A 115,343-nucleotide genomic window follows, 5' to 3' on the forward strand; every position below is an offset into this window, starting at 1 on the left:
GGATTGTCCCTGAACAAGTTGCAGATGCTCAGCCACCGGGCCCAGCGCCAGAGCAGGAATAAAGGTCAGTGCACCCACCAGCAGCACCGTGCCGATGAGTAAGGCAATAAACAGCGGGCCGTGGGTGGGCAGCGTGCCGTTACCCACCGGCTGCACTTTTTTCACCGCCATCGCACCGGCAATCGCCATCACCGGAATGATGATGCCGAAGCGGCCCAGCAGCATGCAGACCGCCAGTAACAGGTTCCAGAACGGCGTGTTAGCACTCAGTCCGGCAAAGGCGCTGCCGTTGTTGTTAGCCGCCGAGGAAACGGCGTAGAGCACTTCGCTGAAGCCGTGAATGCCGGGGTTCGCCATTGCGCTGCGACCAGCGTCGGTCATCATCGCCAGCGCGGTGCCGATCAGCACCAGCGTCGGGGTGACCAGAATCGCCAGCGCGGTCATTTTCATCTCCCACACGTCGACTTTTTTACCCAGGAACTCCGGGGTACGGCCAATCATCAGCCCGGCGATAAATACCGCCAGCAGCACAAACAGCAGCATGCCGTAGAGACCGGCACCGACGCCGCCAAACACTACTTCGCCCAGCTGCATCAGCCACATCGGCACCATGCCGCCCAGTGCGGTAAAGGAGTCGTGCATGGCATTGACCGCACCGCAGGAGGCCGCGGTGGTAATGACCGCGAACAGGCTGCTGTTAAGAATGCCAAAGCGCGTCTCTTTGCCTTCCATGTTGACGGCGCTGTCGGCACCCAGCTGGAGGAAATGCGGGTTGCCCTGCAGTTCGGCCCACATCACGACGGCGACTGCCGCGACAAACATCAGCGTCATCGCCCATAGCAGCATGTGGCCCTGACGACGGTCACGCACGCTTTCGCCAAACGCAAAGCAGAGCGCGGCCGGGATCAGGAAGATGCTCAGCATCTGCACCAGGTTGGTCAGCACCGTCGGGTTTTCAAACGGATGGGCGGAGTTGGCGTTAAAGAAGCCGCCACCATTGGTGCCCAGCATTTTAATCGCTTCCTGCGACGCCACGGGTCCCATCGACAGCGTCTGCTGTACGCCTTCCAGCGTGATGAAGCTGTGGTAAGGCGCGAAGTTCTGAATGCTGCCCTGACTGACAAAGAACAGCGCCATCAGCAGGCTGATCGGCAGTAAGACGTAGAGCGTGATGCGTGTCAGGTCGCGCCAGGCGTTACCCAGAGAGGCAGAGCTGCGATTAGCGAAACCCCGGATCAGCGCAAACGCCACGGCGATCCCGGTTGCGGCAGAGAGGAAGTTCTGCACCGTCAGGCCCACCATCTGGCTGAAATAGCTCAGGGTGCTTTCGCCGCTGTAGGACTGCCAGTTGGTGTTAGTGACGAAGCTCACAGCGGTGTTGAGCGCCAGATGCCAGCTCAGGCCAGGCAGCTGCTGCGGATTCAGCGGCAGCGAGCCCTGCAACAGCAGTATGGCCAGCAGCACCACGAAGCCCAGCGCGTTAAACAGCAGTATCGCCAGCAGGTAGTGCGGCCAGCGCATCTCCGATTGCTGCGCGCCCAGCAGTCGCCACAGCGGCGCTTCAAAACGGGCAAACACCGGTTTATCAGCTACTAACGCGGCCAGACCCCGGCCAAGCGGCTGTGCCAGCACCATCAGCAGCACCAGATAAAATGCGATGAGTAAAAAAGCATTGGCCGCCATCAGAAGGCCTCCGCATTTAACAGGGCATAGATCAGATAGCCCAGTAACAACACTACCAGCACAATGCCGGTTATTACGCCCACGCTCACAGGAACCTCCAGAGGATTGGATTTATGGCTTAGCTTGCGCGGAGGCGTATAAATAAGGGGTTAAAATGCAGCGGGCGGGCGTAAAAATAGTGTAAAAATGGCGAAAAATCAGGCGACTTCCAGCGCCCAGATGCGATTGAGATCGACGTTACCCCATAGCGTACTGTCCTCTGCGCCCACAATGCTGTCGGTGCAGAAACTGTCGCCGAGGTCGAGCTCCTCCGGTTTCACTTCACGCTGGGCGTGCAGCGACCAGAAGACGTGCACACAGGGACGCATCAGCGATTTTTCCCCCGCTTTCACCACCAGCGCCACCCGGCCGGAGGCCAGACGCACCAGCGATCCCACCGGATAGATGCCGATAGTTCGCACGAAGGTGTGCAGCAGGCCCGGATCGAAGTGGCCACGCCAGCTCAGCATCTGGTGCATCGCCTCTGCCGGTGTCCAGCCGTTGCGATAGGACCGGGTTGAGGTGACAGCATCGTAGACATCACACACCGCTGCCATCCGGGCGTAGAACGAAATCGCCTCGCCTTTCAGACGGTGCGGATAGCCGCTGCCATCATATTTTTCATGATGATGCAGGGCGATATCGAGCAGATCGTCATCGGCGTCGGCTTCAATCAGCATCTGCGTACCCACCACCGGATGCTCGCGCATCACCCTGAACTCCTCTTCCGTCAGCTTGCCCGCTTTGTTCAGGATCGCCAGCGGCACAGCGGCTTTGCCGACATCATGCAGTAAACCGCCCATGCCCACCCGACGCAGCTGCTGCTCATCCAGCCCGAGTTTTTTACCCAGCGCAATCATCAGCCCGCAGACCGCCATAGAGTGCAGATAGGTGTAGTCATCATGATTTTTCAGCCGTGCCACGCTGAGCATCGCTGAGGGTTCACGCGTGATCGAGCCGGCGATTTCATCCACCAGATCCATCATATAATCGAGTTTCAGGCCGTTGCCCAGCCGCGCTTCGTTGAACATCGCCAGTACTTTCGGTTTGCCCTGCTGAAAGATCAGCTGTGCCTGGTCCAGCTCCTGAAAAAACGGGGTGCGGCCAATGGTTCTTTTCGCGATCGAGGTGGAGATCGGCGCCTGCACGGAACGATCGAGGTCGATCCAGAGCTGGCGGATCCCTTCACTGCGTAACGTGGCGATTTGTCGTGGATCGGTGATCAGCATCTGATTATGAATACGCTGGTCCTTTATCCACCAGACCTCCAGTTTGTGGATAAACATCCCTGGGCGCAGTTCATCAATGGTAATCAGCTTTATCACGCTATCACTCCTTACGATCAGCGGGTGGTAAGGTGATATCGGCAGCTGGACAAATATTCTTCAGGCTGTTTTGTGCGGAGGCGGCGTGCGGGCGAGTGGTCAGAGGAGAGGCCTCCTGCCTCACTCTCTGTCCATCATGGTTAAGTCGTTGTTGCCGTTAGACTACGCGGGTCAGCACCGGCTCTCCACGAGCAAACGCCAGCATGTTCTCAAACACCAGATCGGCCATCGCCGCCATGGTTTCGTGGGTGCTGCTGGCGATATGTGGCGTAATCACCACATTGTCGCGCTGACGCAATTCGTCAGGCACCTGCGGCTCCTGTTCAAAAACATCCAGTCCGGCACCGGCGATCTGCCCGGTTTCCAGCGCCGCCAACAGCGCCTGCTGATCCACCACGCTGCCGCGCGCGATGTTGATCAGATAACCCTGTGGACCCAGCACCCGCAGCACATCTGCGTTAATGATATGCCGCGTTGCGGCCCCGCCCGGCAGCGTAAGCACCAGAAAATCGGCCTGCTGCGCCAGCGCTATCAGGCTCTCATGCCGGGTAAAGGGCACGTCGGGGCGTGAACGCGGGTTGTAATAGTGAATCTGCATATCAAACGCCTGTGCGCGCCTGGCTACCGCCTGGCCGATATTGCCCAGCCCGACGATACCGCACACCTTGCCGCCAATTTTACTGCTCAGCGGAAAGCGACCCTGCGTCCAGTGCCCGGCACGCGTGAAGCGATCGGCCTCACTGATGCGGCGCGCCACATCCAGCAGCAGCGCCATGCCCAGGTCGGCGACGCAATCATTCAGCACCTCGGGCGTGTTGGTGACGACAATGCCGCGTGACCGGGCGGCTTCCGTATCAATGCTGTCATACCCGACGCCGTTACTGCAGATCGCTTTGAGGTTGGGCAATGCCGCGATCAGTGCGGCGGGTGCGCCCATCACCGCGTTGCCGCTGGTGACCAGTATGTCGATGGCAGCACCCTGTTCAGCCAGAAAAGCCGCCTCATCGTCCGCCTCCCATAGCCGGAAGGCGGTGAACGCATTTTCGATATTCGCAATCAGCTCTGGTGGCAGAAATTTCCCTTTGATCAGCACCTTACATTGCTTTAATGCCATCTTCTTTCTCCTGATGGTTATAGGCTGCCGGGCGATTGGTCTCTTCGCCGACGCGTTCAATCGGTCCCATCACCAGCAGGAACAGCAGCGCCGCGACCACGCAGTGTGCCGCCACAAATGCCAGCCCGATGCTGTAGCTGCCGGTCAGCCCGACGATGATGCCGAACAGCAGCGGCGTGGTGAAACCGGCAATATTGCCGATGCCGTTAAAAATGGACCCCGCCAGACCCACCGCCTCTTTGGGCGCGGTGTCGCTGATTACCGTCCAGGTGCCTGCGCCCGCCGCGATGCCTTTGCCGAAAAAGGCGAAGGACATAATGGCGATGATGCCGCCATTACCGGGAATAATCGCCGCCAGCACCAGGCTCGACGCCATCAGCATGCCGACGATGTAGGGGGTTTTACGCGCCCAGGAGACGCTCCAGCCCCGGGCGATTAACTTATCTGACAGGTAACCGCCGCTGATCCCGCCGAGAAAACCAAACACCGCCGGGGCGATGGTGGCGAATCCCGCCTCCATAATGTTCATGCCGCGTGCCTGAACCAGATAGATCGGGAACCAGGTAATGAAGAAGTAGCTGAGCGCAATGATGCAGTACTGACCAAGATAGGCGCACCAGAGCATACGATTGGTAAACAGCTTTCTGAACATCGCTTTGCTGACCGGTGGCCGCGCTTTCAGCGTCTGCGCCGCGTCGATATCCACCAGCGCGCCGCCGTCAATGATGTGGCGCAGTTCGCTTTCCGACACGCCGGGGTGATTACGCGGCTCGCGCATCCAGGCCGTCCAGACAAACACCGCCAGCAGGCCGATGCCGCCCAGCACAAAGAATGGCCACTCCCAGCCAAAGCGCGACACCAGCCAGCCTGACAGCGGCGAGAAGATGGCGACGGCAAAATATTGCGCCGAACTGAACAGCGATGACGCCCGTCCCCGCTCAGCGCCAGGGAACCACATAATCACCACGCGCGCATTGGCGGGAAAGCTGGGTGCCTCAATGAGTCCCAGCATAAAGCGCAGACCAAACATCAGCATCAGTGCGCCGGTCATACCGCTGGAGAATTCACCCACAAATCCCATCGCCAGTGTCGAGACAGACCAGAGTGCCAGCGTGATGCCATACACTTTTTTGGCCCCGAAGCGGTCAAGAAACAGTCCACCGGGGATCTGGCCGATAACGTAGGCCCAGCTGAAAGCAGAGAGGATCAGTCCCAGCTGGATCGCTGACAGGCCGAACTCCTCTTTGATCGCCGATCCGGAGATCGAGAGGATCGAACGGTCGGCGTACGCCACGACTGACAAAAACAGGATCAGGCAGAGGATCCCGATGCGGACATGGGTGGTCCGTTGAGGCGTTGCATCTTTAGGCATGAGCTGAATTCCTTAAAAAGCGGCAGGTTGCGCCACGAGGTTTTTTTCAGGAATAACGCTGAGATTTCCCGCTTCTGGAAATATAGATAGGAGGCTAACCATCGGTCATTGTGCGGATGTAGAGATCGACGGGTCCGATTCAGCGATTTTCTGGCAACCGCCACAACCGCCCGTGCGGCGCTGCACAAAAGCGCAAAAAGCTGCTGCTCTCTGCCGCAGAGTGTGCACCCGATCGGGGTTTTAACCGGCCCGGGCAGCTATGACGCGACGAATTTGCAGCAAAGTGTGGCGACGCCAGCAAGAGTGAAACGGGCGGCTTGTCAAACCTGGCGGCAATTTCTAAGCTGCAGATGATCCTATTTATCCATTTTTATAATAAATGAAAAATCCATTCCATCCGGTTAACCTCGGGAGTCCGCAATGAAAACACGCGCATGGGCCTTACTCTGTCTGCTCTCTCTTTCCACGTCGGCGCTGGCAGAGAAGATTGGCGTTTCGATGGCTTATTTCGACCAGAACTTCCTGACTATTATTCGCCAGTCGATTGAGAAAGAGGCGAAAGCGCGTCAGCTGGATGCGCAGTTCGAAGATGCACGCGGCGACGTCGGCCGTCAGACCGATCAGGTACAGAGCTTTATCAGCGCCGGGGTGGATGCGATTATTGTCGATCCGGTCGACTCCGCCAGCACCCCAGCCCTGACGAAACTGGCGCAGCAGGCGCACATTCCGCTGGTCTACGTTAACCGCACGCCGGGCGATAAAACCCTGCCACCGGGCGTGGTGTTTGTCGGCTCTGACGAACGCGAGTCCGGCACGTTGCAGATGGAGGCGCTGGCGAAGCAGGCCGGTTACCGCGGCAATGTCGCCATCATGATCGGTAACCTCAGCGATGCGGGCGCACTGCAGCGCACCCGGGATGTGGAGCAGGTAGTGGCAAAGTATCCCGGAATGAAAGTGGTGCTCAAGCAGACTGCCAACTATGCGCGCAATGAGGGCATGGATTTAATGCTCAACTGGCTGTCGAACGGGGAAGCGATTGATATTGTCGCCGCTAACAACGACGAAATGGCGATTGGTGCAACCATGGCGATTGCTCAGGCGAAGCCGAAGAAAACCATTCTGGTCGGCGGCATTGATGCCACGCCGGATGGCCTGAAAGCGCTGGCGAGCGGCAGACTGGCGGTGACGGTGTTCCAGGATGCCGTGGGCCAGGGCAGGAAATCGGTTGAGGTGGCGCAGCAGATGATCAAAGGCCAGAAGGTCGACGCCCACCAATGGATCCCGTTTGAGCTGGTCACACAGCAGAACATGCAGCAGTACAGCCCTAAAAATCCGTAACGCAACACGGCGCGGCAGCACTGCCGCGCCGGTTATCACTCCCCGTTCAGCAGCTTCGCCATCATCACCACATCGCGCAGCTGACCGTCACGCAGTGCGGCCTGGCGTTTCACCCCTTCCCGCTCAAAGCCCAGCCGCTCATAGAGCCGCAGCGCACGATCGTTGTCGTGAAACACTTCCAGCTCCATACGGGTAATGCCCAGCCAATTGCGGGAGTAGTCGAGCGCGGTGCGGATCAGGCGCTCACCAACGCCGCGACCACCAAAATCGGGATGCACGCCCAGCCCAAAGCTGATGCAGTGGCGGGTGCGCGGCTTGTTATCCACAAACAGCGTCAGTTCGCCGGCCAGCACGCCGTCGATCTCGGCGACAAAGGCGATAAAGCCCTCGGCATCCATTCTGGCGATTTTTTTCTCCCAGGTGGCGACGCTGGGAAACGGCAGCTGCAGCGTCCAGGGATAGACGTCGGGATGACTGTAAAGCCGCTGATAAGCGGCAGCGTCCTGCGGTTCCCGTGCCCGAATGGTGATTTCCATATTTTCTCCTGTTAGCCGAATGGGGTTCATGCACTAAGCTGTAGCTCTTTACCGGACGGAAAGAGTATCGCTATGTTGTATCGTCGTTTTGAGCGTTTTATCAATATATTTCAGGACGCACCCACCGATTCGCCCCCCTCAACGGTCTGGTCGTTTTACCTCTACTACCTGCGCCAGGTCTGGCCCAGTTTTGCCGCGCTGCTGGTGGTCGGGCTGGCATCAGCCCTGATTGAAGTGTCGCTGTTCAGCTATCTGAGCCGCATTATCGATATGGTCAATCACTCTACGCCCGCCACCCTGTTCCGGGATAACTGGCCGATACTGTTGTGGATGGGCGCGGTGGCGCTGATTCTGCGGCCGGTTTTTATCGCCCTGCACGATATGCTGGTGCATCAGAGTATCAGCCCGAGCATGACCAGCATGATCCGCTGGCAGCATCACAACTACGTGCTGCGTCAGAGCCTTAACTTCTTCCAGAGCGATTTCGCCGGTCGTATTGCCCAGCGCATTATGCAGACCGGCAGTTCACTGCGTGACTCGGCGGTGCAGCTGGTGGACGCCATCTGGCACGTGCTGATCTACGCCGTAACCTCGCTGGTACTGTTTGCCGGTGCCGACTGGCGGCTGATGATCCCGCTGATTATCTGGATGGTGGCCTACAGCGCCTCGCTGCGTTTCTTTGTACCGCGGGTCAAAGCCCGTTCTGTAGTCTCCTCGGAAGCGCGCTCAAAGCTGATGGGCACCATTGTTGACGGCTACACCAACATCGCCACCATCAAGCTGTTCGCCCACAGCGACCTGGAACGTCAGTACGCGCGTGAGGCGATTCAGGAGCAGACCGACAAAACCCAGCACGCCAGCCGCATGGTCACCAGCATGGATCTGACGCTGTCGGCGCTGAACGGCCTGCTGATTGTTTCAACATCCGGCCTGGCATTGTGGCTGTGGAGCCAGTCGCTGATCAGCGTCGGGGCGATTGCGCTGGCGACCGGTCTGGTGATCCGTCTGGTGAATATGTCCGGCTGGATCATGTGGGTGGTCAACGGCATCTTCGAAAACATCGGCATGGTGCAGGATGGCCTGAACACCATTGCGCAGCCGCTGAGCGTGCAGGATGCGCCGCAGGCGAAGCAGCTTAAGGTGACGCGTGGCAACATCCGCTTTGAGAATGTACGCTTCGATTATGGTGGTGGCCGTCAGGTGATTAACGGTTTTAACCTCGATATCCGACCCGGTGAGAAGATTGGTCTGATTGGTCCCTCGGGTGCCGGTAAATCGACGCTGGTGAACCTGCTGCTGCGTCTTTATGACCTGAACGGTGGGCGGATTGTGATCGACGAACAGGATATTGCCGTCGTGACCCAGGAGAGCCTGCGCAGCCAGATTGGCATGATCACCCAGGACACCTCGCTGCTGCATCGCTCAATCCGTGAAAACCTGCTCTATGGCCGTCCCGACGCCACTGAAGAGGAGCTGCAACTGGCCATTCACCGCGCCCGCGCCGATGAGTTTATTCCGCTGCTCTCCGACTCGCTGGGCCGCACCGGGCTGGACGCGCACGTGGGCGAGCGCGGCGTGAAGCTGTCGGGCGGTCAGCGTCAGCGTGTGGCGATTGCCCGCGTGCTGCTAAAGGATGCACCGGTTCTGATCATGGATGAGGCGACCTCAGCCCTCGACTCTGAAGTGGAAGCCGCCATTCAGGAGAGCCTGGAGTCCTTAATGCAGGGCAAAACCGTTATCGCCATTGCGCACCGCCTGTCGACCATCGCGAAGATGGATCGGCTGGTGGTGCTGGATAAAGGCGGTATTGCCGAGATGGGCAGCCATCAGGAGCTGCTGGCGCAGAACGGTCTTTATGCCCGACTGTGGCAGCATCAGACCGGCGGATTTGTCGGCGTCGATTAATCGCCGTGTCGATAGGGTAAGGCGTCGCGCGCTTCTTCCGCCCAGCCGCGTACGCCTTCCCGCTCCTGCACCAGAAAATCTGCCACGGCCTCGCGCAGGCCGGGATGCAGCAGATAGTGCCAGGAGTGGGTAATCTGCGGCTCAAAGCCGCGCACCAGCTTGTGCTCGCCCTGCGCCCCCGCATCAAATCGCGTCAGCCCTTCATCAATCGCTAAATCCATCCCCTGATAAAAACAGGTTTCGAAGTGCAGCCGGTCAAACTCCGCCAGACAGCCCCAGTAGCGGCCATAAAGCGTGTTGCTGTCACGCAGATAAAAGGCCATCGCCGCCGGTTGCTGCTGCAGGCGGGCGATTACCACCACAATATTCTGCGGCATCCGCTCTGCCAGCAGGCTGAAAAAGTTGCGCGTCAGGTAGGGCCGCTGGCCGCGCACCGCGTAGGTGTTGGCGTAACAGGTGTAGACAAAATCCCACTGATCTTCACGCAGCTGACAACCCAGATAGCGGTCAAACGCAAAGCCGCTCTGCGCCACCTGCTCACGCTCTTTACGCAGCTGTTTGCGCTTGCGCGACATCAGCGTGTCCAGGAAGTCCTGAAAATCACGGTAGCCACGGTTATGCCAGTGATACTGACAGCCGAGCCGGGAGAGCCAGTCGGGCTGATCGGCCAGCAGCAGGTTCGCCTGCGCATCGGTAAAGTTGATGTGTGCGCCGCTTAAGCCGTGCTGCAACAGGCTCTCCGGCAGGGCCGACAGCAGTTGTGCGGCGGCAGAGGCGTCACCCAGCAGGCGCGCGCCGCTGACCGGACTGAAGGGAATCGCCCCCAGCCATTTCGGGTAGTAGCGGATCCCGGCGCGCTGGCTGGCATCCGCCCAGGCGTGATCAAAAACATACTCGCCCTGTGAATGATATTTCTGGTAGCCCGGCAGCGCGGCGCGCGTCACGCCCTTTTCCCGCCACAGCAGATGATCAGGCTGCCAGCCCGATTCAGGCCGCACGCTGCCGCTCTCTTCTAGGGTGAGCAGAAAGGCGTGGCGCAAAAACGGCTGGTCATCAGGCAACAGCGCATCCCACTCGGCGGCCGGGATCGCCGCCAGTGACGTCAGGTGAATCAGCGACATGAATTACTCCAGAGAACGTCGGGCAGAGCGTCAGTCAAGCAGGTTTTCCGCGGCAGCGAAAGGGTTAAGGCACGCAAAGTGAAGGCTGCAACGCCTGGCCGCAGCTTCTATACTGCGACTTTACCCTTTCAGGACTTCGCCATGGATCGACTCGATTGTGACCGGATGTTTGTCACGGTGCTGGAAACCGGCAGCTTTTCAGCGGCAGCGCTGCGTCTCGGTACCAGCAGCAGTCAGGCTTCTAAACTGGTTTCAAAGCTGGAGCAGCAGCTCGGCGTCCAGCTGTTTAAGCGTAGCACGCGCGCCCTCTCGCCCACCGACGTTGGCCGTAGTTATTATGAGCGGGTAAAAAACCTGCTCGATGCGTTTGAAACGCTGGATGCCAGCGTGCGTGAAAGCGCCACCACCCCCACCGGCAGGCTGAAAATCAGTGCGCCCGGCTCTTTTGGCACGGCGGTGCTTTCTCAGGTGCTGGTGGCGTTTGCCCGTCGCTATCCACTGATTGAACTGGATGTCAGCTTTTCCGACCGGGCCGTGAACATCGTCGATGAGGGATTTGATATGGCGATCCGCATCGGCAACCTCAGCGACAGCAGTCTGGTGGCGCGCAAGCTGGGCGAAGTGCATGTCCGCATTGCTGCGTCACCGATCTATCTTGAGCAGTTCGGTACGCCACAACACTGGCGGGACATGGCGCAGCATCAGTGCATTATCGACACCAATTTCCGCGATCCCTGGCACTGGCCGTTTGTCAGCGGTGACGGCAGCAACGAGATTGTCACCGTGCCGGTCCGGGGCCGTCTGCGATTTGCCAACACTGAAGCCTGTCTGCAGGCAGCGATGGCCGGATTAGGCATTGCGCGCCTGCCCGGTTTCATCGCCGCTCCCGCGCTGCAACAGGGTGATATTGTCCGGCTGCTGGATAACTTCGACACACCGCCGCTGGGCCTGTTTGTGGTCTATCCGCCCGCTCGTCATCTGGCGCACCGGGCGCGCCTGCTCATCGATTTTCTGGTGACCCACTTTACCCACTTCCCGCCTGCGTGATTCCTTCCATAATGGAAGAAATGATTGTCTTTATGACCGGATTATCAGCCGTTTAGTCATCAGTTAAGCTGCTTCTCAAAACAGAGAGGAGTCGCGCGATGTTAGTAGAAGGCAAATGGAGTAGTGACTGGCATCCGGTGCAGGCTACCGATAAACAGGGCGGCTTTGTCCGTCAGACGTCCGGCTTTCGGGACTTTATCAGCAGCGATGGCTCCACGGCATTCGCCGCCGAACCCGATCGCTACCACCTCTATGTGGCGTTGATTTGTCCGTGGGCGTCACGTGCGCTGATCGCCCGTAAGCTCAAGGGGCTGGAAGCGCTGATCGGCGTGACGGTGGTCGAGCCGCAGCTTGGCGCTCAGGGCTGGCGCTTCAGCAACTTTCCCGGCGCGCAGCCGGACCCGCTGAATAACGCGCAATACCTGCATGAAATTTACACCCGCGTCGCGCCCGACTACACCGGGCGGGCCACTGTGCCGGTGCTGTGGGACAGGAAAACTGCCACCATCGTCAGCAACGAGTCTGCGGACATTGTGCGGATGTTTAACAGCGGCTTTGGCGATCTGGCCGATAACCGCATCGACCTTTATCCCGCCACGCTGCGTGCGGAGATTGATGCGCTGAATGAGAGCCTTTATCCGCGTCTGAATAACGGTGTTTATCGCGCGGGCTTCGCCACCACCTCTGTCAGCTATCAGCAGGCGTTTAATGACGTTTTCAGCCAGCTCGATGAACTGGAGGCGCTGCTCAGCGATGGTCGTACCTTCCTGCTGGGTGAACGGCTGACGGAAACCGACATCCGGCTGTTTGTGACCCTGATTCGCTTTGACGTCGCCTATCATGGCCTGTTCAAATGCAACCTGCGCCGGATCCGCGACTATACGCTGCTGAACCGCTATCTTAAGAGCATGTTGTCGGTCTCTGGCGTACGTGAAACGGTCAACATTGACCATATCAAACAGGGTTACTACTCGATCAAGGCGCTGAACCCGAACGGCATCGTTCCGGCGGGTCCTGATCTGAGTGAATACGGTTTATAAAAGGAGCAATGATGGCAAAAGCACTGGTGATTTTTCTGCATGGCGTGGGCAGTAACGGCGACGATCTGGCTCCGATTGGCCGTCACTGGGCGACGCTGTTGCCGGATGTGGTTTTTGCCTCGCCCAATGCACCTGAACGTTTTCCCGCCGGTTTTGGCTGGCAGTGGTTCAGCCTGACAGACGTAACGCCAGAAAACCGGCCTGGTCGGGTTCGGGCGGCACGGGCCGCGTTTGATGCGACACTCAATGAAATTGTCGCGCAGCACGGCTTTGCCGACCGCTGGCAGGATGTGGTGCTGGTGGGCTTCTCTCAGGGGTCGATCATGGCGCTGGATGCGCTGGCGTCTGGCCGTTATCCGCTGGCGGGCGTGGTCGCCTTTTCCGGTCGTCTGGCGGTTGACGGTGAATTAACTCCGCAGGCTCATGTGCCCGCCCTGCTGATCCACGGCCAGGCCGATGAAGTCATCCCGTGGCAGGAGAGCGAATCTGCGGCGGCCCGGCTGCGAGTTGCGGCGGTGCCGGTTGACGCGCGCTTTGAACCCGCCACCGGCCACACCATTTCCGCTCAGGGTGCCATGCACGCCGCCGCGTTTATCGGGCAGTGCTTACAGGATTAACCCCAGCAGCGCGTTAACGCCTGCCAGGCATGGCGGGCAGCCACGTCGGGCGGCAGGCGTTTCAGCGCATCATTAAAGACTTCAATCCCCACCGGCCCCTGATAGCCCGCGCTTTTGAGCTTATCGACAAAGCGCTCAACATTGATAATCCCATCGCCGGGCAGCAGACGCTGGTGCTTGGCCATCGCCATCAGGCTCTGCTTATCCTGTGCGGGAACGACAGCCATATCGCACAGCTGCACTTCATAGATGCGATCGGCGGGAATGCCGTCCAGATGGGACGCATCACCACCCAGCGCGCAGATGTGGAACAGATCGACCACCAGCCCGATATTAGGCTGATCGAGCCGCTGCAATCGCTGCCACGCCAGCGGCAGGGTGTTATCCACGCTGCACCAGGCCATCGGCTCATACATAATGCGCATGTTGTAGCGCGCGGCTTCAGAGGCCATCCAGCGCAGGTCATCATCAATCTGGTCGGCACAGCAATCCTCACGGGTGCTGGCCGGTGCCTGAATGGTGTCACAGCCCAGCGCCTGGGCAATCTGTATGAACTGACGCAGCTCTTCGCGCTTCTGAGATCGCAACGCACTGGGTGCGCCGGTGAAATCACGCAGCACCTGCAGATTGGTAAAGCCAGGTCCCTGTCGTGCGCTGATCTCAGCCAGTGTCGCTGCACCGCCTTCACAGGCTTCAACATCCTCGCGCCAGATCTCGACCTGATCAAAACCGGCGTCACGCGCCGCCTGCAGCTTCTGGCCGGGTTCACCGTTTAACAACACCAGGTTAAGGAAGGTGGGATTGGTTCGCATTTGCTCGGCTCCTTAATCGTCCGGAATAATCGGTGAGGTTCAGCGTCAGCCCAGCAGCGTGACCAGTGCGAAACCGGCAAACGCCATCAGCAGCGAGCCAATTACATGCACCAGCGCGCTGGCCATCGCCCAGAAATACTTCCCTGATTGTAGCAACACCATTAATTCTGCCGTGAAAGAGGAGAAAGTCGTCAGCCCGCCGCAGAGTCCGGTGACGATTAACAGTTTCCAGATCGGGTCGATGTCGGGATGGCGGACAAACCAGGCCATCGCCCCGCCGATCACCAGACCGCCGATCAGATTCACAAGCAGCGTGCCGGGCGGCAGGTTGGGAAAGAGTGCATTAAAACGCATTGCGAACAGCCAGCGCAGTACACAGCCGGCAGAGCCGCCGATCACCACAGCCAGTAAGGGTTTAAACATGTCTTGCTCCTGATTACAGAGTAATGCCGGGCTGAGGAGGAGAGGCAGAGATAAACTGCGCCTGACACCTCAGCTCCCGCGAAAGGATTGAGTGTCAGGCGTCATCAGCCGGTGTTAAGCCCACCGGCGGTTGGTAAAGGTGGCACGCCATCACCTTGAGCCGGTGATAATACGACGCCCGTTCCAGGCTGGCAATACGGCTGAATCGCTTGACGCCCTGCCCGCTGGCGGGGTAATGCTGAAGGTTTACAGCCTGTTGCGGAGAGCCTATGCGTACCCTGATTTTTGATACTGATATCGGCGTGGATGACGCCTTTGCGCTGGCTTATGCGGCGCGGACGCAGCATCTGCTGGGGATTACCACGGTTTTTGGTAACGTGGCAGTGGGTCAGGCGGTGAAAAATGCCCGGCTATTCTGCGACAAAATGGCGATTAACGCAGCGGTCTGGCGCGGCTGTTCACGGCCGCTGGCGCTGACCCCCTCTGCGCCCGCCAGGCTGCACGGCGAAGATGGGCTGGGCGATGCGTTTGATAATGCTTTTAGCGATGAGGCGCCAGGCGCGGTGCAGTTTATTATCGACAGCGTGCGGGCGCAGCCGCATCAGATCACCCTGGTGGCAATTGGTCCGCTGACCAATATCGCCACGGCCATTAATCAGGCGCCGGATATTATTCCGCTGGTCAAAGAGCTGGTGATCATGGGCGGCGCGTTTGGCACCGACGGCCACAGCGGCAACGTGACGCCTTTCAGCGAATTTAATATCTGGAAAGATCCGCACGCCGCCGATCAGGTGCTCGCGTCGGCGCTGAACGTGGTAGTGATCCCGCTGGATGTCACGCACAAGGTGCTGATCAGCGGCGATGAGGTGCAGCGTCTGAACCAGCCGGTGCTGAGCGCGATCTGTCGCCCTTACCTGGCTTACAGTCTGGAGAAAGAGGGATTCGAGGGTATGGCGCTGCACGACACCCTGGCAGTGGCGTGGCTGACGCTGCCGCAGGCGTTTACGCTCACCGAAAGTCCGCTGCGGGTGATTACCGAGGGCATCACCTGCGGTCAGACGGTGCGTAAGCTCAGCGCGCTGGCATCACGAGCCGATCCGTTTGCCGGTCTGCCCGCCCAGCGCATCGCGCTCGGCGTGGATGCCGACGCGGTGCGGGCGCACTTCTTTGAGACCCTCACCGCGCCCTGAATCACGTTACCTGTCGAAGTGAATGACGCCTTTGATCAGTTCGCGGTTGTTAATGACCTGCGCCTCAAAGGTTTCATCCAGCGTGGAGAACGCCAGATGGTGATTCAGCATCATGTCGGCGCGCAGCTGGCCGCTGGCCATTAACGCACGCACCCGATCAAAGTCTTCGCGGGTGGCGTTGCGGCTGCCCATCAGCGTGGCCTCTTTTTTGTGGAATTCACTGTCCGGGATGACCAGATCGCCTTTGTGCAGACCGACATAGACGATGGTGCCGCCGTGCCGCATCAGGTTGACTGCATTGTTCATCGCCGCCGGATTGCCGGTGGCGTCGATCACTTTCAGTGCCAGACGGCCACCAAACTGCTCGCGCAACGCACTATCAAACGCCTTATCAGCCGGATTCAGTGCCGCCAGACCGAGCTGGTCAGCGACATGCTGGCGACGAAATTCGCTGGTATCCGCGACCACCACCTGCGCACCACTGGCGGCGGCAATGGCGGCGACACCCAGCCCAATCGGCCCGGCTCCGACCACCAGCACCTGCTCATCCGCCCCAACTCCGGCACGCCGCACCGCATGGGCGCTGATGGCAAACGGCTCAATCAGCGCGGCCGCTTCCGGTGCGACCTCATCCACCGCCAGCAGGGTGCTGACCGGCACGCTCAGGTAGTCGCAGAAACCGCCATCCTGATGCACGCCAATCACCGAGATCCGTTCACAGCAGTTGGTTTTTCCGCTCTGGCAGGCGTCGCAGCGCAGGCAGGAGATGTAGGGCATGAGTGCCACCCGCTGGCCTGGCTGAAAGCCTTCCGCGCCACTGCCCAGCGCCACCACTTCTGCACAGATTTCATGGCCCAGTACCCGTGGATAGCTGAAGAACGGCTGATTGCCGGACCAGGCGTGGATATCAGTGCCGCAGATCCCGGCAGTCAGGATTTTAATCAGTGCCTCGCCCGCGGCAGGCGTGGGGGTGTCGCGTGTGGTCCAGACCATCTTACGTGGTTCAGCGATGACCAGTGCTTTCATTGTTGTCATGGTGATTCTCCGGTTGTCCTGCTGGCAGTTATGGCGAATCCTGCTCGCCGCGCGGCGTTCGTTTGCGGGAAGTGTGAAGCACGGCGATTTTTTTGGGCTTTGAATGGTTTTTAATGCATAAAAAACCGGAGAGTGAGATGAGCCGCAGCCAGAATTTGCGTCAGAATGTGATCAACCAGATGCTGGAGAGCATTGCTCAGCGCCACATCTGTTCACCGTTGCCGCCGCAGGCTGCGCTGGCCGAGATGTTCAATATCAGCCGGACCACGGTGCGTCATACCCTGCACTATCTGCATCAGTGCGGCGTGCTGGATAAAGTCGATCAGACTTACGTTATCGTGCGCGATCCGCGTGAAGAAGACGGCTTTAGCGCCTTAACGCCGCCGATTGAGCAGCAGGCCAGCCACTTCGAGCAGATGTTTTTTAATATGATTAATCAGCGGCAGCTGGTGCCGGGCGACACCTTCAGCGAGCTGCAACTGGCGCAGCAGGTGAAGGTCAGTCCGGTAGTGGTACGCGAGTTTCTGCTGCGCTTTATGCGCTATGACCTGCTGGAGCCGGTTAAACGTGGTCAGTGGCGGATGAAGAAGTTCACTCAGGATTACGCCGAGAAGCTGTTTGAGCTGCGCGAGATGCTGGAAACCCACGCCCTGAGCCGCTTCCTCAATCTGCCCGCCAGCGATGAACGCTGGGTTCAGGCGCGGGATCTGCTGGATCGTCACCGATCGATGCGTGACACCATTGCCAGCAACTATCGCCACTTTGCCGCGCTGGACCGCCAGATGCATTCGCTGATTTTATCCGCCGCTAACAACCCGTTTTTCAATCAGTCGCTGGAGATAATCTCGGTGATTTTTCATTCGCATTATCAGTGGGATGAAAGCGATCTCAAGCAGCGCAATATTGTGGCGCTGGAGGAGCATATGGCGATTCTCACCGCGCTGATTGGCCGTCAGGATATCGACGCGCTCTGCGCCTTACATAACCATCTGGCGACCGCCAAAACCTCAATGGTGCGCTCAATCGGTCAGTACAATTAAAAACCGATTAAAAACCACAAAGCATTAGCTCCCGCACGATTCAGAAACATCTTTGCAACATCCTTAACCCTTTGCTCTTAGTCTCGACTGCAACGTCACGGCGGCCTTTTGCCGCTGCGCGCAGACCCCTTCTCACCATAACGATAAGTACCCAGTTTCGGGAGAGTGCAATGGAAAAGACTTCAGTAACCGGCCGCGACAGCGTGACCGGCGACACGCCACCAGGCCAGGATTTCGTGCCGATGCGCAGCGACGTGGTGCGTTCACCGCGCATCCGCAAAGTACAGATCACGGCAATGTTGCTGCTGCTGTTCGCCGCCATCATCAACTATCTGGATCGCAGTTCGCTGTCGGTGGCGAATATGACCATCCGCGACGAGATGGGGCTGAGCGCCACCGAAATCGGCCTCCTGCTCTCTGCTTTTTCACTGGCGTATGGCCTGGCGCAGCTGCCGTGTGGTGCGCTGCTGGATCGTAAAGGGCCGCGCATTATGCTCGGCATCGGCATGTTCATCTGGTCGCTGTTTCAGGCGGCCTCTGGTCTGGTGCATAACTTCACCCAGTTCGTGCTGGTGCGCATCGGTCTCGGCATTGGCGAAGCGCCGATGAACCCATGCGGCGTGAAAGTCATCAACGACTGGTTCAACATTAAAGATCGCGGCATGCCGATGGGGATGTTTAATGCCGCCTCAATGATTGGGCTGTCCGTAGCCCCGCCGATTCTGGCGGCGATGATGCTGGTGATGGGCTGGCGCGGCATGTTTGTCACCATCGGTATCCTCGGCATGTTCCTCGCGATCGGCTGGTATATGATTTACCGCGACCGCGATAACAACACTCTGAGCGCCGAAGAGATCCACTATCTGCAGGCGGGCAGCGTGGCATCGCGTAAAGAGCCGATCAGCTTCAGAGAGTGGCGCGGCCTGTTTAAGCAGCGCACCATGTGGGGCATGATGATTGGCTTCAGCGGCATCAACTACACTGCGTGGCTCTATATCGCCTGGCTGCCGGGCTATCTGCAATCGACCTATCATCTCGATCTGAAAAGTACCGGCCTGCTGGCGGCGATTCCATTTCTGTTTGGTGCTGCGGGCATGCTGCTGAATGGCTATGTGGTTGATTCGCTGGTGCGTCGCGGCTTTAACGCGGTGAAAACCCGCAAAGTCTGCATCGTCAGCGGAATGCTGCTGTCCGCCGGGTTTACCGCGGTGGTGACCCGCGCGACCGACACCACCAGCGCCGTGACGCTGATTGGGATGGCGCTGTTCTGTATCCACTTTGCCGGCACCTCGTGCTGGGGGCTTATCCACGCCAACGTCACCGCCCGCATGACCGCCTCGGTCGGCAGCATCCAGAACTTCGCCAGCTTTATCTTCGCCTCGTTCGCGCCCGTCATCACTGGCTGGGTGCTCGACACCACCAAATCGTTCAGCCTGGCGCTGATGATTTGCGCCTGTGTGACGCTGGTTGGCGCACTCGCCTACCTGCTGCTGGTGCGCCAGCCGATCACCGACGGCGAATAAGCACGGCTGACGGCGGCTACGTCAGCGCCGTCAGGGTGACGCCATATTTTGCACCGTAGCGTTTAATGCCCCCCATCACCTTCTCTGTACTGAGTGGAGGGGGTGGTGGCAACAGCGGTGCCCGTTCACGCAGCGCCGAGTCGAAGCGGGCAAACGTCGCGAAATCACGCGGGAACCGCGCTTCATCCACCCCAATCAATGCCCCCTCATCACGCGCATGGGATAACAGTGCCTGCCAGCGATCAATCTCCGCCAGCCCGATGCTGTCGGTGCCGTGAGAAAAGAGCATCATGTCGATGTTACGAAACGGCGGCTGTTTTTCCAGGAAGCGTTGCAGCGCCGCCGCGGACGGTTCGGTACAGAACACCAGCCAGAACGGAATCGCCTGCTGCTGCTGGGTACACCAGGGATCCATCAGCAGGAAACTGTCCACCGTCAGCCGGGTCGATAAAATGCCCGCTGCCAGATACCAGTCGCGATAAATCTCCGCCACCACAAAACTCATTGCTTCCGGGTCTTCGTAACGAATCTCCATCAGCTTCCAGTTCTGCGCCGCCGCCAGTTTTTTCAGCGGGGAAATCAGATAACCATCCAGGCCCCACTCCGCTTCCGGCACGTGGTCAGTGATGTCAGGCGGCGTCCAGCGCTCGCGGTCAATGCCGTAACGCGCCAGATATTCCGCTACCCGCGGGCCACCCTGTAAATACTCTTTTTCGGTTGCGCCACCGAGCGCGCCAAACTGAAAGAACGAGCGATCGCTGGTGCGTGTCACCGGCCACTGGCGGGTGCAGTGGTTGATAAACAGCGTTGAACCCGCGGGCAGGCTCCCCATCAGGAATTCATTGAAAGCCAGCGGCAGTTCACGCAGTTTCAGCCGGAAATAGCGCATCTGGTCAAGCATCAGCCGATCCTGATTCGGGTCATGCATATGGTGCACCGCCAGCCTCGGCCAGGCGGCCAGCAGTGCAGCCGCAATCTCTTTGCCCTGCTCAAAGCTCGCCATCGCATCATCGGGATCGCTGTTGGTCGCCCGCACCGGACAGAGAAAGGTCTGCGGCAGCCAGGGCACGCCCATCGCCGACGCCAGATGCACCAGCGCGCCGTTCGACGAGCCAATAAACGCCGCCGGATAATCCTGCTGCGGGTACTCGCTGACCATCCATTCTGCGATGCCTTCCACATCCAGCTCGCCCGCCTGACGCAGGCTGATACCTTCTGCCATGCCGCCCAACGCATAGCCCCACTCACGCAGCCCGGTCGGCAGACGGTTCAGTGAGGGTAGCAGCCGGTCAAGTGTCGGTGACTGGCTCGGACTGGCAAAGGGACGATCGTGGAGCGCATTGGCCAGCGCCAGCAGCATGGCGGCGGCCGAGTCAAAACGGGCGATGCCTTTGGGCGGTTTACTCATGCTGATTCTCCTGCTGAATGCGCGCCAGGAACGGGCGAATGGCGTTGCAGAAACTCCACGGATAGACGTAGTGCAGCGTGTGCGTGCCGTCGCGCAGCGTCAGGCGTTCACTGTGCGGCATCAGAGCAGCAAGCTCATCCAGCCAGCGCGCCCGACAGATCGGATCGCGCGAACCGCGCAGCAGCAGCGTCGGCGCAGTAATGTAAGTCAGACGATGCTCGATGCGGTCACGCAGCATGGCGCGCATCGTGCCAAAGGCGCGCCAGAGCCCCGCTTTAGCGTAATCGATGCGGGCCAGCGGCCCCGGCGGACGACGCGTTTCCAGGCGGCCATTACGCCAGCTGCGCCACAGCTGACGCGGCAGGCTGCGGGCATGACGATCGACCGTCGGCCCCTGCAACACCAGCCCCGCCACGGCCTGCGGATATTTCACCGCCAGTGCCGCCAGAATCTGACAGCCAAACGAGTTCCCGACCCAGATAGCACGCTGAAACCCGTTGTGCTGTAGCCAGAGCCAGAGTGCGTCAGCCTGCTCATCCACGGACATAATCGGCGCAGAAGCTGGCAGCGCACTGGCCCCAAACCCCGGCAGATCCGGTACCAGTACGTGATAGTCGCGACCCAGCGCCAGCGCCAGCGGCTCCATCGCACGGCCCGACATCACCAGACCGTGAACCAGCACTACCGGCAGTCCCCGAGCTTCATTGGGCGTCACGCGGGTAAACATGCGCCAGTCGCCCACCTGCTGAAAGTAACCCGCCAGCCCGGCGTGATGACTGCGCGGCGACACCGGCGGTGTCTGTTTCAGCGCCTGCCAGCGTTTCATGCCCCAAAGCGTAGCTGCCATACCTAATCCCACGCCTGCCACAATCGCTGCCTGTTTTCGTCGATGCTTCTGGATCATCCGCTGCTCCTGATTTGGGGAGAATAATTCAGTGTAGGACGGGATTGGGTTGGGGGCGGGTAAATGGTGGGTTGGGGAGATTAGTGGGGTTTGGCGTAAGAGGTAATTTCTTAGAGAATGGCAAAATTTGCTGGGTAGTATCGATTGCTGTTTTGCGGATAGGATGGCACCGGCACCGTACACTATCTTACAGATGACAAACAGCGCACTGCTTCATAATCCTGTTTACGACTTCTTTCCGCTTACGACTTCTTTCCGCTTTAGAACTGGAGATCAGTCATAAATAGTAGTTGTCAGAAAAACTGCACTTTGCGGGCTTTTTAGTGCCATTTTCGGATGAAGTCATTTAAGCTATTCAGGTAATTTTTAAGGATAAAAGTCTATGAGAGTGAACGAAAAGGCGCTGCTGGATTCCGGCTTTAACTATGCAGATCTTCAGAAGCTTAAAAACAACATTGCTAACTTTGGCGGCTCTCTGGATTCGGTTATCCATGACCTTGCTAACCGCTTTATTGCTGCAAAGTGGATTACTATCATTGCCTTTGCCATCCTCGTTCTCACGCTAATGCTGGCATCCTCAGATACCAGCATTACGCTCGCAGGCACACTTGCGATTGTATTACCTTTTATATGGTATTTAACGCCAGCAAAACTTGCTTATAAGTCATGGCGCTATCGCAAATTAACAACTAATTCTGAACAGCGTCCTTAACTGACATAAGGTCAAATATGACCTTGGCTGTAACACCATAACCGACTATGTGCATTGTGAGTTTTGCGCGGCTCATGGTATTAACTTTTCGGAAATAATCGGATGGCATGTATCTGAATAAACGCCAGGTTCCAGGGCGCCTGAAGAGGCCAAATACGATATAGGCATTTGCTACCAGAGAGATTGATTTATAGACCGCCAACCCGCTGGCTGGATTAAATCTCATAAATTGAGCGGAAGACATGGCAGCATCAGCCACTAAACCTTCGGTGTTTTTTATACCCATAACGTAGTTTGCAAATTCTTTGCTTATACCGTTAGCACCGTCAATAACCAGCACTGCACCGGCCAGAATACCCATAGGCGTCATAGAACCTATAAGGGTCAGGCCAGTGGCTATTTCGGCCCCAGCCATAACGACATTTACAGCAGAAATCACATACCCAACGATTTTATTGTTTTCCTTCACAAACTCCACTTTGGCATAAAGTTTTGCAGCTTTCATGCGCAGCATTCTGTCCTGCTCCTGAAGGTTTTCCCTTTCTGCCCGCAGATTTCTAATACATACCATGCACTCTTCGTCAGATTTTGCACGTCGTGCAGCGGCAAATTCCTGCTCAATGAGATCTCTGATCTCCTGAACGAATTTCACCTGAGTCATGCCATTTGAAAGATGGGCCGAGGACACATAATTAGCCGTATTAATCAGCTTTCTGGCCTCAAGGTTAATCATTGTTTAAGACCAGTTTTTATTTCTGCGTGAGCGCATCATATCGAGCAATGCTACATCCATTTATATTCTCCCTGAACATTATATCGCCAATAATACCTCAAATATTCAGCTATAAGTCGTCGATTACGACGGAATGAGGCTACATGAGATAGCATATTAAAGGATGAACCATCAGAAAGAATTTACAAATCACATTGGCACTAAATAACGAGACTTCTGCCATGGTTCTCATGCTGACGCAGAGACAATCAACATGAAACCGAAAACAGGGTTATATCAATAAGTAATCACAACTTCCACATAACGCACGGAGGCAGAAAAAGGGTCATTTCATCGCCTGAAAGCGCTTATAGCGGGAAGACGACAAGAGTGGCAATAGCAGAACTGATGCACAGGAAGTGCATAAAAACGGGTTTAACTCAGCGGGGACAAAAGCAGGAGGTGATAATCACAGGTCGATCCCTGACCGCGATTATCGAGGGTTTCCTGCGGGGTGCTTAGTACATGGCACCCGGCGGTACGTGTTTGAACGTCTCAACGTAAGCGCGGAACACGTGTTTAATGATGCGTTTCATGGACTACCTGTTTCAAATTTAGTTGAAGATATACCGAAAAAGTATAGCTGCTGTGCGTTTTAACAGCAAATAAATTTGAACCAGATCACAAAAATGCCGCTTTTGTGTGCAAAAGCCCTAGGCGGTGTAGCCAAGATGTTGCAACAGAATGGTGGAGCCTACAGCGATTAAGACCACGCCACCCAGCACTTCCGCCCACTTGCCGAGTACCGGACCGATAAAGCGCCCGACCAGTACGCCTGTCGTCGCCATTACCGTGGTAGCAGCACCAATGGTCAGCGCGGTGGTGATGATATTCACCTGCAGGAAAGCCAGACCGACACCGACCGCCAGCGCATCCAGGCTGGTCGCGACGGCGGTGGTTGCCAGCACCATAAAACCATGACTTTGCGGCGCTTCGCAGGGTTCTGCAACGGCCGTCTGACGGAAACCTTCCATCATCATACGGCCACCCAGAAACACCAGCAGGCTGAAGGCAACCCAGTGATCCCACGCCATAATGTAACGGCTGGCGGCCAGGCCAAGCGCCCAGCCAATCAGTGGAGTCAGCGCTTCAATAGAGCCAAAGATCAGACCGGTACGCAGCGCTTCTTTAAAACCAGGACGATGCAGCGTGGCACCTTTGCCCAGCGCAGCAGCAAACGCGTCCATCGACATACCCAGTGCAAGAATTAAAGTGGCAATAAAGGTCATGATTTATTCACCTGGGGCGAAAAAGCGGAAATTCACGCTGAATTCACCACACAAAGTGTTCAGTTATGAAAAAGTGGGCGCAGTCTACCACGCAAACTCAAAGATAAAAAGACAGTAAAATCAGGGATTTAAGTATAGCAAAGGCTATAACTCTTATCATTCGCTATGAATGGCGCTAAGTCGATGGTGGCAAAGCATTTTCTCCGGGCTGACCTGACCGGTTCAGGCTGCGGGATGGCGCTTTGCCGCACGCCACCATTGAACCCTGTCGCCGATTACCGGAAAATGCCGGGCTGATAAATATGGGAAACCGGTTATGAATAACCCTTTTGAGACATTGATCGTGCCGGGTGGCATTTTGCTGCTGGGCTTTCTCTCGGCGCTGCTGCTGCCCGCGCCCGCTTTTAGCGTGACGGTGGCGCAGCATCTGTTGCAGATGTTCCATTTGCAGGATCTGAATCAGCTCTACACGGTGGTGTTTTGCGTCTGGTTTTTAGTGCTCGGCGCACTGGAGTTTTTTGTGATTCGCTTTGTCTGGCGTCGCTGGTTCAGGAGCTGACCGCCTGCGCATCGACCAGCGCTTTTAGCCGTTCGGCGCTACGCGCATAACCCTCACGCGGCAGATGTGCCGCACCCAGTATCAGGCCCGCCGCGCGCTGATCGGCCTGCTGATACCAGATCGACAGCGGCGACGGTGCCATGCCCCACTCTGCTGCCTGCTGCGCAATCACCTCATCCGTCGTACCGGCGGGTAAGCGGACAATCACCGCCAGCCCGGCGCGTTGCAGGTCGGGAAAGTAAGGATGGAGCGCCGCGATCATCTGTTCCAGTCGCTCCTGATAGACGCGCTTCATGCGCCGCAAATGCCGCATAAAGTGACCTTCACGCAGAAACTCCGCTACCGCATTGTGCAGCAATCCCGAAGAGGCTGGCGCAAGCAATGCACACACTTCGCCGAACCGGGTCGTCAGCGCCGGCGGAACTACGATAAAACCGAGCCTCAATTGCGGCGTCAGCGTCTTACTGAAGGTGCCGATGTGCAATACCCGCCCTTCGCTGTCGAGCGCAGCCAGTGCCGGTGCCGCGCGATTGCCGGGCTGAAGCTCGCCGAGATAGTCATCTTCGATAATCCAGCGCTGCTCGCGGCTGGCCCAGTTCAGTAATGCATGGCGGCGCGCCAGGCTCATCGTCATGCCAAGCGGCGCCTGCTGTCCTGGCGTGACCAGCGCGAAAGCGGCATCCGGCGCGCGGACCATCCCCGCCTCCATCTGTAACCCTTCAGCATCTACCGGCACGGCTACCGGCGTAACGCGCAGCGCGTCAACCGCGCGACGCGCCACCCAGAATCCGGGATCTTCCAGCCAGGCCGTTTTGCCCTGAAAATCCATCGCCAGGCCAATCAGGCCCATCGCACCCGCATAGCCGCTGGTAATAATGATCTGGTCCGCCTGACAGCGCAGGCCACGCGCCACTGCCAGATAGGCCACCAGCGCCTGGCGCAGCGTTAAGCCGCCGCGTGGATCGGGATAACAGGCCGGTCTGCTGACCTGCATGCGCGCCTGACGCTGCAGAATGCGCAGCCAGACTTTAACCGGAAACGCATCACTGGCCGGAATCCCCATCTGAAAGGTCAGCGGAGGCGCTTCAGCCGCTTCTGTGCCCGCCAGCAGCTGGCGTTCAGCACTGGCGATGGCCGGTTTTAACGGCGGTAGTGCGCTGACGAAGGTGCCCGCCGCGCCTCTGGCCTGCAGAAACTGACCATCGACCAGCATGTCATAGCTGGCGCGAACGGTGCCGCGCGCCACGCCGAGCTGTGCCGCCAGATCGCGACAGGAAGGCAAACGCGCACCGGGCGGCAAGCGTCCTTCAACAATCGCCTGCTCAATCAGCTGGCGTAGCTGTTCGCTGAGGCCACGTGACGTGCCGCGCTGGAGCGTCAGCGTCGAAAGCGGCGATGGACCAGTCAGACTTTCATTTTTTGGCACTTTATCTGCTCCATTGAAAGGCCGAGAATCGCCTCATCAACCCCAGGAGGCAATAAGATGAGCGAACGTATCGATTTTCACAGTGCGGCACCAGCAGGCATGAAAGCGCTGGGCGGCGTGTACAGTTATCTGGCGCAAACCGATCTGCCGCTCACTTTACTGGAACTGCTGTTCCTGCGCATATCGCAGATTAACGGCTGCGCTTACTGCATTGATTTACATACTAAAGCGCTGAATAAATCAGGTATGGGCTGGGATAAGATCGTATTGACCCAGGTCTGGCAAGAATCCGGCACGCTGTTCAGCGATAAAGAGAAAGCGGCCCTGCACTGGGCTGAATGCCTGACGCTGATTGCTCAGCAGGGCGCGCCGGATGCCTGCTATGACACATTAAAAGCGCAGTTTAGCGAGAAAGAGATTGTCGATCTGAACATCGCCATTGGCCTGATGAACACCTATAACCGCATGGCGATAAGTCTGAAAAAGCTGCCTGCCAGTGCGAATCAGTCATAAGTGAATCCGATGCGTGCACCGGCGTGCACGCATTTTCAGACTCACAAAAATGTAACATTATTTTTACACAAGCAGCTATTCAGGCTTTCTTCACCTGATTCCTGTTATTCCTTATTGCATAATAAATCGCTAAATTTCAGCGAATTAAATAATTCCGCACCGTTTGCACCCATTTCTGCGTTGCACCAGCATAGGGCTTTTACGCAACAACTCTTTTCAGTTAACCTACTGACTTCACTCTAAAAAACCGCTAATACGCCACTGCCCGTGATGATTAATTCTTATGCTGAATCATTTCTGCATTTAAAAAATAAACAAATGTTTAATTCAGATGCGAGAATGTTATATTCGGATGACAAAGCATAACGTGCAGTTAACGCGTTATCACCGCTTTAACCCTATACCTGAGACTTAACCTTTGAGAAATAGCGCAACGCGCTCGAAAGAAGCGTGACTATTTCGCCTGCGAAACTGTTGGGCTTCAGGTCAACAGAAGAGGAGATGTCGCCTCATGTGCAATTCAGCTATAAACCTTGCGCTCGCGATGAGTGCCATGGCAAAGGACACCACTACTACCGCGCAGGAGCGCAAAGACGTTGACGTGCTGCTGATTGGCGCAGGTGTGATGAGCGCTACCCTCGGTGCATGGCTGCAGGACTTAGAGCCGGACTGGTCCATCGAAATGGTGGAGCGGCTCGACAGCGTGGCCGAAGAGTCGTCCAACGGCTGGAATAACGCGGGCACCGGTCATGCGGCGCTGGCGGAGCTGAACTATACGCCTCAGCAGGCGGATGGCAGCATCGACATCTCCAAAGCGGTAACGATCAACGAATCGTTCCAGATTTCCCGCCAGTTCTGGGCTTATCAGGTCCAGAAAGGCAATCTGCGCAACCCTGAAAGCTTTATTCACAGCACGCCACACATGAGCTTCGTCTGGGGCGACGACAATGTCGAGTTCCTGCGCAAGCGTTTCAGTGCGCTGCAGAAGAGTACCCTGTTCCGTGGCATGGCCTACTCTGAAGATCCGCAGCAGATCGCCCGCTGGATCCCGCTGGTAATGAATGGCCGTGACCGCAGCCAGAAAGTGGCCGCGACCTGGACAGAGATGGGCACCGATGTGAACTTCGGTGAAATCACCCGTCAGCTGATTGCCGCATTAGAGAAGAAAGCGAATTTCCAGCTGCGTCTGCGCCAGGAAGTGCGTGAGCTGAAGCAGCTCGCTGATGGTCGCTGGCAGGTCACCCTGCAGTGTCTGAACAGCGGCACGCGTCGTACACTGACGGCAGGTAAAATCTTTATCGGTGCGGGCGGCGCGGCGTTACCGCTGTTGCAGAAAGCCGGTATCCCGGAAGCCAACGGCTACGCCGGCTTCCCGGTGGGCGGTTCGTTCCTGGTCACTGAAAATCCGCAGGTCGTCGCGCAGCACATGGCGAAGGTCTACGGTAAAGCCAGCGTCGGTGCACCACCGATGTCAGTGCCGCACGTCGACACCCGCGTGCTGGATGGCAAGCAGGTATTGCTGTTTGGTCCGTTCGCCACCTTCTCAACCAAGTTCCTGAAGCAGGGTTCGCTGATGGATATGTTCACCTCGCTGAACAGCAGCAATATGCTGCCGATGGTGAAAGTGGGGCTGAAAAGTTTTGACCTGGTGAAATACCTGATGGATCAGGTGCTGCAAAGCGATCGCGACCGGATGGACGCCCTGCGCGCCTATGTACCGCAGGCGAAGCAGGAGGACTGGCGTTTAGTCACTGCCGGTCAGCGTGTGCAGATCATCAAGAAAGATGAGAAAGAAGGCGCGGTATTGCGTCTGGGCACCGAAGTGGTTGCCTCACAGGATGGTACGATTTCAGCGCTGCTGGGTGCGTCGCCAGGTGCCTCTACCGCGGCACCGATCATGCTGGAGCTGCTGCACAAGGTCTGTCCTGAGCAGATGGCTTCGCCGGAATGGCAGAACAAAATCCGTGCGGTGATCCCTTCTTGGGGTCGCAAACTGAACGGTGACGTGGCACTGACAGAGAAAGTGTTAGCTGAAACCAGCCGCATTCTGCATCTCGATTACTCGCCGGTCACCCCGATGGCGGCCAACGATGAAGGACGGGAAACCGCATTCGTCGTCGGCAAGTAATTCAGCGCCATTGATAAAGAGGCTCCGCACTGCGGGGCCTTTTTTATTGGCCGGTTGCCTGGTCGTACCGGGTATTCTCTATTAGGGTTAAGGCATCTTTTAGCTGAACGCTCAAGAGGAACCGGCATGTCTTACTCCCCTGCGTTACCGGAATTCACGCTGATCGACCGCTACTGGCGGGCAGCAAATTACCTCTCCGTCGGACAGATTTACCTGATGGATAACCCACTGTTACGCGAACCGCTCAAACCGGAGCACATCAAACCGCGTCTGCTGGGCCACTGGGGCACCACGCCAGGGCTGAATTTTATCTATGCCCATCTCAACCGTGTTATCCGCAAACAGAACCTGAATATGATCTACATCTGCGGGCCCGGACACGGCGGCCCCGGCATGGTGGCAAATACCTGGCTGGAGGGCAGCTACAGCGAAATTTATCCGCACATCTCCCCGGATGCAGCGGGCATGCAGCGCCTGTTTAAGCAGTTCTCGTTTCCGGGCGGCATTCCCAGCCACGCAGCACCGGAAACCCCCGGCTCGATTAATGAAGGCGGTGAGCTGGGCTATTCGCTCTCCCATGCCTTTGGTGCCGCTTTCGATAATCCCGATCTGGTGGTGCCGTGCGTGATTGGCGACGGTGAAGCCGAGACCGGCCCGCTGGCCTCCAGCTGGCACGGCATCAAATTCCTCAATCCTGAACGTGACGGCGCGGTGCTGCCGATTCTGCATCTCAACGGTTATAAGATTGCCAACCCGACATTGCTGGGTCGCAGCAGCGACGACGATCTCCACCAGCTATTCAGCGGCTACGGTTATGAACCGCTGTTTGTCAGCGGGCATGACCCGGAAAAAATGCATCCGCTGATGGCGGAGGCGCTGGATAACGCCTTCAGTAAAATCGCCGCGTATCAGCGTGAAGCCCGCAGCGGCAACGCCAGTGACGATGTGCCGCGCTGGCCGATGATTATTCTGCGCAGTCCCAAAGGCTGGACCGGCCCCAAAACGGTCGACGGTAAGAAAGTGGAGGACTTCTGGCGGGCGCATCAGGTGCCGGTTGCGGCCTGTCGTGAAGATGACGGTCATCGTCAAATCCTTGAGACGTGGATGCGCAGCTATCAGCCCGATGACCTGTTTGATGAACAGGGTCGCTTAAAACCGGAACTGCAGGCGCTGGCACCGGAAGGCGATAAACGCATGGGTGCATCACCCTATGCCAATGGCGGCCTGCTGCGCCGCGAGCTGGATACGCCTGCGCTGGCGGAGTTTGCCTGCAAGGTCAGCGAGCCAGGCACAGAGATGGCGCAGGCCACGGAGCATCTGGGCCGCTATCTCAGCGTGCTGTTCCAGCGCAACCGCGATAATTTCCGCCTGTTTGGCCCGGATGAAACCGCCTCTAACCGCCTGACGCCAGTGTTCGACGTGACCAGCCGCACCTGGCTGGAACGAACCGAGCCGTACGATGAGCAGCTGGCGCGGGATGGCCGGGTGATGGAAATCCTCAGTGAGCATCAGTGTCAGGGCTGGCTGGAAGGTTATCTGCTGACCGGCCGTCACGGGCTGTTCAACTGCTATGAAGCCTTTATCCACATTGTCGATTCGATGTTTAACCAGCATGCCAAGTGGCTGAAAGTGTCGCGTAAGCTGGGCTGGCGTAAGCCGATTTCATCGCTGAACTACCTGCTCTCTTCCCACGTCTGGCGACAGGATCACAACGGCTATAGCCATCAGGATCCGGGCTTTATGGATCACGTTGCCAACAAGAAAGCGGATATCGTGCGCATTTATCTGCCGCCCGATGCCAATACGCTACTGTGGGTTGGCGATCACTGCCTGCGCACCTGGAATCGGATCAATGTGATTGTCGCGGGCAAACAGCCAGCGCCGCAGTGGCTGGATATGGCCAGTGCCGTGACGCATTGCGAAGCGGGAATGGGCGAGTGGCGCTGGGCAGGCACGACGCCGGAGAATGAACAGCCGGATGTGGTGATGGCCTGTGCCGGTGATGTGCCGACCATGGAGACAATGGCGGCGGTGGATCTGCTGCGCGAGATGCTGCCCGAACTGCGCATCCGGGTGGTGAACGTGGTCGATTTACTGGCGCTGCAGCCACAGGATAAGCATCCGCATGGCAAATCTGATGCGGAATTCGACGCCCTGTTTACCCAGGATAAGCCGGTGATTTTTGCCTTCCACGGCTATCCGGCGCTGATACATCGGCTGACCTATGCGCGTACCAATCATCGCAACTTCCATGTGCGTGGCTTCAATGAAGAGGGAACCACCACCACGCCATTTGATATGACGGTGCTGAACGAGCTTGACCGTTATCATCTGGCGCAGGAGGTGATTCTGCGGGTGCCGGGTCTGGCCGACGCCCATCCCGAGCTGCTGGAGGATTTACAGCAGCGTCTGGCGGAACATCACCGCTATGTCCGTGAACATGGCGAAGATTTGCCGGAGGTGCAGAACTGGAAATGGCCGTCGGCCACCGCACCCGGTGCGCCCGATTAAGCGGCCAGCAGCGCGTCGGTCAGCATCCAGACGGTGGTCGCCACCAATGACAGCGCCATCAGGCTGTTAAAAAGCTGACGCTTCCAGGCAATCTGCAGATGGCTGCGCAGGCGATCGCCCAGCGCAGCCCAGATCAGGATGCAGGGCAGATTGAGCAGCATAAAGCCGATCATCACCGTCAGCACGCCGCTGCTGCCGGTGTAGAGCAGCGCGACGTTAGTGGCCATCAGCCAGGCTTTGGGGTTGATCGCCTGGAAGCAGGCACCGCCCACCAGCGTCATCGGCTGTGGTCGGGTTCGCGCTTCCGGTGCACCGGCGCGAAAAATTTTCCAGGATAACCACATCAGATAGGTACAGCCTGCCAGCGTCAGCGGCAGGCGAATCGCCGCCATCCAGTGCAGCAATATTTCCAGCGCCATCCCGGCAATCACCGTCTGTAACGCGCAGCCCACTAAAATGCCAAACACCATCGGCAGGGTCCGTCGCATGCCAAAATTGACGCCGGACGTCGCCAGCAACAGATTGTTCGGGCCTGGCGTAATGGACATCACGGTGACGTAACTGAAGAAAGAGGGATCGAGCATAGTGGCTCTCCTGAAAGTGGACAGAGTTCTATGCTACGGCGGATAAAGAGATGGTAACAGTGACACAAAATTACTATTGTTATGGTTACAGTTACCGTTAACAGCAATTGTACCCATCTACGCCGGAGGCTACTGTGTCCCTTGCTCTCACTTCCGATCAGCCACTCTATCAGCAGCTGGCAGACAGCTTCGCTGAGGCCATCCATCAGGGCACGCTGAAACCCGGTAAACGCCTGCCGGCGATTCGCCGCGTCGCTCAGTCACACCAGGTCAGCGTCAATACGGTGCTGAATGCCTGGCAGCTGCTGGAAGATCGCGGGCTGATTGAGGCGCGTCCGCAGTCGGGCTATTACGTGCGTGGCGTATTGCCCGCCGTCACCCGTCACGGTCAGCATAAAGCCCGGGTACGCGACCCGAGCAGCGGCAAGCTCGACCTGATTGATAAGGTGTTTGCAGCGCAGAACCATCCCGACTACACCAATATCTCGCTGGCCTGCCCGCAGGACAGTGAGCTGTTTCCGGCGGCGCGCATTGCCCGGATTACCGCCTCACTGCTGCGCCGTCATCCCAACATTATCGGGCGCTATGCACTTCCGCCCGGTAGTGAGCGCTTACGGGAGGAGATTGCGCGACGGGCGCTGCACGCCGGGCAAACGCTCACCGCCGATGAGATCACCCTGACCCACGGCTGCATGGAAGCGCTTCAGCTGGCGCTGCGGGCGGTGACGCAGCCCGGCGACTGTGTCGGGCTGGAGTCGCCGACTTACTTCTTCCTCTTCCCGCTGCTGGGGTCGCTGGGCCTGAAGGCGCTGGAAATCCCTACCGATCCGCAACATGGCCTGTCGCTGGATGCGCTGGAGATGCTGCTGCAGGAGCAGCGTATTAAGGCACTGATTGCAATGCCCAGCGTGCAGAACCCGCTGGGCTGCGGCATGTCGCTGGAGAATAAGAAGCGGCTGGCGAAGTTAGTGAATACTTACCACGTTCCGCTGATAGAAGACGGGCTGTATGACGAGTTGCAGTTCGACTGGCCGCTCTCGCCCGCCGTGAAAGCCTTTGATCGCGATGGCTGGGTGATTTACTGCACCAGCTTTACCAAAACCGTGGCACCCGATTTTCGACTTGGCTGGACCGCCGCAGGCCGTTTTCATGACGCAATTGCCCGACTGAAAGCAGTATCGTCGATGGCCGAATCCGCCCTGCTCTCGGAAACGCTGGCGGAGTTTCTTGCGTCCGGCGGTTACGACCATCATCTGCGCACGCTGCGTCGTCGCTACGCGGCCAATCTGGATGAGGCGCGCGGTCTGATCGCACGCTACTTCCCGGTGGGAACCCGCGCGACGCTGCCGCGCGGTGGGTTTGTTTTCTGGGTCGAGTTACCGGGCGGCGTGAATACCACCGAGATGTTTGATCGGCTGCTGCAGGAGCAGATTTGCGTCACGCCTGGCGCGCTCTATTCATTGAGTGAGCGCTACAACCATGCGCTGCGTCTCTCCTGCTGCTATCCGTTTGATGCCCGCTACACCCGGGCGATTCAGCGCGCGGGCGAAATCGCCTGTGAACTGGCAGGCGTGCCGTGCGGCGAAGCTCAGGGTGTACCGTTGCGACCCCAGACGGTATAGCCGCGACGTTCAGTCAGACGCTCGTAATAGGTTCGCACCGCCGGATAGTCGGGATGATCGAGCGGGGTTTCAAACCAGCGGTTTACCGCCAGGCCAATCGGAATGTCTGCCAGGGTAAAATTGCGTCCGGCGACGTAGCGGCCGGTTTTTTCCAGTTGCTGATTGAGAATGCTCATGGTGTGCGCCCAGCCTTTGCTGGCTGCAGCCAGCAGTCGCGGGTCCTGATGGGCCGGTGAGTTTCGCACCAGCGACATAAAGGCGTAGCGCCATGAGGTGTTGAGTTCGGTGGATTGCCAGTCCATCCACTGATCAACAGGCGCACGCGTCTGCGGATGCAGAGGATAAAGCCATTCACCGCCATAGGCGTTCGCCAGATAGCGCAGAATGGCGTTGGATTCCCACATCACAAAGTCATCATCTTTCAGTACTGGCACCATCGCATTCGGGTTGAGTGCCATAAATTCGGGCAGGTGCGTTGAACGGAAGCCGTCGCCCCACTCTTCGCGCTGGTAATCAAGGTCCAGCTCGTCACACAGCCATAATACTTTGCGCACGTTGATTGAGGAGGCGCGTCCCAGGATCGTCAGCATTCACAGTCTCCGGTAAAATCTTTAACTTATTGATAACGCTGTTAGCTGTTATAAGCAATCATCCGGCAGAGAAAAGGCCACACTGAGCCCAGAGCAAGGAGTCACAATGAAGGTCGCGTTTAAGCAAGTCGATGTGTTTACCTCATCAGCCTTTAACGGCAATCCGCTGGCGGTGATCATGGATGCTCAGGGGTTAAGCGACAGCCAGCTGGCGGCGATTGCCCGCTGGACAAACCTGTCGGAAACCACCTTTGTCCTGGCGCCTCAGCATGAAGAGGCGGACTATCGGGTGCGTATTTTTACCGTTGAAGGGGAACTGCCGTTTGCCGGTCATCCGACGCTGGGCACCGCCCATGCGCTGCTGGAGGCGGGATGGCCAACCCGCACGCCAGGTGAAATCGTGCAGGAGTGCGGCGTCGGTAACGTGACGGTGAAGATAGGTGACGCGGGCCTGGCATTTGCCGCGCCGGCTGCCACGCTGATGCCCTGGCAGGATGCGCGGATGAGTAACGCCTTAAACAGCGATGCGTTCGACCTGACGCAAAGCCCGACGGTAGTGGACATGGGGATTCGCTGGCTGCTCATACCGATGATCAGCGCTGAAGCGGTACTGGCGCTGCAGCCCGATGTCAGTGAATTGCAGCGTCTGATTCAGCATGCGGGTGTCTCGGGCATCATGCCCTTTGGCCGCCTGCCCACTGGCGAGCCTGAACAGTATGAAGTGCGCGGTCTGCTGGTGGAGAATGGCAGCCTGACCGAAGATCCGGTGACCGGCAGCGCCAACGCCTGTCTGGCGCGTTACTTTGCCGCGGCGGGGCAAACCACCCCCTATCGCGTTCGCCAGGGCACGGCCCTGCAGCGCGCGGGGCGGGTGAATGTGACCTTTGCCGGTGAGACCATCTGGATTGGCGGCAATACCGTGACCGTCATCGATGGCACCATTACGCTGTGAAAGGCGGCGGCGTCGTGTTTTCCGCGACGCCGCCCGGGGTTAAATTCCCTGCCCGCCGGACGCTTCAATGCGCTGGGCGGTGATCCAGCCGGTTTCGTCACTGAGGATTGCGCTGATAGCGTCGCCGATATCATCCGGCAATCCGACCCGACCCAGTGCCGTCAGCCCGGCAATCTGGTCGTTAATCTCGCGGGTATCACGCACACGTCCTCCGCCAAAGTCAGTCTCTATTGCGCCAGGTGCCAGAATATTGACGCGAATGCGGCGTTCACCCAGCTCTTTCGCCTGATAGCGCGTCAGGACCTCCATCGCCCCTTTCATCGACGCATAGGTCGCGGAGCCAGGATAGACCAGGCGGGTCAGACCGCTGGAGATATTCAGGATGCGACCCCCGTCGTTAATCAGCGGCAGCAGTTTCTGGGTCAGGAAGTAAGGCCCTTTGAAATGCACATTCACCAGTGCATCAAATTCCGCCTCGGTGGTGTCGGTAAACGGCTTGTAGTGTCCATGACCGGCGTTGTTCACTAAATAGTCAAAGCGCTCACGCTGCCACTGCTGTTGCAGTACTTCTTTCACCTCACCGACAAAGCGATCAAACTGCCCGGTTTCGCCGACATCCAGCGCCAGCGCCACGGCGCGCTGTCCCAGCGCTTCAATTTCCTTTACAACCGACTGCGCCTCATCGGCATGGCTGCGGTAAGTCAGAATAATATCTGTCCCTCTGGCAGCCAGTTTTAAGGCCCCATTGCGGCCTAAACCGCGGTTTGCACCGGTAATTAATGCCACTTTCTGATTCATCTCACACACCTGTTGAAAAATTGAACACGATTTAAGGATATTCGCGAATTATTGATCTATAAACAGGGTTAAACGCGTATCACTGTTTCAATAAAAACAACAATCGGTGAACAACATGGACAAAATTCACGCAATGCAGGTGTTTGTACGGGTGGCCGAAATGGGCAGTTTTACCCGCGCGGCAGAGAGTTTAGGTATACCCAAAGGCAGCGTATCGCGACAGATTCAGGCGCTGGAGAATCAAATGGCAACACGTTTGCTGCATCGCACCACGCGCCGGGTGCAACTAACCCAGGATGGCCTGGTCTATTACGACCGCTGCCTGGATCTGTTATCGATGATTGACGATATGGACAGCCTGTTTCAGCACGAGCCCGCTTCGCTCAGCGGTAAACTCCGGGTCGACATGTCAGTGGCGATGGCCACCGGCTTTATCCTGCCAAGGCTGCCGGAATTTCTACAGCACTACCCGGGCGTGGAAATTGAGCTGAGCAGCAGCGACCGACAGGTGGATGTGATCCGGGAAGGATTTGACTGCGTCATCCGGGTCGGTGAGCTGAAGGATTCGGGGCTGATTGCGCGAAAAATTGGTACCCATACCTTGATCAACTGCGCCAGCCCTGGCTACCTTTCGCGGTTCGGCATGCCAATCCGGCTGGAAGAGCTGTCGCAGCATGCGATGGTGCATTACAGCCAGCAGCTCGGTCAGGCCTCACCCGGCTTTGAATATTTTGATGGCAGGCAGTGCCATTACGTTCATACCGGTGGCGTGGTGACGGTGAACAGCACGGAAACCTACCGCGCCGCCTGTCTGGCAGGGCTGGGAATTATTCAGGTGCCCGCCGCCGGGATTCAGACATTACTGGAAAGGGGCGAGCTGGTGGAAGTGCTGCATCGCTTTCCCGCCAGGCCGATGCCGATCCATCTGCTCTATCCGCACCGGCGCAATGTGGCACGCCGCGTAAGGGTATTTATGGAGTGGCTGAGTCAGGTGTTACAGGAGTACGTCACCTGAGCGGCTATACTTTGATTTTAATGATAAACAGGACAGTGAAGGTCTATGACAGACAAGCAGGAAAACCCGCAGGATATGCAGCCAGAAAAGCCGCTTATCGATATTAAAACCGGCAATCACACCGTGGATAAGTCGATTGTTCGCGTGTCGCGCTTCGCCACCTGGTTCCAGTCTATTCCGGCGGTGGCGCATTTTATTCGCGCTCTCGACCGCTTTAATGACCGACTCGGCAGCCAGTTTGGCGCAGCCATTACTTATTTTTCATTTTTATCACTGATCCCCATTCTGATGGTGTCGTTTGCCGCCGTGGGTTTTGTGCTGGCATCGAATCAGGATCTGCTGACCGATATCATCAACAAAATCGTCAGCAGCATCAGTGACCCGACGCTGGCAACCACGCTGAAGAATACGGTGAATACCGCCATTCAGCAGCGCGCCACCGTGGGTATCACCGGTTTGCTGCTGGCGCTCTACTCCGGTCTTAACTGGATGGGTAATCTGCGTGAAGCGATCCGCGCCCAGTCGCGCGACGTGTGGGAACGTAAACCGGATGACAAAGAGAAGATCTGGAAGCGTTATATTCGCGACTTCCTGTCGCTGACGGGTCTGATGCTGGCGCTGGTGATTACGCTGTCGCTGACCTCGGTGGCCGGTTCTGCCCAGGCGACCATTGTGAGTGCGCTGGGGCTGGATGGCATTGAGTGGTTACGGCCTGCCCTGACCATTATCGCCACGTCGATTTCCGTTCTGGCGAACTATCTGTTGTTCCTCTGGATTTTCTGGATCCTGCCGCGTCATAAGCCGCGCAAGAAAGCACTGTTCCGCGGCACCCTGCTGGCGGCAATCGGCTTTGAGGTGATTAAGTTTGTGATGACGCTGACGCTGCCGAAGCTGGCGACCTCACCTTCCGGTGCAGCCTTTGGTTCTGTACTCGGTCTGATGGCGTTCTTCTATTTCTTCGCCCGTCTGACGCTGTTCTGTGCAGCGTGGATCGCGACGGCCAAATATAAAGACGACCCTCAGATGCCGGAAGCGGGCAGCGCATCCCGCCACAAAGCATCGTAATCCGTTAACAACAGCGGAAAATGTCACCCTTCGGCTATTTTTTCACCAGATAACAGGATGAATAGCTGAGGGGTCACTTTTATTTAGCCCTTTCTTAGAGTATCCCGCCAGATATCGTCCGGTTTACCCCGGTATCGCCCGGCATTCGTCACACCACAGAAATTATCCTCTTTTTGCCCTCTGAAGCCAGACGCGGCGCGGGTTTTCATCATTGAATGCGCTCTGGCAGATGCGTAAGATTCTTTGTCTGTATTTACAAATAAGAAACAGTTATGCAAGCCTCCCTCACAGATACACTCGACAAACAGCAGGATCCCACACCGGTTAACTCACGCAGTAAAGTGGTGATTGCCTCGCTGGTCGGCACGGCCATCGAGTTCTTTGACTTCTATATTTATGCCACTGCTGCGGTCATTGTTTTCCCGCACATTTTCTTCCCGCAGGGTGATGCCACGGTCGCGACGCTACAGTCGCTGGCCACTTTTGCTATCGCCTTTATCGCGCGCCCGATTGGCTCTGCGGTGTTTGGTCACTTTGGCGATCGCGTCGGGCGTAAAGCCACGCTGGTTGCCTCGCTGCTGACCATGGGGATCTCTACCGTGGTGATCGGCCTGTTGCCGAGCTATGAAACTATCGGTGTGCTGGCGCCGCTGCTGCTGGCGCTGGCGCGTTTTGGTCAGGGGCTGGGACTGGGCGGTGAATGGGGTGGCGCGGCACTGCTGGCGACGGAAAATGCCCCGGCGAAGAAGCGGGCGCTTTATGGCTCTTTCCCTCAGTTGGGTGCACCAATTGGCTTTTTCTTCGCGAACGGGACTTTCCTGCTGCTCTCCTGGCTGCTGACCGATGAACAGTTTATGCAGTGGGGCTGGCGTGTGCCGTTTATTCTCTCCGCTGTACTGGTGCTGATTGGCCTGTATGTGCGCGTGTCGCTGCATGAGAGTCCGGTGTTTGCCAAAGTGCAGAAAGAGAAGAAGCAGGTTCGCGTGCCGATTGCGGCGCTGCTGGGCAAGCATCTGACCGCCACCATTCTCGGCACCTTTATCATGCTGGCGACCTATACGCTGTTCTATATCATGACCGTCTATTCGATGAGCTACGGCACCACGCCAGCACCAGCGGGTCTGGGCATTCCGCGTAACAGTATGCTGTGGATGCTGATGCTGGCGGTGATTGGTTTTGGTGTGATGGTGCCGATTGCCGGTTTGCTGGCCGACCGTTTTGGTCGTCGCAAGACGATGATTACCATTACGCTGATGATTATCGCGTTTTCGTTCCTGTTCCCGGCAATGCTGGGTTCCGGTTCACAGGCGCTGGTGATGGCGTTTCTGCTGCTGGGTCTGAGCATTATGGGGCTGACGTTTGGCCCGATGGGCGCGCTGCTGCCGGAGCTGTTCCCGACCGAAGTGCGTTATACCGGTGCCTCGTTCTCCTATAATCTCTCCTCGATTCTGGGTGCCTCGGTTGCGCCGTACATCGCGACCTGGCTGAATGCCAGTTATGGTCTGCAGGCAGTGGGGCTGTATCTGGCGTCGATGGCGGTGCTGACGCTGATAGCGTTGCTGGCCTGTAAAGAGACACGTCACCAGACATTGTATGACGTTTAATCCTGTTGGATGAAGGTCAGTGAAACCCGGCAGCCGCCGGGTTTTTTTATGGAGCGGGCTCACAGAGTACAACTGCTCTGAAGGGCTAAAAAAAGCATCGCCTTATGGTCAGGTGACAGGCTCAGGGAGCATACGCCTTTCGCAAAGACGCAAAAGACGCCATCCCTGGCGGGCTCAGCGCGGTCCATCCCTGGCCCGCGATGCTTTGCTACAGGCGTATGCTCCCATCGCTTTAAGTGGATTAGTTGTCTGTTCTAAAAAACTGAATCGCATTTAAATGTATAAAACCTGAGGCAGGGTAATTCTTACAGCAATTAAGAAGTCTGAGGGCATTGGCAACACGGGCAGAAGAGGAAAGCGTCCCGCGCCGTGGACAAAAACGCCGGGAGCGTTTTTGAACAACGCAAAGCGTTGGCCCGTTTACGGGCGCACCTCAGGGATGAGGTGCGTAATCGTGCGGGCCGAGCATACCAGGGATGGCGGGTTTTGCGTCTTTCCGATCTGACCGTGTTCCCTGTGCAGGCACGGTCTTACAGCAGTGCAGGCAATGCAGGCACAGTCCCACCAGTGAACTGCTCAGGCAGTGTTCACAAACAAAAAACCCCGGCGAGCCGGGGTTTATTTTGCTGAAAACTGTGAAAAAAACTATTAGCCCGCGACAGCGATACGCTTCATATCGGTCATGTAGCCACGCAGTTTACGGCCAACAGTTTCAATCGGATGCTGGCGAACGGCTTCGTTAACGTCACGCAGTTGCGCGTTGTCGACCTGTGTGCCTTCAACAGCTTTACCCAGATCGCCTGGCTGCAGCGTGGTCATGAACTCTTTCAGCAGCGGCACTGCAGCGAAGGAGAACAGGTAGTTACCATATTCGGCGGTATCAGAAATAACTACGTTCATTTCATACAGACGCTTACGTGCGATGGTGTTCGCAATCAGCGGCAGCTCATGCAGTGATTCGTAGTAAGCAGACTCTTCGATGATGCCGGCATCGACCATGGTTTCAAACGCCAGCTCAACGCCCGCTTTAACCATTGCAACCATCACTACGCCTTTGTCGTAGTACTCCTGCTCTTCGATTTTGCCTTCATACTGTGAGGCAGTTTCGAATGCGGTCTGGCCGGTCTCTTCACGCCAGGTCAGCAGGTTTTTATCATCGTTAGCCCAGTCAGCCATCATGCCGGAAGAGAATTCGCCGGAGATGATGTCATCCATGTGCTTCTGGAACAGCGGCGCCATGATGGTTTTCAGCTGCTCTGACAGCGCATAAGCGCGCAGTTTCGCCGGGTTAGAGAGACGATCCATCATCAGGGTGATGCCACCAAACTTCAGTGACTCGGTAATGGTTTCCCAGCCGAACTGAATCAGTTTTTCTGCGTAAGCCGGGTCCGTACCTTCAGCCACCAGCTTGTCGAAGCAGAGCAGTGAACCCGCCTGCAGCATGCCACACAGAATGGTCTGCTCACCCATCAGGTCAGATTTCACTTCTGCAACGAAGGAGGACTCCAGAACGCCAGCACGATCGCCGCCGGTCGCTGCTGCCCAGGCTTTAGCAATCGCCATGCCTTCGCCTTTTGGATCGTTTTCCGGGTGAACCGCGATCAGCGTCGGAACACCAAAGCCGCGTTTGTACTCTTCGCGGACTTCTGTACCCGGGCACTTCGGTGCCACCATGACTACGGTGATGTCTTTACGGATGCTTTCGCCCACTTCAACGATGTTGAAACCGTGCGAGTAACCCAGCGCAGCGCCATCTTTCATCAGCGGCTGAACAGCCTGAACCACTGCAGAGTGCTGCTTGTCTGGCGTCAGGTTAACCACCAGGTCCGCCTGCGGGATCAGATCTTCGTAAGTACCCACTTTGAAACCGTTATCGGTCGCTTTGCGCCATGAAGGGCGTTTCTCAGCAATCGCTTCGGCACGCAGTGCATAGGCGACATCCAGACCTGAATCACGCATGTTCAGACCCTGGTTCAGGCCCTGCGCGCCACAGCCAACGATAACGACTTTTTTGCCTTTCAGGAAACTGGCACCATCCGCGAATTCATCACGCGCCATGAAACGACATTTGCCTAATTGCGCCAGCTGGTTGCGCAGGTTCAATGTGTTGAAATAGTTAGCCATGGGTACTCCGATAAGGTTGTGTTTGCTTTTTTTGTTCAGGAACGGCGTGTCATGCAACGCCGCGAATGACCCCATCATATGACAGGAATTCTGTTGCTTAAATTGATATATTAACAACGTCACATTGCAATAAATGCAACACTAAACAGAGGCGACGCGCGCATGGATTTACGGGATCTGAAACTGTTTCTTCATCTGGCAGAAAGCTGCCACTTCGGGCGCACGGCGCGTGCGATGCACGTCAGCCCTTCCACACTGTCACGCCAGATCCAGCGGCTTGAAGACGATGTCGGCCATGCGCTCTTTCTGCGTGATAACCGCACCGTGACGTTAACGGAAGCGGGCGAACGCCTGCGCCAGTTTGCCCAGCAGACGCTGTTGCAGTATCAGCAACTGCGCCATGTGATGGATCTTAACGGCCCGTCACTCAGCGGCGAACTGCGACTGTTCTGTTCTGTGACGGCGGCCTACAGTCATCTGCCGCCGATTCTCGATCGCTTTCGCGCGGAACATCCGCAGGTCGAAATCAAACTGGATACTGGCGATGCTGCGGATGCGGTAGAAAAAGTGCACTCCGGCGATGCCGATCTGGCGATTGCCGGACGGCCTGAAACCCTGCCCGCCAGCATTGATTTTATGCCACTGGGGCTGATCCCGCTGGTGCTGATTGCGCCCGCACTGCCCTGTGCCGTCCGCACCCAGGCCACCCAGCCGCAGCCCGACTGGTCAAAAATTCCGTTTATCCTGCCGGTGCAGGGACCGGCACGGCGGCGTATCGATCTCTGGTTTCGCCGCCAGCGCATCCCGAATCCGGTGATTTACGCCACGGTATCGGGCCATGAAGCGATTGTCTCGATGGTGGCGCTGGGTTGCGGTATTGCACTGTTGCCGGATGTGGTGCTGGAGAACAGTCCGGATCCGGTGCGGAACCGCGTGCTGTTGCTGGAGAATATTGACTCGGTTGCGCCGTTCGAACTCGGCATCTGCGTGCAAAAAAAGCGGCTCGGAGAGCCGCTGATTAGTGCTTTCTGGAGCCAGCTGTAATCAGTGGCCTGACAGGAAGAAGCGGAACGCCGGGTTCTGGCTTTCGTCATGAAAGTCGTAACCCAGGTCGGTGAGATGCTCCTCGAAACGTGGCTCATCGCTGCCGACTTCAAAAGCCGCCAGTACACGACCGTAGTCGGTGCCATGGCTGCGGTAGTGAAACAGCGAGATATTCCAGTGGGTGCCCAGCGTTTGCAGGAACTTCAGCAACGCGCCAGGTGCCTCCGGGAATTCAAAGCTGAAGAGCCGTTCACGCAGCGGCTTGGAAGGGCGTCCGCCCACCATGTAACGCACATGCAGTTTTGCCATCTCATCATCTGACAGATCGACCACCTGATAACCACCGCGGGTGAGTTCACTGATGATCTCGCTGCGCTCTTCCACGCCACGCGTCAGACGTACACCAACAAAGATGCAGGCTTTGTCCGCGTCCGCGTAGCGGTAGTTGAACTCGGTGATTGAACGTCCGCCCAGCGTCTGGCAGAAACGCAGGAAGCTGCCCTGCTGTTCCGGGATGGTGACGGCCAGCAGCGCTTCACGCTGTTCACCCAGCTCGCAACGCTCGGAGACGTAACGCAGACCGTGGAAGTTGACGTTGGCCCCGGACAAGACGTGCGCCAGCCGCTCGCCTTTGATCTCGTGCTGCTGGATATACTTCTTCATGCCCGCCAGCGCCAGCGCGCCAGACGGCTCCGCCACGGCACGAACATCTTCGAACAGGTCTTTCATCGCAGCGCAAATCGCATCGCTGTCGACAGTGATGATGTCATCGATGTAGGCCTGACAGAGCCGGAAGGTTTCGCTGCCAATCCGTTTGACCGCAACGCCTTCGGCAAACAGCCCGACGCGTGGCAGATCGACCGGATGACCGGCCTCCAGCGCCGCTTTCAGGCAGGCTGAATCTTCTGACTCCACCGCAATCACTTTGATCTGCGGCATCAGCTGCTTGATCAGCACCGCAACGCCCGCAGCCAGACCGCCGCCACCTACCGGCACAAAGACCCGGTCGAGGTGCGCATCCTGCTGCAGCAGCTCCATCGCCAGCGTGCCCTGTCCGGCAATCACAGCCGGATGGTCAAACGGCGGCACGAAGGTGTAGCCGCGCTGTTCAGCGAGCTCTATCGCTTTGGCTTTCGCCTCGTCAAAATTGGCCCCAAACAGAAAAGCCTCACCGCCAAATGCGCGCACCGCATCAACCTTGATGTCTGCAGTCGCCAGCGGCATCACAATCAGCGACTTGATGCCCAGCTTCGTCGCGGAGAGCGCCACGCCCTGCGCATGATTACCGGCTGATGCTGTCACCACGCCGCGCGCTTTCTGCTCTTCGTTCAGGCCGGCAATCATCGCGTAGGCACCGCGCAGCTTGAAACTGTGTACCGGCTGGCGATCCTCCCGCTTCACCAGAATGGTGTTGCCAAGACGCGATGAAATTTTTTCCATAACCTGCAGCGGCGTAACCTGTGCCACTTCATACACCGGTGAACGCAGCACTGCGCGCAGATACTCCGCGCCGCATGGCGCGTCGGGTAGCGGTTGAGACTCGGCCATGGTTAGCCTCCCAGCTTGCTCTTATCGCGGACGGCACCTTTGTCAGCACTGGTCGCGAGTAATGCGTAAGCACGCAGCGCAAAGGAGACTTCACGCTGACGATTGACCGGCGTATACGCCGCATCGCCACGCGCCTGCTGCTCTTCACGGCGGGCGTGCAGTTCGTTATCCGGCACAGCGAGTTTGATGCCGCGGTTAGGGATATCGATTTCAATGGTGTCGCCATCTTTGACCAGCGCAATGGTGCCGCCGTTGGCTGCTTCAGGCGAAGCGTGACCGATAGAGAGGCCTGATGTACCACCGGAGAAACGACCATCGGTAATCAGTGCGCAGCTTTTGCCCAGGCCCATCGATTTCAGATAGGTGGTCGGATAGAGCATTTCCTGCATGCCCGGCCCGCCTTTTGGTCCTTCATAGCGGATGACGACCACGTCGCCTGCGACTACTTTGCCGCCCAGAATCGCTTCTACCGCGTCATCCTGGCTTTCATAGACTTTGGCCGGACCGGTGAAGGTCAGGATCTCTTTGTCTACGCCCGCGGTTTTAACGATACAGCCATCTTCGGCAATGTTGCCGTAGAGCACGGCCAGACCGCCATCCTGAGAGTAAGCGTTTTCGCGGGTGCGGATACAGCCTTCGGCACGGTCATCATCCAGCGTGTCCCAGCGGCAGTTCTGCGAGAATGCCTGGGTAGTACGGATGCCCGCCGGGCCCGCGCGGAACATATCTTTTACCGCCTGATCTTTGGTCAGCATAATGTCGTACTGATCCAGCGTTTCACGCATCGTCTGCTGCAGGATGTTGCGCGCGCTGCTGTCGAACAGACCTGCGCGATCCAGCTCGCCCAGAATCGCGAAAACGCCACCTGCGCGATGCACGTCTTCCATGTGGTATTTCGGGGTACTTGGTGCGACTTTACAAAGCTGAGGCACTTTACGTGACAGGCGATCGATGTCGGAGATGTTGAAGTCGATGTCGCCTTCCTGTGCCGCCGCCAGCAGGTGCAGCACAGTGTTGGTGGAGCCGCCCATGGCGATATCCAGCATCATAGCGTTCTCGAAAGCGGCCTTGTTCGCGATGTTACGCGGCAGCATGTTGACGTCATCCTGCTCATAGTAGCGCTTAGTCAGGCTGACGATGCGCTTACCGGCATTAATGAACAGCTCTTTGCGATCGGCGTGAGTGGCCAGCAGTGAACCATTACCAGGCTGCGACAGGCCGAGTGCTTCGGTCAGGCAGTTCATCGAGTTGGCGGTGAACATACCGGAACAGGAGCCGCAGGTCGGACAGGCAGAGCGTTCGATCTGATCGCTGTCGGCATCGCTGACGTTCGGGTTGGCACCCTGAATCATCGCATCAACCAGGTCCAGCTTGATGATCTGGTCAGAAAGCTTAGTTTTACCCGCTTCCATCGGGCCGCCTGAAACGAAAATCACCGGAATATTGAGGCGCAGAGACGCCATCAGCATACCTGGGGTGATTTTGTCGCAGTTAGAAATACAGACCATGGCGTCGGCGCAGTGCGCGTTAACCATGTACTCGACCGAGTCAGCAATCAGCTCACGCGAAGGCAGTGAATACAGCATGCCGCCATGACCCATGGCAATACCGTCATCCACCGCGATGGTGTTGAACTCTTTAGCCACACCGCCCGCCGCTTCAATCTGCTCAGCGACGAGTTTACCCAGGTCGCGGAGGTGAACGTGGCCCGGAACAAATTGGGTGAATGAGTTAACCACAGCGATAATCGGCTTGCCGAAATCGTCGTCGGTCATTCCTGTCGCGCGCCATAAGGCACGGGCACCCGCCATATTGCGGCCGTGGGTGGTAGTGGCGGAACGGTACTTAGGCATGCTCTATTTACTCCAGTAAGAATTAGCTCGCGGACGTCAGATGACGCCCGCGCTGTATCTGATTATGGGTTAACCGGATCTAACCAGCCCCATTTGTCTTCGGTTTCACCCGTGAACAGACCAAAGAAGGCCTGCTGGACACGTTTGGTGACCGGACCACATTTGCCTTCGCCCACCTGAATGCGGTCAACGCTGCGCACTGGTGTGATTTCTGCCGCGGTGCCAGACATAAAGACTTCATCAGCCAGATAGAGGGATTCACGCGACAGAGTCTGCTCACGCACTTCAATGCCCATATCACGTGCCAGCGTAATGATCGCATCGCGGGTAATGCCCGGCAGTGCCGAAGAGGTAAATGGCGGGGTATAGAGCACGCCATCTTTAACTTCAAACAGGTTTTCGCCAGCACCTTCTGAGATCAGGCCATTAGTATCCAGCGCAATGCCTTCCTGATAGCCATGACGACGGGCTTCGCTGCCCACCAGCAGTGAGGAGAGGTAGTTACCACCCGCTTTAGCGGCGGTTGGCAGGGTATTTGGTGCTACGCGGTTCCATGAAGAGACCATGGCATCGATGCCGTTTTCCAGCGCTTCAGCGCCCAGGTAAGCGCCCCACGGGAAGGCGGCAATGATCACGTCAGTCGTGAAGCCATCTGGCGGGTTGACGCCCAGGCCCACATCGCCGACGAAGGCCAGCGGACGGATATAAGCACTTTTCAGTTTGTTTACGCGGATGACTTCGCGGCACGCTTCCATCAGCTCATCAACGCTGCTTTTAATCGGGAAACGGTAGATTTTGGCGGAGTCGTGCAGACGTTGCATGTGTTCACGATGACGGAACACAACCGGTCCTTTGTGAGAGTCGTAGCAGCGGACGCCTTCAAATACCGACGTACCGTAGTGCAAGGCGTGGGACATGACGCTGACCTTCGCTTCTTCCCACTTAACCATCTCGCCATTGAACCAAATAAAGTCTGCTTTCTTCGTGCTCATTGTTATTCCCTCTCGCGGCTACGCGCGGATTTGTTGTGTTGTCTGTTGTTGAATCTGAACGCATGCAACGTCGATCAATTTACTTAACTGCGAAGACAGTAAATCGACGGAGCGCTGGCTGGCAACGGTCATTTCAATATTAATGTTTTCTGCGTTGGCGACGGAGGCCATGTTCATAGAACAGACCTGAAAACCGCGGTGACGCACGACGCGTAAAATGCGCTCTAATATTTCAGGGCGGAAACGGGCTTCGATAGACAATAGATGCTGGTTCATACGGTTTTCTCCATCATGTTTGCATTGCTGGCACCCGGCGGTACCAGTGGCCAGACGTTTTCATGCTCATCTATTGCAACATGCAGGAAGTAAGGACCTTCGCTGTTCAGCAGAGCATCAAGGGCGGCGTCGACCTGATCTTTACGGGTAATGCGCTGGCCGGGAATGTTGAACGCGCTGGCCAGCGTGAGGAAGTCGGGATTGTCGGACAGGTTAGTTTCACTGTAGCGACCATCGAAAAACAGCTGCTGCCACTGGCGCACCATGCCCAGACGCTGGTTATCCATCAGTACGATTTTGACCGGCAGCCTGCCGCGCTTGATGGTGCCCAGCTCCTGAATGTTCATCATGATGGAGCCATCGCCCGAGACACAGATCACTGTATCGTCCGGACGTGCAACCTGCGCACCGATGGCAGCCGGTAAGCCAAAGCCCATAGTGCCTAAGCCGCTGGAGGTGATGAAGTTCTCCGGCGCGCTGAAATCCATATGTTGCGCTGTCCACATCTGGTGCTGACCAACATCAGTGGTGACGACGGCATTCGCCGGTTTGCGATCGGAAAGCTGCTTCAGCAGCAGCGGCGCATAGATCGCGTCGCCCGGATGGTCATAGCGCCATGTATGGCTGGCTTTCAGTGCCTGCACCTCATCGCGCCAGGCGTTGATAGATAAAGGCTGACTCAGGGCGGGCAGCAGTTCGTTAAGATCGCCCTGCAGAGAGACATGAGCGCGACGTAATTTGTTTAATTCAGCGGGGTCGATATCGAGATGAATGACGCTGGCGTGCGGTGCGAAGGTATCCAGCTTGCCGGTGACGCGGTCGTCGAAACGGGCACCGACCGCGATCAGCAGGTCACACGCCTGTACGGCCAGGTTAGCGGCTTTGGTGCCGTGCATGCCTAGCATACCGAGATAAACGTCACTGTGTGGGTTCACACTGCCCAGTCCCTTCAGAGTAACAACTGCCGGGATGCCGGTCTCTTCTGCCAGCTTGCGCAGTGCCGGAACCGCCTGCGCCAGACCAACACCGCCGCCAACGTAGAGCATGGGCTTTCTGGCCTGCGCCATCAGTGCACGTGCCTGGTCAATCGCCTGATGCGGCAGCGCATTTCTTTCTTCAACCGGAACCAGATGCGGCGCGGGTTCACCCTGTGCAATCTGAATGTCTTTCGGGATATCAATCAGTACCGGGCCAGGACGGCCTGACTGCGCCAGCGCAAAAGCTTCCGCCATGATGGCGGGCAGCTCATCCAGCGATTCCACCAGGAAGCTGTGCTTGGTGCAGGCCAGAGAGAGTCCCAGTACGTCAATCTCCTGAAAGGCATCGGTGCCGATGAAGGCCGAGGTGACCTGACCCGTTACCGCCACAACCGGCACTGAATCCATCATGGCATCCGCCAGACCGGTGATCAGGTTTGTCGCGCCGGGGCCGGAAGTGGCGATACAGACGCCGGTTTTGCCGGTTGAACGGGCATAGCCGATTGCCGCCATCACAGCGCCCTGCTCGTGACGACACAGTAGGTGTTCCACGCCGCCATCATAGAGCGCGTCGTATACCGGCATGATGGCGCCGCCCGGGTAACCAAATACGGTATCAACACCCTGCGCGCGTAAAGCCTGAACTACCCACTGTGCACCTGTCATCGCTATTCTCCTGTGTCCTGACCGGAACAACAGAATTTTATGCTACTGTTCATTGTTTGTTCCTTGTGGATTTACTGATATTTCCTCGGGTCGAAAAAAAACCCCCGGACCTTTCGGTGCGGGGGTTTTTCGGATTCGAGGCTTGATTTTTAAGCCTTTCTTTCTCCAAGCGTTGCCCCGCACGGTAGGTTAATAACCACCACCACGCTAATCACGACCAGGCTAATCACTTGTAGAAGGGCTTTCATGTGTTGTTCAATTCTTTTTCGTGTTCGAAGTAATGCCTACAGAGTTATCATAGTCAGGGGGCATGACACAACTTTTTTTACAGATTTATTTTAGCTTGTTGCGCAGAATCAAGGCCTATCAATCTGTAATACAAGAAATAATTACATAATGATAATTATTCATCACTTCAGGGACGTAATAATATTTCGATGAATTTGCGTACTGTCGCGCAGCGTTTTAAAACGCCATGAAACAACTTTCGATGGGGTGTGCGATGTCCCGAACTGTGCTGATGCTGTGCTCGCTTTTCTTTGATGCAGTCACCAGACTGACGGCAACAAGGAGCGAGTATGTCATTGTCAAAAGTTCTGACCCGGGCAGCACTGGGGGTGGAAGCCCCGCTGGTGACCATTGAGGCACATATCAGTAACGGCCTGCCTGCCTTGACCCTGGTGGGTCTGCCGGAAACCACGGTCAAAGAAGCGCGTGAGCGGGTACGTAGCGCCATTATCAACAGCGGTTTCACCTTTCCGGCAAAGCGGGTCACCATCAATCTGGCTCCAGCGGACTTACCCAAAGAGGGCGGACGGTATGACTTACCTATGGCAATCGCCATTCTGGTTGCCTCTGAGCAGCTTCCTGCCGACAAGCTGATGCACTATGAGTTTCTGGGTGAACTGGCACTCGACGGCGCGCTGTGCGGTGTTCAGGGCGCGATTCCGGCAGCCATGGTAGCAATTCAGGCTGGACGACAGCTGGTTCTCTCTGCTGAAAATCAGGCGGATGCCGGACTTATCCGTCAGGGATCATCGCTGGTCGCCTCTAACCTCAGCGACGTATGCACTTTTCTGCGCAATGAACTCACGTTACCGACAGCGCAGTCTCCTGAGCATCAGGGCAATCCACCTGCTGACGACCTCGCAGATATTATTGGTCAGGAACAGGGACGCAGAGCGCTGGAGATCACGGCGGCTGGCGGGCATAACCTGTTACTGATTGGCCCGCCTGGCACCGGTAAAACCATGCTTGCCACCCGGCTGCCCGGCATCATGCCTTCTTTAACCGACCAGGAAGCACTGGAATGCGCGGCAATCGCCAGCCTGGTGAACAATAGCAGTACTCTGCACCGACAATGGCGTACCCGGCCTTTCAGGTCGCCTCACCATAGCGCATCTCTCTACGCTTTGATTGGTGGTGGATCGCTGCCACGCCCCGGCGAGATCTCACTGGCGCATAACGGCGTGCTATTTCTGGATGAGTTGCCGGAATTTGATCGCAAGGTGCTGGACTCTCTGCGCGAGCCATTAGAGTCGGGTGTCATCGCTATTTCGCGTGCCCGCGCAAAAGTCACCTATCCGGCAAGATTTCAGCTGATTGCTGCTATGAACCCAAGTCCAACCGGACATTATCAGGGACAGCATAACCGCACCTCACCTCAGCAGGTGCTGCGTTATCTCAGCAAGCTGTCTGGCCCTTTTCTCGATCGTTTTGATCTTTCGCTGGAGGTGCCGCTACTTCCTGGTGGAATGCTTAGTGGACAACGCCCTGCAGCAGAAACGTCTGGACAGGTTCGTCATCGGGTGGTCGCAGCGCGGGAGATTCAGCTGACCCGTGCAGGCAAAATTAATGCGCATTTAAACAATGCGGAGATAATGCGCTGGTGTCAGCCGGCTAAGGAGGATGCGGAGTGGCTGGAGTCAGTACTGGAGAAACTGGGTTTATCTGTACGGGCATGGCAGCGGATTTTGAAGGTGGCGCGTACCGTGGCCGATCTGGCGGGAGATGCGGAGATCAGCCGGCATCATCTGCAGGAGGCTGTCAGTTATCGCACAATTGATCGTTTAATGATTCATCTGCATAACAGCCTGCAATAAAAAAGGGGCTTTCGCCCCTTCTCTGTTAATCGTCGCTGTCGGTAAAGTCTTCGACGGTATCCATCTGCGGTTTACCGCCAGACAGCGTATGAAAACGCTTAGGACGCTTAATGCGGGTCATATATTTAGACCATACACGTTCGGCTTCCGTTTGCGGCTCACGCACGCCACGACATACTTCAATAAACAGACGTTCTTCTTCTGTTGCAGGCTCACGCTTTGATAAATCCAGCTCATTAAAGGCGAAACCGTGGCGTTCAAGAAGCTGAGCTTCTTTAATAGTAAAGTCACCGTGGCGTGAGAAACCACGCGGGTAATGTTTGTTATCAAAGAAACGATTCTCTGTTGAGAAGCTTTCCGCCATGTTACACGCTCCTGATTTTCTAATGCCGTGCTGTTAATGGCGCGGAGTATTAGATAGGCTTGACAGAGTGTAAAACAAAACATTTAAATCTATACGACAAACATTTTTTGGGAGAACGTTGTGGATACGGAATTACTGAAAACTTTCCTGGAAGTGAGCAGAACACGCCATTTCGGGCGTGCTGCAGAAGCACTTTACCTTACGCAATCTGCTGTCAGTTTTCGCATCCGCCAGTTAGAGAATCAACTTGGCGTTAACCTTTTTACACGGCATCGCAATAACATACGTCTGACAGCGGCCGGAGAGCGCCTGCTTCCCTATGCTGAAAGCCTGATGAGTACCTGGATGATGGCAAAGAAGGAGGTTTCCCACACTCAGCAGCACCATGAGCTTTCGATCGGTGCCAGTGCATCGCTATGGGAGGCTTATCTGACGCCGTGGCTACAGACGCTGTATGAGAATCGTGAAAGCCTGCATTTAGAAGCGCGCGTGGCACAACGACACCTGCTGGTTAAGCAACTCCATGAACGCCAGCTGGATCTGTTGATCACCACTGAAGCGCCTAAAATGGATGAGTTAACCAGTCAGCAGATTGGTCATATCTCGCTGGCGCTGTTCTGCGCCCGGCAGAGCGAGAAACGCGAAAAATATGATTACATTAAACTGGAATGGGGAGCAGATTTTCATCAGCACCAGAGTTACCTTTCCGGGGCTGATGATGTGCCAGTACTGACCACCACGTCAGCGCATGTTACCCGTGAACTGCTGCATACCACCGGCGCGTGCGCATTCCTGCCTGACTTCTGGCAGAGTGTTTACAGTGAGTTGATGGTGATCCCGGATACGCCCGTCGCCGTTCGTCCGCTCTATGCTGTCTGGTTGCAGAACAGCGATCAGCAGGCGCATATCCGGCAGTTGCTTAAATTCCCGATTCTGGTCAGGCAAAACAGCTAAAGATCGGCAGGTAGAGAAGTAAGCAGGGAAGAGATGAGACCAGTTAGATTTAGCTGGTTCTTCTTTTTTGCCTTTCTGAAGGCAAAAAAAATCCTTTGCCGAAGCAAAGGATCGTTTTCTGGCAGGGGCGGAGGGACTCGAACCCCCAACACCCGGTTTTGGAGACCGGTGCTCTACCAATTGAACTACGCCCCTAATAGGGTGGCGGAACGGACGGGGCTCGAACCCGCGACCCCCTGCGTGACAGGCAGGTATTCTAACCAACTGAACTACCGCTCCACCGATTCTTTCACGCTTATCAGCAACCGGCTGATAACCGTCTGTTCCCGTTATTTTCCCTGTCAGAGGAAAAGGAACAAATTTGATGCCTGGCAGTTCCCTACTCTCGCATGGGGAGGCCCCACACTACCATCGGCGCTACGGCGTTTCACTTCTGAGTTCGGCATGGGGTCAGGTGGGACCACCGCGCTAAAGCCGCCAGGCAAATCTTGGTGCACGAAACGAATCTTTCCCGCCATGACCGCGTTGCCATCGCTCAGCCACACCGGTCACATACCTCAGTATGCTCCCGCTGATGTCTTCGCTCTGCGCCTTGTCACGCCGCAAAATCTTTCGTTTCCGCTAATTTTATCCGGAATAAGCTGAAAATCTGTCTCTCAAAAACGCCTCTGGCGTTGTAAGGTTAAGCCTCACGGGTCATTAGTACCGGTTAGCTCAACGCATCGCTGCGCTTACACACCCGGCCTATCAACGTCGTAGTCTTCAACGTCCCTTCAGGACCCTCAAGGGGTCAGGGAGAACTCATCTCGGGGCAAGTTTCGTGCTTAGATGCTTTCAGCACTTATCTTTTCCGCACTTAGCTACCGGGCAATGCCATTGGCATGACAACCCGAACACCAGTGGTGCGTTCACTCCGGTCCTCTCGTACTAGGAGCAACCCCCCTCAATTCTCCAGCGCCCACGGCAGATAGGGACCGAACTGTCTCACGACGTTCTAAACCCAGCTCGCGTACCACTTTAAACGGCGAACAGCCGTACCCTTGGGACCTACTTCAGCCCCAGGATGTGATGAGCCGACATCGAGGTGCCAAACACCGCCGTCGATATGAACTCTTGGGCGGTATCAGCCTGTTATCCCCGGAGTACCTTTTATCCGTTGAGCGATGGCCCTTCCATTCAGAACCACCGGATCACTATGACCTGCTTTCGCACCTGCTCGAGCCGTCACTCTCGCAGTCAAGCCAGCTTATGCCATTGCACTAACCTCACGATGTCCGACCGTGATTAGCTGACCTTCGTGCTCCTCCGTTACTCTTTAGGAGGAGACCGCCCCAGTCAAACTACCCACCAGACACTGTCCGCAGCCCGGATTACGGGCCTACGTTAGAACATCAAACATTAAAGGGTGGTATTTCAAGGTTGGCTCCACGCAGACTGGCGTCCGCGCTTCAAAGCCTCCCACCTATCCTACACATCAAGGCTCAATGTTCAGTGTCAAGCTGTAGTAAAGGTTCACGGGGTCTTTCCGTCTTGCCGCGGGTACACTGCATCTTCACAGCGAGTTCAATTTCACTGAGTCTCGGGTGGAGACAGCCTGGCCATCATTACGCCATTCGTGCAGGTCGGAACTTACCCGACAAGGAATTTCGCTACCTTAGGACCGTTATAGTTACGGCCGCCGTTTACCGGGGCTTCGATCAAGAGCTTCTCCTTGCGGATAACCCCATCAATTAACCTTCCGGCACCGGGCAGGCGTCACACCGTATACGTCCACTTTCGTGTTTGCACAGTGCTGTGTTTTTAATAAACAGTTGCAGCCAGCTGGTATCTTCGACTGGCTTCGGCTCGGGGAGTAAATCCCTCCACCTACGCGCCAGCGTGCCTTCTCCCGAAGTTACGGCACCATTTTGCCTAGTTCCTTCACCCGAGTTCTCTCAAGCGCCTTGGTATTCTCTACCTGACCACCTGTGTCGGTTTGGGGTACGATTCTGTGTTACCTGATGCTTAGAGGCTTTTCCTGGAAGCAGGGCATTTATCACTTCAGCACCGTAGTGCCTCGTCGTCACGCCTCAGCGTTAATAAGGGACCGGATTTACCTGGACCCTCCGCCTACACGCTTAAACCGGGACAACCGTCGCCCGGCTGATATAGCCTTCTCCGTCCCCCCTTCGCAGTAACACCGAGTACAGGAATATTAACCTGTTTCCCATCGACTACGCCTTTCGGCCTCGCCTTAGGGGTCGACTCACCCTGCTCCGATTAACGTTGAACAGGAACCCTTGGTCTTCCGGCGAGCGGGCTTTTCACCCGCTTTATCGTTACTTATGTCAGCATTCGCACTTCTGATACCTCCAGCATGCCTCACAGCACACCTTCGACGGCTTACAGAACGCTCCCCTACCCAACAACGCATAAGCGTCGCTGCCGCAGCTTCGGTGCATGGTTTAGCCCCGTTACATCTTCCGCGCAGGCCGACTCGACCAGTGAGCTATTACGCTTTCTTTAAATGATGGCTGCTTCTAAGCCAACATCCTGGCTGTCTGTGCCTTCCCACATCGTTTCCCACTTAACCATGACTTTGGGACCTTAGCTGGCGGTCTGGGTTGTTTCCCTCTTCACGACGGACGTTAGCACCCGCCGTGTGTCTCCCGTGATAACATTCCTCGGTATTCGCAGTTTGCATCGGGTTGGTAAGCCGGGATGGCCCCCTAGCCGAAACAGTGCTCTACCCCCGAGGATGAGTTCACGAGGCGCTACCTAAATAGCTTTCGGGGAGAACCAGCTATCTCCCGGTTTGATTGGCCTTTCACCCCCAGCCACAGGTCATCCGCTAATTTTTCAACATTAGTCGGTTCGGTCCTCCAGTTAGTGTTACCCAACCTTCAACCTGCCCATGGCTAGATCACCGGGTTTCGGGTCTATACCCTGCAACTTAACGCCCAGTTAAGACTCGGTTTCCCTGCGGCTCCCCTATACGGTTAACCTTGCTACAGAATATAAGTCGCTGACCCATTATACAAAAGGTACGCAGTCACCCTGATAAATCAAGGCTCCCACTGCTTGTACGTACACGGTTTCAGGTTCTGTTTCACTCCCCTCGCCGGGGTTCTTTTCGCCTTTCCCTCACGGTACTGGTTCACTATCGGTCAGTCAGGAGTATTTAGCCTTGGAGGATGGTCCCCCCATATTCAGACAGGATACCACGTGTCCCGCCTTACTCATCGAGCTCACAGCACGTGTGCTTTTGTGTACGGGAGTATCACCCTGTACCCTGCGACTTTCCAGACGCTTCCACTAACACACATGCTGATTCAGGCTCTGGGCTGCTCCCCGTTCGCTCGCCGCTACTGGGGGAATCTCGGTTGATTTCTTTTCCTCGGGGTACTTAGATGTTTCAGTTCCCCCGGTTCGCCTTGCAGCACTATGTATTCATGCTGCAATGATGCACAGAGTGCACCGGGTTTCCCCATTCGGACATCGACGGCTGTAGCGGTTCATATCACCTTACCGTCGCTTTACGCAGATTAGCACGTCCTTCATCGCCTCTGACTGCCTGGGCATCCACCGTGTACGCTTAGTCGCTTAACCTCACAACCCACAGGCGTTTTTCAACGCTGCAGACTGCAAGCATTTGAGAGACTCGGACGCATCGTATTTTTCATTCTTATTACGGAGAATGAAAACGACACGTCGTTTCAATTTTCAGCTTGTTCCGGATTGTTAAAGAGCATAATACTTCGCAGCACACCGTTGCCGGTACGCTCTGAAGTATTCAGAAAAAAACAGATAAAACGGTATGGTGGAGCTAAGCGGGATCGAACCGCTGACCTCCTGCGTGCAAGGCAGGCGCTCTCCCAGCTGAGCTATAGCCCCATACAGTTACTGCAGAGACCACTACTACCAGGAGTAACATTCTTCATGTAAAGAATGCGATTTTTTCTCAGGCAGGGCGTGTCGATGCGAAGCATAGTGAACTATGCGAGCCGTCGACACAACGCAGCATGAGGACAAATCTGGTAGGCCTGAGTGGACTTGAACCACCGACCTCACCCTTATCAGGGGTGCGCTCTAACCACCTGAGCTACAAGCCTGTAGAGGTTTTTTCTGCTCGTTACTTTTTATCAGACAATCTGTGTGGACACTGCGCGGGAAGGTATCTTCAGGTAAGGAGGTGATCCAACCGCAGGTTCCCCTACGGTTACCTTGTTACGACTTCACCCCAGTCATGAATCACAAAGTGGTAAGCGCCCTCCCGAAGGTTAAGCTACCTACTTCTTTTGCAACCCACTCCCATGGTGTGACGGGCGGTGTGTACAAGGCCCGGGAACGTATTCACCGTGGCATTCTGATCCACGATTACTAGCGATTCCGACTTCACGGAGTCGAGTTGCAGACTCCGATCCGGACTACGACGCACTTTGTGAGGTCCGCTTGCTCTCGCGAGGTCGCTTCTCTTTGTATGCGCCATTGTAGCACGTGTGTAGCCCTACTCGTAAGGGCCATGATGACTTGACGTCATCCCCACCTTCCTCCGGTTTATCACCGGCAGTCTCCTTTGAGTTCCCGACCGAATCGCTGGCAACAAAGGATAAGGGTTGCGCTCGTTGCGGGACTTAACCCAACATTTCACAACACGAGCTGACGACAGCCATGCAGCACCTGTCTCAGAGTTCCCGAAGGCACCAAAGCATCTCTGCTAAGTTCTCTGGATGTCAAGAGTAGGTAAGGTTCTTCGCGTTGCATCGAATTAAACCACATGCTCCACCGCTTGTGCGGGCCCCCGTCAATTCATTTGAGTTTTAACCTTGCGGCCGTACTCCCCAGGCGGTCGACTTAACGCGTTAGCTCCGGAAGCCACTCCTCAAGGGAACAACCTCCAAGTCGACATCGTTTACGGCGTGGACTACCAGGGTATCTAATCCTGTTTGCTCCCCACGCTTTCGCACCTGAGCGTCAGTCTTTGTCCAGGGGGCCGCCTTCGCCACCGGTATTCCTCCAGATCTCTACGCATTTCACCGCTACACCTGGAATTCTACCCCCCTCTACAAGACTCAAGCCTGCCAGTTTCAAATGCAGTTCCCAGGTTAAGCCCGGGGATTTCACATCTGACTTAACAGACCGCCTGCGTGCGCTTTACGCCCAGTAATTCCGATTAACGCTTGCACCCTCCGTATTACCGCGGCTGCTGGCACGGAGTTAGCCGGTGCTTCTTCTGCGGGTAACGTCAATCGACGCGGTTATTAACCGCACCGCCTTCCTCCCCGCTGAAAGTACTTTACAACCCGAAGGCCTTCTTCATACACGCGGCATGGCTGCATCAGGCTTGCGCCCATTGTGCAATATTCCCCACTGCTGCCTCCCGTAGGAGTCTGGACCGTGTCTCAGTTCCAGTGTGGCTGGTCATCCTCTCAGACCAGCTAGGGATCGTCGCCTAGGTGGGCCATTACCCCGCCTACTAGCTAATCCCATCTGGGTTCATCCGATAGTGAGAGGCCCGAAGGTCCCCCTCTTTGGTCTTGCGACGTTATGCGGTATTAGCCACCGTTTCCAGTGGTTATCCCCCTCTATCGGGCAGATCCCCAGACATTACTCACCCGTCCGCCACTCGTCACCCGAGAGCAAGCTCTCTGTGCTACCGTCCGACTTGCATGTGTTAGGCCTGCCGCCAGCGTTCAATCTGAGCCATGATCAAACTCTTCAATTTAAGTTTGATTTGCTTAAACAAGTTAAGCGGTGCTCATCTGTAAAACGTCATAATGAATTTCATTATGTGTTCACTCGTGAGGCTTTGATATTTTGTTGCGTCCGGAGACGCTGATATCAATCCTGCGAGTGCCCACACAGATTGTCTGATAAATTGTTAAAGAGCATGCCGCGATTTACTGCGGCGCGGGCTGCGTATATTACGCTTTCCGCATTGTCAGTCAAGCATTTATTTTCGCTTAACTCACTGGTTCGTATGATTTCGAACCTACTCAACCCGGCGCTTCGTAAGCCGTTGTGCCGTGTCAGTGGAGGCGCATTATAGGGAGTTCTCGGAGGCTGACAAGTGCTAATTTCAAATAAAATTCCGAGTGCTGATTTTTTCAGCTAAATGCCGCTAAAGCGCCAGTTTTTCGAGCAACGGGAAGCCATAACGCTGTAAAACGGGTGATAACTGACCCGCTTCACCATCCAGCGCCGTACAGAATGCGACATTCTGCTGCGAGGAGTGCACTTCTGGCGCTTCATGCTCCAGCAGCCAGACGGTGCGTCGGGCGATTGCCGCACCGGAATCAATCAGACGCGTTCCTTCAGGCAACACCTGCTGCAGCTCTTCGCGCAGTAAAGGAAAATGCGTACAGCCTAAGACGACCGTGTCCGGTGGCTCAGCCATCCGCAGCCACGGCTGGACAATGCGGCGCACCTCGTCCAGTGCAACTTCCTCACCGTGCAGCTTCGCTTCTGCCAGCTCCACCAGCTCGGCAGATCCCAGCATCTCAATGTTGCAGGAGCCGGCAAACTGCAACACCAGCTCATGGGTATAAGGACGGCGCACCGTAGCACGCGTTGCCAGTAATCCCACCACGCCATTACGCGTCAGGCGCGCGGCCGGTTTAATTGCCGGCACCACTCCCACCACAGGAAATGCAAAACGTTCACGTAAAGCGGGTAATGAAACAGTGCTGGCCGTATTACAGGCGATGATGACCAATGAGAGAGGGTAGCGCTGCGTAATAGCCTCAACGATAGCGACCACCCGCTCCACGATGAAGGTCTCGCTTTTCTCACCGTAGGGGAAGCCCGCATTATCGAAGGCATAGAGATAATGCAGGTCCGGCAATAGCTGACGGACCTCGTCATAGACAGAAAGCCCACCGACGCCGGAATCAAACACCAGCACGGTAGGGCGCAAATCAGAAGTTGTAGCTGCCGCTGAGGTAATACTCTCGTCCTGGGGTCTGATAGTCATACACTGTCTCGTAATCTTTATCGAACAGGTTGGCAATTCTACCACGAACCGTGAGTTGTGAAGTGACCGGATATGAGACGGCGAGATCCCACAGGCTCACTCCTCCTAACTTCACGCGTCGGCTGGGTGAACTGTTAAAGTCGGTATCATAACGGTCGCCCAGATAATGGTAGGTGACGGACCAGTCAAACTCATACAGCGTCCAGTCGAGCTGATACTTCACCTGCTGCTTAGCCCGGCGAATGAGGGGCTGATCGGTGCTGCCATCCCGCGCATCAACATAATCATAAGAGAACTGATGCGTCAGCGGCCCGGTATCAAATCCGGCGGTGGCTTCAACGCCTTTAATACGCGCCTGCTCAACGTTGTAGTAGCGGAAGGTCTGCGGATCGCCTTCAATCAGATTATCAATGTCATTGCGATAGCCCGACACGCGCCAGTTCACCGGCCCGCTCAGGCCTTCAAAACCGCCTTCCCACTGCTTACTTTTTTCCGGGTCGAGGTCGCGATTACCATAAAACGGACTGTAAACCTGCGACAGGTTCGGTGCTTTAAAAGCCGTGCCATAAGAGGCGAATGCGTGGTAACCAGAGATGAACTCCCATGACGCCGCCGTCTGCCAGGTGTTATGCCAGCCGAACTGATTGTTGTCGTCACCGCGTATCGCACCTTCAAGGGTGACGCTGCCAACCTGCTGCTGGCCGGTCAGGTAAAGGCCGGTGTTACGCTGCTCATAGCCCTCTGACAGATAGTTCGTGCCCGGCTCAGTCGTCTCTTTCTGCCAGTCAACACCGGCGCTGACGGCGCCCTGCCCCACCTGCACCGTGTTGCCCCACTGCAGGTTGTACTGGGTGACATCATCAAAGGTGGATGCAGCGCCATAGCGGCCATTGCGCGGATCGTAGTTAATGTCTTTAGTATGGCCGTAACTGGCGATGAGCTGGGTAGAGTAAATGTCACGGTTGAAGCGTAACCCGGTGTCCCAGGTCTGGCTGTAGAGCTGACGGGTATCCGCCAGACCGATGATATTAGTGAAGCTGTCATCATAAGTGTATGACCCGTCGTAGGCGGTACGGTTATCAAACCCATAGCCGCGCACAAAACCGCTGAGTTCATCGCTGAACTGATGCTCAAGGTTGCCATACAGGGTTTTGCTCATGAAGCCGTCGCGATCGTGCTGCGCCGGACCATAGTCATTGGGATAGCCCGCCACCACGTCATACCCTTTGGTATAGGTGTAGTTGCCAGCCAGGGTCAGCTTTGTCGCATCACTCAGTTTCTGCTGGGTGGAGCCATCGTATATCTGATAACCATTGGACCCCATGCCCGCCGTCAGCGTGGTGCCCGGTTGCGATCGACCTGTAATGATATTCACCACGCCGCCAATCGCATCAGAACCGTAAACCGCAGACCGCGCGCCGCGAACATATTCGATGCGCTGCACCAGCGACAGAGGGATCTGGCTGAGGTCAGACGAACCGCTGATACCCGCCTGATTAAGCCGGATACCATCAATCAGGATCAGCACATGTCGGGACTCGGTTCCCCGGATAAACAGTGAACTTTGCTGCCCCAGTCCACCATTCTGTGCGACATCGACACCCGGCAGACGCCGCATCACATCCGTCAGGCTTTTGGCCTGCCAGCGATCAATCTCATCACGCGTGACGACGGTGGTCGGTGCCAGCACACCTGAAACGGGTTCAGCAAAACGGTTGGCAGTGACGATTTGCGTATCATCATTTCCCTGCGCAAAACCGTTTTGCATCCAGAGGGAAATCGCCGTTGCGCTCAGCGCGAACAGCGATGCAGTTTTTTTAGTCATTTTTAATCGCATCCATAAGACGAAGCAGGATGCCGCGGGCCGACAATCAATAGAACGCGATGATTGAACGAGTAGCGACGTTACACCGGCAGGTCTTCGGGCTGGGAACCATAAGTGATGATGACTTCCCATCCCGCAGGACAGTGTCTGCACTTGCACACATCACGACATTCCTTACCGCTGCGCGTCAGCTCCAGATTCACACTGGATTCCCTGGTAACTCGAGCTTGAGGCCGGCGCTTGCAGTCTACGGAGTGGAGATACGGAAGTCCAGACTGCTAAATATCTTCTCGCTGCAGGACTGGACATCAGCAAGTGAATGCCTACAATCGCCCGCTGGTAAGCTATTAATCAGGATTGCTCATGACACCCGAACATCTCCCCATTGAAGAGTATGACGCACAGCTGGCGGAAAAAGTCAGTCGTTTAGAGACGATGATGACGCCGTTTGCTGCGCCCGACGTGGAGGTGTTCCGTTCGCCGGTCAGCCACTATCGGATGCGCGCTGAATTTCGCCTGTGGCACGACGGCGATGATATCTATCACATCATCTTTGATCAGCAGACTCGCGAGCGGATCCGTGTTGATCAGTTCCCGGCGGCCAGCCAGCTGATCAACCAGCTGATGCCAAAGATGATCGCCGCGATCCGTGATAACCGCACTCTGCGTCATAAACTGTTCCAGATCGATTATCTGTCGACCATGAGCAATCAGATTGTGATTTCCTTGCTCTATCACCGCAAGCTGGATGATGAGTGGCAGCAGGCAGCTGCTGCGCTGCGTGACCAGCTGCGCGCGGAAGGGCTGGATGTGCAGCTGATTGGCCGTGCGACCAAAACCAAAATCTGTCTGGATCGCGACTTTGTAGACGAATGTCTGCCCGTGGCGGGTCGTGAGATTATCTATCGTCAGGTCGAGAACAGTTTTACCCAGCCTAATGCGGCGATGAATATTCAGATGCTGGAGTGGGCGCTGAATGTGACGCAGGATTCACAGGGCGACCTGCTGGAGCTTTATTGCGGCAATGGTAACTTCTCGCTGGCGCTGGCGCGTAATTTCCGCCGCGTGCTGGCGACAGAAATCGCCAAACCCTCTGTTGCGTCGGCGCAATACAACATTGCCGTGAACCAGATTGATAACGTGCAGATCATTCGCATGGCAGCGGAAGAGTTTACGCAGGCGATGAATGGCGTACGCAGCTTTAATCGTCTGGAAGGGATTGACCTGACCAGCTACGAATGCGAGACGATTTTTGTCGATCCGCCGCGCAGCGGCCTGGATGAAGAGACGGTGAAAATGGTGCAGGCCTATCCGCGCATCCTTTACATCTCCTGCAATCCGCAAACCCTGAGCGACAATCTGCAGACGCTGTCAGAAACGCATGAGGTAACGCGGCTGGCGCTGTTTGATCAATTCCCCTATACCCACCATATGGAATGCGCCGTTCTGCTGACGCGTAAAGCGTAAACAAAAACGGGAACCCTGAGGTTCCCGTTTTCATATATTCCTGATGATATCCCTACTGATTACGCTTGCGCTTAAATCGCGTCGCAATCCAGAACACCAGCGCAACCATCAGAACGGTAGGGACAAAGTTGGAGCCAATGTCCGGGTATTCCGCCCGCACCAGCGCGCTATACACCAGAATCCCCAGCAGGAAAAACGCCGCCGCCAGACCTGGCATGCCGTCCGGCATGTTGGTGTTGAGATAACGCTGATGCAGACACCAGGCCGCCAGACCCAGCGCAATCAGCGGAAAAATCGAAAAGGGAACAAAAGCGCTGAACAGCACAGAAAACGAGCCGTTAATCGCTAAGCCGGTAATAAAAGCCAGTGCCAGAGTGCTTTTATCGCGGATACCTGGGTGGGTCATGGACGGATCCTTACTCATTGCTCTTCGGGTTTTTCCAGGGTAACCGCCAGTCGTTCCTGCTCACGGCGATACCAGTAATAAGCGCCTTTGGCGATCATACGCAGCTGCAGCACCAGCCGATCCTCAAGCTTACGTCGCTGCTCAGCATCAACATCCAGTGCTTCTGCACCGGCGCTGAAAACAATGGTCACCATCGCTTCAGCCTGCGCTTCGGTAAAACTACGCGGCATGCGATTTTCGACCTCAAGATAATCGGCCAGTTCAGCGATGAAGTGCTGAATTTCACGCGCCACGGCGGCACGAAAAGCGGCAGAGGTACCGGAACGTTCACGCAGTAACAGGCGAAAAGCGTTGGGGTTGTTGCCGATGAACTCCATAAAGGTCGCTACGGACGTTTTAATGATGCTGCCACCTTTGGCGATACGCTGGCGCGCCTGACGCATCAGCTGTCGCAGCATCAGCCCGCTTTCATCCACCATCGTCAGACCAAGCTCATCAACATCCTTAAAATGACGATAAAAAGAGGTAGGTGCTATTCCCGCTTCACGGGCAACTTCCCGCAAACTCAGACTGGTAAAACTGCGTTCGGCGCTGAGCTGACTGAAAGCTGCTTCAATCAGTGTACGTCGTGTACGTTCTTTTTGTTGCGCTCTGACGCCCATGCTCTCTGCCTTTAGCGGTATTGAGTGGGCACTATAACAAAATTTTCAGCGTACAGATTGGCAATCTTTGTCACCGCCTGTGAACCTCACTCTTTGTCAAAATGTGATGAAAATCGCTGATAGAATTCAGAAGTGCGCGACGAGATGTTAGAATCTCGTTGTAAAAATGTATAAATAATAGGACGTATCGGTATGCAAAAGTCTTACGATTACGATGCCATTGTGATTGGCTCAGGGCCCGGCGGTGAAGGGGCGGCGATGGGGCTGGTAAAACAGGGAGCGCGCATCGCCGTGATCGAACGCTACCACAACATCGGTGGCGGTTGTACGCACTGGGGCACTATCCCTTCTAAAGCCCTTCGCCACGCCGTCAGTCGCATTATTGAATTCAACCAGAACCCGCTCTACAGCGACCATACCCGACTGCTTCGCTCCTCTTTCGCCGACATTCTCAATCACACTGAAAATGTGATCAGCCAGCAGACAGCCATGCGTCAGGGCTTCTACGAGCGTAACCGCTGTGAACTTTATCAGGGTGATGCGCATTTTGTAGATGCCAATACCATTGAGATTGAGCAACCCGACGGCACGCGTGAGACGCTGACGGCAGAGAAGTTTGTTATTGCCTGCGGTTCACGACCTTATCATCCTGACGATGTCGACTTTACCCATCCGCGCGTTTATGACTCTGACTCTATCCTCAACCTGCACCATGAACCGGGCCACGTCATTATTTATGGTGCGGGTGTAATTGGCTGTGAATATGCGTCCATTTTCCGTGGCCTGAACGTCAAAGTTGACCTGATTAACACCCGCGATCGTCTGCTGGCATTCCTTGATCAGGAGATGTCTGACTCCCTTTCTTATCACTTCTGGAACAGCGGCGTAGTCATTCGTCACAACGAAGAGTTTGAGAAGATCGAAGGCGTGGAAGATGGCGTGATCATGCATCTGAAGTCCGGCAAGAAAGTGAAAGCAGACTGCCTGCTTTACGCCAACGGCCGTACCGGTAACACCGATTCACTGTCGCTGGAAAATGTCGGTCTGGAAGCGGATGGTCGTGGCCTGCTGAAAGTGAACAGCATGTATCAGACGGCTCAGCCGCACATCTATGCCGTGGGTGATGTGATTGGCTATCCAAGCCTGGCCTCTGCCGCCTACGATCAGGGCCGTATTGCCGCGCAGGCAATTATCAAAGGAGAAGCGTCCGCGCACCTGATTGAAGATATCCCGACCGGCATCTACACCATTCCGGAAATCAGCTCTGTAGGTAAAACCGAGCAGCAGCTGACGGCGATGAAGGTGCCTTACGAAGTGGGTCGCGCGCAGTTCAAACATCTGGCGCGTGCGCAGATCGTCGGCATGAACGTGGGCAGCCTGAAGATTCTGTTCCATCGCGAAACGAAAGAGATTCTGGGGATCCACTGTTTTGGTGAGCGTGCCGCCGAGATTATTCACATCGGTCAGGCGATCATGGAGCAGAAAAATGGTGGCAACACGATTGAGTACTTCGTGAATACCACCTTTAACTATCCGACCATGGCTGAAGCTTATCGCGTTGCCGCGTTAAACGGCTTAAACCGCCTGTTTTAACGTAGCGTCGAAATAGTGGGCCATGTGGGTTTTAATCGCCTCTGCGAGCTGTTCATAACGGCTGCGCAGAGGTGACCCCGGACGATAGACCAGCGCAATCGTACGCTGTGGCACCGGTTTGTAGCAGGGAAGATAGCAGACGCCATCGCGGACGCGTTCCGGCGGGACTGCCAGCGCTGGTAACAGCGTAATTCCGCTGCCAGCCGCCACCATATTACGCAGCGTCTCAAGACTGGTCGCGCGGAAGTGGGTATCTTCATCCGCACCCGCCTCAAAGCAGAAACCCATCGCCTGGTCACGCAGACAGTGCCCGTCTTCCAGCATCAGCAACTTCTCGCCAGCCAGATCGGACATCGGTACGCGATCGCGATCGCACCACGGATGATCGGCATAGACGGCCAGCTTCATCGGCTCGTCAAACAGCGGCACTTCGATAAAGGCCTGACTCTCTTTGACCAGCGCGATAATCGCGCAGTCCAGCTTGCCGCTGTCGAGCTGAGACAGCAGCTGCTGCGTCTGCGCTTCGTGCAGGTACATCTCCAGCTTCGGGAATGTCTGGTGCAGCGTCGGGATAATCTGTGGCAATAAGTAAGGCGCGGTGGTCGGGATGAGGCCGATATGCAGCGGACCTGACATCGCTTCCCCTTGCTGACTGGCCATCTCTTTCAGCACTTTCACTTCACGCAGCACCGTTCGCGCCTGATCCACCAGCAGCAGACCTGCCTGTGTGAACAGCACTTTACGGCTGGTGCGCTCCAGCAGCATCACACCCAGCTCATCTTCCAGCTTACGGATCTGCCCGCTTAATGTTGGCTGACTGACATGACACGCATCCGCGGCACGGCGGAAATGACGGTGTTCAGCAAGCGAAACCAGATATTCAAGATCACGAATATTCATTATTACCCTCCAAACCACGATAGCCCGTGGCGATAGATAGAATAGCAATGAACGATTGGCCCTATCAAGGGTGGTTAGGAATAATGCGCGCATCAAATGGAACACGGCAGGTCAGGAGCAAAAAATGTTTGCAAGTCAGGAAGGTAAAGCGATTCCATCAGTCACTTTTCACACGCGTCAGGGCGATCGCTGGGTAGATGTCACCACAGAAGCGTTGTTTAAAGACAAAACGGTAATCGTTTTTTCACTGCCGGGTGCATTTACACCGACCTGCTCCTCCAGCCATCTGCCGCGTTATAACGAATTAGCGGGTCTGTTTGCCCAACAGGGCGTGGACAGCATTCTGTGCGTCTCGGTGAATGACACCTTTGTGATGAACGCCTGGAAAGCCGAACAGCGCGCAGACAACATTACTTTTATTCCTGATGGCAACGGCGAGTTCACGCGTGGCATGGAGATGCTGGTTGAGAAAGCCGATCTCGGTTTTGGTCCGCGGTCATGGCGCTACTCGATGCTGGTGCGTAACGGCGTGGTAGAGAAAATGTTTGTCGAGCCGAACAAACCTGGCGACCCGTTTGAGGTCTCCGATGCTGACACCATGCTGCGCTATCTGGCGCCGGAGTGTAAAGCCCAGGAGTCGGTCTCCATCTTTACTAAACCTGGCTGCACCTTCTGCACTCAGGCAAAAAAGATGCTGATGGATCATGGTATTCAGTACGAAGAGATTGTGCTGGGGCAGGATGCGACAACCGTGAGTCTGCGTGCCGTTTCAGGCCGGGCGACGGTGCCGCAGATCTTCATGGGTGGTCGTCATATTGGCGGCAGTGAGGAGCTGCAACACTACCTGCTGTCAGCGTAAAGAATCTGAGCGTCGGCCGGGAGAGCAGGCGCTTTGATGATGTGCCTATAAAAAAGTAGTAATTCTGAAGCTAGAGGTTGGCGGGCATTTAATGTGCCCGCTTTTTTTACCTGCTTAGCAGCTGACATGCACTTTTTCAGATCCCGCAATTATCACACGGAAAATAGTCAGATTAACTGGATGCTCCATAATAATGCCAGATAATAGGTAAGAACCCGCAACTTACACGTACCCAAATCTCTGGGAAATTCCCTTTAGAAAAAACCTCACCCACGAAATAATATAAATAAAGTTGACTCACTAAAATTACCATACTGCAACTCATGTAAAAATACGCACAGTGAATATAATTTTCACTTATTCAGACTGAAAACCACTAAAATAAAGATAAAATACCGCCAGTGCGTAAAATGGAAATTATGCTATATACCACCATCCATCATTCGGTTATTTTTGACTTCGTCGGACAACTTTATATGTTCGGACATAAACCCTATTCTATTTAGAAATAACTTTTTGAGGGATATAATTATGCGTACTTTGTCTTATGAAGAAACAAATGCAGTGAGTGGTGCTGACCTGCAAGGTGCAGTTATCGGCATGGTAGATGGCGCAGCAACAGGTATGGCAATTGGGGGGAAATGGGGTGGTGCAGGTGGCTTCATCGTTGGTGGTATATCACAGCTTTTTGGTCTGATTATTCCAACCATCATGGGTGGTGTCGCAGGCTTAGTTATCGGTGCTGCCACCGATACCGCTTCAGTGCAAAGCCTGCTTGCAGATTATCGTTCCACTTTCGGTCCAGGTAACGTTGATCACGGCGGCACGATCGGCTAATCCGCGCGCCTGTTAACTCTTCAGGGCGAAGCCGGGTCTGATTAATTTATTTCTTCGCCCTTTTTTGTTTCCTATTGAAAAATAAAAAGGTATCGTGCATGAGAGCATTATCGATCAATGAATTTCAATATGTCAGTGGTGCGTCCGTTATTAATACTGAAACCTGGGCTTATATGGATCAGGTGCTGAGTAATACCTTAGATGGGGCATCTACTGGCATGGCGATTGGTGGAAAATGGGGTGGCGCAGGTGGCATCATATTTGGCGCTATATCTCAACTGGTTGGTCTTATTGTCCCCGCAATAATGGGCGGCATATTGGGCATGGTATCCAGCATTACGATAGGTTACGAGGCGACAGGGCTGTTACTGAATGATTATCGGGAAAAGTTTGGCACGGATTAATTTCTTTTCAAAAAAATAAAGACTACCGGTAATAGCAACTGATGTTGGTTTTCGCCCAAAATTTTAGTGCGGTTGAATAATCAGCGCACACAGCTGTTAATAATTTCGCAAAAGTCATGCCTTTTACCTGACATTAAAATAACGGGCAAAGCATTAACTCTGCCCGCTTCTCAATCACGCCAGACGTTGCTTTGCGTCACCAATGGCACGCGCAACCTGCTGCGGCGAAACACCGCCCTGCGCATTACGCTTATTTAGACAGGATTGCAGCGCCAGGATCGGATAAACATCCTCGCCAATTACCGTACTGAACTGCTGCAACTGCGCCAGCGACAGCGCTTCCAGCGCCACGCCCTGCCCGATGGCAGCCACCACCACTTCCCCGACGATATGGTGTGCTTCACGGAACGGCACGCCTTTAGCGACCAGATAGTCAGCCAGTTCGGTGGAGTTTGCGTAACCCTGTTCAGCGGCTTCCTGGCAGCGCGGACGTTTAACCTGCAGGCCATCCAGCACCAGTACGGACATATGCAGACAGTCGAGCCAGGTGTCGAGCGCGTCAAACAGCCCCTCTTTGTCTTCCTGCATATCTTTGTTGTAGGCCAGCGGCAGACCTTTCAGCGTCATCATCATGCCGGTCAGTGCGCCCTGCACCCGACCACACTTGCCGCGAATCAGCTCCAGCGCATCCGGGTTTTTCTTCTGCGGCATCAGCGAGGAGCCAGAGGTGACTTTATCTGACAGCTCAATAAAGCCCGCTTCGCCGGTATTGAAGAAGATCATATCTTCAGCAAAGCGCGACAGATGCACCATGCCAATGGCCGCATCAGAGAGCAGCTCCAGCACGTGATCGCGATCTGATACGGTATCCAGGCTGTTACGTGTGGCAGAAGCAAAGCCCAGCCAGCCAGCCAGCTGCTGACGATCGATCTCGTAAGCGGTACCAGCCAGAGCGCCACAGCCCAGCGGGCTGACATCAAGCCGCTTCAGGGTATCCTGCAGTCGGCTCTCGTCACGCGCCAGCATTTCAACGTAGGCCAGACACCAGTGCGCAAACGTCACCGGCTGCGCGCGTTGCAGGTGGGTGTAGCCCGGCATCACCGCATCCTGATTCGCTTCTGCCGTCACCACCAGCGCCTGCTGCAGTTCGCGGGTCGCACCCAGTAACGCCTCAATCTGCACTTTGCACCACAGTTTCAGATCGGTCGCGACCTGATCGTTACGGCTACGGCCGGTGTGCAGTTTTTTGCCCAGCGCACCGACTTTATCGATCAGCTTGCCTTCAACCCAGCTGTGGATATCTTCGGCGTCGCTCTGCAGGATCTGCTCAGGATTCTCACGCACGTCATCCAGTAACGCATTCAGCGCGGCTTCCAGCTGCTGCTGCTCATCCTGAGTCAGAACGTTGACCGTCACCAGCGCTTTGGACCAGGCAACAGAGCCAATAATGTCCTGCTCTGCCAGGCGGTAATCGAAGCGCAGCGAGTCATTGAACTGTTTAAAACGCTGATCCGCTGCCTGAGTAAACCGTCCACCCCAAAGTGCCATGTGAAAACTCCTCTGAATCGTTAAACAAGAGGCGGCATAAATGCCGCCTCTGAATTAAAACGGTGAGGCGAGGCGCACCCCGCCTGAAAATTACTTCTTCTGCTCGTTCAGGGCGCGAATGCGTGAAGAGAGCGAGAACAGACGGATAAAGCCGCCCGCGTGACGGTGATCGTAGACTTCATCTTCACCGAAGGTAGCGAACTCTTCTGAGTAAAGGCTGTTCGCGGAACGCTTCTGGGTGGCTGTCGCCTGACCTTTGTAAAGCTGCAGCACCACTTCACCGTTAACCTCTTCCGCCAGCGATTCGGCAGCAGCCTGAATCGACTTACGCAGCGGGGCGAACCAGCGGCCGTCATAAACCACGTAAGACATCTCGTGGCCCAGCTGCTCACGCCATTTGAAGCTATCGCGATCCAGTACCAGCTGTTCAACCGCACGCAGTGCATTCACCATGATGGTGCCGCCCGGGGTTTCGTAGCAGCCACGGGATTTAATGCCCACCAGACGGTTTTCAACGATATCGATACGGCCAACGCCATGTTTTGCGCCCAGCACGTTGAGTTTTTCCAGACACTGGAACGGACTCAGTTTTTCACCGTTAACCGCCACAACCCGACCTTTCTCAACGGTCACGGTCACCTCTTCAGGCTGGTCAGGGGCTTCCAGCGGATCGACAGTCCAGACCCAGCAATCTTTATTCGGTGCATTGGCCGGGCTTTCCAGCACGCCGCCTTCGGTGGAGATGTGCCAGGCATTTTCGTCACGACTGTAGATTTTTTCCAGCGACGCGGTGGTCGGGATGTTGCGCTCTTTCAGGTAGTCCAGCAGCGCTTCACGTGAACGCAGGTTCCATTCACGCCACGGTGCCACCACTTTCAGCTGAGGTGCCAGCGCGGTGTAGGTGGTTTCGAAACGCACCTGGTCATTACCTTTACCGGTTGCGCCGTGACACAGCGCATCCGCGCCCACTTTCAGCGCCAGCTCAACCTGGGCTTTAGCGATGATAGGACGCGCCATTGAGGTGCCCAGCAGATAGGTCCCTTCATACAGCGCACCGGTCTGCAGCACCGGATAAACGTAGTCGCTGATGAACTCTTCACGCAGGTCAACCACGTGACATTCAGATGCGCCAGACTGCAGCGCTTTCTTCTCCACACCTTCCAGATCGCCACGCTCCTGACCGATGTCTGCCACGAAAGCGACCACTTCACAGCCGCCGTAGTTCTCTTTCAGCCATGGAATGATGGCTGACGTATCAAGACCACCGGAGTAAGCCAGAACGATTTTTTTGATGTTTTGCGTTTGCATTTCGTAATCCTTGAATCAGAGTCGTTAAGCGAGAATCCGGGTGCCAATCGACACGCCGTTAAACAGGTCAGGCAGCCGCTCAGCGTGACGCCAGCTGGCAATATCCACCGGGCGGCCCAGCGTACGTGCCGCATCCAGCGCAGCGTGTACTTTCACAATCATGCCGTCGGTAATAATGCCCTGGGTAATCAGCTGCTCGGCTTTATCGGCGGTCATCTCTTCGATGCGCTGACCTTTGCCGTCGAGAATACCACTAACGTCTGACAACAGAACCAGATCAGCGCCCAGCGTCGAGGCCAGAGCGGTCGCTGCCTGATCCGCGTTGACGTTCATCAGGTCGCCGCTGTCAGTAATACCAATCGAGCTGACTACTGGCATATAACCGGCCGCCAGCAGGGTGTTCAGCAGCGCCGGATCGCCCGGCGTTGCGTGGCCAACATGGCCGAGTTCTTCATCAAACGGGGCGACATTGACGATGCCTGCATCGCCCAGGCAGAGACCCACTGCATTGATACCCGATTTTTTTGCCCAGGCCAGCAGCGTTTTATTCGCGGTTCCCGCCAGCGCACCGGTAATGATGTCGATCTGATCGGCCGGGGTGACGCGCAGGCCATTTTTCTTCATCACCGGCAGCGCCAGCTTTTTCATCAGTTCATCCACCAGGCAGCCGCCGCCGTGGACGATGATCAGCGGACGCTGATGGGCGCTACGATAGTTAAGCAGTGCTTCAAACAAGCGCGCCAGCGCTTCTTCGCTGTCTAACAGCACACCGCCCAGCTTAATAATCAATGGATTGGTCATGGTTTAGTTATCCGTTAAATCAGTGACTGCGTTTCAGGGAAGCCGAACCGGATGTTCAGGCACTGTACTGCCTGCGATGCCGCCCCTTTCAGCAGATTATCTTCGGCTGCTACAACAATCAGATGCTCGTCCTGCACTTCAAAACCGATATCGCAGTAAGGCAGGCCGACAACGGCTTTCAGCGCCGGTACGCCCTTATCGTAGAGGCGTACCAGCGGCTTGTCGTCATAGGCACGATGGAAGACGGCAGCGATATCTTCGCGGCTGACACCCGCTTTCAGACGGCAGGTGATGGTGGCCAGGATACCGCGCGGGAAGCTCCCCAGGTGCGGAGTGAAGATTACTGGCGTACCGAGGTGCGCGACAATTTCCGGGTGGTGACGATGATTGAACAGCCCGTAAGGCTGCAGGCTCACTTCGCAGAAGCTGGTGCCGACATTGGCTTTACGTCCGGCACCGCTCACGCCGCTGGTGGCGTTGATAACCGGCCACTGCGCATCGTTTAACAGTCCTGCATCCACCAGAGGTTTCAGAGCCAGCTGAGCAGCGGTCGGGTAGCAACCGGGTACCGCCACCAGCTGCGCCTGCTGAATTTTCTCATGCTGATATTCCGCCAGGCCATAAACGGCTTTATCGAGCCAGTCGCCATGCTGATGCGTGAAACCGTAGAAACGGGTGTAAAAATCAGCGTCGTTCACGCGGAACGCACCCGACAGGTCGAATACCACACAGCCAGCCTTGAGAAATTCCGGGGCCAGATCGTGGCTGACTTCGTGGGCCGTCGCCAGGAACACGACATCTACTTTGTCTGCCCACTCCGCCGCGCTGCTCAGCGGCTGCAGCGGTAAATCCACCACGCCTTTCAGCTGCGGATGGAGATCGGACAGGCGCTTGCCGGCATCAGGGCTTTGCGCCGAAACCGCCAAAGCGGTTATGTTGATATGTGGATGGCGATTCAGGAAGGTGGCAAGCTCAACACCAGCGTAACCACTGGCACCAACGATCAGCGTATTCAACATCAGGCTGTAACCCTTTTTACAGTCGCACGTTCCGGGTCGCGGCCTTGCCCCGTTACCCACCCTGTCATCTGCAGTGATTTAAGGTTCCCTTGCAGAGGACGTTAATGTATTTTTATTCACTATTACTGCATGAATATGGATACATCCTAACCCAAGGACCGCCAACAGTGAAGACAAAATTACCGCCTTTTATTGAACTGTACAGCCAGTTAATCGCCACACCGTCGATCAGTGCAACCGATGCCGCGCTGGATCAGAGTAATGAAACTTTAATCAATTTGCTGGCCGGCTGGTTCCGCGACCTTGGCTTCAGCGTTGAAGTGCAGCCGGTGCCCGGCACCCGCAATAAATTTAACATGCTGGCGCGAACCGGCAGTGGAGCGGGCGGCCTGCTGTTAGCGGGTCATACGGATACCGTTCCCTTTGATGATGGCCGCTGGACGCGCGATCCCTTTACCCTGACCGAGCACGACAACAAGCTCTATGGTCTGGGCACGGCAGACATGAAAGGCTTCTTCGCCTTTATTCTCGATACGCTGCGCGATGTGGATGTCAGTACGCTGAGTAAGCCGCTCTATATCCTCGCCACGGCCGATGAAGAAACCACCATGGCGGGTGCCAAATATTTCTCGGAATCAACGCAACTGCGTCCCGACTGCGCCATCATCGGTGAACCGACCTCGCTGAAACCGGTGCGTGCACATAAAGGCCATCTGTCGAATGTGATTCGTATTGAAGGAAAATCGGGCCATTCCAGCGATCCGGCGCGTGGCGTCAACGCCATTGAACTGATGCATGAGTCGATCACTCACCTGATGCAACTGCGCAACACGCTGCAGGAGCGTTATCACCATGACGGCTTTGCCATCCCCTATCCCACCATGAATTTCGGGCATATTCATGGCGGCGACGCCGCTAACCGTATCTGCGCCTGTTGTGAACTGCATATGGATATCCGACCGCTGCCGGGCCTGTCGCTGAGCGATCTGGATGGGTTACTGAACGAGGCGCTGGCACCAGTGAGTGCCCGCTGGCCGGGCCGTGTCACGGTGGCCGAACTGCATCCACCGATTCCAGGCTATGAGTGTCCGGCTAATCATGAGCTGGTGAGCGTGGTAGAGAAATTGCTGGGTACGCCAACGGAGATAGTGAACTACTGCACCGAAGCGCCGTTTATTCAGCAGCTCTGCCCGACGCTGGTCCTGGGTCCGGGTTCGATTAATCAGGCACACCAGCCAGATGAATTTATCGATACGGCATTTATTAAGCCGACGCGGGCACTTATCAGTCAGGTTGTGCAGCATTTTTGTCACTGATTGACAGTAAATGGGGCATTTCACTGTATTAACAGCAAAATGCCCCCTCATTCTGCGGGATTTAACAATAAGAATAACTTATCCCGCTTCCTTCCCGATAAATTCTGTGAATTTCCGTTAGTTAGCGCCATCTTCAGCGCACTTTAACGCATTTGACGAACGCAACATTACGTGGCTAGATAAAAGACGATGTTATGCCCACCGGGTAATTATCCAGAACGTTTCAGAATGCGGACAGGCGGCAACGGAGGCGGTTCCCTGTAGATTATCGGGAACACGATGTTGCTGATTTTTTGCTGCCTGAAAGGTCGGGTGTAGAAGTTTTTAAAGACGATAAGGGTGTCAGGGTCCAATGAACGAACAATATTCCGCAATGCGAAGTAATGTCAGTATGCTCGGCAAACTGCTCGGGGATACGATTAAGGATGCACTGGGAGAGAACATCCTCGACCAGGTGGAAACCATCCGTAAGCTCTCCAAGTCATCCCGTGCAGGCAATGATACGCATCGTAAAGAGCTGCTCAATACGCTGCAGAACCTCTCCAACGAGGAGCTTCTGCCGGTTGCACGCGCATTCAGCCAGTTTCTGAACCTCACCAACGTAGCGGAGCAGTATCAGACCATCTCGCAGAGCGGCGAAGGTGAAAACCATCCTGAACTGCTGAAAAAGACCTTTGATACCCTGAAGCAGCAGAAAGATATCAGCGAAACCGACATTCTGGCGGCCATTGAGTCGCTGTCGCTGGAGCTGGTGCTGACTGCGCACCCGACCGAAATCACCCGTCGTACGCTGATTCACAAGCTGGTTGAAGTGAACAGCTGTCTGAAACAGCTCGACCACAGCGACGTCTCCGACTACGAGCGTAACCAGATTATGCGCCGTCTGCGTCAGCTGGTAGCACAGGCGTGGCACACCGATGAGATCCGCAAATATCGTCCGACCCCCGTCGACGAAGCCAAATGGGGCTTTGCCGTTGTAGAAAACAGCCTGTGGGAAGGCGTTCCCGCCTTCCTGCGTGAGCTGAATGAGCAGGTCGAAGAGGCCTTTGGCATTAAGCTGCCGGTCGATTTCGTGCCGGTTCAGTTCACCTCATGGATGGGTGGCGACCGCGACGGTAACCCGAACGTCACAGCCTCCATTACCCGCCATGTGATGCAGCTAAGCCGCTGGAAAGCCACAGATCTGTTCCTGCGTGATATCGGCGTGCTGATCTCCGAGCTGTCGATGTCCGAGTGCAGCGAAGAGATCCGCGAGCTCAGCGGCGATCCGGAAGCGCTGGAACCTTATCGCGTAATCCTGAAACGCCTGCGCAGCCAGTTAATGTCTACCCAGTCATTCCTGGAACGCCGCCTGAAAGGTGAGCGTCTGCCGCGTCCGGCCGATTTGCTGGTCTCCAACGATCAGCTGTGGGACCCGTTGTATGCCATCTATCAGTCACTGCAACAGTGCGGCATGGGCATTATTGCCAACGGTCAGTTGCTCGATACGCTGCGCCGCGTGAAATGCTTCGGCGTGCCGCTGGTGCGTATCGATCTGCGTCAGGAAAGTACCCGCCATACAGAGGCGATTGCTGAAGTGACCCGTTACCTGGGCCTCGGCGATTATGAAAGCTGGTCCGAAGCGGACAAACAGGCCTTCCTGATCCGTGAACTGAACTCCAAACGCCCATTGCTGCCACGCAGCTGGGAACCCAGCGATGAGACGCGTGAAGTGCTGGAGACCTGTCGCGTTGCGGCTGAAGCGCCACAAGGCTCTATCGCCGCTTATGTTATTTCGATGGCGAAAACCCCTTCCGACGTGCTGGCCGTGCATCTGCTGCTGAAAGAAGCGGGTATCGGCTATGCAATGCCGGTTGCACCGCTGTTTGAAACACTGGATGACCTGAACAACGCAAACGACGTGATGAGCCAGTTACTGAGCATCGACTGGTATCGCGGCTTTATTCAGGGCAAACAGATGGTGATGATTGGCTATTCTGACTCGGCGAAAGATGCCGGTGTGATGGCCGCCAGTTGGGCGCAGTATCAGGCACAGGATGCACTGATTAAAACCTGCGAAAAAGCCGGGATTTCCCTGACGCTGTTCCACGGACGCGGCGGCAGCATTGGCCGTGGCGGCGCGCCCGCGCATGCCGCACTGCTGTCACAACCGCCAGGCAGCCTGCGCGGCGGTCTGCGTGTGACCGAACAGGGTGAGATGATCCGCTTTAAATATGGCTTACCGGCCGTGACGATCGCCAGCCTGTCGCTCTACACCGGCGCGATTCTGGAAGCGAACCTGATGCCACCGCCGGAGCCAGAACGCGAATGGCGCGACATCATGGATCAGCTCTCTGCTGACTCCTGCGCAATGTATCGCGGGTATGTGCGTGAAAATGCGGACTTCGTCCCCTACTTCCGTTCGGCGACGCCGGAGCAGGAACTGGGCAAATTACCGCTCGGCTCACGTCCGGCCAAACGCCGTCCTACCGGTGGCGTGGAGTCGCTGCGTGCGATCCCATGGATTTTTGCCTGGACGCAGAACCGTCTGATGCTGCCTGCCTGGCTCGGTGCCGGTGCTGCCCTACAGCAGGCGATGGCGGCCGGTCATCAGGATCAACTGGAAGCGATGTGCCGCGACTGGCCGTTCTTCTCTACCCGCCTGGGCATGCTGGAGATGGTGTTCTCGAAAGCGGACCTGTGGCTGGCGGAATATTACGATCAGCGTCTGGTCGACAAATCACTCTGGCCGTTAGGCAAACAGCTGCGCGACCAGCTTGATGCCGATATCAAAGCGGTACTGACCATTGCCAACGACTCGCATCTGATGGCTGACCAGCCGTGGATTGCCGAGTCGATTGCACTGCGTAACGTCTATACCGATCCGCTCAACGTACTCCAGGCGGAACTGCTGCATCGTTCCCGTGCGCAGGAAGCGCGGGGTGAAGAACCGGATGCCCGCGTTGAGCAGGCTCTGATGGTGACAATTGCGGGTGTGGCGGCAGGCATGCGCAATACCGGTTAATCCCGGTCAGGCGCGGATCACACCCCGCGCCGCCAGAGAGCAGCAATAAAAAAGTCGGGAAATTCCCGACTTTTTTACTGGCTCAGGCAGAACGGTTAAGCCGCCGCCGCAACCGGGCGAACCCCTAACGTGTGGCAGATGGCGTAACTCATTTCGGCACGGTTCAGCGTGTAAAAATGGAAATCTTTCACCCCTTCGCGTGACAGGATTTTCACCATATCCATCGCGATATTCGCTCCCACCATTTTGCGCGTTTCCGGATCGTCATCCAGACCGGCAAACATCGCGCTCATCCAGCCGGGCACGCGCACATTGGTCAGCGTGGCAAAGCGTTGCAGCTGCTTAAAGTTAGAGACCGGCAGAATGCCCGGCACAATTTCCACATCAATGCCGGTCGAGACACAGCGGTCGCGGAAACGCAGATAGCTTTCGACGTCGAAGAAAAACTGGGTAATGGCCCGGTTTGCGCCTGCATCAATTTTTCGTTTGAGATTAATCAGGTCGGCCTGGGCGCTTTTCGCTTCGGGATGGACTTCCGGATAGGCAGCAACAGAAATATCAAAATCGCCGACCTCTTTCAGCAGCGAAACCAGATCGCTGCCGTACATCTCTGGCTTGCCGCTGCCAGGTGGCAGATCGCCACGCAGTGCCACAATATGACGGATACCGTTGTTCCAGTAATCCTGAGCGATGGTGCGCAGTTCATCGCGCGTCGCATCAACACAGGTCAGATGGGGTGCTGCTTCCAGGCCGGTGCGATCTTTAATGCCTTTGATAATGCTGTGGGTGCGATCGCGTTCACCTGAGTTCGCACCGTAAGTGACAGAAACGAATTTCGGTTTCAGACTGCTCAGGCGGTCAATTGAGGTCCACAGAGTCTCTTCCATTTCGCCGGTGCGCGGCGGAAAGAACTCAAACGACACATTAATTTGCCCGTTCAGTTCAGCCAGGCTCTGGTTTAGCGCTTCGCGCTGATTGGCATGAAAGAAACTCATCCTGCACCCTCACTGATTAATAATTGGCCCGTAAACATCTACACGTTTAGACGTCCAGATGTTCAAAATGACGCAATCTCAGTGTGCCGTCAACGTAAAAATGGTCAACAGACGTGATCAATTTTCAATCAACATGAAGGGATTTCAACAGGAAGGAGGCAACACTTTGAAAACAGGCGCCGAAGCGCCTGATGAAGAAGGATTACAGCAGTTGGGCGAGGCGATTGATATCGGACTGAATAGCGCCGGCGGTGACATCCCGGCCTGCGCCCGGCCCGCGGATCACCAACGGATTATCGCGATACCAGCGGCTCTCAATGGCAAAGACGTTGTCGCACGGCAGCAGCGCGGCCAGCGGATGCTCAGGTCGCACCGCTTCAACTCCTACGCGCGCCTTGCCGTTAGCATCAAAACGGGCAACGTAGCGCAGCACCAGGTCCATCTCTCGCGCGGCTTCCAGCCGCTGCAGCATCTGTTCGTTCAGCTCTTCGCCATTTTCAAAGAAGTGATCAATCGATCCCTCAAGACAGTTATTTGGTACCAGCGATTCAACCCGCACCTGATCCGGCTCGATGTTATAGCCCGCCTCACGCGCCAGGATCACCAGCTTGCGCATCACATCCTGACCCGAGAGATCGGCGCGCGGGTCAGGCTCGGTTAAACCCTGCTGCCACGCCTGATCTACCAGCTCGGTAAACGGCACCGTGCCATCAAACTGCAGGAACAGCCACGACAGCGTACCGGAGAAGATCCCGCTAATCGCCAGAATGGTATCGCCGCTGTCGCGCAGATCGCGCACCGTATAGTTAATCGGCAGACCAGCACCAACAGTGGCGTTATAGAGCCAGTGACGCCCGGTTTTGGTAAAGGCATCCCGAATCTGCCGCCAGGTCTGACTGTCAGACGCACCCGCAACCTTGTTGGCGCTGATTACATGAAAACCGTGGCTGGCAAAATCAAGATACTGCTGCGCCAGCGGTGTACTGGCCGTGACATCCAGCACCACCAAATCATCGAACGGATGAGCACGCATCCACAGGAACAGCGACTCTTCATCGCGCTCCACCGCTTCATCATCAAAGAAGGCGAGCGCACGACTGGCATCCAGCCCGTCATAGCTCAGCAGGCTGCGGCGGCTGTCCGCGACGCCCGCCAGCACAAATTCAAAGCCGGTGCGCGCTGACAGCGTTTCCTGATCGCGGGCAAACAGTTCAAGCCAGCGTGAACCGATATTGCCTTTGCCAAACAGCATCAGACCGATGCGCTTTTCTGCGCGGAACAGCGACTGATGCAGTCCCTGAATCAGGTGCTGGGTCGGCCCGACGCGCAGTACCGCCACCACGCTAATGTGATCTTCGGACTGCCAGATGAATTCAACCGGCTGATCTTTTAGCTGCTGCCAGAAACGATGGGTATGCAGTGGATTGCGGGTAACGCCTGCGCCAACCAGCGCCACCAGCGCCAGGCCGTCGCGCAGCTGCAGATGGCCCGGTAAACCGGCGTCCTGTAGCAGTGTGAAGGCGCTGTTAACCACTTCAGAGGTATAGCAGAGCTGCAGCAGCTGACGGTCAGGATGGACGCCAAACGCCAGCGGACGCAACTGCGCGCGCTTCAGCAGCAGGTCAATCTCTTTGTGCAGGATGGCGAAGTCATGCTGCCCGGGCAGCTGAATCTCAATCAGGCACACATCATCGTGGCTGGTGACGATGCGCGCCCCGGTTCCGGAGGCCAGCACACGTTCAATACGGGTTGAGCCCTGCTCCGGCTGATAACTGCAGCGCAGTTGCAGGTCGATATCGCTGCCAGAAACCGGCTGCAGCGTGCGGGTGTGCAGCACCGGAGCAGCCAGCCGCGCCAGCTCACTGGCTTCATCCAGCCTTAACAGCGGCAGCAGACAGGCATCAGAGACTTTGCGGGGATCGGCGCTGTAAACGCCCGCGACATCGCTCCAGATGGTCACGCGTCCGACACCCGCCAGCGCGCCAATCTGCGTAGCGGAATAGTCGGAGCCGTTGCGGCCAAGCAGGACGGTTTCACCGGCATCGTTGCGGCTTATAAAGCCGGTCACCACGATGCGCTTTTGCGGATGCTGCGCCAGCAAAGTCTGCAGCAGGGGCCAGGATTTCCCCTCATCCACCTGCGGCTGAGCAGCACGTTCAGCACGCAGAAACTCACGCGCATCCAGCCAGCAGGCCTGCAGGTCACGCTGGCTCAGTACCGCTGACATCAGGCGTGCCGACCATATTTCACCGTGCCCGACCACTTCGGCATAGACCGCATCGGTGATCGGCGCATCCAGCAGTACGGCCAGCTTTTCCAGATCGCGGATAAATGTGGTGATTAAGGGTTCGGCGATCTCAGCAGGCAGCAGCGCACCGATTAGTTCACTCTGGTAGCGCCGTAAAGCCTGTTGCACCTGATGCGCAGAGAGCCGATCGTTCTGGCTCAGCTTCAGCCAGCTAATCAGCTGGTTGGTGGTTGAGCCTGCCGCGGAGACCACCATCAGATCGCCCGGCTGGCTGTAGTCCGCCATAATGCTGGCAACGCGCTGATAGCAACGCGCATCGGCCAGGCTGCTGCCGCCAAACTTATGCAACTGCCTGATGTTCGGCGTTCCCGCGCCTGCTGAAATCGTCATGCTTAACCCTCGGCTGCGATCCGGAATGCATTATCCAGATCGGCAATTAAATCTTCGTGATCTTCAATACCAACAGAAACCCGTAGCAGCGTATCGGAAATGCCTGCTGCCGCGCGTGCTTCTGCCGACATCCCCGCGTGCGTCATGGTGGCGGTATGGGAGATCAGACTCTCTACGCCGCCCAGCGATTCCGCCAGCGTAAATAGCCGCAACGCTTTCAGGAAGCGACGCAGCAGCGCCTCATCACCGTCGACCTCGAAACTCAGCATGGCACCAAAGCCGCGCTGCTGACGTACCGCATGTTCGTGTCCGGCGTTTTCCGGCAGCGAAGGATGATACAACTTTTTCACCCGCTTCTGCTGCTTCAGATAGTCCACAATCGCGAGTGCGTTGCGTTGTGCGGCTGCAATGCGCGGCGCAAGCGTACGAATGCCGCGCAGCAGCAGATAACTGTCAAAGGCTGCGCCGGTCACGCCAATGTTATTCGCCCACCAGGCCAGGTCGGTCGCCAGTTGCGGATCTTTGGCAATCACCGCGCCCGCCACCACATCGGAGTGACCATTGAGGTATTTGGTACAGGAGTGGATCACCAGGTCCGCACCCAGCGCCAGGGGATTCTGCAGCGCCGGACTCATAAAGGTGTTATCTACCACGCTGACGGCACCCGCAGCGCGCGCGGCGGCGCAAATCGCGCTGATATCCACGACGCGCAGCAGCGGATTGCTGGGGCTTTCAATCAGCACCAGTTTCGGTTTTTCATCCAGTGCTGCCTGCAGCGCCACCGGATCGCCCTGATCGACAAATTTCACCCGATAGGCGCCGCGTTTGCTCAGGCTGTCAAACAGCCGATAGCTGCCGCCATAACAGTCGTGTGGCGCAACCAGCAGATCGCCAGGCTTCAGGAACACCGTCGTGACCAGGTGAATGGCCGACATGCCGGTATTGGTTAATACCGCACCTGCTCCGCCTTCCAGCTCCGCCAGCGTACGCTGTACGACATCACGAGTGGGGTTACCACGACGGGAATAGTCATGTGCACGAGGCTCATTGAAATCAAGAAAGTTATAGGTTGTAGAGAGGTGGATGGGCGGGACAACGCAGCCATATTGCTCGTCATCATTCAAACCGCTGCGCACTGCGATGGTTGCCGGTTTACGCGTCATGAGCGAATTGTTCCTGAAGAGTTAAGAAAATGTAGTCCACAGAATATCACCCTCTAATTAGACGTCAATACATCTGGACATCTAAATGTCTTTGCGTATAGATTGAGCAAAAACGCAATAACCGCTAAAATTATGCGTCATCGCCTGGCGTTCCCCTCTGTGATGAAGAGGCTGCGAGCGAAGAAAACCCGCCATATCAGGGGTCAGGCAGGAAAAAATCAGGCATAATCCGCTGATTTCCTCACATTTAACGTTTATTAATTAAGGTAACCCATGGCTGAATGGAACGGCGAATATATCAGCCCGTACGCTGAGCACGGTAAGAAGAGCGAGCAGGTCAAGAAGATTACAGTTTCTATCCCATTGAGCGTGCTGAAGATTTTAACGGATGAGCGTACCCGTCGTCAGGTGAACAACCTGCGTCACGCCACCAACAGCGAGCTGCTTTGCGAAGCCTTTTTACATGCCTTTACGGGCCAACCGCTGCCGGATGACGTCGACCTGCGCAAAGAGCGTAATGATGAGATTCCGGAAGAAGCAAAAGCAATCATGCGCCAGATGGGTGTCGACCCGGATACCTGGGAGTATTGATCCCCGGGGTCCGGTTTCACTGAATCCCGCTTCAGAGGAGCAGGCTCCGCTCAGGGAGCCGCTTTCTGATGCGATATGAGCGGCTTTTGCTGCTTTCCGCAATCTGATTGACCCTTCTGAATATTGCCCGTCAGACTTATCATAAAAATCCAGCCTGTTCTCATATTATTCCGTTATTTCTGTTGCAATAAGAATGCCTTTTTATTTCGATAATAGAATAATTACTATTGTTCACTATTATCCGCATCCGTAAAATTTTGTCTGAGCGACTATTTCACGGAAAGAAAATGAGTATTAAATATAAAATAACGTCATGTGCATCTGCTTTTATTATTATCCTGGTCGCCTCAGCAGTTCGCTCTTGTTTTTATCCGGCGAAAGCTGCACCCGCTCTCACAGAGCCAAATGGGAATATCAATGCACTGCAACAGGATCGTGTACGCAAAGAGCAACTGATGCCTGAACCGCAGCGGGCAGCGTCTGAACAACAGCGCTTCCGGCCAGAAGATATTCCCTTTCCGCATGAAGAAAACTGCTATCTCATTGATAAGGTCTCTTTAAAGCAGGATAGCAAAAAACTTCACCTCGAAAAATTAAGGTATTTTACTTCTCAGGCAGAAGGAAAATGTCTGGGTATCGCGGGTATAAGATTGCTGTCAAAAACCCTGCAGAATGAAATCATCCGGACAGGATATATCACCACGCGCGTTAATTTACCGGAGCAAAACCTGTCAGGTGGCGAATTAAAATTTGATATTAATGCCGGTAAAGTGGGAAAAATCGTTCTTAATAAATCCGGGGAAGACTATATCAATTTAACCAGCACATTACCGTTCAAAACGGGTGATGTGCTTGAACTCAGCGACCTTGAACAGGGTAGCCTTAATCTTCAGCGCGTACCGGGATCGCAGGTTAACGTCAATCTGGTGCCTGGCAGTGGCAAAGGTGAAAGTGACATCTATATCCAGCGCAGGCAGGATAAATACTGGCAGGTGGGTGCATGGCTTAATGATGCTGGCTCAGTTGCAACAGGCCGTTACCAGGGTGGTGCAGCGCTCTATCTGAATAATATCACCTCACTGAGTGACACCCTTTACGTCTCTTATGGCCACGATATTGCCCCGAAGCACACGATAAAAGGTAACAGTAATAAATCGATAGGTTATTCAATCCCCTGGGGTTACTGGTGGCTCGATCTCTACGCCAGTCACAGTGACTACCGGCAATTTATGACCGGAAACTGGGCAAAATGGACGCTGAATAATAAGAACCGTTATTACAATGCGCAACTCAATCGACTGATTTCACGCACCGTGCATCAGACCAGTACGGTTGGCCTGCAAATATTCGATGCGGAATCGCGTTACTCCCTGGATGATTTTGACCTTGTCAGCATGCATAAAAGAAGTGCGGGCTGGAAAGCGGTGCTGCAACATCAAATCAATGTTGATAATGCAGGTCTCGCAACCACACTAAGTTACCAAAGAAAGATGCCCTGGTTTAACAGCAGCAAAACTGTTGAGCAGGAGTATGGACTCATTGATAAGCAAGGCCGGATTGTTACTTTAGATCTTGAGGGTTCCGTCAACTTTCGTGTCTATGAAAACTGGCTAAACTACTCTCCTCATTTCAGCCTGCAATATTCGCCCGATAGCCTCTCGTCACTCAACCGCTTTTCGCTGGCAAACCGCTGGACGGTGCGCGGTTTCGATGGTGAATATTCTCTTCAGGACAATAAGGGATGGTACTGGCGCAACGATCTTAGCTGGATAATTCCCGGCAAACCGATTCAGCCCTATATCGGTGTTGATGCAGGCCAGGTCTATGGCAATTACAACCAGCAGTATTATACCGGAAAAACCGTCACAGGCAGCGTTGTCGGCCTGCGTGGAAAAGTTCTGCAAACACGCTTTGATCTTTTTGCCGGTACCCCGCTAAAAAAACCACAAGCCTTTCACACTGATCCACTTACGCTGGGTTTTTCATTGCAATGGAAATATTAAAAAAGATGGAGATTTTTTAATAAAAAACAGCTTTAAAAAATAAATACACCCATACAAAAAAAGGATAGAGATAATGAAGAAGCATAAGTTTAACCTGGTATTCCTGGCTACCGTGGCCACATTGTGTGGACAGCCTGCGCTGGCTGCACTCAATACTTACACCCATGCAAATGGATCGACCGTCGTTAATATTAACCAGGCTGATGCAAATGGTCTTTCACACAATATGTATCAGAACTTTAACGTCACCAGTGATGGAATGGTCCTGAATAATAGCACCACAGATTTAGTGCGTGACAAGGGTGATCTTGCGCGAAACAGCAATCTGGATAAGTCAGCCAGCCTTATCCTGAATGAAGTTATCTCAAAAAGCTCGTCTTCACTGAACGGGTATATTGAAGTCGCCGGTCAAAAAGCGGATGTCATTATCGCTAACCCGAATGGTATTACCTGCTCTGGCTGTAGCTTCATTAACACCGGACGCGCCACGCTGACCACCGGAACGCCCACCTTTACCGATGGTGCATTGACTGGTTTCAATGTGGCGAAAGGCACAATTACTGTTAATGATGATGGTCTGAAAGGAGCCGATTACACCGACCTGCTGGCGCAGAAAATTAATATCCAGGGAGAGATCGATACCACTCAATTGAAAGCGATTGCCGGTATCTATGATTACAATATCACTTCCGGTTCGGCGACAGCGAGTGGAACGGCCAAAGCCTACGGCAACACCATTGATGTCAGCGCGCTGGGGGGGGCAACTGCGGGAATTATTCAGCTGCAAACTACTGATGCCGGTGCGGGTGTCAATAACAGCGGCGTACTGAATGCGACTAATCTCTACATTACAGCTAATGGCACATTAACCAACAGCGGCACGATTGAAACCGGACTGCTGAGCGCTACCGCAGGTGGCAGCCTAACGAACAGAGGAACGCTGTCTGCCAGCCAGGCTGTTCTGCAGACAACGGATGCGTTCACCAATAACGGCACCATTAAAACGACGGATTACGCCACCATCGTCAGCGTGGGAAAAATTTCTAACAACAATAATGCGCAGATTGATGCTGCTGGTGCTGTAAATATTATTTCTCTGGCCGGTAATATTGAGAACAGAGGAACCATCACGACGCCAAAAACGTTGGCCATGCAGACCGGTTATAATACGGTTGACGGTGTCGTCACGGCTGTCGCCAACACCAGCCTGCTCAATTCAGGGGCGATTCAGGCAGGTAACCTGAGTATGAATGCCGTTAAAGAGGTCAGCCTTCTGTCTGGCGGAGACGTGACTTCACAGGGTACAGCCTATGTTTCTGCGACAAAGGTCTCTAACGCAGCGACCCTGACCGCTCAGAATGCCTCTGTCGTGGCGAATGAGGTCAGCAATCAGGGCGTCATGCAGACAACCGGACTGTTAAACGTGTCGGGTAAAAACGGCATCTCTAATAGCGGTACCATGAGGGCGGGAACGCTGACACTGGCGACAGACGAGAAAATCAGTAACGCATCCTGTTTACTCTGGGTGCTGTGCAGTAAAGGCACAATGTCAGCCGATAAAATCACGATTACCGCACCGAAGATCGCCGCGATTAGTGATTTAAATGGTACTTATACGACGCAGGTACTTGAACTGAATAAGCCTGCGGCGACCCCGGCAACGGACACCAGCCTGTAACAGCCATAAAAAAACCCAGCCGAAGCTGGGTTTTTTCTTGCCGCCGAACCCGCAGGTTCAGGTGCCTTTTAATCTTATTTTTTAGCGCCTGGCACGCTGAAACGCTTGTTAAAGCGGTCAACACGGCCACCAGTTGCCACTTCACGCTGCTTACCGGTATAGAACGGGTGGCATTTGCCACAAACGTCCAGGTTCAGTTCGTGAGTCAGTGTTGAACGGGTGTGGATCTCGTTGCCGCAGGTACATTTGATTGTAACTGCTTCGTATTTCGGGTGAATACCTTGTTTCATGGGAAACCTCATAGAAGGCCGTGTCGCTCTCCGTGCCAGGCGTTAACCTGCACAGCACCACACGCGGTTGAACATTATAGGGTGTACTCCGGCCAGATATTTCTCACCGAAGGCGGCATATTATACAGGTAAGTTTCGATTGCTGCAAATATATGCTGAGATACCCGCCATAGGGGTCAGCGTGTACACTAGCTTCCCCGATGATTAAGCCGGAAAGAGAGAGTTATGCCCGTCGTTCAGGTTGCCCTGCCCGTCCCCTTGCCCCGCCTGTTTGACTATCTGCCGCCTCAGGGTCCGCAGCCGGTCATTGGCGGGCGCGTGAGTGTGCCCTTTGGCAATCGCAGGATGATCGGGATTGTGGTCGCCTTTCGTGACAGCAGCGATCTGCCGGAAGCACAGCTCAAACGCGTGATCGAGGTGCTGGACAGTGAGTCTCTCTATCCGCCGTCGCTGTGGCGCATCCTGAACTGGGCCGCCAGCTACTATCACTCGCCGCAGGGCGAAGTGCTGAGCCACGCGATTCCGGTGCTGCTGCGCCAGGGCAAAGCGGCGCAGGACAATCCCCTGTGGCGCTGGGAAATCACCGAGCAGGGCCGGGCAACCACGTCGGAAAGTTTAAAGCGGGCACCAAAACAGCAGCAGGCGCTGGCAGCACTGCGTCAGCAACCGCTCTATCGGCATCAGGTCAGTGAACACGATCTCACCGAGGCGACATTACAGGCATTGCGGGCCAAAGGCTTATGCGAACTGCATGAGCATCAGCCACAGATGCACGACTGGCGCACCACTTATGCCGTGAAAGGCGAACGTCTACGATTAAACACCGATCAGGCGATGGCCGTGGGTGCGATTCGGGCAGATGATGAACATTACTCCGCCTGGCTGCTGGCGGGCATCACCGGCTCCGGCAAAACCGAGGTTTACCTCAGCGTGCTGGAAAATGTGCTGGCACGCGGTAAACAGGCGCTGGTACTGGTGCCTGAGATTGGCTTAACCCCGCAGACGATTGCCCGCTTTCGCGAACGTTTTGATGCGCCCATTGATGTGCTGCACTCTGCCTTAAATGACAGTGAACGGCTGGCGGTCTGGTTACGTGCGCGGCGCGGCGAAACGGCGATTGTGATTGGCACCCGTTCGGCGCTGTTTACGCCACTGGCTCGCCCTGGCGTGATCATTATTGATGAAGAGCATGACAGCTCCTATAAGCAGCAGGAAGGCTGGCGCTATCAGGCGCGCGATCTGGCTGTATTCCGTGCGCATGAAGAGGATATCCCGATTGTCATGGGCTCGGCGACGCCTGCTCTGGAGACACTGCACAATGTCCGCAGCGGCAAGTATCGCCAGCTCGACCTGACAAAGCGTGCCGGCAACGCCCGACCGGCGCTGCAACAGCTTATCGACTTAAAAGGCGTGCAGCTGATCGGTGGCCTGGCGCCCGGCCTGATTGGTAAAATGCGCCAGCATCTGCAGGCCGATAATCAGGTGTTGCTGTTCCTTAACCGCCGCGGCTTTTCGCCCGCCCTGCTTTGTCACGACTGCGGCTGGATTGCTGAGTGTACCCGCTGTGACCGCTACTACACCCTGCATCAGCACCACCGCCAGCTACGCTGCCATCATTGCGACAGCCAGCGTCCGCTGCCTAATCAGTGTCCGCAGTGCGGGTCTACTCATCTGCTGCCGGTGGGCGTCGGCACTGAGCAGCTGGAGCAGCAGCTCGGCACACTCTTCCCCGGCGTGCCGGTGTCGCGCATCGATCGTGATACCACCAGCCGCAAAGGGGCGCTGGAGCAGCATCTGGCTGACGTTCATCGTGGCGGCGCACGTATCCTGGTCGGCACCCAGATGCTGGCCAAGGGCCACCACTTCCCCGATGTCACACTGGTCTCGCTGCTGGATGTTGATGGTGCCCTGTTCTCAGCCGATTTCCGTGCGGCAGAGCGCTTTGCTCAGCTCTACACCCAGGTCGCCGGCCGCGCTGGCCGTGCTGGCAAACAGGGCGAGGTGCTACTGCAGACGCACCATCCCGAACACCCGCTGTTACAGACGCTACTGCACCAGGGTTATTCGGCATTCGCCCAGCAGGCGCTGCTGGAGCGACAGGCGGTTCACCTGCCGCCCTGGAGCCGCCATGCACTGTTCCGCGCGGAAGATATGGATAACCAGCAGGCGGCGGAATTCCTGCAGCAACTCCGCAATTTGCTGGAAGCGAGCCCGCTGAACGATAAGGCGATGTGGTTTATGGGTCCGTTGCCCGCTTTGCAGCCCAAACGCAGTGGACGCTGGCGCTGGCAACTGCTGCTGCAGCATCCTTCCCGGCAACGTCTGCAACAGTTACTGAGCAGTTCGTTGCCGCTGGTTTCAACGCTCCCCGCTGCGCGCAAAGTGAAATGGACGCTGGATATCGACCCGACCGAGAGCTGATTTTTGCTGACACTGCGAGCCAGATCGAAAAACGTCGCATAAGTCACAATTTTTATGCAAATTAAGTAACAACCAGCCGGGCAATCGTTAACAATGTTGCCCGGATTGCTTTCAGGTCAGGCAAAAACAGAATCGAACGCGCCATAACGCGTCAGGAGCATGTGTTGGAGCAGAATCAACAATCGCCCGCCGCCACGATGAAGGATGTCGCGGAGCACGCGGGCGTCTCAACCGCCACCGTATCGCGTGCGCTGATGAATCCGGAGAAGGTTTCTGCGGCGACCCGTCAGAAAGTCGAGCAGGCCGTTGCCGCCGTCGGCTATGCAGCACACGGCCCTGCGCGCAACGCGCGGCGTAACGAAACGCGAACCATTCTGGTGATTGTCCCTGACATCTGCGATCCCTTCTTTAGTGAAATCATTCGTGGCGTCGAAGTCACGGCAGCCGAAGAGGGCTATCTGGTGCTGATTGGTGACTGCGCTCATCAGAATCAGCAGGAGCGAACCTTTCTCAATCTGATGGTCACACGACAGATCGATGGCATGGTGCTGCTCGGGTCACAGTTGCCCTTTGATGCCAGCATTGATGAGCAACGCAACCTGCCGCCCATGGTGATGGCGAATGAGTTTGCGCCGGAAATGTCGCTGCCCACGGTCCACATCGATAACCTGACCGCCGCATTTGAAGCGGTCAATCATTTACTGCAGTTAGGCCACACGCAGATCGCCTGTATTGCCGGACCGGAAGAGATGCCGCTCTGTCAGTATCGGTTGCAGGGCTATGTACAGGCGATGCGTCGCAGCGGGCTGACGGTTGATCCCACCTATATTGTGCGCGGTGATTTCACGTTTGAAGCAGGCGTTGCCGCCATGAATCAGCTGATGACTTTGCCACAACCGCCGCGTGCCCTGTTCTGTCACAGCGATATTATGGCGCTGGGGGCGATGAATCAGGCCAGACGCTGTGGACTGCGCATACCGGAGGATCTCTCTGTAGTGGGATTCGATGACATTGAGCTGTCACGTTACTGCGAGCCGCCGCTGACCACGGTGACACAGCCACGTTACCAGATTGGTCGGGAAGCGATGCTGCTGCTGCTGGATGAGTTAAATGGTAAACGGGTGATCAGCGGATCGCGGTTGCTGGATGCCGGCTTAACGATTCGTGGCAGTACGGCGCGCGCAAAAAAACGTGAAAAATAAGCCTGTTCGTCTGGTTTTTTCAGTAGATTCTTAAAGCGAACACTGCTGGTCAAAGTTCCGACCCTTGAGTAACATGGCGGACTCCTTGCCGGGCGCGTAAAATCATCATTTCGCCCAACTGGCACTATTTTTGAAGGGTATAAGAACGAGAGTGGCACAAAAAGATTACGTAGGCCGCGGGCGTTCAACAGGGACGCGTCGCAAAAAAAGCCCCAGCCGTGGCAAGAAGAGCAAAGGCGGTTCGGGAATATCTAAATTGATGATTGTACTGGCGGTCGCAGTGTTGGTGACCTTTGCCGGTGGTTTATGGTTCCTGGCGCATCACAAGAAAGAAGACGTGCCGGTCATTACGGATCATAAAGCCAACGGCAATGGCTTGCCGCCGAAGCCAGAAGAGCGCTGGAAATATATTAAAGAGCTGGAAAACCGTCAGGTCACCGTGCCGACGCCTATCGAACCCTCTTCAGGTGGCGAAGTGAAGTCGCAGACACAGCTGACCGACGAGCAGCGCCAGTTGCTGGAGCAGATGCAGGCTGATATGCGTCAGCAGCCGACGCAGCTCAACGAAGTGCCGTGGAACGAACAGACGCCGGCGCAACGTCAGCAGACGCTGCAGCATCAGCAGCAGTTGCAACAGCTGCAACGTCAGCAGCAGCAGGTTCAGCAACAGCAGCAGCAGCAACTGCAACATCAGCAACAACAGGTTCAGCAACAGCGTCAGCAGTTGCAGGCCCAGCAGCAACAGCAACGCCAGCAGCAGTTGCAGCAACAACAACAGCGTCAGCAACAGCAGCAATTACAGCAACAGCAACGTCAGCAGCAGCAGCAGCAGCAAAACGTACAGCGCCAGTCGCAGCCTGCCCCCATTACGCGGGAACCGGACGTACAGTCTAAACCGCAGGAGACAGCGAAGGCGAAACCAGCGGAGAAAGCCTCTTCGCAGCGCTGGATGGTGCAGTGTGGTTCGTTCAAAGGCACTGACCAGGCGGAATCGGTGCGTGCAGGCTTAGCCTTTGAAGGTTTTGAAAGCCGTATTACGACCGGTGGCGGCTGGAATCGTGTGGTTATCGGTCCGTATAAAGACCGCGCATCCGCTGACAGCACCCTGAAACGCCTGCGCAGTTCCGGACACTCCAGCTGTATTCCACTCTCCGTCGGGGGTTGAAACCCGTCAAACCCGCCCCATATCTGTTGCATGATACTCCGCGCCCCGTGCGCGGAGTCCTTTTCCGACTGCAACAAGGGGTCTGCCCGTGACAACAATAGTAAGTGTACGACGCAACGGCCAGGTAGTGATTGGCGGTGATGGCCAGGCTACGCTCGGCAATACCGTGATGAAAGGCAACGTTAAAAAAGTGCGTCGTTTATACAACGATAAGGTGATTGCCGGATTTGCTGGCGGCACCGCAGACGCCTTCACCCTGTTTGAACTTTTCGAACGTAAACTGGAAATGCATCAGGGCCATCTGGTGAAAGCCGCGGTGGAACTGGCGAAAGACTGGCGTACTGACCGTATGCTGCGTCGCCTTGAAGCCTTGCTGGCCGTCGCGGATGAGTCAGCTTCTCTGATCATCAGCGGTAACGGTGATGTCATCCAGCCTGAAAACGATCTGATCGCCATCGGCTCCGGTGGGCCTTTCGCCCAGGCAGCGGCACGTGCGCTGCTGGAGAATACCGAAATGGGCGCACGCGACATCGTCGAAAAGTCGCTGAATATCGCGGGTGATATCTGCATCTACACTAACCACAACGTTAATTTCGAAGAATTAACGTCTAAGGCGTAAGGGTATAAATATGTCTGAGATGACTCCACGCGAAATCGTCAGCGAACTGAACCGCTTTATCATCGGCCAGGACAGCGCCAAGCGCGCCGTGGCGATTGCACTGCGCAACCGCTGGCGCCGCATGCAGCTCGACGAAGAGCTGCGTCATGAAGTGACCCCTAAAAACATTCTGATGATCGGTCCGACCGGTGTCGGTAAAACCGAGATCGCGCGTCGTCTGGCTAAGCTGGCCAATGCACCGTTCATCAAAGTTGAGGCGACTAAATTTACCGAAGTAGGTTATGTCGGTAAGGAAGTGGACTCTATCATTCGTGATCTGACCGATTCGGCCATTAAGATGGTGCGCAGTCAGGCGATTGAAAAGAACAAATATCGTGCCGAAGAGATGGCCGAAGAGCGCATTCTCAATGTGCTGATTCCGCCTGCGAAAAACAACTGGGGCCAGGCAGAGCAGAGCGCTGAGCCGTCTGCAGCGCGCCAGTCGTTCCGCAAAAAGCTGCGCGAAGGCCAGCTGGACGATAAAGAGATTGAGATCGATCTGGCCGCCAGCGCGCCTGGTGTTGAGATCATGGCGCCTCCTGGCATGGAAGAGATGACCAGCCAGCTGCAGTCGATGTTCCAGAACCTCGGCGGTCAGAAGCAGAAAGCACGTAAGCTGAAGATCAAAGAAGCGATGAAGCTGCTGATCGAAGAAGAAGCGGCAAAACTGGTTAACCCTGAAGAACTTAAGCAGGACGCGATTGATGCCGTTGAACAGCACGGTATCGTGTTTATCGATGAGATCGATAAAATCTGTAAGCGCGGCGGCCAGAATGCCGGCGGCCCCGATGTTTCTCGCGAAGGTGTTCAGCGTGACCTGCTGCCGCTGGTTGAAGGCTGTACCGTTTCGACCAAACATGGCATGGTGAAAACTGACCACATTCTGTTTATCGCCTCAGGCGCGTTCCAGGTGGCCAGCCCTTCCGATCTGATTCCGGAACTGCAGGGTCGTCTGCCAATCCGTGTAGAGCTGCAGGCGCTGACCGTGAATGATTTCCAGCGCATCCTGACTGAGCCGAATGCCTCCATCACCGTACAGTACAAAGCGCTGATGAATACCGAGGGTGTGAACATCGAGTTCACCGAAGAGGGTATTCGCCGGATCGCAGAAGCCGCATGGCAGGTCAACGAAACCACCGAAAACATTGGTGCGCGCCGTCTGCATACCGTGCTGGAGCGTCTGATGGAAGATATCTCGTATGACGCCAGCGATCGTCACGGTGAATCCGTGACCATCGATGCTGATTATGTCGGTAAACATCTGGATGAACTGGTGGCTGACGAAGACCTCAGCCGCTTCATTCTCTGATTCACTGAATCAGCGCTTTTCCGAAGCCCAGCCCATCCGGCTGGGCTTTTTTATGCATGTTCTTGATCGAACGATGCTTTTTTCATACTGATGATTTTGCCAACAATCTGTATATAGCGATATACTTACCCTTCCTGTGGCAAACAGACGAAACCCCTATGAAATACGATACATCTGAACTCTGCGATATCTACCATGAAGAAGTGAATGTTGTTGAACCGCTTTTTTCAAACTTTGGTGGGCGCACTTCATTCGGTGGTCAGATTACCACAGTGAAATGCTTTGAAGACAACGGCTTACTCTACGATCTGCTGGAAGAAAATGGCCGGGGTCGCGTCCTGGTGATCGATGGCGGCGGCTCCGTGCGTCGTGCGCTGGTCGATGCGCAGCTGGCACGTCTGGCGGCCACCAACGAGTGGGAAGGCCTGGTGATTTACGGTTCGGTACGCCAGGTTGATGAGCTGGAAGAGCTGGAGATTGGCATTCAGGCCATTGCCGCGATTCCGGCAGGCGCTGCGGGTGAAGGGATTGGTGAAAGCGATGTGCGCGTCAATTTCGGCGGCGTCACCTTTTTCTCCGGCGACCATCTCTATGCCGATAACACCGGTATCATTCTGTCAGAGGATGCGCTGGACCTCGAATAGGCCAGACATGAAAACGGGTGCCTGAGCACCCGTTTTTCACATCAGCTGAGGCTTCAAACCTCTTCCATTTTTCCCAGCAAGGCACGCAGACGTTCCTGCCATACGTGCTGCTCTTCTTTCAGGTGCTGATTTTCACGCATCAGCGCATCGTGGTTGCCCGCGACTTGTTGCGCATCGTTACGCAGTGAGTTGTTCTGCTCTTTCAGCTCTTCGATTTCCATCTGCAACAGGGTGATGGTATCAATCGCCTGCTGTACTTTCGCTTCCAGTTTCTCAAACACTTCAAATGACATCTTTCTGACCTCTCCTAAATTCCTGCAAGGCGTTGATGATGCCAGCTTAAGCCAGCAACGTTGTCCCGATTGTATGTAGCCTCACCCCGCAAGTCCAGCAACGCGGCCTTTGCGGGCGTAGTCTGTAACACTTTTCAGCCAATCCCTGAATTTACGCTGCGCTTACTGAAGCTGCGTTCTGGCACTGGCCCGTTATCGCTGTAATGAGGCGCGAATAATGGCTTAAGAAAGCCAGAATACGCGAAAACGCGCATTTTTATGACACAGTACACAAAAAACGATTTCGCTATTTCTCGTTTATGTTCGTTAACGATAAATTCACATCAGCCCTACATAAAAGCTGGGTGCCTCATGGACTGAGAACAAAAACTGATAAAATTTAACCTCGCTTCAGGAACCACTATTATGAGTCAGACAACTAACACGCTCAAAGGTCAGTGTATTGCCGAATTTCTGGGGACAGGCTTGATTATTTTCTTCGGCGCAGGCTGTGTGGCTGCTCTGAAACTCGCCGGTGCCGCTTTCGGTCAGTGGGAAATCTGCATTATCTGGGGCTTAGCCGTCTCAATGGCTGTTTATCTTACCGCTGGGGTATCAGGTGCGCATCTGAACCCTGCCGTTACGGTTGCGCTCTGCCTGTTTGCCAACTTCGAAGGCCGTAAAGTGGTGCCGTTTATTCTGGCGCAAATCGCCGGGGCATTCTGCGCGGCCGCGCTGGTTTATGGCCTCTACTACAGCCTCTTTTTCGATTACGAACAAAGTCATCAGATGGTACGCGGTACGGTTCAGAGTCTGGATCTGGCGGGTATCTTCTCAACCTATCCTAACCCTCACATCAGCGTAGGTCAGGCGTTCCTGGTCGAGATGGTGATTACTGCCGTGCTGATGGCAGTGATTATGGCACTGACCGACGATGGCAACGGTGTACCGCGTGGGCCGATGGCACCGCTGTTAATCGGTCTGCTGGTCGCGGTCATTGGTGGGTCAATGGGTCCACTGACCGGCTTTGCTCTTAACCCGGCACGTGATTTCGGACCTAAGCTGTTCGCCTTCTTCGCTGGCTGGGGTAACGTTGCCTTCACAGGTGGTAAAGATATTCCTTACTTCCTGGTCCCTATTTTTGGCCCGCTGGTCGGTGCCTGCCTGGGTGCAGTCGGTTATCGCACCCTGATTGGCCGCTACCTGCCAGGTGCCGCTAAAGAACCTGCAAAAATTCCAGCAGACAAACCGGTTGCACGCGCTCAGCAGCGTAAAGCGTAAGTTTCACCTTTTATCATCAGGACTGAATTTATGACTACCACAGATAAAAAATATATTGTCGCGCTCGATCAGGGCACAACCAGCTCACGCGCTGTCGTTCTCGACCACGATTCCAATATCGTTGCGGTATCGCAGCGCGAATTTACTCAGATCTACCCGAAAGCGGGCTGGGTTGAGCATGATCCAATGGATATCTGGGCTTCACAAAGCTCTACGCTGGTGGAAGTGTTGGCCCATGCCGACATCCGCTCTGATGAGATTGCGGCTATCGGTATCACTAACCAGCGCGAAACCGCTATCGTGTGGGAAAAAGAGACCGGCAAACCTATCTATAATGCCATCGTCTGGCAGGATCCCCGCACCGCTGACTACTGTAACAAACTGAAGAAAGAGGGCCTGGAAGAGTATATCCAGCACACGACGGGTCTGGTGATTAACCCCTACTTCTCCGGGACAAAAGTGAAGTGGATCCTGGATCACGTTGAAGGCTCACGTGAGCGTGCAAAACGTGGCGAACTGCTGTTCGGTACCGTTGATACCTGGCTGGTCTGGAAAATGACTCAGGGCCGCGTTCACATCACCGACTATACCAACGCCTCACGTACCATGATGTTTAACATTCACAAGCTGGAGTGGGATCAGCGCATGCTGGATATCCTGGATATCCCGCGTGAAATGCTGCCGGAAGTGAAATCTTCGTCTGAAGTCTACGGTCAGACCAACATCGGTGGTAAAGGCGGTACGCGTATTCCTATCGCCGGTATTGCCGGTGACCAGCAGGCCGCGCTGTATGGCCAGCTGTGTGTACAGCCTGGCATGGCGAAAAACACCTACGGCACCGGCTGCTTCATGCTGATGAACACTGGTACTGAAGCGGTGACCTCGACCCATGGCCTGCTGACCACTATCGCCTGTGGCCCGCGCGGTGAAGTGAACTATGCGCTGGAAGGTGCCGTATTCATCGGTGGTGCCTCTATTCAGTGGCTGCGTGATGAAATGAAGCTGATCAGTGAAGCGGCTGACTCTGAATACTTCGCAATGAAAGTGAAAGACACCAACGGCGTTTACATGGTGCCTGCTTTCACCGGCCTGGGTGCACCTTACTGGGACCCGTATGCCCGTGGCGCAATCTTCGGTCTGACGCGCGGCGCAAACTCTAACCACATCATCCGCGCGACGCTGGAGTCGATCGCTTATCAGACGCGTGACGTGCTTGAAGCGATGCAGAACGATGCCAACACCCGCCTGCAGGCGCTGCGTGTGGATGGTGGTGCGGTGTCTAACAACTTCCTGATGCAGTTCCAGGCTGACATCCTCGGTACCCGTGTTGAGCGTCCGGAAGTGCGTGAAGTCACCGCGCTGGGTTCTGCCTATCTGGCGGGTCTGGCTGTCGGCTTCTGGCAGGATCTGGATGAAGTGCGCGCTAAAGCGGTTATTGAGCGTGAGTTCCGTCCAAGCCTGGAAACCACCGAGCGTAACTTCCGCTATGCCGGCTGGAAAAAAGCGGTTGCCCGCGCACAGGCGTGGGAAGACCAGGAGTAATCTCTGTGCCCGCGACGCTGGCCGTCGCGGGCCTTTTCCCCGCCCCACTGCCCCGCTGTGTTACACTGCCTGCCGGTTTTTTGTCAGGTAGATGCCATGAAACGAGAACTTGCCATTGAATTTTCCCGCGTAACCGAAGCTGCCGCCCTGGCAGGCTATCACTGGTTAGGACGCGGCGACAAAAATGCGGCTGACGGTGCGGCAGTCCATGCCATGCGTCATGTCCTGAACTCCATTGAAATTGACGGTCAGATTGTGATCGGTGAAGGCGAAATCGACGAAGCGCCGATGCTCTATATTGGCGAAAAAGTCGGTACCGGTCGCGGCGATGCGGTCGATATTGCTGTCGATCCGATTGAAGGCACCCGCATGACGGCGCTTGGCCAGGCTAACGCACTGGCTGTGATGGCCGTCGGCGATAAAGGCAGCTTTCTGCACGCCCCTGACATGTACATGGAGAAGCTGATTGTCGGTCCGGCAGCGCATGGTGCGATCGACCTCGACCTGCCGCTGGAAACCAACCTGCGTAATATCGCAATAGCGATGAACAAGCCGCTGTCGCAGCTGACCGTATCGATTCTGGCAAAGCCGCGTCACGATGCGGTGATTAGCCAGCTGCAGCAGCTGGGCGTGCGGGTATTTACCTTCCCGGATGGCGACGTCGCCGCCTCGATTCTGACCTGCATGCCGGACAGCGAAGTGGATGTGATGTATGGCATTGGTGGCGCACCGGAAGGCGTAGTCTCTGCGGCGGTGATCCGTGCACTGGACGGCGATATGCAGGGCCGGTTGCTGGCACGTCATCATGTGAAAGGCGACAGCGCTGAAAACCGTCGGCTCGGTGAGCAGGAGCTGCAGCGCTGTGCAGAGATGGGGATTGAAGCGGGTAAAAAGCTGACGCTGAGTGAGATGGCGCGCAACGACAACGTGGTGTTTGCCGCCACCGGCATTACCAGTGGCGAACTACTGAAAGGCATTACGCGTCAGGGCAATATTGCCACCAGCGAAACGCTGCTGATTCGCGGTAAATCACGCACCATTCGCCGCATCCAGTCGATTCACTATCTTGACCGTAAAGATCCGGCGCTCCATCCGTTTATCCTGTAACCGGCTGGTTGCCGCGCTCCGGCTGACGTGAGAGCGGCAACCAGCAGAGCAGCATCACCAGCGCGGTAAAGAACATCAGCATGCCAAGGCTGAACTGATCGCGCTGCGGCATCATGGCTGAGAGCCACGCCACCAGCCCCGATCCCAGATTCTGCATGCCGCCAATCAGTGCGCCCGCGCTACCCGCCAGCCACGCATACGGTTCCATCGCGCCTGAGGTCGCCAGCGGAAACAGCATACCGGCACCAAAGAAGAACAGCGCGGCGGGGACCAGCAGCGTCCAGATATTCATCACGCCGAACCACGCCGGGATCCACATCAGAATACCCGCCAGCAGGCAGCTATTCACACCCCACCACATCAGGCTGTGCCATGAACCCTGCTCGCGCCCGGCAAACCAGGCACCAAAGAACGCAGCCGGAATCGGCAGGATGAACAGGATGCTGACGGTGAGGCTGTGCAGGCCGAGCACGCCGCCCAGCAGAACGCCACAGCTCGACTCAAAGACCGCAATCCCGGCCAGCGCGCCAATCAGCAGCACAATATAGCGGACGAAATTCGCGTCGCTGAGCAGGCGGGCATAACGTTTAAAGAAAGGGGTCACTTCTGCACTCTGCGGCCGGGTCTCCGGCAGCCAGCGCGCCATGGAACCGGTCACCGCCAGACAGAGCAGCAGCAGAAAGGCAAAACAGGCGTGCCAGCCAAAGAGCTGGGTCAGCAGTGCGCCAATCACCGGCGCCAGCAGCGGGCTGACCAAAATGCCCATATTAAGCAGGCTGTTAGCGCGGCGCAGCGCGTGACCCTCGTAGAGATCGCGCGGCATGGTACGGGCCATCACGCCTGCCACGCCGGTTCCCAGCCCCTGAATAGCACTGCCGAGCACCAGCATATCGAGTGATGTCGCCATCAGAGCCGTGATTGCGCCGATCATAAAGATCATCATGCCCGCCAGGATCACCGGACGACGGCCCACGCTGTCTGACAGCGGACCGTAGATCAGCTGGGATCCGCCATAGGTCATCAGATAGGCCGCCATCACTCGCTGCAGCGCGCCATCCCGCACATTCAGGGCGTCCGCCATCACCGACATCGCCGGAACGTAGATAGTCTGTGCCATCTGCCCGACAGCCACCAGCACAATGAGCATCACCAGCAGTGGGCGATTTTCCAGTTTACTAATCATGATTATGCAAAATTTCTTTCTGTAAAAGGAGGTTAAAACAGCGGTTCACCCGCCAGTCATCTTGTTATGGCGGGCAAAATATCAGGATTAGATGACAAAGCGAGAGGTAAGCGAAAAGGTCCCGGCTTGCGCCTGTCAAGTTTATGCGCCAGCCTGTAAAGACAAAGCAACAGTTTGTCGATTAGAGCCTTTGCCAGGGCGCAGGCTGGCAATCTCACCGGCGAGTCGCGAAAATAGTGACCTGCCTGAATAATCAACAACCAGGGAGTGATTATGGCTGAGTGGGTCAATGGTGAAGTAAAGGAAGTCAAAAACTGGACGGATGCATTGTTTAGTCTCCGGGTAAAAGCGCCCATCGATCCCTTTATCGCCGGGCAATTTGCCAAGCTGGCGCTGGAAATCGACGGTGAGCGGGTGCAGCGCGCTTACTCCTACGTTAATGCGCCGAAAGATGACCTGCTGGAGTTTTATCTGGTTACGGTGCCAGACGGTAAACTGAGTCCGCATCTGCAGGCACTTCAGCCGGGCGATCAGGTGATGGTCACCAAAGAAGCTGCGGGATTCTTTGTGCTGGATGAAGTCCCGGAGTGCAAAACCTTATGGATGCTGGCAACCGGCACCGCGATTGGTCCCTACCTGTCGATGCTCCAGCAGGGCGAAGGGCTGGATCGCTTTGAAAACATCGTGCTGGTGCATGCTGCGCGCTATGCGGCTGACCTGAGCTTTTTGCCGATGATGCAGCAGCTGCAGCAGCGCTATCACGGTAAATTACACATCCAGACGGTAGTGAGTCGTGAAGCGATCCCCGGTTCGCTGACGGGCCGGGTCCCGGCGCTGATTGAAAATGGCGAGCTGGAGCGTGCCACCGGATTAACGCTGGATGCCGACAGCAGCCATGTGATGCTGTGCGGCAACCCGCAGATGGTGCGTGATACGCAGCAGTTACTGAAAGAGACGCGCGAGATGCGCAAACACCTGAAGCGTAAGCCGGGCCATATCACCAGTGAACATTACTGGTGAGCCGTTTGCCGGTATCGCACTGGCTGCGTCGCGGTACCAAACCGGTTAGGGCCGGGGGTACCGCGAAAGACGCCGAGATCGAGCAGCAGGCCAGCTATCAGCATAAACGGAATGGCGCGGCCCAGCAGCCAGGGCAGTACACCCGCCAGCATGCTCCAGTTTCCCGCCACCAGCAGCCAGGCGAGAATCACCAGAAATCCCCAGTAGCCGCGTCGGTTGCGGTCGTGCAGCCGTTTAACCATAACCGCGCTGGCGGGCCACAGCAGGCAGACCACGCCAAAGGCCGCCATCTGGGTATCAATCCAGTCGTTTGCTGCTAAGACGAATAACAGTGTCGTGGTCAGCAACCAGACCGCCTGCCAGATCCAGAAATCACGTCGTCCCAGCCGGCCGCGCCAGGAAAAACACCCTTGTTGTAACGTCATGCATTATCATCCAGAGAGAAGAGAACCGCCGCGCTTTTGACCTCGCGGATAAAAACCGTTTTAATTTGCGCCTGAGTTTACGGGTTAGGATCGACAAAATGAAGAATTTGCCTGGCGCACTGCTGTTATCGTTTGCGCTGACGGTTCCGGTCTTTGCCGCCGATCCGCCACCGCCGGAACGGCCCGATGCGTTGCCCACCGCGCCTTATCTGCTGGCGGGCGCGCCCACCTTTGATATGACTATCGGCCAGTTTCGCGAAAAATATAATCTGGCCAATGCAGCGCTGATGCTGCCGGAGTATCGCGCTATTGATAACCGGGGTGATAAAAGCAACCTGACGCGCGCCGCCAGCAAAATCAGTGAAACGCTCTATGCCTCTACCGCGCTGGAGCCCGGCACCGGCAAAATCAAGACGTTGCAGATTACCTGGCTGCCACTGCCTGGCCCGGACCAGAGCGCCTCGCAGCAAAAAGCTCTGGCCTACATGACCGCCATGCTGCGCTTCTTTGTACCGGGATTAAGTGCCGACGAAGGGCGTAAAAAGCTGGAGGGTCTGCTGAAGGAAGGTAAGGATTTACCCTACTTTGCGCAGGTCGACGGTGCGCTGCGTTTTGTGGTCGCTGACAACGGCGACAAGGGGCTGACCTTCGCGGTCGAACCGGTCAAACTGGCGCTCGCGAGTCCCTGATGATGTGGCTGAAAATGACGAAAAGCAAAGCCATCACTACATTTGATCTCTATACTGTCTGGCAGACAACGCTGCCGGCTGGCAGCGATTTTTCATGTATCGCGTTATGCGGAGGATAGAATGCGACATCCACTGGTTATGGGTAACTGGAAGTTGAATGGCAGCAAGCAGATCACAGCTGAACTGATCGCCGGTCTGCGCAAGGAACTCTCTGGCGTTGAGGGTTGTGGCGTCGCCATTGCACCGCCAGCGCTCTATCTCGAGCAGGCAAAACACGCCATCTCCGGTAGCCACATCGCACTGGGTGCGCAGAACGTAGACGTTAACCTGTCTGGCGCGTTTACCGGTGAAGTTTCCGCTGAAATGCTGAAAGATATCGGCGCGAAATATATCATTATCGGTCACTCAGAACGCCGCACTTACCACAAAGAGAGCGACGAGTTCATCGCGAAGAAATACGCGGTACTGAAGTCAGTGGGCCTGGTCCCGGTGCTGTGCATTGGTGAAACCGAAGCAGAAAACGAAGCGGGTAAAACCGAAGAAGTCTGCGCGCGTCAGCTGGATGCCGTTCTGGAAACTCAGGGCGCTGAAGCGTTCAAAGATGCGGTTATCGCGTATGAGCCCGTCTGGGCCATCGGTACCGGCAAATCTGCGACCCCTGCTCAGGCTCAGGCCGTCCACAAATTCATCCGTGATCATATCGCGAAGAAAGATGCGGCTATCGCAGAACAGGTCATCATTCAGTACGGCGGCTCGGTTAACGACAAGAATGCTGCTGAACTGTTCACCCAGCCTGACATCGATGGCGCGCTGGTTGGCGGTGCGTCACTGAAAGCAGATGCTTTCGCGGTCATCGTTAAAGCTGCGGCGGCTGCAAAAAGCGCTTAAGCATTAGCATTCCGGTCAGAGGCGGCGCTTAAGCTGCCTTTTTTATGGGCGCAATCAGCTGACAGGCGTGATCCTGCAACTCCTCCGCCGAACCACTGTTCAGTAGCAGCCAGTTCCGCTCTATCGCCATTAACACCAGTCGCCCATCGCTTAATTCAGCCAGTGCCAGCCCATATTTCCCCATCTCTGTGCGTGCCTGTGGCCGTTCATCGGCAAGCCGGATAAAGGCACTCTGCTGAGTCAGCTCATCTGCCGTCAGGGTTCGCAGCCAGTAGCGGTGCTTACGTAGCATGAGTTCCTGCCACTGACCGCCCAGCTGCGGCGTCAGCTGATCCAGCTGTTGACGCACATCGGGTCGCAGACAGGAGAGATGAATATGGAGCTGGTTCTGCGTGCGGCCATACTGTGAATTGATCGCCAGTGACAGAACCCGATCAGCAATGGGTGAGCCGCGTCGCTGTGCAAGCAGGGTTCGTTCATGCCACGCAAGGGCAAAATAGTTGGGCGTCGCGGGTTGCAGTAACCGGGGGCTTTCGATACCGGTGATTTTGTCGAGCGGGATCAGCAGATACTGCAACGGCCCATTCATATCTTTCAGCATGGCATAGCGATGTAGCTGGTCGACACGCTGGCAGGGTGCAGGGTCTCCGCTGCTTTGCTGATGAGGCAGGCATTTCTCGCTGACGATCTGCCAGAGTGCATCACTGTTCTTTTTGAAATGCAGTGCGGTGGCCAGCATCCCCACAACAGCCAGCGCCAGCAGAGCGGCAACCAGGCGGGTTGCACGACGATTGGTCGGCATAACAACGCTTCCTGAATGGCTTAGCAGCCTGCATCCTCGCCTGGCGGGAAAAAAATGTCACGGGGAATTCGGCCTGATGAACTGGCGGCTGGGCAGAGAAGAGAAAAGACGTGAGGGTGGCGGACAAGCGGTCAGCGCAGAGCGCACTGACCGCAATACACTATGGTTTCATGACCTCGTCATAGCTGCCGCCATCGGCGAAGTGGGCTTTCTGAGCCTGCGCCCAGCCACCAAACTTGTCCTGAATGGTAAACAGCTTCACTGGCGCAAAGGTGCTGGCAAATTTCTTCGCGATTTCAGCATCACGCGGACGATAGTAATTCTGTGCAGCGATGGTCTGGCCTTCTGGCGAGTAGAGATATTTCAGATACTCATCAGCGACTTTACGCGTGCCCTTTTCATCCACCACTTTGTCGACCACCGACACGGTCGGTTCAGCCAGAATCGATTCGCTCGGGGTAACAATCTCGAACTTATCTTTGCCCAGTTTGTTAACGGCCAGATAAGCTTCGTTTTCCCAGGCGATCAGCACATCACCAATCCCGCGCTCAACGAAGGTGTTGGTTGCGCCACGTGCACCCGAATCCTGTACTTCAACGTTTTTGAAGAGCGCTCTGACGTAAGCCAGCGCTTTGGCCTGATCGCCATTGTTATGATCCAGCGCCCAGCCCCAGGCCGCCAGATAGTTCCAGCGTGCGCCGCCGGACGTTTTCGGGTTCGGGGTAATCACAGATACGCCTGGCTTCGTCAGGTCACTCCAGTCATGGATACCCTTGGGATTATCTTTACGGACCAGGAAGACAATGGTCGAGGTGTAAGGCGCAGAGTTGTCCGGCAGACGCTTGATCCAGTTCTTATCAATACGACCACGTTCGGCAATGGCATCAACATCCGATTGCAGCGCCAGTGTGACCACATCAGCACGGATGCCGTTAATCACGGAGGTCGCCTGCTTGCCAGAGCCGCCATGCGACTGGCGGACCACAACATTATCGCCGGTTTCCTGTTTGTAGTGCGCACTGAACGCTTTGTTGTACTGTTCGTACAGCTCACGCGTTGGATCGTAGGAAACGTTTAACAGCTGAATGTCTTTCGCCAGCACGCTGGTTGAGGCCAGCAACAGGGTAACGCCAATACTCCACTTGTTCATTACGCACTCTCCCAATGTCGTTATGGGCTAAGCGTGACATAAACTATTACAGAGCTAAAAGAATTAAAAATAAGCTGTTATAACCGCGGGGAATATAGAAGGGAAATGCCGGGGCATGCTGTGCAGCACACCCCCGCAGGGGAATTAATAGAGTTTTTTCGCGGTGTCCAGCCAGTCGCGCTTGAATGGACGCTTCATGTTTTCAATGGCGTCGACGATATCGTGATGTACCATCTTCTCGTTCTGAATACCGACGCAACGGCCGCCGTAACCCTGCATCAGCAGTTCAATGGAGTAAGCGCCCATGCGTGACGCCAGGATACGGTCATAAGCACAAGGTGCACCACCACGCTGAATATGGCCCAGAACGGTCGAACGGGTTTCACGTTTGGTCTCTGTTTCAATGAAACGCGCCAGATCGTCGATATCGCAGATGTGCTCGGTAATCGCCACGATAGCGTGCTTTTTACCTTTGGCGATGCCCGCTTTGATTTCCGCAACCAGCTCTTCGCGGGTATACGGGAACTCTGGCAGGACGATGAACTCACAGCCACCGGCAATCGCCGCTGCCAGGGTCAGATCTCCACAATAGCGGCCCATCACTTCAACAATCGAAATACGCTGATGCGAAGAAGAGGTATCACGCAGGCGGTCAATCGCTTCAACCACGGTTTCCAGGGCAGTGAAATAACCGATGGTGTAATCCGTTCCGGCCACGTCATTATCGATGGTGCCTGGCAGACCGATGCAGGGGAAGCCCATTTCAGTCAGGCGCTTAGCACCCATGTAAGAACCATCACCACCAATTACAACCAGCGCATCGATGCCGCGCTTTTTCATGTTCTCAATGGCAACCTGGCGCACATCTTCATTACGGAACTCAGGGAAACGCGCTGAGCCCAGGAATGTGCCGCCACGGTTAATCATGTCGGAGACGCTGTAGCGATCAAGATTGATCATGCGATCTTCGTACAATCCCAGATAACCGTCATAGATCCCAAAAACTTCCAGTCCTTCACTCAGCGCGGAACGAACCACTCCACGAATAGCTGCGTTCATGCCTGGGGCGTCACCGCCGCTGGTTAATACACCAATTTTTTTGATCATGACAACCTCTGGATTGTTCAAAACTAAGGGTTAATCCTGCCTGTCGATCGCTGCTGAAGGTCATTTTACGATTAGCGCGACATGTGATGGCAGATAGTATATCAAAGGCTTGCTGCTGAATTGATTCAGGTCAGACAACTTTTCACTATTTTTTGCAGCAATGTTAGCGTTACGTCATTCCTTTCGTATCGATTTGATTCATTTACGTTAAAAACCTAAAGAATCCTCTCTCTCGAACGGTACCACAGAACAGGGATCCTGATGGATAATTACGTCTGACCCAGGAAATTCTTTGCGCAACGCCTTCTCAACCTGATCGGCTACCCGGTGCGCCTGCACCAGTGGCAACTGGTCTTCCAGTTCCAGATGTAGCTGAATAAATTTAGTCGGGCCGGACTGGCGGGTTCGCAGATCGTGGACGCCCTGCACCTGTGGCCAGTTTGTCGCCAGCGTCAGAATCTGCTGCCGCTCCTCTTCCGGTAGCGCGCGATCCAGCAATGACTGCACCGCCTCATAGCCCATACGCAACGCACTGTAGAGAATGAAAATGCCAATCCCCAGCGCGAACAGGGCATCTGCCCGCGCAAAGCCATAGCTGCTCAGAACCAGCGCGATCAGAATGGCACCATTCATGATGACGTCCGACTGATAGTGCAGCATGTCAGCCCGAATCGCCTGGCTGCGGGTTTTACGCACCACCCAGCGCTGAAAGGCGACCAGCACCAGCGTTGAGCTCAGTGCCACAATGGTCACCACAATACCAACGCCGGGTGCCCGCATCTCACTGGGCGAGGCAAGATGCTGCAGGCCGGTCAGAAACAGAAACAGTGCCGAGCCGGAGATAAACATACTTTGCGCCAGTGCTGCCAGCGACTCTGCTTTGCCGTGCCCGAACGTGTGATCTTCGTCGGCAGGCTGCAGCGCATAACGCACCACCAGCAGATTGGTCAGCGAGGCAGCGATATCCACCAGCGAGTCCACCAGTGAGGCCAGCAAACTCACCGAACCGGTGTACCACCAGGCAAAAATTTTCACGATTAACAGCACAGATGCAAGAATGGTGGCGGCCAGCGCAGCACGCTTTACCAGTCGGCCATAAGAGGGTTGCATGCCAGATTCCCTATGCAGCATCAGCGATGATGCGTACTCAAATGAAAGAATGGCTAAAGTTTAACACCAGGAGGCGGGCAGTGCTTAGCGGGTCATTCAACGGCTCAGTTTCTTTTGCAAAAGCCTGGCAGGCATAAAAAACAAGCCCCGACCTCGGGGAGGACGGGGCAAAGTGTCATACACATCAGTATCAGACCACAGTCATGTGCTGGTCTGGGCTGAGAAAGACGCGGCGATTACTTTTTGCCGCCCTTTTTCCCTGCTTCTGATGCTTTTTCACGATCGTTTTTGAAGTTTCCGCCGCCGCTGCTCTGGCCGCCTTTCTTACCGGCTTCAGACGCTTTTTGCGGATTATCTGCGAAATTACCTGAACCACCACGATGCTCTGCCATAACTTACTCCGTTAATAGATTCATTCAGGACTACATAATGTGGTTGTTGCTCCCTGAGACTTCGCAAAGACACTTAACTTCCCTGCAGTGACAGGATTAAGTGTAGAGGGTGCGCCTGAACCGGCAAGCGTAACGCGGGAAAACCAACACGTTGATAGTTAAGATAAAAGCTTACACCACAAGGTTATAAATCTATCATTTTCAGTGGCTTAAAGTATTTAAATGGCCTTAAGATGCTTACCGGTACGCTTAAATTTACGTTATGGCCTGAATAGTCAATAATCGTCGGGCCTGACAAACAAACGTTAAACAAGCGCTAATAAAATGGAGGTTTTGTTGCGCGGTGATGATTCCAGTCAAATTAAAAAAAGCGAAAAAAAGATAAAAAAAACCCCCACCATCATGGCGGGGGAAGACAGGGATGTGTCTATGGCAAGGAAAACAGGGATACTATGTTACTGGTTACTGCTGGTACTACTCACTGCCTGCAGCGATGACACTGACTGCAGATTCGAAAACTGTCGCAGCTCGTTAAGTCGCCGCTGGTAATTCTTCTGCAACGTGGCCTGCTGGTCCGGCGTTAGCAGTTGAAACATTTGATTCTGTACGCGCGCCATCTCAACCTGCTGTTCAACCTGAACTCTGGCGATGACTTCCGCCTTTGCGCGGATGGCCGCTTCGTTAAACTGGTCTGCAGTCACTAAGTCGTGTAGTGCTGCGATATCGTCAATATGAACGACCGGGCGCTCATGTCGGGCCTGTTGCATCAGGTCCCGCATCTGCTGACGCTGCTCTTCAGTCAGCTCGATACCATCGAACATGTGGCTTTGCGGATTTTGCGTCATACTGCCTGTCGGCAATCCGCCATGATGCATCTCGTCAATCGTCGTCGCATCTTTAGCACCTGCGCTGGCGAGACTCAGAGCCATCGCTGAGGCAAGGACGACGGCGGTTAATTTGCGCATCGTGTACTCCAGTTCGTTCCGTTTTGCGATTCAACGAGAGCCAGTGTACGGCGACAGCTGCAAACATCCGTCAGGGGGTGTAAAACTACGTAAAGCGATAGATAGGTGCGCCAGGAACACGGTATTTTGCCTGCGGAGGGCTACAAAAATGAATAAAATCCTGTTGGTAGATGATGACCGCGAATTAACTTCGCTTTTAAAAGAACTGTTAGAAATGGAAGGGTTTGAAGTGGTGGTAGCCAGTGATGGTGAACAAGCGCTGAACCTGCTCGATAACTCTATTGATTTGCTTTTACTGGATGTCATGATGCCGAAGAAAAACGGTATCGACACCCTGAAAGAACTGCGACAGCAACATCAGACCCCCGTCATCATGCTAACGGCGCGCGGCAGCGAGCTGGATCGCGTACTGGGCCTTGAACTGGGTGCAGATGACTATCTGCCCAAGCCGTTTAACGATCGCGAACTGGTGGCGCGTATCCGCGCTATTCTGCGGCGCTCCAACTGGAGTGAACAGCAGCAGCAACACGACAATAGCTCGCCCACACTGGAAGTGGACTGCCTGCGGCTCAATCCTGGCCGTCAGGAAGCGAGTTTTGATGATGTCACGCTGGATCTCACCGGCACGGAGTTCACCCTGCTCTATCTGCTGGCGCAGCACCTGGGCCAGGTTGTATCGCGTGAGCATCTGAGTCAGGAAGTGCTGGGCAAGCGCCTGACACCTTTTGACCGCGCCATTGATATGCACATCTCAAATCTGCGTCGCAAGCTGCCTGAACGCCGTGACGGTCATCCCTGGTTTAAAACCTTACGTGGCCGCGGCTACCTGATGGTTTCGGCATCATGATTGGAAGTCTGACCACCCGTATCTTCGCCATCTTCTGGTTAACGCTGGCGCTGGTGTTGATGCTGGTGCTAATGGTGCCCAAGCTCGATTCACGACAGATGACCTCGCTGCTGGAGAGTGAACAGCGGCAGGGCATCATGATTGAGCAACACGTCGAAGCAGAGCTGTCACAGGATCCCCCTAACGATCTGATGTGGTGGCGTCGTCTGTTTCGCGCCGTGGAGAAGTGGGCACCGCCGGGTCAGCGGCTGCTGTTAGTGACCAGTGAAGGTCGGGTGATTGGCGCGCAACATAACGAAATGCAGGTTATCCGCAATTTTATCGGCCAGTCTGATAACGCCGATCATCCGCAGAAGAAGAAATATGGTCGTGTTGAGCTGGTAGGGCCTTTTGCCGTCCGGGATGGCGAAGATAACTACCAGCTTTACATGATCCGTCCCGCCAACAGCTCCCAGCTCGATTTCGTCAACCTGCTGTTTGACCGTCCGTTACTGCTGCTTATTGTCACCATGCTCATCAGCTCACCGCTGCTGCTGTGGCTTGCCTGGAGCCTGGCGCGTCCGGCGCGTAAGCTGAAATATGCCGCCGATGAAGTCGCAAGCGGAAACCTGCGTCAGCATCCGGAACTGGAATCGGGCCCACAGGAGTTTCTGGCGGCGGGTTCCAGCTTTAACCAGATGGTCAGTGCGCTGGAGCGGATGATGACGGGTCAGCAACGTCTGCTATCGGATATCAGCCATGAGCTTCGTACCCCGCTTACCCGTCTGCAACTGGCTACCGCGCTGCTGCGTCGGCGTCAGGGCGAAGGTAAAGAGCTGGAGCGGATTGAGATGGAAGCACAGCGTCTTGATGGCATGATCAACGACCTGCTCGTGCTGTCACGCACCCAGCATAAAAATGCACTGGTCAGCGAAGCGATGAAGGCGAATCAGCTGTGGAATGGGGTGCTGGAAGATGCCCGTTTCGAAGCGGAACAGATGGGCAAGAAGATGGATATCCCCTACCCGCCTGGCCCGTGGCCGCTCTATGGCAACCCTCATGCGCTGGAGAGTGCGCTGGAAAATATCGTCCGCAATGCGCTGCGCTATTCACACACGCATATCAGCGTCAGCTTCTCCGTCGATATTTCTGGTATCACGGTACACGTTGATGATGATGGTCCTGGCGTGAGCCCGGAAGATCGCGAACAGATTTTCCGTCCCTTCTATCGTACTGATGAAGCACGCGATCGTGAGTCAGGCGGTACCGGCCTTGGCCTGGCGATTGTCGAAACAGCCGTGCAGCAGCATCGCGGCTGGGTTAAAGCCGATGACAGCCCACTGGGCGGCCTGCGCCTGACCCTCTGGTTGCCACTCTACTCCTCCGGTCGTCAATAATTTGCTATGCTTCGGCCCCTGTCATCGGGGGCCTTATGCTTAACATTGTCTTGTTTGAACCAGAAATTCCGCCAAATACCGGCAATATCATTCGCCTGTGCGCCAATACGGGCTTCCAGCTTCATTTGATTCAGCCGCTCGGCTTCGCGTGGGATGACAAGCGTTTACGTCGCGCCGGACTGGATTACCACGAATTCACGGCCATAAAATTCCATGCTGACTATCAGGCGTTTATCGCCGCGGAGTCGCCTGAACGTCTGTTTGCGCTGACGACCAAAGGGACGCCTGCACACAGTGCCGTCGCGTATCAGGCGGGCGATTATCTGCTGTTTGGACCTGAGAGCCGTGGACTGCCAGCGGAAATTCTGGCGGCATTACCGGCGCAGCAGAAAATCCGCATCCCGATGAGAGCGGAGAGCCGCAGCATGAATTTATCGAATGCCGTGTCGGTGGTGGTCTATGAAGCGTGGCGCCAGCTGGATTACGCGGGCGCACTGATTAAAGACTAGATGCCGTCGCCAAACTGAAAACCGGCCAGGCTGCCATTGAAGTGCTGATCCATATCCATTGACGGCTTTTCACTGCCTGGCTTGCCGACGATACGCGCGGGTACGCCTGCTGCCGTGGTATGTGGTGGTACAGGCTGTAACACCACAGAACCCGCGCCGATTTTTGCTCCCCTGCCGACTTCAATGTTGCCCAGCACTTTCGCACCGGCACCAATCATCACCCCTTCGCGGATTTTCGGATGGCGGTCGCCGCTGGTTTTGCCAGTACCGCCCAGCGTCACCGATTGCAGGATCGAGACATCATTCTCAACCACGGCGGTTTCACCAATCACAATGCCGGTGGCATGGTCGAGCATGATGCCGTGGCCTATATTCGCAGCGGGATGAATATCGACAGCAAAGGAGACGGAAATTTCATTCTGCAGATAAACCGCCAGCGCGCGTCGGCCTTCATTCCACAGCCAGTGACCAATGCGGTAGGCCTGAAGCGCATGGAACCCTTTGAGATAGAGCAGCGGCGTGGAGTATTTATCGACCGCCGGGTCGCGCTGACGTACCGCCTGAATATCGTAAGCCGCTGACAGTATCATTGACGGATCTTCACGGTAGGCTTCTTCAACGATTTCACGAATGGCGATAGCAGGCATAATCGGGTTTGCCAGCTTGTTGGCCAGCATGTAACTCAGTGCACTACCGAGATTTTCATGCTTGAGCAATGTCGCGTGGAAGAAGCTGGCCAGCATCGGCTCACAATCAGCCAGGGCGCGCGCTTCTGCTTTGATATTATTCCAGACCAGTTCTAACTCATCAGACGACATTGCTGCTTTCTCCCGATAAAAAAAGCGCCTGAATGGCGCTGCAGGTGATGATGCTACGCGTCCTGCGTTAGCTGATGCTGTTTTCGTCCTTCCTTGTTCGTCCCAGCAGGCTCAATGCTGCATCTCTCGCCGGTTTTTCGCAATACAACACCTGATAAATCTGCTCGGTGATCGGCATTTCCACACCAAAACGTGCAGCCAATGCTTTGACTTCTTTGGTGTTTCTGTACCCTTCTACAACTTGTCCGATAATGCGTTGCGCGCTATCTACATCCTCACCCTGGCCCAGCATCATGCCAAAACGACGATTTCGCGACTGATTATCGGTACAGGTCAGCACCAGATCGCCCAGACCCGCCATACCCATAAAGGTGGTGGGATCGGCACCCAGCGCTGCGCCCAGCCGGCTCATTTCAGCCAGACCACGGGTGATCAGTGCAGTACGGGCATTGGCGCCAAAACCAATCCCGTCGGACATCCCGGCACCGATAGCAATCACGTTTTTTACCGCGCCGCCCAGCTGTACGCCGATGAAATCAGGGTTGTTATAAACGCGGAAGCTTTTACCGCAGTGCAGCTTCTGCTGCAGGTCGTCAGCAAACTGCGCATCCGTGGCGGCCAGCGCGATGGCCGTCGGTAATCCTGCCGCCAGCTCTTTCGCAAAGGTCGGCCCGGAGATCACGGCCAGCGGAATGGCATCGCCTACGATTTCACGTGCCACGTCCTGCAACAGACGGCCCGTCTCTTTTTCCAGCCCTTTGGTCGCCCAGACAATACGCGAGTCTGGCCGCAGATGAGGTTTAATCTGCTGCAGCACATCGCCAAACACATGACTCGGCACCACGATTAATAAATCGCGGCTGGCGGCAATGGTTTTGGTCAGATCAGGCTCAAGGGAGAGGTTATCGGGGAACGGGACATCGGGCAGGAAAGCAGTGTTGCAGCGGTCAGTCTGAAGTTGCGCCAGATGCGCCGGGTTATGTCCCCACAACAGCACCGGGTGGCCGTTACGGGCCAGCGTAATCGCCAAAGCGGTGCCGTAGGAACCGGCACCGATGACGCTAATCGAAGCGTGAGTTGTCATCAGGCATCCTGATGTGGTTCAGCACCTTCTTCACCTTGTTGCTGCTGCAGGTAGTTCATGAACAGCGCATCAAAGTTAACCGGTGCCAGGTTCAGCTGCGGGAAGGTACCACGGGATACCAGGCTGGTAATGCATTCGCGTGCGTATGGGAACAGAATGTTCGGGCAGTATGCGCCCAGGCAATGTGCCATCTGCGTTCCTTCGATACCGCTGATGGTGAAAATACCGGCCTGCTGAACTTCACACAGGAAAGCGGTCTCTTCGCCCACAGTTGCGGTTACAGTCACACGAAGTACCACTTCGTAAACTTCGTCAGCCAGCTGAGAAGATGCAGTATCCAGGTCCAGCTTAACGTCCGGTTCCCACTCTTTCTGGAAAACCTGCGGGGCATTTGGCGCTTCAAAGGAGATATCTTTAGTGAATACGCGCTGAATCTGGAACTGCATTTCGTTGGTGTTGTGTTCTGACATGTGACCAAATCCTATATATGAGGTTGTCCGGCGTAAAATTACGCCTGCAGTAAGGGATCTAAACCTTCGCGATTATCGAGTGCGAATAAGTCATCGCAGCCGCCAATGTGCTGCGCATCAATAAAAATCTGAGGCACGGTGGTACGACCGCTACGCTTGATCATCTCTTCGCGCTTCGCCATATCGCCATCAATGGGGATTTCCTGAAACGAGACGCCTTTTTGCGTTAACAGCGCCTTCGCACGATGGCAGTAAGGACAGGTGGCCTTGGTATACATTTCAACATTTGCCATGATCAGCACCTCTGTAAGATTATTTACCGCGAACTAACGGCAGATTTTCGCCGCTCCAGCCACTGATACCCTCTTTCAGCACTGAAACCTGCTCAAAGCCTGCCGCGCTTAGATGTGCAGCAGAATCGCCTGCGCTTTGTCCGGTTGCACACACCACAATTATGGGCTGCGCTTTATGCTTTGCCAGTTCGTCGAGGTTGCCTTTTTTAATCTCAGCGGCTGCCACATTCAGCGCACCTGAAATATGCCCCCTGCGGAAATCGTCGCGCGAACGCACGTCTACTACTACCGCGTCCTCTTTATTAATCAGGCGGGTGGCTTCACCGCGGCTGATCGTTTTTACCTTAGAGAACATTCCTTTAACGGTAGTCACAATCACCATAACGAGTAAAACGACCCATGCCAGACTCAGGATGGGGTGATTGCTTGCAAACTGCATAATTTCTTGCATGAGGGGTAACGACTCCAGACCGGGCTAATAAGCTAAAACAAGGGTTCTGAGTATACCTGCGCCACTTCGCATGTACAGATGCTATGCGGCCAGAGTATCGATTTGTGCTCCATTTTCCAAAAAAAGTGGCTGAAAGGCAAAAATGGCGTAAGGGTTAATCCATGTCATGGCGAAAGTAGACATAACTGGAAAAGCAAATGCCCGCTGGCAGCACTGGTAAGCGGCGGTTCATCGTGGAATAATCATTGGCCTATGAAGGGAAAAACAACCGTTTCGCACACAAGGACCCGTCCCAACGGCGATAACCTGCCGTTGTTCACACACCTGTCCAGCCTCTCCCTTAGTCTGCTTTGTGCGGGAGCACTGTTGTTGCCTGCCGTTGTTCACAGTGCAGAAGACAGTAAATCTCAGTTGCAATCCATTCAGCAAAACATTGCTGCAAAAGAGAAAAGCGTTAAAGCGCAGAAATTGCAGCGCAGCAAACTGCTGGATCAGTTGCAGAGCCAGGAAAAGATCATTGCTCAGGCAAGTCGTCAGCTGCGAGATACCCGCAATAGTCTCACTGCCCTGAATGATGAGATGAAACAACTCGCCACCTCCATCGCCCGGCTTGAAAAACAGCAAACCCGCCAGGAAAACCTGCTTTCTGAGCAACTTGATGCGGCATTTCGTCAGGGTCAGCACAGCGGCGTGCAGCTTCTGATGGGCGGTGAAGAGAGCCAGCGCAGTGAGCGTATTCTGGCCTATTTCGGCTATCTGAACGCTGCCCGCCAGAAAAGTATCGAATCGCTGCAAAAAACGCGACAGGATTTAGACCAGCAACGCGCCTCGCTGGAGCAGAAGCAGCAGCAGCAGAAAGAGTTATTAGCGCAGCAGCAGGGGCAGCAGCAGAAGCTGCAACAGGCGAGCGACGCGCGTAAAAAGACCCTGACGTCACTGGAAAGCGCGCTGGAAAAAGATCAGGCCGATCTGGTCGAGATGCGCCAGAACGAAAGCCGTCTGCAGGATAAGATCGCCCGGGCGGAACGTGAGGCGCGCGAGCGCGCAGCTCGTGAAGCCCGCGAGGCGGAAAAAGTGCGTCAGCGTCAGGCGCAGGCGAAAGCCAAAGGCTCCAGCTATCAGCCGACTCAGAGCGAACGTGAACTGGTAGCCCGCACGGGTGGACTGGGGCGCGCGGGCGGACAGGCGTTGTGGCCGGTGCGCGGACGCATTGAACATCGCTTTGGTGAACAGCTGCAGGGTGAACTGCGCTGGAAAGGACTGGTGATTGATGCGCGGGAAGGCACCGAGGTGAAAGCGATTGCCGATGGTCGTGTGCTGATGGCCGACTGGTTGCAGGGCTACGGTCTGGTGGTGGTGCTGGAGCACGGCAAAGGTGATATGAGCCTGTATGGCTACAACCAAAGTGCGCTGGTGAGCGTGGGTACGCAGGTGAAGGCAGGACAGCCTATC

The 115,343-nt window shown here is 55.7% G+C and carries 101 protein-coding genes, 4 tRNA genes, 3 rRNA genes and 2 riboswitches (2 of these 110 only partly in view); of the genes, 47 read left to right on the forward strand and 61 right to left on the reverse strand.

The genetic code is table 11. The annotated features are described in order from the left end of the window. From kdpA to BY447_RS09630, 5 genes are all read right to left on the reverse strand, one after another. Window positions 1–1,683, reverse strand: partial view of a potassium-transporting ATPase subunit KdpA gene (kdpA, locus tag BY447_RS09610; RefSeq protein WP_110331031.1) — the 5' portion only. 6 nt of this gene lie to the left of the window's left edge; the window shows 1,683 of its 1,689 coding nt (coding positions 1–1,683); it begins with the start codon at window positions 1,681–1,683; its stop codon lies off the left edge, out of view. Further along, a complete protein-coding gene (kdpF, locus tag BY447_RS09615) occupies window positions 1,683–1,772 on the reverse strand; it encodes a K(+)-transporting ATPase subunit F (RefSeq protein ID WP_010253443.1) in 90 nt (29 codons plus the stop codon). The genes kdpA and kdpF overlap by 1 nt, the downstream gene beginning before the upstream one ends. Window positions 1,773–1,880: 108 nt before the next feature. Continuing rightward, window positions 1,881–3,047, reverse strand: coding sequence for an HD-GYP domain-containing protein (locus BY447_RS09620; RefSeq protein WP_033784242.1), 1,167 nt, complete (start codon window positions 3,045–3,047; stop codon window positions 1,881–1,883). Between the two features lie 157 nt (window positions 3,048–3,204). Then, window positions 3,205–4,161, reverse strand: a complete 957-nt coding sequence (locus BY447_RS09625) for a 2-hydroxyacid dehydrogenase (protein WP_110331032.1) — start codon at window positions 4,159–4,161, stop codon at window positions 3,205–3,207. Beyond that, window positions 4,142–5,533 carry an MFS transporter gene (locus BY447_RS09630; RefSeq protein ID WP_110331033.1) on the reverse strand — a complete coding sequence of 464 codons (1,392 nt, stop codon included), beginning with the start codon at window positions 5,531–5,533 and terminating at the stop codon, window positions 4,142–4,144. The genes BY447_RS09625 and BY447_RS09630 overlap by 20 nt, the downstream gene beginning before the upstream one ends. 420 nt (window positions 5,534–5,953) lie before the next feature. Here BY447_RS09630 and BY447_RS09635 point away from each other — a divergent pair, with 420 nt between their 5' ends. Continuing rightward, entirely contained in the window at window positions 5,954–6,871 is a 918-nt protein-coding gene (locus BY447_RS09635) for a sugar ABC transporter substrate-binding protein (RefSeq protein WP_110331034.1), read from the forward strand. 35 nt (window positions 6,872–6,906) lie between these two features. Here the strand turns inward: BY447_RS09635 and BY447_RS09640 are convergent, their stop codons facing one another. Then, window positions 6,907–7,407 (reverse strand): GNAT family N-acetyltransferase, encoded by a 501-nt coding sequence (locus BY447_RS09640; RefSeq protein WP_013359407.1) that lies wholly within the window; start codon window positions 7,405–7,407, stop codon window positions 6,907–6,909. Window positions 7,408–7,479: 72 nt separating this feature from the next. Between BY447_RS09640 and BY447_RS09645 the strand changes: the two genes are divergently transcribed. Beyond that, window positions 7,480–9,312, forward strand: coding sequence for an ABC transporter ATP-binding protein (locus BY447_RS09645; protein WP_013359408.1), 1,833 nt, complete (start codon window positions 7,480–7,482; stop codon window positions 9,310–9,312). Here BY447_RS09645 and BY447_RS09650 read toward each other — a convergent pair. Continuing rightward, entirely contained in the window at window positions 9,309–10,433 is a 1,125-nt protein-coding gene (locus tag BY447_RS09650; protein WP_110331035.1) for a GNAT family N-acetyltransferase, read from the reverse strand. The two genes, BY447_RS09645 and BY447_RS09650, sit on opposite strands and share 4 nt — an antisense overlap. Window positions 10,434–10,574: 141 nt before the next feature. Between BY447_RS09650 and BY447_RS09655 the strand changes: the two genes are divergently transcribed. The 3 genes from BY447_RS09655 (at window position 10,575) to BY447_RS09665 (ending at window position 13,137) form a co-directional block, all read left to right on the forward strand. After that, on the forward strand, window positions 10,575–11,480 hold the full coding sequence (locus tag BY447_RS09655; protein WP_013359410.1) for a LysR family transcriptional regulator: 906 nt from the start codon (window positions 10,575–10,577) through the stop codon (window positions 11,478–11,480). 98 nt (window positions 11,481–11,578) lie between these two features. Continuing rightward, window positions 11,579–12,520, forward strand: coding sequence for a glutathione S-transferase family protein (locus BY447_RS09660; protein WP_110331036.1), 942 nt, complete (start codon window positions 11,579–11,581; stop codon window positions 12,518–12,520). 11 nt (window positions 12,521–12,531) lie between these two features. Beyond that, complete coding sequence (locus tag BY447_RS09665; protein WP_110331037.1) at window positions 12,532–13,137, forward strand: alpha/beta hydrolase; 606 nt, start codon at window positions 12,532–12,534, stop codon at window positions 13,135–13,137. Here the strand turns inward: BY447_RS09665 and BY447_RS09670 are convergent. Then, complete coding sequence (locus tag BY447_RS09670) at window positions 13,134–13,949, reverse strand: sugar phosphate isomerase/epimerase family protein (protein WP_033784249.1); 816 nt, start codon at window positions 13,947–13,949, stop codon at window positions 13,134–13,136. The two genes, BY447_RS09665 and BY447_RS09670, sit on opposite strands and share 4 nt — an antisense overlap. Before the next feature lie 45 nt (window positions 13,950–13,994). Next, a complete protein-coding gene (gene crcB / locus BY447_RS09675; protein ID WP_013359414.1) occupies window positions 13,995–14,372 on the reverse strand; it encodes a fluoride efflux transporter CrcB in 378 nt (125 codons plus the stop codon). Window positions 14,373–14,460: 88 nt separating this feature from the next. Continuing rightward, window positions 14,461–14,536, reverse strand: a riboswitch (Fluoride riboswitch). Between the two features lie 105 nt (window positions 14,537–14,641). Between crcB and BY447_RS09680 the strand changes: the two genes are divergently transcribed. Then, complete coding sequence (locus BY447_RS09680; protein ID WP_110331038.1) at window positions 14,642–15,562, forward strand: nucleoside hydrolase; 921 nt, start codon at window positions 14,642–14,644, stop codon at window positions 15,560–15,562. Window positions 15,563–15,568: 6 nt separating this feature from the next. Here BY447_RS09680 and BY447_RS09685 read toward each other — a convergent pair whose 3' ends face one another. After that, a complete protein-coding gene (locus BY447_RS09685; protein WP_110331039.1) occupies window positions 15,569–16,597 on the reverse strand; it encodes a zinc-binding alcohol dehydrogenase family protein in 1,029 nt (342 codons plus the stop codon). 137 nt (window positions 16,598–16,734) lie between these two features. On the opposite strand from BY447_RS09685, the gene BY447_RS09690 reads away from it, so the two are divergent. Together BY447_RS09690 and BY447_RS09695 are read left to right on the forward strand one after the other, a co-directional pair. Further along, complete coding sequence (locus BY447_RS09690) at window positions 16,735–17,637, forward strand: GntR family transcriptional regulator (protein ID WP_013359418.1); 903 nt, start codon at window positions 16,735–16,737, stop codon at window positions 17,635–17,637. A 170-nt stretch (window positions 17,638–17,807) separates the two neighbouring features. After that, on the forward strand, window positions 17,808–19,160 hold the full coding sequence (locus BY447_RS09695; RefSeq protein ID WP_013359419.1) for an MFS transporter: 1,353 nt from the start codon (window positions 17,808–17,810) through the stop codon (window positions 19,158–19,160). A 16-nt stretch (window positions 19,161–19,176) separates the two neighbouring features. Here the strand turns inward: BY447_RS09695 and BY447_RS09700 are convergent, their stop codons facing one another. Both BY447_RS09700 and BY447_RS09705 read right to left on the reverse strand, forming a co-directional pair. Continuing rightward, window positions 19,177–20,568 carry a hypothetical protein gene (locus tag BY447_RS09700; protein WP_110331040.1) on the reverse strand — a complete coding sequence of 464 codons (1,392 nt, stop codon included), beginning with the start codon at window positions 20,566–20,568 and terminating at the stop codon, window positions 19,177–19,179. Next, window positions 20,561–21,472: an alpha/beta fold hydrolase gene (locus BY447_RS09705; RefSeq protein WP_110331041.1), complete on the reverse strand. Its 912-nt coding sequence runs from the start codon at window positions 21,470–21,472 to the stop codon at window positions 20,561–20,563. The genes BY447_RS09700 and BY447_RS09705 overlap by 8 nt, the downstream gene beginning before the upstream one ends. A gap of 382 nt (window positions 21,473–21,854) precedes the next feature. Between BY447_RS09705 and BY447_RS09710 the strand changes: the two genes are divergently transcribed. Beyond that, entirely contained in the window at window positions 21,855–22,184 is a 330-nt protein-coding gene (locus BY447_RS09710) for a hypothetical protein (protein WP_107319138.1), read from the forward strand. Here BY447_RS09710 and BY447_RS09715 read toward each other — a convergent pair. The 3 genes from BY447_RS09715 to mntP form a co-directional block, all read right to left on the reverse strand. Beyond that, window positions 22,162–22,917, reverse strand: coding sequence for a DUF4225 domain-containing protein (locus BY447_RS09715; protein WP_323859485.1), 756 nt, complete (start codon window positions 22,915–22,917; stop codon window positions 22,162–22,164). The genes BY447_RS09710 and BY447_RS09715 overlap by 23 nt on opposite strands. Window positions 22,918–23,414: 497 nt before the next feature. After that, entirely contained in the window at window positions 23,415–23,492 is a 78-nt protein-coding gene (gene azuC / locus BY447_RS23640; protein ID WP_123809971.1) for a stress response protein AzuC, read from the reverse strand. Window positions 23,493–23,609: 117 nt separating this feature from the next. Next, entirely contained in the window at window positions 23,610–24,185 is a 576-nt protein-coding gene (gene mntP, locus BY447_RS09720; RefSeq protein ID WP_110331042.1) for a manganese efflux pump MntP, read from the reverse strand. Between the two features lie 316 nt (window positions 24,186–24,501). Between mntP and BY447_RS09725 the strand changes: the two genes are divergently transcribed. Next, window positions 24,502–24,744 (forward strand): DUF1158 domain-containing protein, encoded by a 243-nt coding sequence (locus BY447_RS09725; RefSeq protein ID WP_013359425.1) that lies wholly within the window; start codon window positions 24,502–24,504, stop codon window positions 24,742–24,744. Here the strand turns inward: BY447_RS09725 and BY447_RS09730 are convergent. After that, a complete protein-coding gene (locus BY447_RS09730) occupies window positions 24,734–26,170 on the reverse strand; it encodes a PLP-dependent aminotransferase family protein (RefSeq protein ID WP_110331043.1) in 1,437 nt (478 codons plus the stop codon). The genes BY447_RS09725 and BY447_RS09730 overlap by 11 nt on opposite strands. A gap of 57 nt (window positions 26,171–26,227) precedes the next feature. Here BY447_RS09730 and BY447_RS09735 point away from each other — a divergent pair, with 57 nt between their 5' ends. The 3 genes from BY447_RS09735 (at window position 26,228) to BY447_RS09745 (ending at window position 31,322) form a co-directional block, all read left to right on the forward strand. Continuing rightward, window positions 26,228–26,683: a carboxymuconolactone decarboxylase family protein gene (locus BY447_RS09735; RefSeq protein WP_110331044.1), complete on the forward strand. Its 456-nt coding sequence runs from the start codon at window positions 26,228–26,230 to the stop codon at window positions 26,681–26,683. 511 nt (window positions 26,684–27,194) lie between these two features. Beyond that, a complete protein-coding gene (gene mqo, locus BY447_RS09740; RefSeq protein WP_107319143.1) occupies window positions 27,195–28,811 on the forward strand; it encodes a malate dehydrogenase (quinone) in 1,617 nt (538 codons plus the stop codon). 126 nt (window positions 28,812–28,937) lie between these two features. Beyond that, entirely contained in the window at window positions 28,938–31,322 is a 2,385-nt protein-coding gene (locus BY447_RS09745) for a phosphoketolase (RefSeq protein WP_107319144.1), read from the forward strand. Here BY447_RS09745 and BY447_RS09750 read toward each other — a convergent pair. Next, a complete protein-coding gene (locus tag BY447_RS09750) occupies window positions 31,319–31,906 on the reverse strand; it encodes a LysE family translocator (RefSeq protein WP_033784262.1) in 588 nt (195 codons plus the stop codon). The two genes, BY447_RS09745 and BY447_RS09750, sit on opposite strands and share 4 nt — an antisense overlap. A gap of 134 nt (window positions 31,907–32,040) precedes the next feature. Here BY447_RS09750 and BY447_RS09755 point away from each other — a divergent pair, with 134 nt between their 5' ends. Then, window positions 32,041–33,528 (forward strand): PLP-dependent aminotransferase family protein, encoded by a 1,488-nt coding sequence (locus tag BY447_RS09755; RefSeq protein ID WP_110331045.1) that lies wholly within the window; start codon window positions 32,041–32,043, stop codon window positions 33,526–33,528. Here the strand turns inward: BY447_RS09755 and BY447_RS09760 are convergent. Continuing rightward, window positions 33,495–34,118, reverse strand: a complete 624-nt coding sequence (locus BY447_RS09760; protein WP_033734411.1) for a glutathione S-transferase family protein — start codon at window positions 34,116–34,118, stop codon at window positions 33,495–33,497. The two genes, BY447_RS09755 and BY447_RS09760, sit on opposite strands and share 34 nt — an antisense overlap. A 106-nt stretch (window positions 34,119–34,224) precedes the next feature. Between BY447_RS09760 and BY447_RS09765 the strand changes: the two genes are divergently transcribed. After that, the gene (locus BY447_RS09765; protein ID WP_110331046.1) at window positions 34,225–35,070 is read left to right on the forward strand and encodes a PhzF family phenazine biosynthesis protein; all 846 of its coding nucleotides are present in this window, start codon (window positions 34,225–34,227) and stop codon (window positions 35,068–35,070) included. Window positions 35,071–35,109: 39 nt separating this feature from the next. Here BY447_RS09765 and BY447_RS09770 read toward each other — a convergent pair whose 3' ends face one another. Then, entirely contained in the window at window positions 35,110–35,868 is a 759-nt protein-coding gene (locus BY447_RS09770; protein ID WP_033734413.1) for an SDR family NAD(P)-dependent oxidoreductase, read from the reverse strand. A 115-nt stretch (window positions 35,869–35,983) separates the two neighbouring features. On the opposite strand from BY447_RS09770, the gene BY447_RS09775 reads away from it, so the two are divergent. The 3 genes from BY447_RS09775 (at window position 35,984) to BY447_RS09785 (ending at window position 39,552) form a co-directional block, all read left to right on the forward strand. After that, window positions 35,984–36,883 carry a LysR family transcriptional regulator gene (locus tag BY447_RS09775; protein ID WP_013359435.1) on the forward strand — a complete coding sequence of 300 codons (900 nt, stop codon included), beginning with the start codon at window positions 35,984–35,986 and terminating at the stop codon, window positions 36,881–36,883. 45 nt (window positions 36,884–36,928) lie between these two features. Then, window positions 36,929–37,948: an inner membrane protein YhjD gene (yhjD, locus tag BY447_RS09780; protein ID WP_110331047.1), complete on the forward strand. Its 1,020-nt coding sequence runs from the start codon at window positions 36,929–36,931 to the stop codon at window positions 37,946–37,948. A 272-nt stretch (window positions 37,949–38,220) separates the two neighbouring features. After that, window positions 38,221–39,552, forward strand: a complete 1,332-nt coding sequence (locus tag BY447_RS09785; protein ID WP_110331048.1) for an MFS transporter — start codon at window positions 38,221–38,223, stop codon at window positions 39,550–39,552. Window positions 39,553–40,200: 648 nt separating this feature from the next. On the opposite strand, the gene ilvC is transcribed toward BY447_RS09785, so the two are convergent. Continuing rightward, the gene (ilvC, locus tag BY447_RS09795; protein WP_033784686.1) at window positions 40,201–41,676 is read right to left on the reverse strand and encodes a ketol-acid reductoisomerase; all 1,476 of its coding nucleotides are present in this window, start codon (window positions 41,674–41,676) and stop codon (window positions 40,201–40,203) included. A 162-nt stretch (window positions 41,677–41,838) separates the two neighbouring features. Here ilvC and ilvY point away from each other — a divergent pair, with 162 nt between their 5' ends. Beyond that, window positions 41,839–42,720 carry an HTH-type transcriptional activator IlvY gene (gene ilvY / locus BY447_RS09800; protein WP_033734419.1) on the forward strand — a complete coding sequence of 294 codons (882 nt, stop codon included), beginning with the start codon at window positions 41,839–41,841 and terminating at the stop codon, window positions 42,718–42,720. On the opposite strand, the gene ilvA is transcribed toward ilvY, so the two are convergent. From ilvA to ilvL, 6 genes are all read right to left on the reverse strand, one after another. Next, complete coding sequence (gene ilvA / locus BY447_RS09805; protein ID WP_110331050.1) at window positions 42,721–44,268, reverse strand: threonine ammonia-lyase, biosynthetic; 1,548 nt, start codon at window positions 44,266–44,268, stop codon at window positions 42,721–42,723. A 2-nt stretch (window positions 44,269–44,270) separates the two neighbouring features. Then, window positions 44,271–46,121: a dihydroxy-acid dehydratase gene (gene ilvD, locus BY447_RS09810; protein ID WP_095706524.1), complete on the reverse strand. Its 1,851-nt coding sequence runs from the start codon at window positions 46,119–46,121 to the stop codon at window positions 44,271–44,273. Between the two features lie 62 nt (window positions 46,122–46,183). Further along, window positions 46,184–47,113 carry a branched-chain amino acid transaminase gene (locus BY447_RS09815; protein WP_013359441.1) on the reverse strand — a complete coding sequence of 310 codons (930 nt, stop codon included), beginning with the start codon at window positions 47,111–47,113 and terminating at the stop codon, window positions 46,184–46,186. 18 nt (window positions 47,114–47,131) lie between these two features. Then, the gene (ilvM, locus tag BY447_RS09820) at window positions 47,132–47,389 is read right to left on the reverse strand and encodes an acetolactate synthase 2 small subunit (RefSeq protein ID WP_110331051.1); all 258 of its coding nucleotides are present in this window, start codon (window positions 47,387–47,389) and stop codon (window positions 47,132–47,134) included. Next, entirely contained in the window at window positions 47,386–49,032 is a 1,647-nt protein-coding gene (gene ilvG / locus BY447_RS09825; RefSeq protein ID WP_110331052.1) for an acetolactate synthase 2 catalytic subunit, read from the reverse strand. Before ilvG ends, ilvM begins: the two co-directional genes overlap by 4 nt. Before the next feature lie 149 nt (window positions 49,033–49,181). After that, entirely contained in the window at window positions 49,182–49,280 is a 99-nt protein-coding gene (gene ilvL, locus BY447_RS09830) for an ilv operon leader peptide (RefSeq protein WP_072101316.1), read from the reverse strand. Window positions 49,281–49,610: 330 nt separating this feature from the next. Here ilvL and BY447_RS09835 point away from each other — a divergent pair, with 330 nt between their 5' ends. Then, window positions 49,611–51,134, forward strand: coding sequence for a YifB family Mg chelatase-like AAA ATPase (locus BY447_RS09835; protein ID WP_110331053.1), 1,524 nt, complete (start codon window positions 49,611–49,613; stop codon window positions 51,132–51,134). 25 nt (window positions 51,135–51,159) lie between these two features. Here BY447_RS09835 and BY447_RS09840 read toward each other — a convergent pair whose 3' ends face one another. Continuing rightward, complete coding sequence (locus BY447_RS09840; protein WP_010253568.1) at window positions 51,160–51,498, reverse strand: DUF413 domain-containing protein; 339 nt, start codon at window positions 51,496–51,498, stop codon at window positions 51,160–51,162. A gap of 120 nt (window positions 51,499–51,618) precedes the next feature. Between BY447_RS09840 and hdfR the strand changes: the two genes are divergently transcribed. Beyond that, window positions 51,619–52,452 (forward strand): HTH-type transcriptional regulator HdfR, encoded by an 834-nt coding sequence (hdfR, locus tag BY447_RS09845; RefSeq protein ID WP_010253571.1) that lies wholly within the window; start codon window positions 51,619–51,621, stop codon window positions 52,450–52,452. Window positions 52,453–52,571: 119 nt separating this feature from the next. Here hdfR and BY447_RS09850 read toward each other — a convergent pair. From BY447_RS09850 to btuB, 9 genes are all read right to left on the reverse strand, one after another. After that, window positions 52,572–52,647, reverse strand: a tRNA-Trp gene (locus tag BY447_RS09850). A 7-nt stretch (window positions 52,648–52,654) separates the two neighbouring features. Beyond that, window positions 52,655–52,731: transfer RNA gene (locus tag BY447_RS09855), tRNA-Asp, on the reverse strand. 87 nt (window positions 52,732–52,818) lie between these two features. After that, a 5S ribosomal RNA gene (gene rrf, locus BY447_RS09860) occupies window positions 52,819–52,934 on the reverse strand. A gap of 196 nt (window positions 52,935–53,130) precedes the next feature. Beyond that, window positions 53,131–56,040 (reverse strand): 23S ribosomal RNA (locus BY447_RS09865). A gap of 209 nt (window positions 56,041–56,249) precedes the next feature. Further along, window positions 56,250–56,325, reverse strand: a tRNA-Ala gene (locus BY447_RS09870). Between the two features lie 141 nt (window positions 56,326–56,466). Then, window positions 56,467–56,543, reverse strand: a tRNA-Ile gene (locus BY447_RS09875). Between the two features lie 73 nt (window positions 56,544–56,616). Continuing rightward, window positions 56,617–58,156: ribosomal RNA gene (locus BY447_RS09880) — 16S ribosomal RNA — on the reverse strand. The 16S, 23S and 5S rRNA genes sit together here with 4 tRNA genes alongside, the layout of an rRNA operon. 396 nt (window positions 58,157–58,552) lie before the next feature. After that, a complete protein-coding gene (gene murI, locus BY447_RS09885) occupies window positions 58,553–59,404 on the reverse strand; it encodes a glutamate racemase (protein ID WP_110331054.1) in 852 nt (283 codons plus the stop codon). Continuing rightward, window positions 59,349–61,229: a TonB-dependent vitamin B12 receptor BtuB gene (gene btuB / locus BY447_RS09890; RefSeq protein ID WP_110331055.1), complete on the reverse strand. Its 1,881-nt coding sequence runs from the start codon at window positions 61,227–61,229 to the stop codon at window positions 59,349–59,351. The genes murI and btuB overlap by 56 nt, the downstream gene beginning before the upstream one ends. Before the next feature lie 69 nt (window positions 61,230–61,298). After that, window positions 61,299–61,482, reverse strand: a riboswitch (cobalamin riboswitch). A gap of 110 nt (window positions 61,483–61,592) precedes the next feature. Here btuB and trmA point away from each other — a divergent pair. Beyond that, window positions 61,593–62,696, forward strand: coding sequence for a tRNA (uridine(54)-C5)-methyltransferase TrmA (trmA, locus tag BY447_RS09895; protein WP_110331056.1), 1,104 nt, complete (start codon window positions 61,593–61,595; stop codon window positions 62,694–62,696). Window positions 62,697–62,748: 52 nt separating this feature from the next. Here trmA and BY447_RS09900 read toward each other — a convergent pair whose 3' ends face one another. Further along, complete coding sequence (locus BY447_RS09900; protein WP_013359448.1) at window positions 62,749–63,102, reverse strand: YijD family membrane protein; 354 nt, start codon at window positions 63,100–63,102, stop codon at window positions 62,749–62,751. Window positions 63,103–63,116: 14 nt separating this feature from the next. Next, complete coding sequence (fabR, locus tag BY447_RS09905; RefSeq protein WP_013359449.1) at window positions 63,117–63,764, reverse strand: HTH-type transcriptional repressor FabR; 648 nt, start codon at window positions 63,762–63,764, stop codon at window positions 63,117–63,119. A 192-nt stretch (window positions 63,765–63,956) separates the two neighbouring features. On the opposite strand from fabR, the gene sthA reads away from it, so the two are divergent. Continuing rightward, window positions 63,957–65,357 carry a Si-specific NAD(P)(+) transhydrogenase gene (sthA, locus tag BY447_RS09910; RefSeq protein ID WP_013359450.1) on the forward strand — a complete coding sequence of 467 codons (1,401 nt, stop codon included), beginning with the start codon at window positions 63,957–63,959 and terminating at the stop codon, window positions 65,355–65,357. Here the strand turns inward: sthA and oxyR are convergent. Next, the gene (oxyR, locus tag BY447_RS09915) at window positions 65,340–66,257 is read right to left on the reverse strand and encodes a DNA-binding transcriptional regulator OxyR (protein WP_013359451.1); all 918 of its coding nucleotides are present in this window, start codon (window positions 66,255–66,257) and stop codon (window positions 65,340–65,342) included. The two genes, sthA and oxyR, sit on opposite strands and share 18 nt — an antisense overlap. 124 nt (window positions 66,258–66,381) lie before the next feature. Between oxyR and BY447_RS09920 the strand changes: the two genes are divergently transcribed. From BY447_RS09920 to BY447_RS09930, 3 genes are all read left to right on the forward strand, one after another. Beyond that, window positions 66,382–67,116 carry a glutathione peroxidase gene (locus BY447_RS09920; RefSeq protein ID WP_110331057.1) on the forward strand — a complete coding sequence of 245 codons (735 nt, stop codon included), beginning with the start codon at window positions 66,382–66,384 and terminating at the stop codon, window positions 67,114–67,116. Between the two features lie 531 nt (window positions 67,117–67,647). Next, a complete protein-coding gene (locus BY447_RS09925; RefSeq protein WP_013359453.1) occupies window positions 67,648–67,953 on the forward strand; it encodes a hypothetical protein in 306 nt (101 codons plus the stop codon). A gap of 98 nt (window positions 67,954–68,051) precedes the next feature. Further along, entirely contained in the window at window positions 68,052–68,357 is a 306-nt protein-coding gene (locus BY447_RS09930; RefSeq protein WP_049788880.1) for a hypothetical protein, read from the forward strand. A gap of 174 nt (window positions 68,358–68,531) precedes the next feature. Here the strand turns inward: BY447_RS09930 and argH are convergent, their stop codons facing one another. From argH to argC, 4 genes are all read right to left on the reverse strand, one after another. Beyond that, a complete protein-coding gene (gene argH / locus BY447_RS09935) occupies window positions 68,532–69,905 on the reverse strand; it encodes an argininosuccinate lyase (protein ID WP_110331058.1) in 1,374 nt (457 codons plus the stop codon). A 90-nt stretch (window positions 69,906–69,995) separates the two neighbouring features. Next, window positions 69,996–71,213 (reverse strand): argininosuccinate synthase, encoded by a 1,218-nt coding sequence (locus BY447_RS09940; protein WP_022624925.1) that lies wholly within the window; start codon window positions 71,211–71,213, stop codon window positions 69,996–69,998. A 24-nt stretch (window positions 71,214–71,237) separates the two neighbouring features. Further along, complete coding sequence (gene argB, locus BY447_RS09945) at window positions 71,238–72,014, reverse strand: acetylglutamate kinase (RefSeq protein WP_098052047.1); 777 nt, start codon at window positions 72,012–72,014, stop codon at window positions 71,238–71,240. A gap of 14 nt (window positions 72,015–72,028) precedes the next feature. Beyond that, entirely contained in the window at window positions 72,029–73,033 is a 1,005-nt protein-coding gene (gene argC / locus BY447_RS09950) for an N-acetyl-gamma-glutamyl-phosphate reductase (RefSeq protein WP_013359457.1), read from the reverse strand. A gap of 167 nt (window positions 73,034–73,200) precedes the next feature. Between argC and argE the strand changes: the two genes are divergently transcribed. Together argE and ppc are read left to right on the forward strand one after the other, a co-directional pair. Continuing rightward, complete coding sequence (argE, locus tag BY447_RS09955; RefSeq protein WP_061061096.1) at window positions 73,201–74,349, forward strand: acetylornithine deacetylase; 1,149 nt, start codon at window positions 73,201–73,203, stop codon at window positions 74,347–74,349. A 352-nt stretch (window positions 74,350–74,701) separates the two neighbouring features. After that, entirely contained in the window at window positions 74,702–77,353 is a 2,652-nt protein-coding gene (gene ppc / locus BY447_RS09960) for a phosphoenolpyruvate carboxylase (protein ID WP_013359459.1), read from the forward strand. A 95-nt stretch (window positions 77,354–77,448) separates the two neighbouring features. On the opposite strand, the gene metF is transcribed toward ppc, so the two are convergent. The 3 genes from metF to metB all read right to left on the reverse strand — a co-directional run bounded on the left by metF (window position 77,449) and on the right by metB (window position 82,149). Continuing rightward, a complete protein-coding gene (metF, locus tag BY447_RS09965; RefSeq protein WP_110331059.1) occupies window positions 77,449–78,348 on the reverse strand; it encodes a methylenetetrahydrofolate reductase in 900 nt (299 codons plus the stop codon). Window positions 78,349–78,550: 202 nt separating this feature from the next. Then, the gene (locus BY447_RS09970; protein ID WP_095706516.1) at window positions 78,551–80,986 is read right to left on the reverse strand and encodes a bifunctional aspartate kinase/homoserine dehydrogenase II; all 2,436 of its coding nucleotides are present in this window, start codon (window positions 80,984–80,986) and stop codon (window positions 78,551–78,553) included. 2 nt (window positions 80,987–80,988) lie between these two features. Next, window positions 80,989–82,149 carry a cystathionine gamma-synthase gene (metB, locus tag BY447_RS09975; protein ID WP_013359462.1) on the reverse strand — a complete coding sequence of 387 codons (1,161 nt, stop codon included), beginning with the start codon at window positions 82,147–82,149 and terminating at the stop codon, window positions 80,989–80,991. A gap of 273 nt (window positions 82,150–82,422) precedes the next feature. On the opposite strand from metB, the gene metJ reads away from it, so the two are divergent. The 3 genes from metJ to BY447_RS09990 all read left to right on the forward strand — a co-directional run bounded on the left by metJ (window position 82,423) and on the right by BY447_RS09990 (window position 86,421). After that, window positions 82,423–82,740, forward strand: coding sequence for a met regulon transcriptional regulator MetJ (gene metJ, locus BY447_RS09980; RefSeq protein ID WP_013359463.1), 318 nt, complete (start codon window positions 82,423–82,425; stop codon window positions 82,738–82,740). A 287-nt stretch (window positions 82,741–83,027) separates the two neighbouring features. Continuing rightward, a complete protein-coding gene (locus BY447_RS09985) occupies window positions 83,028–84,743 on the forward strand; it encodes a ShlB/FhaC/HecB family hemolysin secretion/activation protein (protein ID WP_110331060.1) in 1,716 nt (571 codons plus the stop codon). A 73-nt stretch (window positions 84,744–84,816) separates the two neighbouring features. Continuing rightward, window positions 84,817–86,421, forward strand: a complete 1,605-nt coding sequence (locus BY447_RS09990) for a filamentous hemagglutinin N-terminal domain-containing protein (protein WP_110331061.1) — start codon at window positions 84,817–84,819, stop codon at window positions 86,419–86,421. 74 nt (window positions 86,422–86,495) lie between these two features. On the opposite strand, the gene rpmE is transcribed toward BY447_RS09990, so the two are convergent. Continuing rightward, entirely contained in the window at window positions 86,496–86,711 is a 216-nt protein-coding gene (gene rpmE, locus BY447_RS09995) for a 50S ribosomal protein L31 (protein ID WP_003851227.1), read from the reverse strand. Between the two features lie 225 nt (window positions 86,712–86,936). Here rpmE and priA point away from each other — a divergent pair, with 225 nt between their 5' ends. From priA to rraA, 6 genes are all read left to right on the forward strand, one after another. Next, window positions 86,937–89,132: a primosomal protein N' gene (gene priA / locus BY447_RS10000; protein ID WP_110331062.1), complete on the forward strand. Its 2,196-nt coding sequence runs from the start codon at window positions 86,937–86,939 to the stop codon at window positions 89,130–89,132. 164 nt (window positions 89,133–89,296) lie between these two features. Beyond that, a complete protein-coding gene (cytR, locus tag BY447_RS10005; RefSeq protein WP_033784283.1) occupies window positions 89,297–90,334 on the forward strand; it encodes a DNA-binding transcriptional regulator CytR in 1,038 nt (345 codons plus the stop codon). Between the two features lie 151 nt (window positions 90,335–90,485). Next, window positions 90,486–91,499, forward strand: coding sequence for a cell division protein FtsN (ftsN, locus tag BY447_RS10010; protein ID WP_110331063.1), 1,014 nt, complete (start codon window positions 90,486–90,488; stop codon window positions 91,497–91,499). An 88-nt stretch (window positions 91,500–91,587) separates the two neighbouring features. Further along, complete coding sequence (hslV, locus tag BY447_RS10015; protein WP_003851234.1) at window positions 91,588–92,118, forward strand: ATP-dependent protease subunit HslV; 531 nt, start codon at window positions 91,588–91,590, stop codon at window positions 92,116–92,118. A 10-nt stretch (window positions 92,119–92,128) separates the two neighbouring features. Next, window positions 92,129–93,466, forward strand: coding sequence for an HslU--HslV peptidase ATPase subunit (gene hslU / locus BY447_RS10020; protein WP_110331064.1), 1,338 nt, complete (start codon window positions 92,129–92,131; stop codon window positions 93,464–93,466). A gap of 158 nt (window positions 93,467–93,624) precedes the next feature. Next, window positions 93,625–94,110, forward strand: a complete 486-nt coding sequence (rraA, locus tag BY447_RS10025) for a ribonuclease E activity regulator RraA (RefSeq protein WP_009088032.1) — start codon at window positions 93,625–93,627, stop codon at window positions 94,108–94,110. Window positions 94,111–94,163: 53 nt separating this feature from the next. On the opposite strand, the gene zapB is transcribed toward rraA, so the two are convergent. After that, entirely contained in the window at window positions 94,164–94,403 is a 240-nt protein-coding gene (gene zapB, locus BY447_RS10030) for a cell division protein ZapB (protein WP_003851242.1), read from the reverse strand. Between the two features lie 405 nt (window positions 94,404–94,808). Here zapB and BY447_RS10035 point away from each other — a divergent pair, with 405 nt between their 5' ends. From BY447_RS10035 to glpX, 3 genes are all read left to right on the forward strand, one after another. Further along, entirely contained in the window at window positions 94,809–95,663 is an 855-nt protein-coding gene (locus BY447_RS10035) for an MIP/aquaporin family protein (protein ID WP_013359471.1), read from the forward strand. 30 nt (window positions 95,664–95,693) lie between these two features. Continuing rightward, on the forward strand, window positions 95,694–97,205 hold the full coding sequence (gene glpK / locus BY447_RS10040) for a glycerol kinase GlpK (protein WP_013359472.1): 1,512 nt from the start codon (window positions 95,694–95,696) through the stop codon (window positions 97,203–97,205). Window positions 97,206–97,301: 96 nt separating this feature from the next. Further along, window positions 97,302–98,312 (forward strand): class II fructose-bisphosphatase, encoded by a 1,011-nt coding sequence (glpX, locus tag BY447_RS10045; protein WP_013359473.1) that lies wholly within the window; start codon window positions 97,302–97,304, stop codon window positions 98,310–98,312. On the opposite strand, the gene emrD is transcribed toward glpX, so the two are convergent. Beyond that, on the reverse strand, window positions 98,302–99,495 hold the full coding sequence (gene emrD / locus BY447_RS10050) for a multidrug efflux MFS transporter EmrD (RefSeq protein WP_013359474.1): 1,194 nt from the start codon (window positions 99,493–99,495) through the stop codon (window positions 98,302–98,304). The two genes, glpX and emrD, sit on opposite strands and share 11 nt — an antisense overlap. Before the next feature lie 273 nt (window positions 99,496–99,768). Here emrD and fpr point away from each other — a divergent pair, with 273 nt between their 5' ends. After that, a complete protein-coding gene (gene fpr, locus BY447_RS10055; protein WP_013359475.1) occupies window positions 99,769–100,515 on the forward strand; it encodes a ferredoxin--NADP(+) reductase in 747 nt (248 codons plus the stop codon). Here fpr and BY447_RS10060 read toward each other — a convergent pair. Continuing rightward, the gene (locus BY447_RS10060; protein WP_013359476.1) at window positions 100,506–100,940 is read right to left on the reverse strand and encodes a DUF805 domain-containing protein; all 435 of its coding nucleotides are present in this window, start codon (window positions 100,938–100,940) and stop codon (window positions 100,506–100,508) included. The genes fpr and BY447_RS10060 overlap by 10 nt on opposite strands. Before the next feature lie 98 nt (window positions 100,941–101,038). On the opposite strand from BY447_RS10060, the gene BY447_RS10065 reads away from it, so the two are divergent. Further along, complete coding sequence (locus tag BY447_RS10065; RefSeq protein ID WP_110331065.1) at window positions 101,039–101,629, forward strand: DUF1454 family protein; 591 nt, start codon at window positions 101,039–101,041, stop codon at window positions 101,627–101,629. A gap of 120 nt (window positions 101,630–101,749) precedes the next feature. Next, window positions 101,750–102,517: a triose-phosphate isomerase gene (gene tpiA / locus BY447_RS10070; protein WP_010258199.1), complete on the forward strand. Its 768-nt coding sequence runs from the start codon at window positions 101,750–101,752 to the stop codon at window positions 102,515–102,517. A 28-nt stretch (window positions 102,518–102,545) separates the two neighbouring features. Here tpiA and BY447_RS10075 read toward each other — a convergent pair whose 3' ends face one another. The 6 genes from BY447_RS10075 to cpxP all read right to left on the reverse strand — a co-directional run bounded on the left by BY447_RS10075 (window position 102,546) and on the right by cpxP (window position 108,043). Beyond that, window positions 102,546–103,319, reverse strand: a complete 774-nt coding sequence (locus BY447_RS10075; RefSeq protein ID WP_110331066.1) for a CDP-diacylglycerol diphosphatase — start codon at window positions 103,317–103,319, stop codon at window positions 102,546–102,548. 160 nt (window positions 103,320–103,479) lie between these two features. Beyond that, window positions 103,480–104,469, reverse strand: coding sequence for a sulfate ABC transporter substrate-binding protein (locus BY447_RS10080; RefSeq protein ID WP_013359480.1), 990 nt, complete (start codon window positions 104,467–104,469; stop codon window positions 103,480–103,482). 144 nt (window positions 104,470–104,613) lie between these two features. Beyond that, complete coding sequence (gene pfkA, locus BY447_RS10085; protein ID WP_003851263.1) at window positions 104,614–105,576, reverse strand: 6-phosphofructokinase; 963 nt, start codon at window positions 105,574–105,576, stop codon at window positions 104,614–104,616. Between the two features lie 207 nt (window positions 105,577–105,783). Further along, on the reverse strand, window positions 105,784–106,686 hold the full coding sequence (fieF, locus tag BY447_RS10090) for a CDF family cation-efflux transporter FieF (RefSeq protein WP_013359481.1): 903 nt from the start codon (window positions 106,684–106,686) through the stop codon (window positions 105,784–105,786). Window positions 106,687–106,922: 236 nt separating this feature from the next. Further along, window positions 106,923–107,078 (reverse strand): general stress protein, encoded by a 156-nt coding sequence (locus BY447_RS10095; RefSeq protein WP_010258211.1) that lies wholly within the window; start codon window positions 107,076–107,078, stop codon window positions 106,923–106,925. A gap of 455 nt (window positions 107,079–107,533) precedes the next feature. Continuing rightward, a complete protein-coding gene (gene cpxP / locus BY447_RS10100; RefSeq protein ID WP_013359483.1) occupies window positions 107,534–108,043 on the reverse strand; it encodes a cell-envelope stress modulator CpxP in 510 nt (169 codons plus the stop codon). A 148-nt stretch (window positions 108,044–108,191) separates the two neighbouring features. Between cpxP and cpxR the strand changes: the two genes are divergently transcribed. Genes cpxR through trmL form a run of 3 tightly spaced genes read left to right on the forward strand, consistent with a single transcriptional unit; the run spans window position 108,192 to window position 110,775 of the window. Continuing rightward, window positions 108,192–108,890, forward strand: a complete 699-nt coding sequence (gene cpxR, locus BY447_RS10105; RefSeq protein ID WP_009088062.1) for an envelope stress response regulator transcription factor CpxR — start codon at window positions 108,192–108,194, stop codon at window positions 108,888–108,890. After that, window positions 108,887–110,266, forward strand: coding sequence for an envelope stress sensor histidine kinase CpxA (cpxA, locus tag BY447_RS10110; RefSeq protein ID WP_013359484.1), 1,380 nt, complete (start codon window positions 108,887–108,889; stop codon window positions 110,264–110,266). Before cpxR ends, cpxA begins: the two co-directional genes overlap by 4 nt. Before the next feature lie 35 nt (window positions 110,267–110,301). Next, complete coding sequence (trmL, locus tag BY447_RS10115; RefSeq protein ID WP_013359485.1) at window positions 110,302–110,775, forward strand: tRNA (uridine(34)/cytosine(34)/5-carboxymethylaminomethyluridine(34)-2'-O)-methyltransferase TrmL; 474 nt, start codon at window positions 110,302–110,304, stop codon at window positions 110,773–110,775. Here the strand turns inward: trmL and cysE are convergent. The 5 genes from cysE to BY447_RS10140 form a co-directional block, all read right to left on the reverse strand. Then, the gene (cysE, locus tag BY447_RS10120; RefSeq protein WP_013359486.1) at window positions 110,772–111,593 is read right to left on the reverse strand and encodes a serine O-acetyltransferase; all 822 of its coding nucleotides are present in this window, start codon (window positions 111,591–111,593) and stop codon (window positions 110,772–110,774) included. The genes trmL and cysE overlap by 4 nt on opposite strands. 67 nt (window positions 111,594–111,660) lie before the next feature. Next, window positions 111,661–112,677, reverse strand: a complete 1,017-nt coding sequence (gene gpsA / locus BY447_RS10125; RefSeq protein WP_197061506.1) for an NAD(P)H-dependent glycerol-3-phosphate dehydrogenase — start codon at window positions 112,675–112,677, stop codon at window positions 111,661–111,663. Next, window positions 112,677–113,147 (reverse strand): protein-export chaperone SecB, encoded by a 471-nt coding sequence (secB, locus tag BY447_RS10130; protein WP_010258229.1) that lies wholly within the window; start codon window positions 113,145–113,147, stop codon window positions 112,677–112,679. The genes gpsA and secB overlap by 1 nt, the downstream gene beginning before the upstream one ends. A 38-nt stretch (window positions 113,148–113,185) precedes the next feature. Further along, entirely contained in the window at window positions 113,186–113,440 is a 255-nt protein-coding gene (gene grxC / locus BY447_RS10135; RefSeq protein ID WP_008926942.1) for a glutaredoxin 3, read from the reverse strand. Window positions 113,441–113,459: 19 nt separating this feature from the next. Beyond that, window positions 113,460–113,891, reverse strand: a complete 432-nt coding sequence (locus tag BY447_RS10140) for a rhodanese-like domain-containing protein (RefSeq protein ID WP_013359488.1) — start codon at window positions 113,889–113,891, stop codon at window positions 113,460–113,462. Between the two features lie 252 nt (window positions 113,892–114,143). Between BY447_RS10140 and envC the strand changes: the two genes are divergently transcribed. Then, window positions 114,144–115,343 carry the 5' portion of a murein hydrolase activator EnvC gene (gene envC, locus BY447_RS10145; RefSeq protein ID WP_033784296.1) on the forward strand. Its footprint extends 102 nt past the window's final position, so the window shows 1,200 of its 1,302 coding nt (coding positions 1–1,200); the start codon lies at window positions 114,144–114,146; its stop codon lies off the right edge, out of view.

Origin of the sequence: Pantoea sp. JKS000250, assembly GCF_003201065.1 — a bacterium.
In the GTDB taxonomy this organism is placed as follows: domain Bacteria; phylum Pseudomonadota; class Gammaproteobacteria; order Enterobacterales; family Enterobacteriaceae; genus Pantoea; species Pantoea vagans.

What these genes read in the sequence shown, in the direction of transcription:
- metJ (WP_013359463.1), top strand. Translation starts at nt 82,423, where the DNA reads ATGGCTGAATGGAACGGCGAATATATCAGCCCGTACGCTGAGCACGGT.
- zapB (WP_003851242.1), bottom strand. Translation starts at nt 94,403, where the DNA reads ATGTCATTTGAAGTGTTTGAGAAACTGGAAGCGAAAGTACAGCAGGCG.
- BY447_RS09920 (WP_110331057.1), top strand. Translation starts at nt 66,382, where the DNA reads ATGTTTGCAAGTCAGGAAGGTAAAGCGATTCCATCAGTCACTTTTCAC.
- BY447_RS09765 (WP_110331046.1), top strand. Translation starts at nt 34,225, where the DNA reads ATGAAGGTCGCGTTTAAGCAAGTCGATGTGTTTACCTCATCAGCCTTT.
- BY447_RS10140 (WP_013359488.1), bottom strand. Translation starts at nt 113,891, where the DNA reads ATGCAAGAAATTATGCAGTTTGCAAGCAATCACCCCATCCTGAGTCTG.
- argB (WP_098052047.1), bottom strand. Translation starts at nt 72,014, where the DNA reads ATGACCAATCCATTGATTATTAAGCTGGGCGGTGTGCTGTTAGACAGC.
- tpiA (WP_010258199.1), top strand. Translation starts at nt 101,750, where the DNA reads ATGCGACATCCACTGGTTATGGGTAACTGGAAGTTGAATGGCAGCAAG.
- mntP (WP_110331042.1), bottom strand. Translation starts at nt 24,185, where the DNA reads ATGACCTTTATTGCCACTTTAATTCTTGCACTGGGTATGTCGATGGAC.
- pfkA (WP_003851263.1), bottom strand. Translation starts at nt 105,576, where the DNA reads ATGATCAAAAAAATTGGTGTATTAACCAGCGGCGGTGACGCCCCAGGC.
- rpmE (WP_003851227.1), bottom strand. Translation starts at nt 86,711, where the DNA reads ATGAAACAAGGTATTCACCCGAAATACGAAGCAGTTACAATCAAATGT.
- btuB (WP_110331055.1), bottom strand. Translation starts at nt 61,229, where the DNA reads ATGACTAAAAAAACTGCATCGCTGTTCGCGCTGAGCGCAACGGCGATT.
- BY447_RS09815 (WP_013359441.1), bottom strand. Translation starts at nt 47,113, where the DNA reads ATGAGCACGAAGAAAGCAGACTTTATTTGGTTCAATGGCGAGATGGTT.
- priA (WP_110331062.1), top strand. Translation starts at nt 86,937, where the DNA reads ATGCCCGTCGTTCAGGTTGCCCTGCCCGTCCCCTTGCCCCGCCTGTTT.
- ilvC (WP_033784686.1), bottom strand. Translation starts at nt 41,676, where the DNA reads ATGGCTAACTATTTCAACACATTGAACCTGCGCAACCAGCTGGCGCAA.
- emrD (WP_013359474.1), bottom strand. Translation starts at nt 99,495, where the DNA reads ATGATTAGTAAACTGGAAAATCGCCCACTGCTGGTGATGCTCATTGTG.
- BY447_RS09670 (WP_033784249.1), bottom strand. Translation starts at nt 13,949, where the DNA reads ATGCGAACCAATCCCACCTTCCTTAACCTGGTGTTGTTAAACGGTGAA.
- BY447_RS09690 (WP_013359418.1), top strand. Translation starts at nt 16,735, where the DNA reads ATGAGCCGCAGCCAGAATTTGCGTCAGAATGTGATCAACCAGATGCTG.
- BY447_RS09660 (WP_110331036.1), top strand. Translation starts at nt 11,579, where the DNA reads ATGTTAGTAGAAGGCAAATGGAGTAGTGACTGGCATCCGGTGCAGGCT.
- BY447_RS10060 (WP_013359476.1), bottom strand. Translation starts at nt 100,940, where the DNA reads ATGACGTTACAACAAGGGTGTTTTTCCTGGCGCGGCCGGCTGGGACGA.
- fieF (WP_013359481.1), bottom strand. Translation starts at nt 106,686, where the DNA reads ATGCAACCCTCTTATGGCCGACTGGTAAAGCGTGCTGCGCTGGCCGCC.
- BY447_RS09695 (WP_013359419.1), top strand. Translation starts at nt 17,808, where the DNA reads ATGGAAAAGACTTCAGTAACCGGCCGCGACAGCGTGACCGGCGACACG.
- BY447_RS09785 (WP_110331048.1), top strand. Translation starts at nt 38,221, where the DNA reads ATGCAAGCCTCCCTCACAGATACACTCGACAAACAGCAGGATCCCACA.
- ilvY (WP_033734419.1), top strand. Translation starts at nt 41,839, where the DNA reads ATGGATTTACGGGATCTGAAACTGTTTCTTCATCTGGCAGAAAGCTGC.
- BY447_RS10065 (WP_110331065.1), top strand. Translation starts at nt 101,039, where the DNA reads ATGAAGAATTTGCCTGGCGCACTGCTGTTATCGTTTGCGCTGACGGTT.
- BY447_RS09840 (WP_010253568.1), bottom strand. Translation starts at nt 51,498, where the DNA reads ATGGCGGAAAGCTTCTCAACAGAGAATCGTTTCTTTGATAACAAACAT.
- BY447_RS09900 (WP_013359448.1), bottom strand. Translation starts at nt 63,102, where the DNA reads ATGACCCACCCAGGTATCCGCGATAAAAGCACTCTGGCACTGGCTTTT.
- argC (WP_013359457.1), bottom strand. Translation starts at nt 73,033, where the DNA reads ATGTTGAATACGCTGATCGTTGGTGCCAGTGGTTACGCTGGTGTTGAG.
- BY447_RS09735 (WP_110331044.1), top strand. Translation starts at nt 26,228, where the DNA reads ATGAGCGAACGTATCGATTTTCACAGTGCGGCACCAGCAGGCATGAAA.
- cpxR (WP_009088062.1), top strand. Translation starts at nt 108,192, where the DNA reads ATGAATAAAATCCTGTTGGTAGATGATGACCGCGAATTAACTTCGCTT.
- BY447_RS09665 (WP_110331037.1), top strand. Translation starts at nt 12,532, where the DNA reads ATGGCAAAAGCACTGGTGATTTTTCTGCATGGCGTGGGCAGTAACGGC.
- BY447_RS09705 (WP_110331041.1), bottom strand. Translation starts at nt 21,472, where the DNA reads ATGATCCAGAAGCATCGACGAAAACAGGCAGCGATTGTGGCAGGCGTG.
- BY447_RS09635 (WP_110331034.1), top strand. Translation starts at nt 5,954, where the DNA reads ATGAAAACACGCGCATGGGCCTTACTCTGTCTGCTCTCTCTTTCCACG.
- hslU (WP_110331064.1), top strand. Translation starts at nt 92,129, where the DNA reads ATGTCTGAGATGACTCCACGCGAAATCGTCAGCGAACTGAACCGCTTT.
- BY447_RS09645 (WP_013359408.1), top strand. Translation starts at nt 7,480, where the DNA reads ATGTTGTATCGTCGTTTTGAGCGTTTTATCAATATATTTCAGGACGCA.
- BY447_RS09970 (WP_095706516.1), bottom strand. Translation starts at nt 80,986, where the DNA reads ATGACGATTTCAGCAGGCGCGGGAACGCCGAACATCAGGCAGTTGCAT.
- BY447_RS09625 (WP_110331032.1), bottom strand. Translation starts at nt 4,161, where the DNA reads ATGGCATTAAAGCAATGTAAGGTGCTGATCAAAGGGAAATTTCTGCCA.
- azuC (WP_123809971.1), bottom strand. Translation starts at nt 23,492, where the DNA reads ATGAAACGCATCATTAAACACGTGTTCCGCGCTTACGTTGAGACGTTC.
- BY447_RS09630 (WP_110331033.1), bottom strand. Translation starts at nt 5,533, where the DNA reads ATGCCTAAAGATGCAACGCCTCAACGGACCACCCATGTCCGCATCGGG.
- secB (WP_010258229.1), bottom strand. Translation starts at nt 113,147, where the DNA reads ATGTCAGAACACAACACCAACGAAATGCAGTTCCAGATTCAGCGCGTA.
- crcB (WP_013359414.1), bottom strand. Translation starts at nt 14,372, where the DNA reads ATGTTTAAACCCTTACTGGCTGTGGTGATCGGCGGCTCTGCCGGCTGT.
- BY447_RS09750 (WP_033784262.1), bottom strand. Translation starts at nt 31,906, where the DNA reads ATGCTCGATCCCTCTTTCTTCAGTTACGTCACCGTGATGTCCATTACG.
- BY447_RS09655 (WP_013359410.1), top strand. Translation starts at nt 10,575, where the DNA reads ATGGATCGACTCGATTGTGACCGGATGTTTGTCACGGTGCTGGAAACC.
- BY447_RS09710 (WP_107319138.1), top strand. Translation starts at nt 21,855, where the DNA reads ATGAGAGTGAACGAAAAGGCGCTGCTGGATTCCGGCTTTAACTATGCA.
- trmA (WP_110331056.1), top strand. Translation starts at nt 61,593, where the DNA reads ATGACACCCGAACATCTCCCCATTGAAGAGTATGACGCACAGCTGGCG.
- yhjD (WP_110331047.1), top strand. Translation starts at nt 36,929, where the DNA reads ATGACAGACAAGCAGGAAAACCCGCAGGATATGCAGCCAGAAAAGCCG.
- BY447_RS10080 (WP_013359480.1), bottom strand. Translation starts at nt 104,469, where the DNA reads ATGAACAAGTGGAGTATTGGCGTTACCCTGTTGCTGGCCTCAACCAGC.
- BY447_RS09770 (WP_033734413.1), bottom strand. Translation starts at nt 35,868, where the DNA reads ATGAATCAGAAAGTGGCATTAATTACCGGTGCAAACCGCGGTTTAGGC.
- BY447_RS09650 (WP_110331035.1), bottom strand. Translation starts at nt 10,433, where the DNA reads ATGTCGCTGATTCACCTGACGTCACTGGCGGCGATCCCGGCCGCCGAG.
- BY447_RS10095 (WP_010258211.1), bottom strand. Translation starts at nt 107,078, where the DNA reads ATGGCAGAGCATCGTGGTGGTTCAGGTAATTTCGCAGATAATCCGCAA.
- BY447_RS09775 (WP_013359435.1), top strand. Translation starts at nt 35,984, where the DNA reads ATGGACAAAATTCACGCAATGCAGGTGTTTGTACGGGTGGCCGAAATG.
- BY447_RS09680 (WP_110331038.1), top strand. Translation starts at nt 14,642, where the DNA reads ATGCGTACCCTGATTTTTGATACTGATATCGGCGTGGATGACGCCTTT.
- BY447_RS10075 (WP_110331066.1), bottom strand. Translation starts at nt 103,319, where the DNA reads ATGCCGACCAATCGTCGTGCAACCCGCCTGGTTGCCGCTCTGCTGGCG.
- ilvL (WP_072101316.1), bottom strand. Translation starts at nt 49,280, where the DNA reads ATGAAAGCCCTTCTACAAGTGATTAGCCTGGTCGTGATTAGCGTGGTG.
- ilvA (WP_110331050.1), bottom strand. Translation starts at nt 44,268, where the DNA reads ATGGCCGAGTCTCAACCGCTACCCGACGCGCCATGCGGCGCGGAGTAT.
- trmL (WP_013359485.1), top strand. Translation starts at nt 110,302, where the DNA reads ATGCTTAACATTGTCTTGTTTGAACCAGAAATTCCGCCAAATACCGGC.
- BY447_RS09985 (WP_110331060.1), top strand. Translation starts at nt 83,028, where the DNA reads ATGAGTATTAAATATAAAATAACGTCATGTGCATCTGCTTTTATTATT.
- BY447_RS09685 (WP_110331039.1), bottom strand. Translation starts at nt 16,597, where the DNA reads ATGACAACAATGAAAGCACTGGTCATCGCTGAACCACGTAAGATGGTC.
- cpxA (WP_013359484.1), top strand. Translation starts at nt 108,887, where the DNA reads ATGATTGGAAGTCTGACCACCCGTATCTTCGCCATCTTCTGGTTAACG.
- BY447_RS09930 (WP_049788880.1), top strand. Translation starts at nt 68,052, where the DNA reads ATGAGAGCATTATCGATCAATGAATTTCAATATGTCAGTGGTGCGTCC.
- argH (WP_110331058.1), bottom strand. Translation starts at nt 69,905, where the DNA reads ATGGCACTTTGGGGTGGACGGTTTACTCAGGCAGCGGATCAGCGTTTT.
- BY447_RS09990 (WP_110331061.1), top strand. Translation starts at nt 84,817, where the DNA reads ATGAAGAAGCATAAGTTTAACCTGGTATTCCTGGCTACCGTGGCCACA.
- ilvG (WP_110331052.1), bottom strand. Translation starts at nt 49,032, where the DNA reads ATGACAGGTGCACAGTGGGTAGTTCAGGCTTTACGCGCGCAGGGTGTT.
- mqo (WP_107319143.1), top strand. Translation starts at nt 27,195, where the DNA reads ATGTGCAATTCAGCTATAAACCTTGCGCTCGCGATGAGTGCCATGGCA.
- glpK (WP_013359472.1), top strand. Translation starts at nt 95,694, where the DNA reads ATGACTACCACAGATAAAAAATATATTGTCGCGCTCGATCAGGGCACA.
- BY447_RS09925 (WP_013359453.1), top strand. Translation starts at nt 67,648, where the DNA reads ATGCGTACTTTGTCTTATGAAGAAACAAATGCAGTGAGTGGTGCTGAC.
- fpr (WP_013359475.1), top strand. Translation starts at nt 99,769, where the DNA reads ATGGCTGAGTGGGTCAATGGTGAAGTAAAGGAAGTCAAAAACTGGACG.
- ilvD (WP_095706524.1), bottom strand. Translation starts at nt 46,121, where the DNA reads ATGCCTAAGTACCGTTCCGCCACTACCACCCACGGCCGCAATATGGCG.
- BY447_RS09640 (WP_013359407.1), bottom strand. Translation starts at nt 7,407, where the DNA reads ATGGAAATCACCATTCGGGCACGGGAACCGCAGGACGCTGCCGCTTAT.
- BY447_RS09715 (WP_323859485.1), bottom strand. Translation starts at nt 22,917, where the DNA reads ATGATTAACCTTGAGGCCAGAAAGCTGATTAATACGGCTAATTATGTG.
- cysE (WP_013359486.1), bottom strand. Translation starts at nt 111,593, where the DNA reads ATGTCGTCTGATGAGTTAGAACTGGTCTGGAATAATATCAAAGCAGAA.
- gpsA (WP_197061506.1), bottom strand. Translation starts at nt 112,677, where the DNA reads ATGACAACTCACGCTTCGATTAGCGTCATCGGTGCCGGTTCCTACGGC.
- murI (WP_110331054.1), bottom strand. Translation starts at nt 59,404, where the DNA reads ATGACTATCAGACCCCAGGACGAGAGTATTACCTCAGCGGCAGCTACA.
- BY447_RS09760 (WP_033734411.1), bottom strand. Translation starts at nt 34,118, where the DNA reads ATGCTGACGATCCTGGGACGCGCCTCCTCAATCAACGTGCGCAAAGTA.
- BY447_RS09745 (WP_107319144.1), top strand. Translation starts at nt 28,938, where the DNA reads ATGTCTTACTCCCCTGCGTTACCGGAATTCACGCTGATCGACCGCTAC.
- BY447_RS10035 (WP_013359471.1), top strand. Translation starts at nt 94,809, where the DNA reads ATGAGTCAGACAACTAACACGCTCAAAGGTCAGTGTATTGCCGAATTT.
- grxC (WP_008926942.1), bottom strand. Translation starts at nt 113,440, where the DNA reads ATGGCAAATGTTGAAATGTATACCAAGGCCACCTGTCCTTACTGCCAT.
- BY447_RS09700 (WP_110331040.1), bottom strand. Translation starts at nt 20,568, where the DNA reads ATGAGTAAACCGCCCAAAGGCATCGCCCGTTTTGACTCGGCCGCCGCC.
- glpX (WP_013359473.1), top strand. Translation starts at nt 97,302, where the DNA reads ATGAAACGAGAACTTGCCATTGAATTTTCCCGCGTAACCGAAGCTGCC.
- oxyR (WP_013359451.1), bottom strand. Translation starts at nt 66,257, where the DNA reads ATGAATATTCGTGATCTTGAATATCTGGTTTCGCTTGCTGAACACCGT.
- BY447_RS09725 (WP_013359425.1), top strand. Translation starts at nt 24,502, where the DNA reads ATGAATAACCCTTTTGAGACATTGATCGTGCCGGGTGGCATTTTGCTG.
- ppc (WP_013359459.1), top strand. Translation starts at nt 74,702, where the DNA reads ATGAACGAACAATATTCCGCAATGCGAAGTAATGTCAGTATGCTCGGC.
- metB (WP_013359462.1), bottom strand. Translation starts at nt 82,149, where the DNA reads ATGACGCGTAAACCGGCAACCATCGCAGTGCGCAGCGGTTTGAATGAT.
- rraA (WP_009088032.1), top strand. Translation starts at nt 93,625, where the DNA reads ATGAAATACGATACATCTGAACTCTGCGATATCTACCATGAAGAAGTG.
- BY447_RS09835 (WP_110331053.1), top strand. Translation starts at nt 49,611, where the DNA reads ATGTCATTGTCAAAAGTTCTGACCCGGGCAGCACTGGGGGTGGAAGCC.
- ilvM (WP_110331051.1), bottom strand. Translation starts at nt 47,389, where the DNA reads ATGAACCAGCATCTATTGTCTATCGAAGCCCGTTTCCGCCCTGAAATA.
- metF (WP_110331059.1), bottom strand. Translation starts at nt 78,348, where the DNA reads ATGAGTTTCTTTCATGCCAATCAGCGCGAAGCGCTAAACCAGAGCCTG.
- sthA (WP_013359450.1), top strand. Translation starts at nt 63,957, where the DNA reads ATGCAAAAGTCTTACGATTACGATGCCATTGTGATTGGCTCAGGGCCC.
- fabR (WP_013359449.1), bottom strand. Translation starts at nt 63,764, where the DNA reads ATGGGCGTCAGAGCGCAACAAAAAGAACGTACACGACGTACACTGATT.
- cpxP (WP_013359483.1), bottom strand. Translation starts at nt 108,043, where the DNA reads ATGCGCAAATTAACCGCCGTCGTCCTTGCCTCAGCGATGGCTCTGAGT.
- BY447_RS09940 (WP_022624925.1), bottom strand. Translation starts at nt 71,213, where the DNA reads ATGCAAACGCAAAACATCAAAAAAATCGTTCTGGCTTACTCCGGTGGT.